Origin of the sequence: Pseudolactococcus raffinolactis NBRC 100932, from assembly GCF_001591765.1 — a bacterium.
Classification (GTDB): domain Bacteria; phylum Bacillota; class Bacilli; order Lactobacillales; family Streptococcaceae; genus Pseudolactococcus; species Pseudolactococcus raffinolactis.
Genome location: NZ_BCVN01000001.1, coordinates 115,344 through 220,886, shown reverse-complemented (window position 1 = coordinate 220,886; position 105,543 = coordinate 115,344). Strand labels below are relative to the sequence as shown.

At 41.2% G+C, this 105,543-nt stretch carries 94 protein-coding genes, 1 tRNA gene, 1 other RNA gene, 3 pseudogenes and 1 riboswitch; of the genes and pseudogenes, 11 read left to right on the top strand and 88 right to left on the bottom strand.

Features of this window, described 5'->3' with window-relative positions; all coding sequences use genetic code 11:
- Positions 1 to 341 precede the first annotated feature (341 nt).
- From rplA to LRA01S_RS01000, 7 genes are all read right to left on the bottom strand, one after another.
- Positions 342 to 1,028 (bottom strand): 50S ribosomal protein L1, encoded by a 687-nt coding sequence (rplA, locus tag LRA01S_RS01030; RefSeq protein WP_061773794.1) that lies wholly within the window; start codon positions 1,026 to 1,028, stop codon positions 342 to 344.
- 172 nt (positions 1,029 to 1,200) lie between these two features.
- Positions 1,201 to 1,626 (bottom strand): 50S ribosomal protein L11, encoded by a 426-nt coding sequence (gene rplK, locus LRA01S_RS01025; protein WP_003139488.1) that lies wholly within the window; start codon positions 1,624 to 1,626, stop codon positions 1,201 to 1,203.
- Between the two features lie 241 nt (positions 1,627 to 1,867).
- Positions 1,868 to 2,077 carry a YozE family protein gene (locus LRA01S_RS01020; RefSeq protein ID WP_061773793.1) on the bottom strand — a complete coding sequence of 70 codons (210 nt, stop codon included), beginning with the start codon at positions 2,075 to 2,077 and terminating at the stop codon, positions 1,868 to 1,870.
- Positions 2,074 to 2,595, bottom strand: a complete 522-nt coding sequence (gene msrA / locus LRA01S_RS01015) for a peptide-methionine (S)-S-oxide reductase MsrA (RefSeq protein WP_061773792.1) — start codon at positions 2,593 to 2,595, stop codon at positions 2,074 to 2,076. Before msrA ends, LRA01S_RS01020 begins: the two co-directional genes overlap by 4 nt.
- Positions 2,592 to 3,455, bottom strand: coding sequence for a CvfB family protein (locus tag LRA01S_RS01010; protein WP_096824017.1), 864 nt, complete (start codon positions 3,453 to 3,455; stop codon positions 2,592 to 2,594). The genes msrA and LRA01S_RS01010 overlap by 4 nt, the downstream gene beginning before the upstream one ends.
- A gap of 381 nt (positions 3,456 to 3,836) precedes the next feature.
- Positions 3,837 to 4,189: a transfer-messenger RNA gene (gene ssrA, locus LRA01S_RS01005) on the bottom strand.
- 86 nt (positions 4,190 to 4,275) lie between these two features.
- Positions 4,276 to 4,899 (bottom strand): YigZ family protein, encoded by a 624-nt coding sequence (locus LRA01S_RS01000; RefSeq protein WP_061773790.1) that lies wholly within the window; start codon positions 4,897 to 4,899, stop codon positions 4,276 to 4,278.
- Positions 4,900 to 4,942: 43 nt separating this feature from the next.
- On the opposite strand from LRA01S_RS01000, the gene LRA01S_RS00995 reads away from it, so the two are divergent.
- Both LRA01S_RS00995 and LRA01S_RS11025 read left to right on the top strand, forming a co-directional pair.
- Positions 4,943 to 6,217, top strand: a complete 1,275-nt coding sequence (locus LRA01S_RS00995) for an ATP-dependent helicase ComFA (RefSeq protein ID WP_061773789.1) — start codon at positions 4,943 to 4,945, stop codon at positions 6,215 to 6,217.
- Positions 6,218 to 6,531: 314 nt separating this feature from the next.
- Positions 6,532 to 6,861, top strand: coding sequence for a ComF family protein (locus LRA01S_RS11025; protein ID WP_163604800.1), 330 nt, complete (start codon positions 6,532 to 6,534; stop codon positions 6,859 to 6,861).
- 2 nt (positions 6,862 to 6,863) lie between these two features.
- Here the strand turns inward: LRA01S_RS11025 and LRA01S_RS00985 are convergent, their stop codons facing one another.
- The 20 genes from LRA01S_RS00985 to LRA01S_RS00895 all read right to left on the bottom strand — a co-directional run bounded on the left by LRA01S_RS00985 (position 6,864) and on the right by LRA01S_RS00895 (position 28,325).
- Positions 6,864 to 7,265, bottom strand: coding sequence for a diacylglycerol kinase family protein (locus LRA01S_RS00985; protein ID WP_061773787.1), 402 nt, complete (start codon positions 7,263 to 7,265; stop codon positions 6,864 to 6,866).
- Positions 7,249 to 7,740 (bottom strand): rRNA maturation RNase YbeY, encoded by a 492-nt coding sequence (ybeY, locus tag LRA01S_RS00980; RefSeq protein ID WP_061773786.1) that lies wholly within the window; start codon positions 7,738 to 7,740, stop codon positions 7,249 to 7,251. The genes LRA01S_RS00985 and ybeY overlap by 17 nt, the downstream gene beginning before the upstream one ends.
- A 57-nt stretch (positions 7,741 to 7,797) precedes the next feature.
- The gene (locus LRA01S_RS00975) at positions 7,798 to 8,256 is read right to left on the bottom strand and encodes an HIT family protein (RefSeq protein ID WP_061773785.1); all 459 of its coding nucleotides are present in this window, start codon (positions 8,254 to 8,256) and stop codon (positions 7,798 to 7,800) included.
- Positions 8,249 to 9,235 carry a PhoH family protein gene (locus LRA01S_RS00970; RefSeq protein ID WP_061773784.1) on the bottom strand — a complete coding sequence of 329 codons (987 nt, stop codon included), beginning with the start codon at positions 9,233 to 9,235 and terminating at the stop codon, positions 8,249 to 8,251. Before LRA01S_RS00970 ends, LRA01S_RS00975 begins: the two co-directional genes overlap by 8 nt.
- Positions 9,232 to 9,408 (bottom strand): hypothetical protein, encoded by a 177-nt coding sequence (locus tag LRA01S_RS11020; protein WP_003137484.1) that lies wholly within the window; start codon positions 9,406 to 9,408, stop codon positions 9,232 to 9,234. The genes LRA01S_RS00970 and LRA01S_RS11020 overlap by 4 nt, the downstream gene beginning before the upstream one ends.
- Positions 9,409 to 9,494: 86 nt before the next feature.
- Positions 9,495 to 10,814, bottom strand: a complete 1,320-nt coding sequence (obgE, locus tag LRA01S_RS00965) for a GTPase ObgE (protein WP_082785336.1) — start codon at positions 10,812 to 10,814, stop codon at positions 9,495 to 9,497.
- A 175-nt stretch (positions 10,815 to 10,989) separates the two neighbouring features.
- Positions 10,990 to 11,913 (bottom strand): ATP-binding cassette domain-containing protein, encoded by a 924-nt coding sequence (locus LRA01S_RS00960; protein ID WP_061773782.1) that lies wholly within the window; start codon positions 11,911 to 11,913, stop codon positions 10,990 to 10,992.
- A gap of 2 nt (positions 11,914 to 11,915) precedes the next feature.
- A complete protein-coding gene (locus LRA01S_RS00955) occupies positions 11,916 to 12,974 on the bottom strand; it encodes an ABC transporter ATP-binding protein (protein ID WP_061773781.1) in 1,059 nt (352 codons plus the stop codon).
- Positions 12,975 to 12,990: 16 nt separating this feature from the next.
- Positions 12,991 to 13,911 (bottom strand): oligopeptide ABC transporter permease OppC, encoded by a 921-nt coding sequence (gene oppC / locus LRA01S_RS00950; protein ID WP_061773780.1) that lies wholly within the window; start codon positions 13,909 to 13,911, stop codon positions 12,991 to 12,993.
- Between the two features lies 1 nt (position 13,912).
- On the bottom strand, positions 13,913 to 15,439 hold the full coding sequence (locus tag LRA01S_RS00945) for an ABC transporter permease (protein WP_061773779.1): 1,527 nt from the start codon (positions 15,437 to 15,439) through the stop codon (positions 13,913 to 13,915).
- A 297-nt stretch (positions 15,440 to 15,736) separates the two neighbouring features.
- Positions 15,737 to 17,713, bottom strand: coding sequence for an ABC transporter substrate-binding protein (locus tag LRA01S_RS00940; protein ID WP_061773778.1), 1,977 nt, complete (start codon positions 17,711 to 17,713; stop codon positions 15,737 to 15,739).
- Positions 17,714 to 17,992: 279 nt separating this feature from the next.
- Positions 17,993 to 19,087 carry a cell division protein FtsQ/DivIB gene (locus LRA01S_RS00935; RefSeq protein ID WP_061773777.1) on the bottom strand — a complete coding sequence of 365 codons (1,095 nt, stop codon included), beginning with the start codon at positions 19,085 to 19,087 and terminating at the stop codon, positions 17,993 to 17,995.
- Positions 19,077 to 20,183, bottom strand: a complete 1,107-nt coding sequence (gene murG / locus LRA01S_RS00930) for an undecaprenyldiphospho-muramoylpentapeptide beta-N-acetylglucosaminyltransferase (RefSeq protein ID WP_061773776.1) — start codon at positions 20,181 to 20,183, stop codon at positions 19,077 to 19,079. Before murG ends, LRA01S_RS00935 begins: the two co-directional genes overlap by 11 nt.
- Before the next feature lie 2 nt (positions 20,184 to 20,185).
- The gene (murD, locus tag LRA01S_RS00925; RefSeq protein ID WP_061773775.1) at positions 20,186 to 21,544 is read right to left on the bottom strand and encodes a UDP-N-acetylmuramoyl-L-alanine--D-glutamate ligase; all 1,359 of its coding nucleotides are present in this window, start codon (positions 21,542 to 21,544) and stop codon (positions 20,186 to 20,188) included.
- Between the two features lie 306 nt (positions 21,545 to 21,850).
- On the bottom strand, positions 21,851 to 22,192 hold the full coding sequence (locus LRA01S_RS00920; protein WP_061773774.1) for a P-II family nitrogen regulator: 342 nt from the start codon (positions 22,190 to 22,192) through the stop codon (positions 21,851 to 21,853).
- 55 nt (positions 22,193 to 22,247) lie between these two features.
- Positions 22,248 to 23,486, bottom strand: a complete 1,239-nt coding sequence (locus tag LRA01S_RS00915; RefSeq protein WP_061773773.1) for an ammonium transporter — start codon at positions 23,484 to 23,486, stop codon at positions 22,248 to 22,250.
- A gap of 191 nt (positions 23,487 to 23,677) precedes the next feature.
- Positions 23,678 to 25,168 (bottom strand): HAMP domain-containing sensor histidine kinase, encoded by a 1,491-nt coding sequence (locus LRA01S_RS00910; protein ID WP_061773772.1) that lies wholly within the window; start codon positions 25,166 to 25,168, stop codon positions 23,678 to 23,680.
- 229 nt (positions 25,169 to 25,397) lie between these two features.
- Complete coding sequence (locus LRA01S_RS00905; RefSeq protein WP_061773771.1) at positions 25,398 to 26,090, bottom strand: response regulator transcription factor; 693 nt, start codon at positions 26,088 to 26,090, stop codon at positions 25,398 to 25,400.
- A 71-nt stretch (positions 26,091 to 26,161) separates the two neighbouring features.
- Positions 26,162 to 27,583: an NADP-dependent phosphogluconate dehydrogenase gene (gene gnd, locus LRA01S_RS00900; RefSeq protein WP_061773770.1), complete on the bottom strand. Its 1,422-nt coding sequence runs from the start codon at positions 27,581 to 27,583 to the stop codon at positions 26,162 to 26,164.
- 202 nt (positions 27,584 to 27,785) lie between these two features.
- A complete protein-coding gene (locus LRA01S_RS00895) occupies positions 27,786 to 28,325 on the bottom strand; it encodes a YceD family protein (RefSeq protein WP_061773769.1) in 540 nt (179 codons plus the stop codon).
- A gap of 89 nt (positions 28,326 to 28,414) precedes the next feature.
- Here LRA01S_RS00895 and LRA01S_RS00890 point away from each other — a divergent pair.
- Positions 28,415 to 29,196: pseudogene (locus LRA01S_RS00890) on the top strand (ABC transporter ATP-binding protein).
- Positions 29,197 to 29,271: 75 nt separating this feature from the next.
- On the opposite strand, the gene rpsN reads toward LRA01S_RS00890, so the two are convergent.
- From rpsN to LRA01S_RS00730, 32 genes and pseudogenes are all read right to left on the bottom strand, one after another.
- Positions 29,272 to 29,541, bottom strand: a complete 270-nt coding sequence (gene rpsN, locus LRA01S_RS00885) for a 30S ribosomal protein S14 (RefSeq protein WP_061773768.1) — start codon at positions 29,539 to 29,541, stop codon at positions 29,272 to 29,274.
- A 96-nt stretch (positions 29,542 to 29,637) separates the two neighbouring features.
- Positions 29,638 to 30,570, bottom strand: coding sequence for a manganese-dependent inorganic pyrophosphatase (locus LRA01S_RS00880; protein ID WP_061773767.1), 933 nt, complete (start codon positions 30,568 to 30,570; stop codon positions 29,638 to 29,640).
- 80 nt (positions 30,571 to 30,650) lie between these two features.
- Positions 30,651 to 33,221 (bottom strand): annotated as a pseudogene (gene mgtA, locus LRA01S_RS00875) (magnesium-translocating P-type ATPase); the annotation flags it as partial.
- A gap of 322 nt (positions 33,222 to 33,543) precedes the next feature.
- A riboswitch (M-box (ykoK) riboswitch) is annotated at positions 33,544 to 33,710 on the bottom strand.
- Between the two features lie 471 nt (positions 33,711 to 34,181).
- Positions 34,182 to 34,538, bottom strand: a complete 357-nt coding sequence (locus tag LRA01S_RS00870) for a hypothetical protein (protein ID WP_061773765.1) — start codon at positions 34,536 to 34,538, stop codon at positions 34,182 to 34,184.
- A gap of 64 nt (positions 34,539 to 34,602) precedes the next feature.
- Positions 34,603 to 35,010 carry a hypothetical protein gene (locus tag LRA01S_RS00865; protein ID WP_061773764.1) on the bottom strand — a complete coding sequence of 136 codons (408 nt, stop codon included), beginning with the start codon at positions 35,008 to 35,010 and terminating at the stop codon, positions 34,603 to 34,605.
- A 273-nt stretch (positions 35,011 to 35,283) separates the two neighbouring features.
- Positions 35,284 to 36,042, bottom strand: coding sequence for a tyrosine-protein phosphatase (locus tag LRA01S_RS00860; RefSeq protein WP_169855979.1), 759 nt, complete (start codon positions 36,040 to 36,042; stop codon positions 35,284 to 35,286).
- A 123-nt stretch (positions 36,043 to 36,165) separates the two neighbouring features.
- Complete coding sequence (locus LRA01S_RS00855) at positions 36,166 to 38,031, bottom strand: ABC transporter ATP-binding protein (RefSeq protein WP_061773762.1); 1,866 nt, start codon at positions 38,029 to 38,031, stop codon at positions 36,166 to 36,168.
- A complete protein-coding gene (locus tag LRA01S_RS00850) occupies positions 38,031 to 39,803 on the bottom strand; it encodes an ABC transporter ATP-binding protein (RefSeq protein ID WP_061773761.1) in 1,773 nt (590 codons plus the stop codon). The genes LRA01S_RS00855 and LRA01S_RS00850 overlap by 1 nt, the downstream gene beginning before the upstream one ends.
- Before the next feature lie 70 nt (positions 39,804 to 39,873).
- A complete protein-coding gene (locus tag LRA01S_RS00845) occupies positions 39,874 to 40,329 on the bottom strand; it encodes a MarR family winged helix-turn-helix transcriptional regulator (RefSeq protein ID WP_061773760.1) in 456 nt (151 codons plus the stop codon).
- Positions 40,330 to 40,479: 150 nt separating this feature from the next.
- Positions 40,480 to 41,670: an iron-containing alcohol dehydrogenase gene (locus LRA01S_RS00840; protein ID WP_061773759.1), complete on the bottom strand. Its 1,191-nt coding sequence runs from the start codon at positions 41,668 to 41,670 to the stop codon at positions 40,480 to 40,482.
- 252 nt (positions 41,671 to 41,922) lie between these two features.
- Positions 41,923 to 43,590, bottom strand: a complete 1,668-nt coding sequence (locus LRA01S_RS00835) for a glycoside hydrolase family 43 protein (RefSeq protein WP_061773758.1) — start codon at positions 43,588 to 43,590, stop codon at positions 41,923 to 41,925.
- 214 nt (positions 43,591 to 43,804) lie between these two features.
- Positions 43,805 to 44,638, bottom strand: a complete 834-nt coding sequence (locus tag LRA01S_RS00830) for a carbohydrate ABC transporter permease (protein ID WP_061773757.1) — start codon at positions 44,636 to 44,638, stop codon at positions 43,805 to 43,807.
- Between the two features lie 3 nt (positions 44,639 to 44,641).
- On the bottom strand, positions 44,642 to 45,580 hold the full coding sequence (locus LRA01S_RS00825) for a carbohydrate ABC transporter permease (RefSeq protein ID WP_061773756.1): 939 nt from the start codon (positions 45,578 to 45,580) through the stop codon (positions 44,642 to 44,644).
- 191 nt (positions 45,581 to 45,771) lie between these two features.
- Entirely contained in the window at positions 45,772 to 47,073 is a 1,302-nt protein-coding gene (locus LRA01S_RS00820; RefSeq protein ID WP_061773755.1) for an ABC transporter substrate-binding protein, read from the bottom strand.
- Positions 47,074 to 47,196: 123 nt separating this feature from the next.
- Complete coding sequence (xylA, locus tag LRA01S_RS00815) at positions 47,197 to 48,507, bottom strand: xylose isomerase (RefSeq protein WP_061773754.1); 1,311 nt, start codon at positions 48,505 to 48,507, stop codon at positions 47,197 to 47,199.
- Positions 48,508 to 48,737: 230 nt separating this feature from the next.
- Complete coding sequence (locus LRA01S_RS00810) at positions 48,738 to 49,922, bottom strand: ROK family protein (protein ID WP_061773753.1); 1,185 nt, start codon at positions 49,920 to 49,922, stop codon at positions 48,738 to 48,740.
- 185 nt (positions 49,923 to 50,107) lie between these two features.
- Positions 50,108 to 50,779: a type 1 glutamine amidotransferase family protein gene (locus LRA01S_RS00805; protein WP_061773752.1), complete on the bottom strand. Its 672-nt coding sequence runs from the start codon at positions 50,777 to 50,779 to the stop codon at positions 50,108 to 50,110.
- A 1-nt stretch (position 50,780) separates the two neighbouring features.
- Entirely contained in the window at positions 50,781 to 51,785 is a 1,005-nt protein-coding gene (locus LRA01S_RS00800) for an aldose epimerase family protein (protein ID WP_061773751.1), read from the bottom strand.
- 288 nt (positions 51,786 to 52,073) lie between these two features.
- On the bottom strand, positions 52,074 to 54,428 hold the full coding sequence (locus LRA01S_RS00795) for a phosphoketolase family protein (RefSeq protein ID WP_061773750.1): 2,355 nt from the start codon (positions 54,426 to 54,428) through the stop codon (positions 52,074 to 52,076).
- Between the two features lie 45 nt (positions 54,429 to 54,473).
- Positions 54,474 to 55,970, bottom strand: coding sequence for a xylulokinase (gene xylB, locus LRA01S_RS00790; protein ID WP_061773749.1), 1,497 nt, complete (start codon positions 55,968 to 55,970; stop codon positions 54,474 to 54,476).
- 198 nt (positions 55,971 to 56,168) lie between these two features.
- A complete protein-coding gene (locus LRA01S_RS00785) occupies positions 56,169 to 57,950 on the bottom strand; it encodes an ABC transporter ATP-binding protein (protein ID WP_061773748.1) in 1,782 nt (593 codons plus the stop codon).
- Positions 57,943 to 59,700, bottom strand: coding sequence for an ABC transporter ATP-binding protein (locus tag LRA01S_RS00780; protein ID WP_061773747.1), 1,758 nt, complete (start codon positions 59,698 to 59,700; stop codon positions 57,943 to 57,945). Before LRA01S_RS00780 ends, LRA01S_RS00785 begins: the two co-directional genes overlap by 8 nt.
- A gap of 204 nt (positions 59,701 to 59,904) precedes the next feature.
- Positions 59,905 to 62,520, bottom strand: a complete 2,616-nt coding sequence (gene polA / locus LRA01S_RS00775) for a DNA polymerase I (protein ID WP_061773746.1) — start codon at positions 62,518 to 62,520, stop codon at positions 59,905 to 59,907.
- Between the two features lie 65 nt (positions 62,521 to 62,585).
- Entirely contained in the window at positions 62,586 to 62,960 is a 375-nt protein-coding gene (locus LRA01S_RS00770) for an HIRAN domain-containing protein (protein WP_061773745.1), read from the bottom strand.
- A 154-nt stretch (positions 62,961 to 63,114) separates the two neighbouring features.
- Positions 63,115 to 64,527 carry an MFS transporter gene (locus LRA01S_RS00765; protein ID WP_239519093.1) on the bottom strand — a complete coding sequence of 471 codons (1,413 nt, stop codon included), beginning with the start codon at positions 64,525 to 64,527 and terminating at the stop codon, positions 63,115 to 63,117.
- Positions 64,528 to 64,734: 207 nt separating this feature from the next.
- Positions 64,735 to 66,165, bottom strand: a complete 1,431-nt coding sequence (gene gatB / locus LRA01S_RS00760) for an Asp-tRNA(Asn)/Glu-tRNA(Gln) amidotransferase subunit GatB (RefSeq protein WP_061773744.1) — start codon at positions 66,163 to 66,165, stop codon at positions 64,735 to 64,737.
- 33 nt (positions 66,166 to 66,198) lie between these two features.
- A complete protein-coding gene (locus LRA01S_RS00755; protein WP_061773743.1) occupies positions 66,199 to 66,804 on the bottom strand; it encodes an NUDIX hydrolase N-terminal domain-containing protein in 606 nt (201 codons plus the stop codon).
- Positions 66,805 to 66,806: 2 nt separating this feature from the next.
- Positions 66,807 to 68,255: an Asp-tRNA(Asn)/Glu-tRNA(Gln) amidotransferase subunit GatA gene (gene gatA / locus LRA01S_RS00750; RefSeq protein WP_061773742.1), complete on the bottom strand. Its 1,449-nt coding sequence runs from the start codon at positions 68,253 to 68,255 to the stop codon at positions 66,807 to 66,809.
- Between the two features lie 2 nt (positions 68,256 to 68,257).
- Positions 68,258 to 68,551, bottom strand: coding sequence for an Asp-tRNA(Asn)/Glu-tRNA(Gln) amidotransferase subunit GatC (gatC, locus tag LRA01S_RS00745; RefSeq protein WP_003140469.1), 294 nt, complete (start codon positions 68,549 to 68,551; stop codon positions 68,258 to 68,260).
- Positions 68,552 to 68,865: 314 nt separating this feature from the next.
- Positions 68,866 to 70,629 (bottom strand): aspartate--tRNA ligase, encoded by a 1,764-nt coding sequence (gene aspS, locus LRA01S_RS00740; protein ID WP_061773741.1) that lies wholly within the window; start codon positions 70,627 to 70,629, stop codon positions 68,866 to 68,868.
- A gap of 421 nt (positions 70,630 to 71,050) precedes the next feature.
- The gene (codY, locus tag LRA01S_RS00735) at positions 71,051 to 71,839 is read right to left on the bottom strand and encodes a GTP-sensing pleiotropic transcriptional regulator CodY (RefSeq protein WP_061773740.1); all 789 of its coding nucleotides are present in this window, start codon (positions 71,837 to 71,839) and stop codon (positions 71,051 to 71,053) included.
- A gap of 105 nt (positions 71,840 to 71,944) precedes the next feature.
- Complete coding sequence (locus LRA01S_RS00730) at positions 71,945 to 73,375, bottom strand: aminotransferase class I/II-fold pyridoxal phosphate-dependent enzyme (RefSeq protein ID WP_082785334.1); 1,431 nt, start codon at positions 73,373 to 73,375, stop codon at positions 71,945 to 71,947.
- A 233-nt stretch (positions 73,376 to 73,608) separates the two neighbouring features.
- On the opposite strand from LRA01S_RS00730, the gene LRA01S_RS00725 reads away from it, so the two are divergent.
- Both LRA01S_RS00725 and LRA01S_RS00720 read left to right on the top strand, forming a co-directional pair.
- Positions 73,609 to 74,568 carry an MFS transporter gene (locus LRA01S_RS00725; protein ID WP_061773739.1) on the top strand — a complete coding sequence of 320 codons (960 nt, stop codon included), beginning with the start codon at positions 73,609 to 73,611 and terminating at the stop codon, positions 74,566 to 74,568.
- Positions 74,565 to 74,846 (top strand): hypothetical protein, encoded by a 282-nt coding sequence (locus LRA01S_RS00720; protein WP_061773738.1) that lies wholly within the window; start codon positions 74,565 to 74,567, stop codon positions 74,844 to 74,846. The genes LRA01S_RS00725 and LRA01S_RS00720 overlap by 4 nt, the downstream gene beginning before the upstream one ends.
- A 93-nt stretch (positions 74,847 to 74,939) precedes the next feature.
- Here the strand turns inward: LRA01S_RS00720 and LRA01S_RS00715 are convergent, their stop codons facing one another.
- The 10 genes from LRA01S_RS00715 to LRA01S_RS00670 all read right to left on the bottom strand — a co-directional run bounded on the left by LRA01S_RS00715 (position 74,940) and on the right by LRA01S_RS00670 (position 82,842).
- Positions 74,940 to 75,263: a DUF1292 domain-containing protein gene (locus LRA01S_RS00715; protein ID WP_061773737.1), complete on the bottom strand. Its 324-nt coding sequence runs from the start codon at positions 75,261 to 75,263 to the stop codon at positions 74,940 to 74,942.
- A 20-nt stretch (positions 75,264 to 75,283) separates the two neighbouring features.
- Positions 75,284 to 75,709, bottom strand: coding sequence for a Holliday junction resolvase RuvX (gene ruvX, locus LRA01S_RS00710; RefSeq protein ID WP_096039966.1), 426 nt, complete (start codon positions 75,707 to 75,709; stop codon positions 75,284 to 75,286).
- Positions 75,706 to 75,972, bottom strand: a complete 267-nt coding sequence (locus tag LRA01S_RS00705) for an IreB family regulatory phosphoprotein (protein WP_061773735.1) — start codon at positions 75,970 to 75,972, stop codon at positions 75,706 to 75,708. Before LRA01S_RS00705 ends, ruvX begins: the two co-directional genes overlap by 4 nt.
- A 163-nt stretch (positions 75,973 to 76,135) precedes the next feature.
- Positions 76,136 to 77,056 carry an aldo/keto reductase gene (locus LRA01S_RS00700; RefSeq protein ID WP_061773734.1) on the bottom strand — a complete coding sequence of 307 codons (921 nt, stop codon included), beginning with the start codon at positions 77,054 to 77,056 and terminating at the stop codon, positions 76,136 to 76,138.
- Positions 77,057 to 77,263: 207 nt separating this feature from the next.
- The gene (gene rpmH / locus LRA01S_RS00695) at positions 77,264 to 77,398 is read right to left on the bottom strand and encodes a 50S ribosomal protein L34 (protein WP_003138207.1); all 135 of its coding nucleotides are present in this window, start codon (positions 77,396 to 77,398) and stop codon (positions 77,264 to 77,266) included.
- Between the two features lie 145 nt (positions 77,399 to 77,543).
- A complete protein-coding gene (jag, locus tag LRA01S_RS00690) occupies positions 77,544 to 78,440 on the bottom strand; it encodes an RNA-binding cell elongation regulator Jag/EloR (RefSeq protein WP_061773733.1) in 897 nt (298 codons plus the stop codon).
- A 106-nt stretch (positions 78,441 to 78,546) separates the two neighbouring features.
- Positions 78,547 to 79,359, bottom strand: coding sequence for a YidC/Oxa1 family membrane protein insertase (locus tag LRA01S_RS00685; protein ID WP_061773732.1), 813 nt, complete (start codon positions 79,357 to 79,359; stop codon positions 78,547 to 78,549).
- A gap of 43 nt (positions 79,360 to 79,402) precedes the next feature.
- Positions 79,403 to 79,753 carry a ribonuclease P protein component gene (rnpA, locus tag LRA01S_RS00680; RefSeq protein ID WP_096039965.1) on the bottom strand — a complete coding sequence of 117 codons (351 nt, stop codon included), beginning with the start codon at positions 79,751 to 79,753 and terminating at the stop codon, positions 79,403 to 79,405.
- Between the two features lie 107 nt (positions 79,754 to 79,860).
- Positions 79,861 to 81,255: an argininosuccinate lyase gene (gene argH, locus LRA01S_RS00675; protein WP_061773731.1), complete on the bottom strand. Its 1,395-nt coding sequence runs from the start codon at positions 81,253 to 81,255 to the stop codon at positions 79,861 to 79,863.
- A gap of 378 nt (positions 81,256 to 81,633) precedes the next feature.
- Positions 81,634 to 82,842, bottom strand: coding sequence for an argininosuccinate synthase (locus LRA01S_RS00670; protein WP_061773730.1), 1,209 nt, complete (start codon positions 82,840 to 82,842; stop codon positions 81,634 to 81,636).
- Positions 82,843 to 83,080: 238 nt separating this feature from the next.
- On the opposite strand from LRA01S_RS00670, the gene LRA01S_RS00665 reads away from it, so the two are divergent.
- Entirely contained in the window at positions 83,081 to 84,001 is a 921-nt protein-coding gene (locus tag LRA01S_RS00665) for an alpha/beta hydrolase (protein ID WP_061773729.1), read from the top strand.
- Positions 84,002 to 84,168: 167 nt separating this feature from the next.
- On the opposite strand, the gene LRA01S_RS10715 is transcribed toward LRA01S_RS00665, so the two are convergent.
- From LRA01S_RS10715 to LRA01S_RS10705, 3 genes and pseudogenes are all read right to left on the bottom strand, one after another.
- Complete coding sequence (locus LRA01S_RS10715; protein WP_082785333.1) at positions 84,169 to 84,270, bottom strand: putative holin-like toxin; 102 nt, start codon at positions 84,268 to 84,270, stop codon at positions 84,169 to 84,171.
- Between the two features lie 346 nt (positions 84,271 to 84,616).
- Positions 84,617 to 84,715, bottom strand: a pseudogene (locus LRA01S_RS11240) (putative holin-like toxin); the annotation flags it as partial.
- A 348-nt stretch (positions 84,716 to 85,063) separates the two neighbouring features.
- Entirely contained in the window at positions 85,064 to 85,165 is a 102-nt protein-coding gene (locus LRA01S_RS10705) for a putative holin-like toxin (RefSeq protein ID WP_082785332.1), read from the bottom strand.
- Between the two features lie 239 nt (positions 85,166 to 85,404).
- Between LRA01S_RS10705 and lysS the strand changes: the two genes are divergently transcribed.
- Positions 85,405 to 86,892: a lysine--tRNA ligase gene (gene lysS / locus LRA01S_RS00660; protein ID WP_061773728.1), complete on the top strand. Its 1,488-nt coding sequence runs from the start codon at positions 85,405 to 85,407 to the stop codon at positions 86,890 to 86,892.
- 148 nt (positions 86,893 to 87,040) lie between these two features.
- Here lysS and LRA01S_RS00655 read toward each other — a convergent pair whose 3' ends face one another.
- From LRA01S_RS00655 to LRA01S_RS00645, 3 genes are read right to left on the bottom strand one after another with little or no spacing between them, the layout of a single operon-like run.
- Positions 87,041 to 88,990, bottom strand: a complete 1,950-nt coding sequence (locus LRA01S_RS00655; protein WP_061773727.1) for a PTS fructose transporter subunit IIABC — start codon at positions 88,988 to 88,990, stop codon at positions 87,041 to 87,043.
- A gap of 32 nt (positions 88,991 to 89,022) precedes the next feature.
- Positions 89,023 to 89,934: a 1-phosphofructokinase gene (pfkB, locus tag LRA01S_RS00650; protein WP_061773726.1), complete on the bottom strand. Its 912-nt coding sequence runs from the start codon at positions 89,932 to 89,934 to the stop codon at positions 89,023 to 89,025.
- On the bottom strand, positions 89,912 to 90,634 hold the full coding sequence (locus LRA01S_RS00645; protein ID WP_061773725.1) for a DeoR/GlpR family DNA-binding transcription regulator: 723 nt from the start codon (positions 90,632 to 90,634) through the stop codon (positions 89,912 to 89,914). Before LRA01S_RS00645 ends, pfkB begins: the two co-directional genes overlap by 23 nt.
- 332 nt (positions 90,635 to 90,966) lie before the next feature.
- Between LRA01S_RS00645 and LRA01S_RS00640 the strand changes: the two genes are divergently transcribed.
- Positions 90,967 to 91,725 carry a MurR/RpiR family transcriptional regulator gene (locus LRA01S_RS00640; RefSeq protein WP_061773724.1) on the top strand — a complete coding sequence of 253 codons (759 nt, stop codon included), beginning with the start codon at positions 90,967 to 90,969 and terminating at the stop codon, positions 91,723 to 91,725.
- Between the two features lie 34 nt (positions 91,726 to 91,759).
- Here LRA01S_RS00640 and LRA01S_RS00635 read toward each other — a convergent pair whose 3' ends face one another.
- Genes LRA01S_RS00635 through LRA01S_RS00615 form a run of 5 tightly spaced genes read right to left on the bottom strand, consistent with a single transcriptional unit; the run spans position 91,760 to position 96,003 of the window.
- Complete coding sequence (locus LRA01S_RS00635; RefSeq protein ID WP_061773723.1) at positions 91,760 to 93,430, bottom strand: alpha-glucosidase; 1,671 nt, start codon at positions 93,428 to 93,430, stop codon at positions 91,760 to 91,762.
- A 31-nt stretch (positions 93,431 to 93,461) separates the two neighbouring features.
- Entirely contained in the window at positions 93,462 to 93,890 is a 429-nt protein-coding gene (locus LRA01S_RS00630; protein WP_061773722.1) for a PTS sugar transporter subunit IIA, read from the bottom strand.
- Position 93,891: 1 nt separating this feature from the next.
- Positions 93,892 to 94,710 carry a PTS system mannose/fructose/sorbose family transporter subunit IID gene (locus LRA01S_RS00625; RefSeq protein WP_061773721.1) on the bottom strand — a complete coding sequence of 273 codons (819 nt, stop codon included), beginning with the start codon at positions 94,708 to 94,710 and terminating at the stop codon, positions 93,892 to 93,894.
- Positions 94,703 to 95,503 carry a PTS mannose/fructose/sorbose/N-acetylgalactosamine transporter subunit IIC gene (locus tag LRA01S_RS00620; protein ID WP_061773720.1) on the bottom strand — a complete coding sequence of 267 codons (801 nt, stop codon included), beginning with the start codon at positions 95,501 to 95,503 and terminating at the stop codon, positions 94,703 to 94,705. Before LRA01S_RS00620 ends, LRA01S_RS00625 begins: the two co-directional genes overlap by 8 nt.
- Before the next feature lie 23 nt (positions 95,504 to 95,526).
- On the bottom strand, positions 95,527 to 96,003 hold the full coding sequence (locus LRA01S_RS00615) for a PTS sugar transporter subunit IIB (protein ID WP_061773719.1): 477 nt from the start codon (positions 96,001 to 96,003) through the stop codon (positions 95,527 to 95,529).
- A gap of 222 nt (positions 96,004 to 96,225) precedes the next feature.
- Here LRA01S_RS00615 and LRA01S_RS00610 point away from each other — a divergent pair.
- A tRNA-Leu gene (locus LRA01S_RS00610) sits at positions 96,226 to 96,308 on the top strand.
- 112 nt (positions 96,309 to 96,420) lie between these two features.
- On the opposite strand, the gene LRA01S_RS00605 is transcribed toward LRA01S_RS00610, so the two are convergent.
- The 3 genes from LRA01S_RS00605 to LRA01S_RS00595 form a co-directional block, all read right to left on the bottom strand.
- Positions 96,421 to 97,776 carry a hemolysin family protein gene (locus LRA01S_RS00605; protein ID WP_061773718.1) on the bottom strand — a complete coding sequence of 452 codons (1,356 nt, stop codon included), beginning with the start codon at positions 97,774 to 97,776 and terminating at the stop codon, positions 96,421 to 96,423.
- A 102-nt stretch (positions 97,777 to 97,878) separates the two neighbouring features.
- Complete coding sequence (locus LRA01S_RS00600) at positions 97,879 to 99,006, bottom strand: AI-2E family transporter (RefSeq protein ID WP_061773717.1); 1,128 nt, start codon at positions 99,004 to 99,006, stop codon at positions 97,879 to 97,881.
- A 135-nt stretch (positions 99,007 to 99,141) separates the two neighbouring features.
- A complete protein-coding gene (locus LRA01S_RS00595) occupies positions 99,142 to 99,531 on the bottom strand; it encodes a hypothetical protein (RefSeq protein ID WP_061773716.1) in 390 nt (129 codons plus the stop codon).
- 300 nt (positions 99,532 to 99,831) lie between these two features.
- Here LRA01S_RS00595 and LRA01S_RS00590 point away from each other — a divergent pair, with 300 nt between their 5' ends.
- Positions 99,832 to 100,275 (top strand): GNAT family N-acetyltransferase, encoded by a 444-nt coding sequence (locus tag LRA01S_RS00590; RefSeq protein WP_061773715.1) that lies wholly within the window; start codon positions 99,832 to 99,834, stop codon positions 100,273 to 100,275.
- Positions 100,276 to 100,306: 31 nt separating this feature from the next.
- On the opposite strand, the gene rsmA is transcribed toward LRA01S_RS00590, so the two are convergent.
- The 3 genes from rsmA to LRA01S_RS00575 are packed head-to-tail and all read right to left on the bottom strand — an operon-like array spanning position 100,307 to position 102,505.
- Positions 100,307 to 101,179, bottom strand: a complete 873-nt coding sequence (rsmA, locus tag LRA01S_RS00585) for a 16S rRNA (adenine(1518)-N(6)/adenine(1519)-N(6))-dimethyltransferase RsmA (RefSeq protein WP_061773714.1) — start codon at positions 101,177 to 101,179, stop codon at positions 100,307 to 100,309.
- Entirely contained in the window at positions 101,170 to 101,742 is a 573-nt protein-coding gene (gene rnmV / locus LRA01S_RS00580; RefSeq protein WP_061773713.1) for a ribonuclease M5, read from the bottom strand. The genes rsmA and rnmV overlap by 10 nt, the downstream gene beginning before the upstream one ends.
- Positions 101,735 to 102,505 (bottom strand): TatD family hydrolase, encoded by a 771-nt coding sequence (locus LRA01S_RS00575; protein ID WP_061773712.1) that lies wholly within the window; start codon positions 102,503 to 102,505, stop codon positions 101,735 to 101,737. Before LRA01S_RS00575 ends, rnmV begins: the two co-directional genes overlap by 8 nt.
- Before the next feature lie 548 nt (positions 102,506 to 103,053).
- On the opposite strand from LRA01S_RS00575, the gene LRA01S_RS00570 reads away from it, so the two are divergent.
- Positions 103,054 to 103,251 (top strand): CsbD family protein, encoded by a 198-nt coding sequence (locus LRA01S_RS00570; RefSeq protein WP_061773711.1) that lies wholly within the window; start codon positions 103,054 to 103,056, stop codon positions 103,249 to 103,251.
- Between the two features lie 500 nt (positions 103,252 to 103,751).
- On the opposite strand, the gene spx is transcribed toward LRA01S_RS00570, so the two are convergent.
- Positions 103,752 to 104,150 (bottom strand): transcriptional regulator Spx, encoded by a 399-nt coding sequence (gene spx / locus LRA01S_RS00565; protein ID WP_061773710.1) that lies wholly within the window; start codon positions 104,148 to 104,150, stop codon positions 103,752 to 103,754.
- Between the two features lie 179 nt (positions 104,151 to 104,329).
- Positions 104,330 to 105,502 carry a recombinase RecA gene (gene recA, locus LRA01S_RS00560; protein WP_061773709.1) on the bottom strand — a complete coding sequence of 391 codons (1,173 nt, stop codon included), beginning with the start codon at positions 105,500 to 105,502 and terminating at the stop codon, positions 104,330 to 104,332.
- Between the last annotated feature and the right edge of the window lie 41 nt (positions 105,503 to 105,543).

Genomic DNA, 105,543 nt, shown 5'->3' with positions numbered 1-105,543 from the left:
GAAATCATAACTGAATGTCACGAGTCATCCACCAAACAAACTGAAATCCAGATATATTAGTTTTATTAAATCTTATCCAAAATTTGCTCTAATGTCAACTAAAATAAAAATTAGAAATGATACTATTTCCTTATTATTACTAATGCAGTTATAGCAAATTCCTCTGCCTCTTTTTAAAACAGTATCCACAAATTCTTTTAATAACATTCTTTGGTTTATAGTAAATTCCATGAGACAAACGAATCTTCTCTCATTTAACAAGTTTATCTAGCCACCAAGTTCAATTTTAATGCTAAGAAAAAAGCCATTCATAACTGAATAGCTTTTTTCATTTGCCTGAATTAGAAATTTGGATCTACTTTGATACCAGGACCAAATGTAGTTGTCACTGTCAAGCTTTGGATGTATGTTCCTTTAGCAGTTGCTGGTTTAGCAGCAGCGATAACAGTGTTGATTGCTTTAAAGTTTTCAACCAATTTTTCAGTTTCAAATGAAACTTTACCGATTGCAACGTGTACGATACCAGCTTTTTCAGCACGGTAAGTTACTTTACCAGCTTTAACTTCTTCAACTGCTTTAGTAACGTCCATTGTTACAGTACCAGTTTTAGGGTTAGGCATGAGGTTACGTGGTCCAAGCACGCGACCAAGACGACCTACAACAGCCATCATGTCAGGTGTTGCTACGACAACGTCGAAGTCAAACCAACCACCGTTGATTTTTTCAACGTATTCCATTTCGCCAACATAGTCAGCGCCAGCAGCTTTAGCTTCTTCAGCTTTTTCACCTTTAGCGAAAACCAGGACTTTAGCTGTTTTACCAGTACCGTTTGGCAATACCATAGCGCCACGGATTTGTTGGTCAGCTTTTTTAACGTCGATGTTCAAGTTGTAAGCAACTTCAACAGTCGCATCAAATTTAGCGAAGTTTGTTTCTTGTGCCAATGCAACAGCTTCTTCAACTGTGTATACTTTAGTTGCTTCTACTTTTTCCAAAGCAGCACGCAATTGTTTGCTTTTTTTAGCCATTATATATTTCTCCTTGTGGTTTAGCGGTTGCAAGCAACCTTCCACCGCTTCATCTTAGTCGATCGGTGGTTTTACATCATTCAGACCTCAGTCTGAAAGCAGCATTCTGATCCTCTCCATCCCTTGAAATAACTCGAAGTCATTTCTGAAGTTAAGACAGAAAAATCGAAAATTAACCTTCGACAGTGAAGCCCATTGAACGTGCTGTTCCTTCGATCATGCGCATAGCAGATTCGACAGATGAAGCGTTAAGGTCTTCCATTTTTGTTTCAGCGATTTGTTGAACTTGTGCTTTAGTAACAGTTGCCACTTTAACAGTGTTTGGTGTACCAGAACCTTTTTCAACACCTGCTGCTTTTTTAAGCAAAACAGCTGCTGGTGGTGTTTTAGTAACGAAAGTAAATGATTTATCTTCGTATACTGAGATCACAACTGGAATGATCATGCCAGCTTGGTCAGCTGTACGAGCATTAAATTCTTTTGTGAAGCCCATGATATTGATACCAGCTTGACCAAGTGCTGGTCCTACTGGTGGAGCTGGTGTTGCTTTTCCGGCTGGAATTTGCAATTTTACGATGTTTTGTACTTCTTTAGCCACGATAATTTCCTCCTAATATTGATTTCTTCCGAAATCACTTCTCGTGATGTGGTTTAATGGGCGAATGCCCTCCCACGCAGTCTACTTTTTATAAAGCAGACCTTAATATTGTACCGCTATTTTGAGTTCTTGTCAAGTTATTGGTCGCGTTTGATGAAAACAAAAAAACAGCCACTCTTTGGTAGATAGAATTTTAAATCAATACTTATAATGATTCAATTAATTGTTTTATAGCTGAAAATCAGTTCGCCAAGTATTGTTCCCAAATCTCATCAAAAGATGACAAATTAAAGGCGAAATTAGCATGGGTTTCTAGATAAGTTGAAATTTCATCGAAATCTGATGCATGTTTCGGAAAGGTCGTATCTTCATAAACTAGATTGGCAAGTTTGGTGATGTCATCAACTTCCTTATATGCCCGAAACTTCATCAAAAAGGTGTAAAAACTCATTTCTTCCCCCATTGTTTGGCTAAAAAGTCATGACGCAGTTGTGAACTTTGGGCATATCGTACTGGATTCGTTTTATAGAAGCCTTGGTGATAGCTTTCTGCTGGCCAGAAGGTCTGACTCGGCTCAATCGCCACCACAATCGGAAAATCGAAGCGTCCTGAAGCCTGTAGCTGTGCCTTGCTTTCAGTCGCGATTTGTTGCTGTTCAGCATTGTCATAAAAAATCACTGGGCGATAGTTATCGCCGCGATCTTGAAATTGACCGAAGGCATCTGTCGGATCGGTCAGCGTCCAGTAGAGTTCAACTAACTCGCCATAGCTCACGATGCTGTTATCGAAAATTATCTCAACGGCTTCAGTATGGCCTGTTTGATGCGTCAACACATCCTCATAAGTTGGATTTTGGGTGGTGCCTCCAGTGTAGCCGCTGAGCACACTCAGGATGCCTGGTAGTTCCTCAAAGGGTTGGACCATACACCAAAAGCAACCACCCGCGAAAATTGCACGTTCTTGACTCATAGTAATGTCGTTCCTGTCTCATCTTGTTTAATTTTGCCCTGTTTCATCAAGCCGCCGAGCGCTTTTTTAAACTGACCTTTAGAAATGGCAAAAGTTGCTTTGATATCTTCTGGTGCTGACTTATCATAGAAAGGCATGTGCCCACCTTGTTGCTCGAGGTAAGTCATGATTAACTGGGCATCGGCATCCAACATCTCGTAAGAGCGTGGTTTCAGGCTGAGATTTAAGGTTTTATCGATTTCACGATAACCGATCACGCGCACATCCAGCTCTTGCCCCAAACGCGGCTCAGAAAAGCGCTCATTAGGATGGATGAAGCCGAGCATGTTATTTTCTGGAAGATAGACAAAGCTACCAGAGAGTTTATTGCGGTAGACAATGGCGTGTAAATTCTGGTTTTGCATGTTATCATAAACTTTGCCAGCCATCTGAACAAAGGTTTCAGGATAGGCTAGCTCACCCCAGATCCGATCTTTATTGTCAACGTCCAGTTTGACGTACAGCTTATCGCCTTTTTTCGGCCACAACTCTTTCAACTCAGGTAAAATATCAACGGAAACGACCACATCTTTTTCAGGGATGTTGACATCCAAAAAGACACCCAGGTCTTTTCTGACATCCGTCACAGTCCCCCAACCGTATGTGTCTCGTGTGGCTGAAGGTTCTGTTAAAGTCAAGCGTTGTTTGCCGGCCTTGTCCGTGTAGGCGAAGCCTGTCACATCGTCACCAATGGTAAAATCACCCTCAGTTTTTGGCAGTCTAAAAATCAAGCCGTCTTTTTGAATGTAGTAATTTTGGTCATTTTCGTCGGTGATTTTTCCGGTAATCCTAGTTGCCATGATGGCATTTAAATCTGTCATAATATCCTCTTTAGTTTCTTTTATCATTGGTTAAATAGATGCAATTTTCTCCATTATACCATAAAATGGCGGGCTTGTTCTTGACTGCCGTCCAGAGTTGCTGGTTATCAATAACATGATTCTTGACACGAATTTTACAGATTGATATAATCAAATTAAACAAAAAGACTTGCGTCTACAAGTCCTTCCTGTAAGGCCGTTTTTGACGGTAGCAGGTATATGGGGAAAATAACCAGTCTAACTGCTAAAAGTTTTGAAGACTGGTTATTTTTTGCCATTTTTTAGCAAATCAACGATTAGCTTAATAAAATCTATATCTATTAGCTCCTAAACCAATCCCAAAGAAAAGGAACCCTTATTTACAAAGGGTTCCTTTCTTTTACATGGAGCCGAGGGGAGTCGAACCCCTGTCCAAATGCCTTGCTATATCAGCGTCTACAATCATAGGGACTGTCTAAATTTAACAAGCTAACGAGACAATCCTCGAACAAAGTTAACTTGCGAGTCTCTTAATCTCTTCTCTGACGTCAAGACACCGTCAAATCGTATCCTACTAAATTAGGCCATCAAATCGCCATAGGCGAGCGAAAGTCAGGCACGCAGGCTGTGGTTTAGGCAGCTACTGCGTAAGTTTGTGTATTTTTAGCAGTTATATTTATCTGCGGCGGTTTAGAGTGGCGCCGCACTAATCGCAGCTCATACGCGACAACACCTGTCGAATCCAGAACGACCCCGAATTCTAAGTCACTGTAACTAGCACAGTTTGACTTTTATGTGTCAAGACATCTAGCAAGTGATCTCTTGGAAACCTATTATAGCACTAAATAGCGACTTCTACAAGTTTTTTATCACCTATAGTGAGTTCTAACTTACCATGAAACTGCTCTGTTAGGTCTTCCTTTAGCTGCTCAAGCTCAGCAGTATCCGCAAAAACAGTGATAACCACCTTTTCGGTGAAAACTGAGTCGGCGATAGCCAGACCAGCACTCGTAAGATACCTCGAAACATTGTCAAAAAGTCCGTAATCCATGTCGATGTCTAGCTGGGTTTGCTCGACGATTTTGACGAGTCCAACGGCATCAATGGCGTGGTTAACGCTACCGGCATAAGCGCGAATGAGGCCACCCGCACCGAGTTTGATGCCACCAAAATAACGCGTCACAACGGCGACAAGGTTGGTCAACTCTCGTTTCTTAAAGATCTCAAGCATGGGGACACCTGCTGTGCCAGAGGGCTCACCATCGTCGGAGGAGCGCTGGATTTCCTGATGATCACCGAACGTGAAGGCTGAAACGTTATGGTTAGCTTTGTGGTGCTGCTTTTTGATCGAGTTGATAAACTCACGCGCTGCTTCTTCAGTTGTCACCCGCTTGAGGTGGCAAATAAAACGAGATTTCTTGATCTCTTCTTCAAATATTACATCATCTTTTATCGTAATGGTCATAAAAATATTGTAACATTTTCTGATAAAATCCGTATAAGAAAGTATGGATAACTTATACTGTCGCCTATTAACGCGACAAGAACTGGGGGGTGACTTCGAAAATCTCCCAAAAGACACCGAGACCTTCCCTGGGATGTCAATCACACCAAAATCGGTGACTTGCCATCGATGCGGGACAACATCTTCTCTTCAAGCAGTTAAGTTAGAGATTCCTGCTTACTTTTGTCCAGAGTGCCTTCACCTCGGACGGGTTCGGTCTGATGAATTACTCTACCACTTACCTCAGCAAGATTTCCCACCTCAAGATTCCCTCCTTTGGAGCGGCCAACTCACGCCCTATCAAGCTGAAATTTCAAAGGAACTGATGGCTGCAGTTGATCAGAAAACTCAGATTTTAGTCCATGCTGTTACAGGGGCTGGTAAAACTGAGATGATTTATGCTGCCGTGGCTAGAGTCATCTCAAGTGGTGGGGCCGTTGGGATTGCGACGCCCAGGACCGACGTTGCCCGCGAACTACATGCCAGATTATCTCGCGACTTTTCTATCCCAATCTCTCTCCTACACGCTGAATCAGAGCCTTACTTTCCGACACCACTCGTCATTTCAACCACCCACCAACTACTGCGCTTTCGCCATGCCTTTGATCTATTGATTATCGACGAAGTGGACGCCTTTCCCTACGCTGATAATGATGCCCTTTACTTTGCGGCTGAGCAGTCCCGAAAACCTACCGCAACGTTGATTTATCTAACCGCGACATCTACTGACAAACTCGATAAACTGGTCAAAACTAGCCAGTTAAAACAGGTATCTTTGTCCCGTCGCTTTCATGGCAACCCACTCGTTGTCCCAAAAGTCATCTTCAGTGGCAGCGAAAAACGCATCTACCGTCACATCAAAAAACAGCGGGAGACAGGTTTTCCACTCCTCATTTTCGCGCCCGTCATTGCCTTTGGTCAATCGTTCACAGAGCGCTTGCGACGTCTGTTTCCTGACGAAAAAATTGGCTTTGTAGCCTCTACTAGTGAGGAGCGTGCTGAGGAGATTGACCGTTTTCGACAAGGGCAACTCACGATTTTAGTTTCGACGACCATTTTAGAGCGAGGGGTGACTTTTCCTAAGGTTGATGTTTTTGTGGTCAATAGTCACCACCGTCTCTTTACCAAATCAAGTTTGATTCAGATTGCGGGAAGGGCTGGCCGAAGCCCTGATCGGCCGACTGGTCTGGTATACTTTTTTCATACTGGCCTAACCAGAGACATGACCCGAGCTATTTCAGAAATTCGCCAGATGAATCGACTGGGAGGTTTTACATGACAGACTGCTTATTATGCCACAATACGTTGACACCCTGCTTCCAATTCTCTGATATTTTCTTATCCCGAAAGCCAAGAGAGACCGTTTGTCCCGATTGTTGGGTAAAATTTGAAGTGATTTCAGATAGACACTGCCAAGTATGTTACAAACCTGATAGTGATGACATTTGTCGTGACTGTAAGGGCATCACTGACCCCATCTTACATCAGGCCATTTTTCACTATAATGATTTTGCAAAAAACTTTTTTCAGAACTATAAATTTCAAGGTGATTTCAGACTTAGAAGCGCCTTTGATCATGTCCTTACGAGCAGTTTGAAGGGCCAAACTCTCGTGCCTGTGCCAGTTTCACCTGAACGACTACAAAGTAGAGGCTTTAATCAAGTCACGGGATTTTTAAGTAGCGCTAAACTTCCTTATCTTGAACTCCTGACCAAAGAAGAAACGCGGCACCAATCTCACAAAAATCGTGCAGAGCGCTTAGCTTCTGAAAATCCTTTTCATCTCAAGAAAAATGTTACCATCCCTGAGCACGTGGTTCTCGTAGATGATATTTTCACGACAGGGACGACCCTTAAAAATGGTGCAAGCATATTAAAAAACGCAGGCTGCGCCCACGTTTCTACTTTTTCATTATTTCGCTAACCTTAAAAGATTAGCGCCCAAATTTTTGGTAAAAAGATCAACAAGCCAACGATCACAGCATAAAGAGAGATGAATAAAACCGCTCCCGCTGCCATATCTTTGGCATTTTTTGCTAGCATGGAAAAGTGATATTCACTAGCTAAATCGACAACATTTTCAATCGCTGAATTAATGATCTCACCGAAAATCACAAGAAATATCGCCAAAAGCAAGAAAAGCCATTCAATCCTTGAAATGCTGAAGATGAACCCAAAAATGGTGGCTAAACTGGCACTTACTGCATGTTTACGCAAATTACGTTCTTCACGAAAAGCAGTGATAATCCCAGTCAAGGCAAACTCAAGTGAGGCATAAACCGTTCGGTTTTTCCATTTTTTTCCTGTGTTTTTATCTTGTAAGGCCATAAGCAGTCAAAATCTCTTCCTGTAGGGCAAACATTACTTTTTCATCCTCGGGAACCATATGGTCGTAGCCGTTGATATGGAGAAAGCCATGTACCGCCAAAAATCCCAGCTCACGCTCATAACGATGACCGTAATTATCAGCCTGTTCTTGCGCTTTTTCGATAGAGATATAAAGCTCCCCGATAAAACTATCAAAGTCTTCTAACTCAGCCTGAAGTTCTTCCGGCATTTCAAAGTCTTCACCAAAAGCGATATCTTCTGGTTCGTATTCTAAGCTGACCACATCCGTCGGTACATCTTTACCGCGATATTCTCGGTTAATCTCCTGGATCTCATCATTCAAGACATAGGTGATGGCCATTTCTTTATTTTCAGGCAGATGGATGAAATCTGCTGCAAAATTTAGCAACTTAATCGTATCCTGCTGCAATGCTTCAGACACTTGGCCTGTTTTATCTTGCATCTCAATATACATGCTAAACGTCTCTCCCTTCTGTGTTTTTACGCCGTCCAAGCGGGTGCACTCGCAAACTTATGGTTGCTTGTGGGCTTTCAAATAAGTTGTTAACCTTGAACGTAGATCGCCATGTTTGCGCTCGTCGTAAGCGTAGGTCTCATCAGACCAATGATACGCTTCGTAAAGCCAAACGGGCTTTTTCAAGCGATCAGGGGCTTCTGAGAGGTAGCGCGGAAAAATATGGGCATGAAGATAGTTATCTGTATTCCCTAGAATATCGTAATTAATCCGCAAACTATCTGTTTCAGATAGCAAAGCATCCCCAATCAATGACATATCCGTCAGAAATTGACTGCGTTCTGCTAAGGTCAAATCATTTAAACTGAATACTTCCCGCTTGGGTAAAAGCACACAATAGCCCTCTAAAAATTGCGTATCTCCAATGCAAGCAAAACCAGATGGTAACTCTACCATCACCATCGGATTTTTGCCTTGCTGGGCTGCTTCAATTCGGATTTCCCGCCAATCACTCATTCGCATCTCTTCTCGTTTGAACTTGTTCCTGATCATCGGTTTCATAAGCACGAATAATTTCTGCTACAACAGGGTGTCTCACCACATCTTTTGCTGAGAAATAGACAAAGGCCACCTGCTTAATTTTAGCGAGTTTATCCTTGGCATCAATCAAACCCGACTTGGCATGTCTCGGTAAGTCAATCTGGCTAATATCACCATTAATAACCATTTTAGAGTTGAAGCCAAGTCGTGTTAGAAACATTTTCATCTGCATGGTGGTGGTATTTTGTGCCTCGTCTAAAATGACAAAAGCATCATCCAAGGTACGACCTCGCATATAGGCAAGAGGTGCGATTTCAATCGTCCCTCGCTCTAACATACGCTCCACTGTTACTTTGCCAAGAACATTGTACAAGGCATCGTAGATTGGGCGCAAGTATGGATCGACTTTCTCCTGTAAATCACCCGGTAAGAATCCTAGATTTTCACCGGCTTCAACGGCAGGTCGTGTGACGATAATGCGCTTGACCTGACCGCGACGAAGGGCAGTGGTCGCTAATACGACGGCAAGATAGGTTTTCCCCGTTCCGGCTGGGCCAATGCCAAAGGTAATATCATGATGCAAAATATCTTCAACATAGATTTTTTGACCTAGAGTTTTAACTCGAATCGGTTTCCCATTACTATCTTTGGTAATTTCCTCTTCGTAGAGGGCGATGAATTTGTTGATTTCACCGTTTCGTGCCATGGTTAGTGCTGTGACAACATCGGGTGTATTCACCGTCTGACCACGCCCAACCAAGACAAGTAAGGCTTGTAAGACTAAGCGAGTTAGTTCATTTTTTTCGTCAGATTCCGACACCACCTGAACCACTTCACTGCGGAAATGGATGGTGACACCGATTGCCTCTTCCAGATATTTTAAGTGTTTTTCCTGAGCGCCAAAAAGATTGGCCCCATCATCAGGGTGATTAAGTTTGATTTCAAGAGAGTTCAAATGGCTTTGTCTTCTTTCTTATCTTCTTTTTCTGCTGCTTCACGCGCCAACCGCAACTTGCGATTGGGATTGTATTTATCAAATAGCTCAGCTATTTTTTCTGGTGGCCAAGCATCCGCAGAGGCGATAAAATTGCCTTCTGCATCTCGATTTCCGATAATTTTAAATCCCACTTACTACCTCCAAATCATCCCTATCAGTGTTTTAATCGCCTTCAAGCACAAAACCAGATTTGGTTTTCATACTTAAATGTATCTGATTAATCCACAAATTCAAATTCGAATTTACCAATTCTGACAATATCGCCATCTTTGGCACCACGACCACGGAGATCTTCATCAATGCCCATACCACGTAATTGACGGGCAAATTTGAAGACAGACTCATCATGGTCAAAGTTCGTCATGGTAAAGAGTTTCTCAAGTTTCTCACCAGATAAAATCCATGACGCATCATCATCACGCGTAATTTCATACTCACGCGTACCTTCATCAAAGCCATAGTAAGCTTCTTTGTTGTCATCAGCAAAGTCTGCATCTTCATATAATGGAAATTCAGGTGTTTCACTTAATAATTCAGCTGTTGCTTCAAGTAAGTTCTGTAACCCTTGACGTGAAATCCCAGAAACTGGAAAGACTTGTGGTTTATCTTCAAACTCTTCATAATTTGCAAAAAGTTTTGCTTTAAATTCAGCCAGATTTTCTTCTGCGTCAGGCATGTCCATTTTATTGACAACAATAATTTGTGGGCGCTCCATAAGACGCAGGTTATAACCTTCCAACTCATCATTGATAGCCACGTAATCATCGTAAGGCTCGCGCCCTTCCATGCCACTCATGTCAATGACGTGCAGTAAGACACGTGTTCGTTCGATATGACGCAAGAACTGTGTCCCTAGACCAATCCCTTGGCTGGCACCTTCGATCAACCCAGGCATATCAGCAACGACAAAACTCTCGCCATCACCAACACGTACCATCCCAATATTAGGAACTAGGGTTGTAAAGTGGTAGGCACCGATTTTTGGACGGGCGTTTGAAATCACACTTAATAGCGTTGATTTACCTACTGATGGGAAGCCTACAAGACCGACATCAGCCAAAACACGAAGTTCTAATAACAAGGTACGTTCTTCACCCGGCTCACCATTTTCAGCGATTTCAGGTGCAGGATTTCTAGCTGTCGCGAAGCGAATATTCCCACGACCGCCGCGACCACCATGAGCCACGGTAAAGGTTTGACCCGGTGCTAGTAAATCGACCAAAATCTTATCTGTTTCAAAATCTTTGACTGTTGTGCCTTGTGGGACTTTGACAATCAAATCTTCTGACCCGCGACCGTGCATGCCTTTATTCATACCTTTTTCGCCTGGTTTAGCCTTGAAATGGCGGTTATAGCGGAAATCCATGAGCGTGCGTAGTCCTTCATCGACGACAAAGATCACATCGCCACCACGACCACCATCGCCACCGGCAGGGCCACCATCTGGTACGTATTTTTCTCGACGGAAAGAAACGGCGCCATCGCCACCTTTGCCGGCCTTCACTTCAATTCGTGCTGTATCTAAAAACATTGACATGTTGTCACCTTGATTTTCTGTATTTTACTCTATAGTTACTTTCTATTATAACAAAAAACGCGAGCTTTCGCTCACGTCTTCTATCATTAGTTACGAATATATTATCTTACAGTCACAAACTGTGGTATAGACTGCCTGATTAAACAAAAAACAAGCCTAGGCTCGTTTTTTTATTTTAATGTTGTGCTTTATAATTTTCAGCTTCCTCAGTATTAGCCCAAACAAAATGGCCTGGTTTAATTTCTTGGAAACTTGGTTTGTCAGTCTCATAGTTATGAATTGAATCATCATAGACGATGAGCTGTTTCTGACGTTCAAGTGCTGGATCAGGAATTGGCACAGCTGACAAGAGTGATTTTGTATATGGATGGATCGGATTGTTAAACAATTCCTCTGTCTCAGCCATTTCCACGATATCACCATGATAGATCACGGCAATGCGGTCACTGATGAAATGCACGACTGACAAGTCATGCGCTACAAAGAGATAAGTCAAGCCTTTTTCTTCTTGCAAGCGTTGCAAGAGGTTAAGGACTTGCGCACGAATCGACACATCAAGGGCTGAGATTGGTTCATCTGCGATGACCAAACGCGGTTCCATGACGAGTGCACGTGCAATCCCGATACGTTGACGTTGACCACCTGAAAACTCATGTGGGTAACGTGACAAATGCTCAGGTAACAAGCCAACTTCTTTTAGCATGGCTTCTACTTTTGCTTTTCTATCTGCTTCATCCTTGTACATATGGTAGTTGTACAAGCCTTCTGAAATAACGTAGTCCACTGTTGCCCGCTCGTTAAGTGATGCTGCAGGATCTTGGAAAATCATTTGGATATCTTTGGTCAGTTCTTCTTTTTCTGTGTTAGATAATTTGGTATTAATTTTCTTACCGTCAAAGATGATGTCACCATTTTCGATATTATTTAAGCCCATGACCGCTCGGCCAATGGTTGTTTTACCAGAGCCAGACTCTCCTACAAGCGCAAAAGTCTCACCTTTGTAAATATCAAAATTAGCGTTTTTAACCGCAACGTTTTTATTCTTACCTTCACCAAAGGAAATCGAGAGGTCTTTGATTTCTAATAATTTTTCAGCCATGCTTAAGCCCCCTCTTCTTTTGCATATATTTTAACCATTTTGGCATGCAAATCTTGGATGCCTTCTGGTTTTTTTAATTCTGGTGCACGTTCATCTAGCAACCATGTTTTAGCCCAATGTGTGTCACTTACTGGGAATTTCGGTGGGTTTTCGACAAAGTCAATCGCCATCGGTTTTGGATTACGCGGCGCAAAGGCATCCCCTTTAATCTCAGAATAAAGAGAAGGTGGTGTGCCTGCAATCGAGTAGAGTTTTTCGGTCGTTGCAAGCTGTGGCAAGCTAGACAGCAAAGCCCAGGTGTAAGGGTGACGGCTGTCATAGAAGATATCTTCTACCGTGCCGTACTCAATGATTTCACCAGAATACATCACCGCAACTTTATCCGCGATGGATGCCACCACACCTAAATCATGGGTGATGAAAATCATAGCAAAACCGTACTCTTCTTTTAATTCCTTCAAGAGTGCGATGATTTGCGCTTGGATGGTCACATCAAGGGCTGTTGTTGGCTCATCACAAATCAAGACTTTTGGTCGTGATGATAAAGCAATTGCGATAACGATACGTTGACGCATACCGCCAGAATATTGGAATGGATATTCATCGTAGCGTTTGTCAGCTTCTGGAATCCCAACACGATTCATCAAGTCAATGGCGATGGCCTTAGCTTCTTCAGCTGTTTTACCTTGATGTTTGATGACAGTTTCTGAGATTTGACTACCGATAGTTTTAATCGGATTCAGTGATGTCATTGGGTCTTGAAAGACGGTCGAAATTTGACCACCGCGAATTTTTTCCCATTCGGCATTTGTCTTCAAATCCGTTAAGGTCATATCGCCATATGTTACTGTTCCTGTGGCAACAGAACCATTTGTCTCTAACATTCCTGTGAAAACTTTCGTGAAAACTGATTTACCAGAGCCTGATTCACCTACGAGTGCTAAAGTTTCGCCCTCATGCAAATCAACAGAAATATTGCGAATCGCACGCAAAGTACGATTGCGGACTTGAAACTCAACACTAATATCCTTTGCAGAAAGGATAACTTTTTTATTTGACATAATAAACGCTTCCTTTCTACTGGTGCGTACGTGGATCACTTGCGTCAGCAAGTGTTTGGCCCACGATATAAAGTGAGACAGTTACCATACCAAGGATCAATACTGGAATCCAGAAAAGATAAGCATGGTTGGTAATGTTGTCTGTATAGTCTGCGATAATCCGACCAAGTGACGGTGTATCAGATGGCAAACCAACGCCTAAGAAGCCTAGGAAGACTTCTAAAGAGATAAAGACTGGCATTTGGTTACTGATAATTGTCACGATAACTGAGATCAAATAAGGCAAAATATTTTTATTAATCATCGTCACTGGTTTTGTTCCCAATGTGCGAGATGCGATATTGTACTCACGATCACGATACATGATAACTTGGACACGAATGCTGTAGGCAATGCTGACCCAAGAAGTCACACACATCGCAAACAATAAATTCCAGAAACCTGATCCAAACGCATAAGATAATACGAGAAGGACCAAGACTTGTGGCACGTTGTTGACAACGTTATAAACCTCAATCATGAACTTGTCGATTGATTTTGACAAGCCCCAAACAGCTCCTACGATGACACCGATAACAGTTGAGATGAGTGTCGCAAGCATGGCGATTGAAATCGACGTCTTAGCACCTGCCCAAACAGCATCAAAGAGGGATTGACCTGTGGCATCTGTCCCGAACCAATTTTTAAAGTTAGGATAGTTATAACGCAAGCTGAAATCATCGATTTTACCTGAATTAATGACTGTATATCCTGAAAAAATAGGTTGGAAGAAACTAATCAAGAGTAAAGCAATCAATAAAACGAGCATGGCAATTGCGAGTTTTGAAGAAAGGAATTTGCGTCCCACACTCTTCCAATAAGAGTAAAGTGGTGCACTGATGACTTCAGATTCGTCGCCTTTGGCAGGGACGAATGAAAATAATTCTTTATCCGACATCTTACTTTTCTCCTTTCGCTAATTTATTTTTTGATTTTGCTTTAGATTTTGTTGCAAATTGGATTCGTGGATCGATGATTTGCATGATGATATCCCCCAACAAGACGGCAAAGACTGCTAATGTCGTCAAGATGAAGGTAATCCCCACAACCATTGGACTGTTATTGGCGCTAATTGAGTCTGGTAACATTTTACCAAGACCTGGGATGAGGAAAATCGTTTCGGTCATCGTCGCATTGGCGATGGAAGCGACAATCGCTGCTGGAATACCATTGACAACTGGAATGGCTGCATTTTTAAAGATATGTTTACGTGAAATTTCTTTTTCAGACAAACCTTTGGCACGCGCAAACTTAATATAGTCAGCTGACTGTTGGTCTACCATGTAACGACGTGTCCACATGGTCAATGGTGGTGTGGATATCAAGGCGATAATCAGTGTCGGCATGACGTAAGTCATAGGATTTCCGGCACCAAGTGTCGTAAAGGCCCCAGGCAAGCCAACTAATGAGCCAAGGAATCTATCAGTATAGATGATTGCCAAACTTGGTAAAGCAATCAAGGCTGTGATGAAAATCAGACCAAAGCGATCAATCTTACCACCAGCATGGCGGCTAAGATAGACAGCAAGGAAGGTTGAAATGATGTAGGCTAAAATTGTCCCTAGAATTGAAATTCTAGCTGAATTACCAATCATCGATGGATCTTTATAAACATTCTTCACATTTGTGTAATCATCTTTAAAAATCCGTTTCATCCGATCACTTTGATTTTTAGGACTTTGATAGGTTGCCGTATGAATGTTCATAGACGTATTCATCGTCTTACCATCTTCAAGTGTGATTTCACGTGTTACCGTTTCACCTTGACCACTTGTTAAAACATCCACAACTGAGCGACCACTGAAGGTTGGGTAAGATTGTCCTAAATTAATGGTGATAAATTTTTGATGAATGAACGGGAAGGTCCCATCAAAATATAGCAAGTATCTATGCTCAGTCCCTGAACCAATGATGGCTGGACCGCCACCTTTTTCCCAAGTGAATTTGATAAATCGTTTGAGATCAGGATTTGACTTATCTTGGATTTTCCAAGGATGGTCAATCTGAATCAGGTTGGCATAAAACTTCCCGACACGTTGCCAAATTGGGATTTCACGCGTGGCATAAATCTTTTTAGAAATTGGCAATTGCTCAATTTTCCAATTACCCTTGGCAGATTTCGCCCATTTTTCAGCCGCTTTCAAATTGGCTTTGCTGTCTGTCCCGTCATAATTAGGATCAATTTTTTCTACTTTATTCACCAAACCTTTTTGGTTCAAGTAGTCAATATAACCTTGACGTTCAAAAACTGCATTTTCATACTCACGACGTGCGTCTGCTTTACCGGCAACACGCGCATATTGTTCATCTGATACAAAAATCTGACGACGTGGAATTAAACTAAAGACGAGTGCGTAAACAATCGTTGTCACAATAACGATGGACAACAGAGCTCGCAACACTCTAAAAAAGATATATTTTTTCATCTATTTCAAACCGTTCTATATTAAGAATTAAGATACTTACGTAAAGTTGATTGATATGAGGGACTGCTAACAACAAATTTAGAGAGAGAAAACAGATAGTCTCTCTAAACGCAAAACTGAGACCAGAAATATCTAGTCTCACCTTTGCTTCATCCTATACTCACTCTATTCAATCAAGCATAAAATCAAACCACTTTCGATCCCTCTCGTAAAGAAGGTGCCACCTCATTTACACAACAAGGTGTTCAAAAGTTCCTATTTACCATTTACGTATGGTAGGCGCTATGCATGGTTGCTTTATTTGTCAGCTGCTTTTGATTTTTCTTCTACTTTAGCTTGCCACTCTTTTAACGCTTTTTCATATTCTTTAGCTGATACTGTCTTATCGCCTACTTTCAAATATTTATAAGAGTAAGCAGTTGACCCAACACTATTAGAATCAATTCTTGTAAATGGTACTTCATTTTGCATCTGTGGTACAGCACCCATTGCATAAATCGGTGTGATGATACCATTGTCAATCAACCACGCTTCAGCTTTGGCAAACGCTTCATAACGTGCATCATTATTGTCTGTGATAGCATTAGCTGCATCTAACAATTGTTGGTATTCTGCAATGTTCACTGCCGCTTTAGTAGCAAGTCCTTTATCTTCACCTTCAAGTGTTACTTCTGGTTCAAGACCAATCTTAATTGTAATATCACCTTGTTTTGGAGATAAGATATTGAGGTAAGTCGCTGGGTCTGCATAGTCTGGTCCCCATCCTGAGATATTCCAGTCGTAATCAGCTTCAGCAGCTGTCTTGAATGAGAAAGTCGCTTGTGTCCAAGGATCCATGGCAAGTTTGATCGAGTTCAATTTCACTTCACCATCAAAAGCTTTTTCTAGAGAGTTTTCCAGAGATGCTGCACCAGCAATGTTGATGGTACTTGTATCTAGGACTGGTGAGTCCAAAACGATTGGATTTTCTTTTGAAATTTCAACGCCTTGCGCTTTCAAGGCTTCTTTAGCTTTAGCAAATGCTGCTTTGGCTAAATCAACATTGTAAGTTGAGTTCTTACCTTGCTCAACTGATGCTTTAGACCAGTTTTCGCTGTCGATAGACTGGAGATTTGCTTGGACAGCAGTTCCATAGTCTTTACCAGCAATCTTAACGAAATCGTAAGGCACGAGTGTATTACGCGTCAATTTCTCTCCGCCTTCTTCACCAACACGTTGTGCATTGTATTTGGCTTTATCAATCGCAAAACCAATGGCTTGACGGAAATCTTTATTCAGAATCGCTTGTTTAGTTGCTGTTTTCTTAGCATCTGTATCATGGGCTGTGTTGCTATAGTTTTGACGGTTGAGGTTAAAGTAACCAAAAGAGCTAGTGGCTTCTTGTGCCGTCCAAACAACGTTAGCTTTATCTACATTTTTGAAGTAAGGCATGTTAGGGTAAAGTTGTGCTTTATTGTATTTACCATCTGTGTAGCCCTTGTAGAGGTCTTCTGGTTTTTTACCATCGAAGAATGATAATTTAACATTCTTGATGTGTACGTTTTTCTTGTCCCAGTAAGTATTATTAGCTTTATATTCAATCGCTGATTTATTATCAAACTTAGTTGCGATGAAAGCACCATTGTACAAGATACCATCTGTTGCGACTTTACCAAAATCTTTGCCTTTTTCTTTCAAAAATTCAGCATTGATTGGGTACAAGATACCATAAGTCGCTTTAGAGTTCCAGAAAGATTCTGGCGCTTTTAAAGTATAAGTCAATGTGCCAGCTTTATCGTCAGCTTTGATCCCAACTTTTGAAAAGTCCTTATTTTTACCGCTTGCGTAATCAGCAAGACCAGTAATTGAATCGGTAACCAAGTAAAGTGTTTCAGAGTTAGTATCTGCTGCGTGTTTCAAACCAGTAACCCAGTCAGATGGTTTCACTGTCGCATATTCGTTACCGTCGGCATCGACCCATGGCACATCTTTACGAATGTGGTAAGTATATGTTTTACCATCTTCTGAGACATCCCAAGATTTTGCCAATGCTGGCACGATTTGACGATATTGGTCATAAGACACGAGACCATCAACAAAGTTGGCTGTATTTTCAGCTGTGTAGCGTTGACCTGAGAAGGTATAATCTAAGGTTTCTGGATCATTTGTATAGTAATACGAATAGTCTTTACCTTCTGACTCACTAGAATCAGATTTGTTACCGCAGGCCGCGAAAACGCCTAGAGCTGCAACAGACATCAAGCCGACGCTCATCAATTTTGTCTTTTTTGTCATATTTTTTTCTCCCATGAAATATTGAGTTAATAAAAAGTAACCACTCCGTTAGTTTACTTAATTTTATCTTAAATGTCAAGAAATTCAGACATTTCTTTTTTAAATTAGAACCCTTGCCTTAATGACAAGATCACTTAAGCTTTTGGATAACACAATGTTATCATTCGAAAAGCCCGTTGTTATCAGATATTTGGACGAAGAAACTAATTCTTTACAAAAATTAACCATCGAACTACAGACAACGCGAACCTTGCCTCTCATTTATCGTACTACATCGCCTTACTCTGAACCAGCAGCTTGTGTGCTATCATTATTGCCAGTTTCAGCACTAGAAGTTGTTTCACTTCCATTTGTAGCAGATTGGTCACCCGATTTATTTGCAGCTGCAGCTTCTTTAGCCTTCTGTTCTTTTTCTTTTTCGTCATCCAAATCTTGCTGATAGGCGGCTTTAGACTTAGCATATACGCCCGCTTCCATATCCACGACACTCGGTTCAGTTAAATGCGAGGCAACGCTCGTATAATAGGGTAGTTTTTCAGCCATTTGGCTCAGAGGCACTCGAACTTGATGGCCGTCTTTCATCTCAAGCGCGATGAAGTCTGGCGTCACCTTGGTCGGTACCTTAGTCACCGTTGTGATTTGGGCTTTAAGCTCTGGCTTGAGCGTTTCGTAAGCTGTTACAAAGGTTTTGACCTCTTTGGCATTAAAGCCATCTAAAATAGGCAATCCTGCTAATTTTTGAGCATCCACTTGCTCTTGTGTCAAAATAACACCATTTGATAAGACCAACTGATAATTATTACCCGTCTTCAGATAAACACCTTCTCCATATTCAACAATTTTGACCCTAAAATCATTAGGAAACACCCAAGACATTTTAGCTGATTTGACACGTGGAAATTTTTGCTCGATTTTAGCTGATATCTCAGACGATCTTTTGATAACTTGCCACACATGATCATTGGTTTTGATACCCGTTGCTTCGGCAACTTGCTCTGTTGTTTCATGCACATTGCCATTGGCAGTAAAACTTGCAATTTTACTGAGCGGTGAGATGACATAAATACTACCTAGAAAGATCAGTGTGGCCACCAAGATAAAGGGCCAGATCTTACCTAGCACTTCAGAAAGTTCGCCTTTTTCTTTTGGCGCTGTCCAAAATTTAAAACGCTTTAAAAATGGTGTTTTTTCTTCATCTATGGGCTGATTAGGTATCGCTTCATATTTTTCAATGACTGATTCAACCTTGACAGGCTGCTTCTTGCGTTTTTCTTCTCGAGCAAATTTTGCGGCTTCTTCCTGCTTTTTCTTTTGAAACTCAGCATGCTGTTTTTGCCAAGGCGTTAGTTCAGGTTGTTTATCTTTATCTGCCATTTAATACATCCTTGAGCACTTGATATAAGCGATCACTTGCATCTGGTACCCCCTCGCGCAAGGCATTTTCAGCCATTTTACGATAAGTCACATCATCCAACAAAAGGCTATCAATGGCACCAACAATACTTATTCCGGTCAATTCAGCATTTTTGATCATGATCGCAGCACCGGCATTTTCAAGTGCCTCTGCATTCTTCGTCTGATGATCTGCAGTCACATAAGGACTCGGCACCAAGATAGACGGTAAGCCAAGCGCCGTAATTTCCGCTAGAGATGTCGCTCCTGCCCTTGATAAAATCAGGTTGGCGTCATTTAAAACTTCGACCATATTGTTGATATAGGGTACGATTTTGATATTTTCTTTTTGATTATAAGTTTCGAATATTTCTGAAAATTCTGGGTCGTTGTAGTAAATTTCACCGGAGGCATAAAGAATCTGATAATCTTTCTTTGATAGCTCAGGCAACGCTTCAACGACTGCGGTATTGATTTTGAGTGCACCACGACTACCACCAAAAATGACGATTGTCTTCTTATCTGTTTTTAAGCCGTATTGGCTCAACACATGACGTGTATCTGTTAAATCAGCCACTTCCTGAGCTCTTGGGTTACCCGTAAAGACCGTTTTCTTAGACGGGAAAAATGAGCCAGCTTCTTGAAAAGCAAGCGCAACACGCGTTGCATAGCGACTCAAAAACTTATTGGTCACACCTGGAATCGAGTTCTGTTCATGAACAATCGTTGGGATTTTTAGCTTGGCTGCAGCATAAATCACAGGACCTGCCACATAACCACCTGTGCCGATGACGATATCTGGTTGAAAAGCCTTGATAATTTTTTTCGCATCTGATACCGATTTGAGAAATTTATAAACTGTTTTAAAGTTTTCAGGTGACAAAGACCGTTTAAAGCCTTGGATATCTATCGTTTGAAAGTCGATACCATTTTCTGGGACAATTTTAGATTCTAGCCCCTTTTGCGTGCCAATATAAAGCACTGACACATCTGGTTCTACCGTCTTAAGGTAGTTAATAAAACTAAGTGCTGGATAGATATGGCCACCCGTACCACCACCACTAACAATGATTTTCATGATTATTTTTCTTCCAATCCAGTAAAGGCGTCAATAAATAAATCGCCACGTTGTTCAAAAGTCTTGTACTGATCCCAACTCGCATTAGCCGGGCTCAAAAGGACTGTATCGCCAGCCTCAGCCTTGCTGTAAGCTAAGACAGTAGCCGTCGCGACATTCTTGCTATCATAAACAGGAATCGCTAGTGACTCTGCGAGCGCACGCAATTTAGGTGCTGTTTCACCGAAGACAATCATCCCCTTCAAATCAGCAACATCCGCTGACAACTCCTCAAAACCATTGCCGCGATCTAAACCGCCAGCTAAAAGCCAGAGCGTATGATTATCAAAACCTGACAAGGCTTTCTGCGTTGCCAAAATATTGGTCGCCTTGCTGTCATTGTAAAACTTGATTTGAGCTTTCTGTCCTAAATATTGCAAGCGATGCTTGACGCCTGAAAATGTCGTCAAAACGCGCGTAATCGCAGCATTTGACACACCGGATAACTTAGCCACACAGATCGCCGCCAAGGCATTCTCAACATTATGCTCGCCAGGTAAGGATAAACCGGCCACAGCCATGATTTTGTCACCCTTGAAGTAAATCTGTCCATCTGAAACATAAGCTCCCGTTTCAACGATTTCAGTCGTTGAGAAAGGCACGACTTGCGCTGATGTCAGAGTGGCTTTATCTCTAAGTTTAGCCTGATTAAAATTCAGCACCAAAAAATCATCGGCAGTCATATTCTCTTGAATCCGCCATTTAGCCGCTTCATAATTATCTTGTGAGCCATGGTAATCCAGATGTGCTGAAAATAGGTTGGTAATAACCGCAATCTTAGGCTGAAACGCTTCAATCCCCATCAATTGAAAGCTTGATAGCTCCATGATCAAGGTCTCATCTGCAGTCGATTTCGAGGCTACATCAGAGGCAGGAAAGCCAATATTTCCAGAAAGTTTGGCAACCTTTCCATCCGCATTTAAGATATCTGCAATCAGTGTCGTCGTAGTTGTCTTACCATTTGTCCCAGTAATCCCAACAATTGGAGACTCAGAAATCAAATAAGCTAGCTCAACTTCCGTAATAATCGGAATCTTTAAAGCCATTGCCCGCTCAACCATTGGATTATTGTAGGGAATCCCTGGATTTTTAACCATGACCGCAAAATCTTCTTCAAGCAAGTCAAGCGGGTGCCCGCCAGTTACGACTTTAATGCCTTCCGCTAGCAAATCTTGGGCAGCTGGATTTTCATCAAAAGGCTTGCCGTCATTTACCGTAACAATTGCCCCTAACTGATTCAGTACCCTCGCTGCTGACTCCCCAGACTTAGCCAAACCCAGAACCAGTACTTTTTTATTTTCAAAATTTGTGATTTTTTTCATGATTATTTCCCTTACATTAAGTTTCTGGTTAACTTCACCAGAAACCTGTCTTCATATCCTTTAATTCTACCGTTTTTATCTCAATTTTTCAATACTCAGTCATGCGTCTGTACTCGACCAATTCATACACACAAAAAAACGCTTGGACTCCGACTCCTTCTAATTATATCTAGAAAAGTCTAGTCTTAAGCGCTTTGATGTGTGTGGTTGTGTGTGGTTACTGCGATATTAAATTTCGTTTAAAATTTGATGACTGGTGTCATCTGCGATATTAGTAGCATAGATGTCATAACTGGCCAAGTGACCTTATATCGCATCACCATCCTCTTCACCAGTGCGAATACGGATGACATTTTCAACTGGTAGCACAAAGATTTTACCGTCACCAACTTCACCCGTCTGAGTCGTTTCACGAATAACTTCAACTAATTTAGAGACACGTTCTTCAACGGTTACAATCTCAATTTTAATTTTAGCTAATAAGGTCGTGTGCAATTTTTGTCCTCTGACGTATTCAACAAAACCTTTTTGATTGCCATAACCCAAAACCTGTGTGACAGTCATCCCTTTCGCCAAATCATGTTTAACCAAGGCATCTTTTAGATCCTCTAGTTTTTCAGTGCGAATAATCGCTTCTACTTTTTTCATTCCCGAATTCTCCTATTTTTTTGCAAATTAACTGAAGATATTTTAATTCTAGAGTTTAGCTATCTAATCCCATAAATGTCGGATAGGCTGTTTCATCATGTTCACTGTCATCTAGACCGATAGCCTCTTCGCGATCGCTAACACGGATAGACATAAAGAGTGAGATAACTTTAATGATAACAAAAGTCGCAATGGCACTAAAAATAATCGTAAATAAGATAGCTTCTAGTTGCGCAAGTAGAAGCTTACCTGAGCCATATATAACGCCTGCATACCCTTTTTCTAAAGCAAGAGACGGTACTGTGAAAATCCCCGTTACGATACCACCAAAGATACCGCCGACACCATGAGCACCAAAAGCATCCAGAGCATCATCATAACCAAGTTTATGCTTGATAACCGAAATGAAGTAGTAAGAGATAGGTGACACAAGCGCCCCAATCAAAATAGACGACCAGAGAGAGACAAAACCTGCACCTGGTGTAATAGCAACGAGACCAACAACCAAACCGGTCGATGCGCCAACCAAGGTCGGTTTACCAATCGTGATTTTTTCAATCAATACCCATGATAACATGGCTGCTGCTGCTGCCGTATTCGTCGTCATAAAAGCATGTACAGCAAGACCATTGGCTGCAAGCGCGGAACCAGCATTGAAACCAAACCAACCAAACCAGAGCAGACCAGCACCTAACAAGACAAAAGGAATATTGTGCGGGCGATATTCTAAACGAGTATAATCCCTACGACGACCCAAAACAAGCGCCAAAACTAAAGCACTAACACCAGATGAAATATGGACGACATTACCACCTGCAAAATCAATCGAATGAATCTGAGCCAAGAAACCACCGCCCCAAACCATGTGTGCCAATGGATAATAAACGATGATTAGCCAGAAAGCCATGAAAATAACGAGTGGCGTAAAACGCATCCGTCCGACCACTGAACCTGTCAGAATCGCTACCGTGATGATTGAGAACATCATCTGGAAACCACCAAAAAGTGCATCTGGAATTTCAAGACCATGTAAACTGTTGTTAGAAGTGCTCACACCATTAAAGAAAGCATGACCGAGATTTCCAATCCAAGCACCATCTCCAGAAAACGATAAACTATAGCCAATCGCCACCCAAAGAATAGAAGCTAAACCTAGTGGTATAACCGCCATCAACATGGTGTTAATAACGTTTTTACGTCGTTCTAAACCACCATAAAAAAATGCGAGCGCTGGGGTCATAAGAAAAACCAGAGCAGCACAGATAATGATAAATGCAATACTTCCTGAATTCATAGATATCTCCTAAAATCATATCAAAAGATGAGCTACCGCTCAACAGGTTTTTGATGTTAGGTTTCCTAACATCTTAGCTATGTTATATATTCTAACACAGAAATATCAACTTGTAAATAAGAAATATTCAAAAAATTCAAACAAAATTTAAACGTAACAAAAAAACGTTGCTAACACAACGTTTCAAATCATTATTTTAATTCAGCTTTAGGTATAACTAGTGTAAAAACAGAGCCTTTGCCTAACTCTGACTTAACAGAAACAGACCCGTGATACATATGCGCGATATTAGCGATAATGGACAGACCTAGACCTGTACCACCAATCTCACGATTTCTAGCTTTGTCCGCGCGAAAGAAGCGTTCAAACACGTGAGCCTGGTCTTCTTCACAAATCCCCATGCCACGGTCAGCAACTGATGTGATAATGTGCTTGTCATCTTCTGACAAAATCACTTTGACAAAGCTTTCTCCCTCACCAGAATACTTAATAGCATTGTCGATCAAAATCGTTAAGGCTTGAATATAATGATTTTGATAGATTTGAGCTTTGGCCTGAGGATCATCTAACTTAACTTCAAAATCAAAATGACAACTCTGATGAATCATTTCCATATTATGAATCAAGTCGGTTACACTATCTACTACTACCGTTTCTTCCGTTTTAAACTCATCTGACTGTTTCAAACGTGTAATATCTAACATATCTTGGATCATACTCGACATTTTTTGAATTTCTTGCCTAGAAGCTTCTAGAGACTCTTTTAATTGTTCTGGATCATCCTTACCCCAACGTAGTAAGAGGTTAACATGACCATCTAGTACAGCAAGTGGTGTCCGCAACTCATGACTGACATCCGATACAAATCGCTCCTGTCCTTCAATATAGTCATGTGTTTTATACATCATTTTATTGAAAACATCGGCCAGTTCTTCAATTTCATCTCCTGAATGAATGTCGACTTTCTCAAATTCACTAGAAGGCGAGTGTGTCACTTTTTTCATAGCAGCGTGCAATTTGGATAATGGTTTCAAAAAGTGATTTGAGACAAAGTAACCAATGAAGTTAGCCAAGAACATAGCAACAATCTCTAGCGCAATCAGTATAAACAAAAGCTTGTTACGAATGTTATAGTAAAACCCTAGATTGTTAAATGACTGCAAATAACCAATGACTTGACCTGTTTTTTTAGACTTAATTTGCCGTGTTGTAATATAGCCCGACTGGTCATCAATCGTCACAATCACAGGTGCTGTCGATTTTTTATTGGCCAATGGTAAGCTTGCAGATTGTGTGGTAAAAATCATTTGACCGCTGACATCATAAACCTGAAAAGACCGCCAACCAACACCAGGAATACCGACGGATTCAGCAGACTTAATCACATGACCATCTTCATCATATAGGTTATCAAGAACAGTAGGCTCTTGATAATCTAAATATTTATAGATATTGTCTGGCGTTAGCTTATCACTACTCATCTCAAGTTTTTTAGCAACACTATCTACCACACTAATCAGACCATTTTTCTCACCATCTAAAAAATAGAGGACAGAGGTCTGATAGGAAATTGTTACAAATGTTGTAAAAACCAAGAAACAAAAAAGCATATTGGCGAAAGACCACTTGAGCATAATGCTCCGCTTTTTCGGTTGCTTTCTATCAGATGGCATCGTTCCCATCACCTTCTCCTAAATCTTTTTCATATTTTGCTGTATGGCTGAAATATTATTTGTTTGCATCACATCTCCCCCAGCTCCCTAATGCTCGAGACAGTTCAAACTAAACTCCGACACAGCAAAAACATTGCTTGAAATTAATCAATTGATCCTTATACTTATTTAGATCGGCTATGTACACCAATAAGCTGACTTTCGTCAGCTTATTGGTCATGAAACTATAAAATATTGCTTAATTATTCTCGCGTAACATGTAACCCAAGCCACGAACAGTTTGGATATATGAGTCTTTACCTTTTTGATCGAGTTTATTACGGAGGTAACGAATGTAGACATCAACAACATTTGTTTCAGTCCCTTCTTCATAGCCCCAAACATTTTGAACAAGTTGTTCACGTGTCACAACATCGTTAACATTTTTCATCAAAGTTGTCAACAAATCGTATTCGCGTTTTGTCAAATCAATAATTTCTTCGCCACGTTGGACTTGACGGTTTTTCTTGTTAATGATCAAGTCACGGAAAGTTGTGCCATCAGTTTTCTTACGTTTTTGGACTTCACGATCTTGACGACGGAAGTTAGCACGGAGACGCGCTAGCAACTCTTCAATCGCAAATGGTTTTGTGATATAGTCATCTGCACCGATATCAAGACCAGCGACTTTGTCCATTGTACTATCACGAGCTGTCATGATTGTAATTGGTGTTTGTTTTTCATTGCGCAAGCGACGCGCTACTTCGAAACCGTCCAATTCAGGCAACATCAAATCCAAAAGGATCATGTCCCATTCTTGTGTCATAGCTGCTTCGAGACCGCTACGGCCATCAGGACGTGTTTCAACGCTATATCCTTCGTGTTCGAGCTCAAGTGATACAAAACGCGCGAGTTGTTTTTCATCTTCGATGATTAGAATTTTTTTTCCCATTTTATATTTTCTCTTTTCTATTTAAATTTAGACTTAAGTTAGTTTGGTACGTAACTTTATGAGTAGTTCAATTATTTTTCGTCATACCAAGAATAGTGGAAGATACCTGGTTTGTCTTTACGTTCATAAGTATGTGCACCAAAGTAATCACGTTGTGCTTGGATGAGATTAGCTGGCAAGTTTTCTGAACGATAGCTGTCAAAATAGGCAATCGCACTTGAGAAAGTTGGTACAGGAACACCTGCTTGAACCGCAAGTGCAACCACATCCCGCACAGCACTTTGATATTTAGCTGTGATGTCAATGAAGTACTCATCCAACAAAAGGTTAGCTAAATCTTCGTCCCGGCCATAAGCATCTGTGATTTTTTGCAAGAAACGAGCACGGATGATGCATCCCGCACGCCAAATGGCAGCAATCTCACCATATGGCAGGTCCCAGTTGTTCTCTTTAGAAGCCACACGCAACTGTGCAAAACCTTGGGCATAAGACATGATTTTTGAGAAGTAAAGCGCTTGACGAATTTTTTCGATCAATTCTGCTTTATCGCCTTCAAACTTAAAGTCTGGTGCTTTCAAGATTTTACTTGCTGCGACACGTTCTTCTTTGTAAGCCGAAATATAACGTGCAAAAACTGATTCTGTAATCAAAGGTAGTGGTACACCTGAATCAAGCGCTGATTGGCTTGTCCATTTACCAGTTCCCTTATTGCCAGCAGCATCCAAGATATAATCAACAACTGGGCCATCTTGACCTTGGTCATCTTGATGCGTCAAAATGTCTGTTGTGATTTCGATGAGGTAGCTGTCTAGCTCGCCTTTATTCCATTCTGCAAAAACTGATTGCATCTCAGTTGCACTGAGACCGAGTAATCTTTGCATGAGGTCATAAGACTCAGCGATGAGCTGCATATCACCATATTCGATGCCATTATGCACCATCTTCACATAGTGACCAGCTCCAGCAGGTCCAATGTAAGTCACACACGGTTTACCATCTTCAGGCGCTTTAGCTGAAATTTCTTCTAAAACGTCTTTGATAAGTTCGTAAGCTTCTTTTTGACCACCTGGCATGATCGATGGACCTTCTAGCGCCCCTTTTTCACCACCTGAAACACCTGTTCCGATAAAGTTAATCCCTGAATCAGCTAATTCAGCGTTACGACGTTCTGTATCTTTATAGAAGGTATTCCCGCCATCAATCAGAATGTCTCCCTTATCCAAATGCGGCAAGAGATTTTGAATCGTTGCGTCTGTTCCTGGTCCTGCTTGAACCATCAACATAATACGACGCGGTTTCTCAATCGAGTTAACAAATGACGCAATATCATAGCTCGGTACGAAATTTTTGTCTGGATGCGAAGCAATCACATCTTCCGTTTTTTCTTTTGAGCGATTGAAAATTGCGACTGTGTATCCACGTGACTCAATGTTGAGCGCTAGGTTGCGTCCCATCACTGCCATGCCGACCACACCAAAGTTTGCTTGTGTCATTGACCATTCTCCTATCGAATCTTACAAAATTTATACTTTATAATAATTAATTATAATATAATTTTAATATATATTCAAGCCTAAAAGTCTGAAATTCTAACATTTTAGTGCAAAAAAATTTTTTTGACAAACGTCTGATATATCCATTTTCAAAAAAGCCCTGAGAAATGGGGCAATCTTCGCATTTTTTAACAATCGACGCTTAATCAAATAAACCATCGAGTTGAGAAAAAGGTGATTTTTCCTCAACTTCCGACGCTGTTTTAACCTGTAATGCCGCATAATCATCTTCCGACAAAACTTGCCAAGCTGATCCAGAAGGTAGTTCATCTGATTGTTTTTCTTCATCCGTTAAAACACGCAAAGGAATTTCTAGTAAGATATTATCCGCCACTGATTCTGCCAAATCAATCAAGTCCTTATCTAGGATAAAGAGCATGTCTGCATCCAAATCAGCCTGATTGGCTTCAAAATACTCCGATGTTGCAAACAACTCTGACACTGTCAAAGTCATCGGTACTTCTACAGGTGCCAAACTCCGACTTGAGGGCATGGTCAGCGTATAATCTGCTGTAAAGTCCAAACTATAGATACCACCATCTGCATCTACACGACCATTAACCACGACTTCAGAAACATCTAAAATCTCAGGCTCTCGAGATGTCAACTCTTGCTTCAAATCAAAGGCTGTCTCAAACTCGACAGAATGTTTTTTATTTAGTTCTTGTAACGACCATTTCATCTTGTTATTCTCCTTGATATTATTGTATAATAATTAAAATAAGAATGATAGTAGTTAGCGCACGAAATTAGTGTTGAAAGTGGTGAAATATGTCAATCATTGAAATGACAAATGTCCATTTTGTCAGAAATCAGCAAGTTATCTTAAAAAATATTAACTGGACAGTTGAAAAAAATGAACATTGGGTCATTTTAGGTCTGAATGGCTCAGGTAAATCTAGCCTCTTAAAACTGATCATGGCAGAAAATTGGAAGACAAATGGTGAGTTGACTGTCCTTGGCACTCGATTTGGCGTTGATCGCATCCCTGAACTTCGTGCTAAGATTGGCATCGTGGGTTCTTTCATTGCCGAACGGTTTAGACCGGATATCGTGCCGAGAACCTCGTTCTGACTGGACGCTATAACGCATCTATGCTCTATCGCGCTTTTTCAGATACAGATTTAGACGAAGCGAGAGGCCTCATGCGCCAAATTGGCGCTGACCAATTGATTGGTCGCATCTATGGTACCTTATCTCAAGGTGAAAAACAGCTTCTGCTGATCGCTAGAAGCTTGATGATTAACCCTGAAATCTTGATTCTAGACGAAGCCACTAGCGGTCTAGACCTTTTTGCCAAGGAACGTCTGCTTGAAAAACTCCACAACATTACACAACTAGAGAATGGTCCGACCTTACTTTATATCACCCATCATCCTGATGAAATCACTTCTGATTTCAAAAAAGTCTTGCTTTTACGTGACGGCCAAGTCTTTAACCACGGCACACCACCCGAAATCTTGACCGAAGAAATCCTCAGTGATTTCTACCAAATGCCTGTTTTCGTCAACATCATCAATGATGCCTATTTTGTCCTACCAAAAAAATCCTGAGCATTTCAGGATTTTTTTAAAGGTCAATTAATATGCGCCAATAGTTCTGACCACAAGTAAGACTATTTTAAGCCATTACCAGCTGGCTTTTTTGACTCCCGGGATTTGGCCTAGATAGGCTAACTTGCGAAAGTTAATCCGACTCATCCCAAATTTACGCATGTAGGCATGCGGGCGACCATCCAGCAAGTCACGGTTCTTTAAGCGATTGGGGTTACTGTCGATGGGCAGTTGACGCAAGCCTTCTAAGTCTCCTGCTGATTTTAAAGCTTGACGGCGTTCAGCATATTGTGCAACGAGCGCTTGTTGTTTCTTGAATTTTGCGATTTTAGATTTTTTAGCCAAATTTTCTTCTCTTTCTACGTTTACGTTTGTAAATTAATTGTAGCAAAAGTTTTCCAAAACAGCAAAAAAGTGGCTCATCACCACTTTCTTCTATTCTTATTTGTTAAACGACTCAGTCAATTGAGGTACGACTTGTTTCTTGCGTGATACCGCACCTGCAAGGAAAGCATGGTTGTTTTTCAGTTCGAAGTCAAAGGCTGCTTCTACTTTGCCAATGTTTTGACCTAAAGCCAGGATTTCTGAGTTTGAATTCACGATATCAGTAATCATGAAAACAAAGTCAGAGTAGCCATTTGCTGCGATAGCTGCATTGATTGCTGCTTCGATTTCGTCTTGACGCTCCAGAACTTCAGCGATATCAACGGTGTTGACTTGCGCCACGCGAACAGCGTTGCCATTAAGCTCGAATGTTTTCGCATCGATGTCAATGAGTTCTGCTGCTGATTTAGTTGCTAAATTAGTACCGGCTTTAAGCAAGGCAAGACCGTAAGTTTCAAGGTCAACACCTGAGATCTCAGCTAATGCTTCAGCGACTTTAAAGTCAGTTGGGTGTGTCGTTGGTGATTTGAGAAGTAAAGTATCTGAAATCAAACCTGACAAGAGCAAGCCTGCTGTTGCTTTTGGCAACTCGCGACCTTCAGCTTTAAACTGACGGTAAACGATAGATGAGGCTGAACCAACAGGCTCCAAAGTCATGAACAATGGTGCTTCTGTTTCGAAGTTTGCCACACGGTGATGGTCAACAACACCCATGATTGTCACGTCGCGGATATCTGAGATAGATTGTTGGAATTCGTTGTGGTCAGTCAGGATAACTGTGTCAACACCTTCTGCTTTAGCAGATGTGACCACGCGTGGTGCTGTGACACCAAAGTAGTCCAAAGCAAAAGCTGTTTCTTCGTTGACCTCACCAAGGGCCACAACTTCTGCGTCAAGACCACGCAAGCGTGACAATTCAGCGAAAGCATAAGATGAACCGATGGCATCTGTATCAGGATTTTGGTGACCAAAAACTAAGATTTTAGACATGTTAAATATTCCTCTTGATTTCTTTTTCAAAATTTATTTTCAATGCTTATTATATCAAATTAATGGTTGATAATAAAGATTTAGGTGTTTTTTTGATAGATCATCTTAGCAAACTGCAGGGTCACAAGATAGCCAATGATAATGAATGGGAAGATCATCCAGTAAGTGATAGGTAGCAGGCTCAGGTCAAAGAAATGACCGATAGAGGTTAAGCTCAAGATACCACCTACGACGAAGACACCTGTCGTTGCAAACCAAACTGGGAAACTGGCATTGCTCTTGATAAAGGGGATTTTTATGTTCCGCAAGATATGCAAGGCCAATGTTTGCGTAATGAGACCCACGATAAACCAGCCACTTTGGAAGGCACCTTGGCTCGCAACAGTATTATAGTGGAAACCAAAATAAAGCAGGATAAAGGTAAGGACATCGAAGATAGAGCTGACTGGTCCAATCAAAAAAGTAAAGTGCAGTAAGTTTTTCATGTTCCAAGTGACAGGTTTTTCGATTTCTTCCTGATCGACATTGTCCCAAGGAATGGCCAGTTGGGCGATATCATAGATGAGATTTTGCACGAGAAGTTGCATTGAAAGCATTGGAAGGAAGGGGAGGAAGGCACTGGCAATCAAAATCGAAAAGACGTTACCAAAATTAGAGCTGAGGGTAATTTTGATGTACTTCATCATGTTAATGAAGACGCTACGGCCTTCTTGAACGCCGATTTCCAAGACCTGGAGGCTCTTTTCAAGTAGGATAATAGTGCTGGCGTCTTTTGTGATATCCGCTGCCGTATCGACTGAGATACCAACATCTGCCGTTCTCAAAGAAGGGGCGTCATTAATGCCATCTCCCATAAATCCAACGGTATGACCTTTTTTCTTAAGCAGGCTGATAACGCGCTCTTTTTGCATGGGGTTGAGTTTGGCAAAGAGATGCAGATTTTCTGCTTGCTCAGTCAGCTCAGTGTCGCTCATACCATCGATATCGCTACCCAAGAGGTAGTGTTCGGCATCAATGCCGACATCTGCACAGACTTTTTGGGCGACGATGGCATTGTCACCTGTCAGGACTTTAACCGTTACGCCGTGAGCATGGAGAGATGAGATAGCCGTAATGGCTGATTCTTTGGCTGGATCGAGGAAGCCGATAAACCCAAGAATGGTCAGATTGTTTTCATCTGAGATGCGAATTGTATCACTCTCAATCGTTTTTTGCGCCACAGTGATCACGCGCATGCCATCCTGATTCATCTTAATATTAACAGCCTTCATTTGCTCAATGAGTTCAGGCGTTAAGGCAACTTTTTCACCATTGACAAGGACTGAGGCACAAACCTCAGCCATTTCTTCAACGGCACCTTTGGTAATCATGACACGTTCATCAGCTAGTGACAGCGCGACAGATAGTCTCCGACGTGAAAAGTCGAAGGGAATTTCGTCAATCTTGCTGACAGTTTCAAAAGGTAGGGTCTTTTTCTTACTCGCAAAGTAATCTAGCACAGCGACATCCATGAGGTTACGCCAGCCGGTTTGGTACTTAGAGTTGAGGTAAGCGTAGTTGAGAACGTCTTCGTTTTCGTTACCGAAAGGATCGACATAGTGCATGAGGACGACACGGTCTTCAGTGATCGTCCCTGTTTTATCCGTACACAAGATGTCCATGGCACCCAGATTTTGGATGGCAGACAGTTTCTTGACGATCACTTTTTCCTTGGCGAGTTTTTGCGCGCCCTTGGCCAGATTTGAATTGACAATCATCGGCAGCATTTCAGGTGTCAAACCAACCGCCACGGCAATGGCGAAGAAAAAGGCATTATTGACATCATGCTTGGTAATGACGTTGAGAATGAAGACGATGGGAAATAAAATGGCGATCATCTTCAAGAGTAGGGCACTGACGCGTTTCAGACCAATTTCGAAGGCCGTTTCAGCTTTACTGCCTGTGGCACTCTTTGCGATGTCTCCGAAGAAGGTTTCTTTCCCAGTCTTCAAGATGAGAATGGTGCCTTGACCACTTAGGACATCTGTTCCCATGAAGAGGAGGTTAGGCAGGTCAACTGCTGGTTTATCGGCATTTTCGGCACGGTTTTCATCAGTTAAAGGGAGTTTTTCAACAGGGAGTGACTCACCTGTGAGTGAACTCTGGTTGATAAACAAGTCGTTGGAATCGAGCAGAACACCATCAGCTGGAATCATGTCACCAGTGTGGAGTTTGACGATATCACCTGGTACAACTTCATCCATGGGGATTTCTTGGCGCTCGCCATCACGGATGACAGCTGCTGTATTTTTAATCATCTCACGGAGATTGATACTGGTTTTTTGGCTGGTATATTCTTGGTAGAAACTGATCGAAACTGAACATAAAACCATCAGACTCATGACGATAACCGCCTCGATGTCATTCGTAACGAACGACACGATGGCGAGCAAGATCAAGACGATAACAAAGGGATCTTTGAGCGCATTGAGCCAGATTTTCCAAGCGGGCAACGGTTTTTGTGATGCCACGATATTCATGCCATAAGTATCCAGACGCGCCTCGGCATCTGCTGTGCCCAAACCATCTCGTGTTGTTTGGTAGTCGCCAAACAACTGTTGTGTTGCTTGAAGGGCGAGTTTTTGTAATTCAAACGCTTTTGTCTTTTTTTTCCATTTTCAGACCTCTTAATCCGGTTTATCTTGAGCAACACCTAGAAAACTAGATAAAATATGCAGACGCCAAAGCGTCTTTGCCTATTTCACTAAGTTTTTACGGTGCTTAACGCTCATGAATACCTTCTTCTTTCGTTGAACCATTGTATTCAATTAAGTTTCATAAACGGCTTTGATGGCAGGTGGCCTTGTTTGATCTGACTGTTTCGATTTGTCTAGCTGGCCAAGCTTAAACTGTCGAAATAATCAGGTCAAACAAAAAGGAATCCGCACACCAACAATAAGTTGGTGCACAAGATTCCTCGATCATTTATCTGCGCACATTAGCCTATCGTTGAACTTTAGCACTATACGGCGTAAGAAAATTTTCTAGCTACATTGAAATAAACCTTCACGATTTATTTTGTTTGACCAGCTTGGCGTCTCTCGACATTTCGCGGCAGTAGCATATTTCCAGTATAGGAGCCTCATCTAACAATGATTATATTTTTGTTATTTTTATTACAGATTTATTGTAGCGCAAAAGTTGTGGATTGTAAAGTGGGTTTTTACTTTTTTTGCAATCTCTATGAGTTTTTTAGCCTTTTGTCAAATTCTTCTTTGATTTCTTCCTGTTCCAAAATAGTCATTAAAGGGCTCATATCAAAGCCGAAATCTGACTGATAAAATTTGACAAACTGTATTAGTTGGTCATATAAATTATCATTTGGGGATTTTTTCTGTATCTGTTTCCACTCAGGATAGACTGCGGCATCCAGAAGATAATCCGCTTTTTCTACATCATCTAAAATACCTCTACACCCTAAATTAATTAAAAATATTCTGATGCCAAACAGCTCATCATCTTCCCAAAACTACAAATTTTGGTTGCCAACCCATATTGTAAAGTCACTTATTGCAGTGAATTCTACGTCTGAATATAATAGTTTCATCGTTTCACCTATTTAACACTACATCTTAAATTTTACTTTCTAATATCTTTTCAAACATCTTCCTATTTTGAGAATTATTAAGCAATTTCAATAGTAACGACATGTCAAATTCATATTCCGAATGGTAAAAATTAACAAACTGTATTAATTGATGATATAAATCATCATTCGAAAACTTTAGCTGAATATCTTTCCATTCTGGGTAAATTGCTGCATCTATTAATTCGTCAAAACCTTTTCCTTGAACTGTCACAATACCCACTAAGTCCAATATAAAAGTTGAAATTTCAAAATTATCCATTAACTCAATATAACTATCTTCAATCCACAAAACAAATTCACTTACTGCACTGAATTCTTTATCATTATAGAGATTAAACATTTAAAGTTCTCCTCCAAGGTAAGATATAAATCAATCTATTCAGTTTTGATAGAGTTCTCTACACTTAATTCAAGCTGACCTTCCTACCAACATTTTCTAAATATCCTAATACATTTTTTCCAAAATTCTCTAGCAAGCCTAACTCAGTTTGTATATATAAGGCACTTTCATTTTTGTTATCGTCATCAATCTGTACTAAAAAGACTTTCATCACAATATGACCACTACTGTCTATTGGAAAAATCGTAAATACACACTCACTAAGCTCGTTATCTAAAATATCTCCCCACTTTATCTCCTTACTTTTACTAGGTAAATGGAGAAAATCTGAAATCATTTTAGAGAATTCTACTAGCGAATCATTTTGAAGATAACAAGTCTTTTTAAATGAACCATACTTATTTTCGACAGAAATTTCAAGTTCAAACATAAATACATCTTCCCAAATTTTTTCAAAAGATAAATTGTCCATTACTTTCACCTCAAATGTATTTCAAAAAACTTTACGATAATCATTATAATTTTGCTAATGTTGTATTGGCAATTTCTCGTAACTGCCTTTCATCAATGTCCATTGCTCCTTTTACATGTTCATTTATAAAATCATTATCTACAAGATCTTCAACAGCATAGAATAGCACATTAAGCAATTCGTAGGAAAAGGCAGCACCTTATTAGTTCTTTTCAAAAATAAAATTATTTTTTATAATCGTCAGAAGTCATCCCTTATACATCTGTCACTTTCTCATCCCCATAACAGCAACTCACGCAAATAGTCTTGCTTGTCTATCTCAAAATCCAGCGCCTCAGTCGCATAGGCTTGCATTGTCCCATAGTACTCGCTTATGTTAGCAAAAGCATGATTGAGGTAAATCTCATCAACCGACAGTAACCTATCTAAAGCTAAAAGTTGCTCATCACTCATGCCTTGTGCTGCGGCGGCAGTTTTCATCTTTTGATTTCCCGCTTGCCTTTGGGTGTTTGTCAGCAGATAATCATGCAGAATATCAGCTTTGCGAACGCCTAAAAGGCTCAGGACAAGCGCTGCGCCAACGCCTGTGCGATCTTTTCCAGCAAAACAGTGGAAGAGTACCGCACCATTTTCTTGCGCGATAATCTGATTTAGAAAATTGGCATAGCCTTTTTGACTGGTTTTGTCCATGACCAGTTCACCATAAACATGCTGCATTGCCTGGTCAACTTCTGCAGTCGTCGGATTTTTCAGTAAATCTTCTAGGCTGGCTGTGCCTGATTTGATATCTTTCATCAGATCAATATTCAGATAAGCCACACCCGATAAGGTATCAACTGGTTTTTCAACAACTTCTTTTTGAGATCTGAAATCTATGATTTTCTTGAGTTGGTAATTGTTTACTAATATATTTTTGTCTGCTTCAGCCAATCCAACAGGTTGGGCTGATCTTAAAACCTTGCCAGATACTACTTTTTTCCCCTCTCGGTTTTGATAGCCACCCAAATCTCTAAAATTCACTAGGTTTTCCATCACTGATACCATCACTTTCTTTATTCATTCATCTATTTATTATAACAAAATCATTTAATATTCGTGTGATTACAAAAACATTAGCTCAGACAAGTGTCCAAACTAATGTTTTCGATTTTTATCTTAAGCCACGCTTTCAAACTGTGAATTGTACAAATCAGCATAGAAGCCACCTTGTGCAAGCAAGGCTTCGTGGTTGCCACTTTCGATGATATCGCCGTCTTTCATGACGAGAATCAAGTCAGCATTTTTGATGGTAGACAGTCTGTGGGCAATGACAAAACTTGTCCGACCTTCCATGAGTTTATCCATGGCTTTTTGGATCAATTCTTCAGTCCGCGTATCTACTGATGATGTCGCTTCATCAAGAATCAACATTGGTGCATTTTTCAAGAGCGCACGGGCAATGGTTAAGAGCTGACGTTCACCAACTGATAATTCATCAGCGTCTTTCAAGACTGAGTCATAGCCATTTGGTAAGGTATTGATAAAATGATCGACACCAACTGCCTTAGCAGCAGCAACAACCTGTTCATCCGTGATATCACATTGATTATAGATCAAGTTTTCTTTCACTGTCCCTTCAAACAACCACGTGTCTTGTAAGACCATTGAAAACTGATCGTGGACCGCTTCACGCGTCACCTCTTTAATCGGTGTCCCATCAATGATGATTTGACCAGAATCAATATCGTAGAAACGCATGAGCAAGTTGACCATGGTTGATTTACCAGCGCCCGTAGGCCCAACGATGGCAATCTTCTGACCAGGTTCAGCTTTGGCTGAGAAGTCATTGATGATGACACGATCAGCGTTATAGCCGAAATGAACGTTTTTAAATTCAACAGCCCCTTTAGGGTTGACCAATGTCGTTGCCTTACCCGTTTCGTCTTCTAATTCAGGTTCCGCAAGGAATGTGAAAATCCGCTCAGAAGCTGCGCCTGCTGATTGCATTGAGGTCACCGCTTGGGCGATTTGTGTCAAGGGTTGAGTGAACAAACGAATATAAATCATGAAGGCTACGATCACGCCAAACTCGATTTTACCATCGATGGCTAAAATCGCCCCAACCAAACAGACAGCGCCGTAACCAAAGTTACCGATGAATTGCATGAGTGGCATCATCAAGCCTGACAGAAATTGAGATTTCCAAACTGAGTTATAAAGGCGTTCATTGATTTCATCGAACTCATCTTGTTTAGACTTGTCCGCATTGGACACTCTCACGATATTATGACCCGTGTAAACTTCTTCCACAAAACCATTAACCTCGCCGAGGCCGTTTTGTTGGGCGTTAAAGAATCTTTGTGACTTAGTCATGATGAGCATCATTAAGCCAAAGCCGATCGCCGTTGTGGCAATAGCAGTCAGACTCATTTCAACGTTGGTTTTAAACATCATGATGATCGTGCCAAAGAAGAGCGTCAAGGCTGAAACCAAACTCCCAACGGATTGGTTAAGGGCTTGGCTGATCGCATCCACGTCATTTGTCACGCGCGACAAAGTATCGCCATAAGGATGACTATCAAAGTAGCGCAAAGGTAATTTGTTAATTTTCGTCGAAATATCTTGACGTAGTTTCTTAGATGTCCGTTGGGTTACAGTCGCCATGATGAAACCTTGGGTGTAACTCAAAAGCGCTGAACCCAAGTAGAAGGCAATCAAAGTCACACCAATCGCCGTAATGGCTTTCATATCAATGTCGCCATGACCTGGCATGCCTTTGGGGATGAAGCTGGCTCTCAAACCAGCCATGATTTTATTAGTAATTTCAGATAGGCGATCAGGACCGATAATGGTCAGATAAGCACCACCACAGGCAGCGATGGCTGCGACAAGAATCGCCGGATACCAAGGTTTGACATATTTCGCTAAGTCGCCCAAGGCTTTTTTGACGTCTTTGGGTTTTTCACCTCCGCGACCTAAGCCACGACCTGGTCCAAAGCCACCGCCATTAGATTTTTTAGGTGTATTTTTTGTTGTCGGCATTAGGCTAATTCCTCCTTAGACAGTTGTGAATAGGCGATTTCTTGATAGACTTCATTGCTAGCCATCAACTCATCATGTGTCCCACGACCCACGACTTTCCCTTTATCCAAAACAATAATTTGATCGGCATCGATAATCGTGCCAATCCGTTGGGCAACAATCAGTTTCGTCGTTTCTGCTGTTTCACGTTTCAAGGTATCGCGTAAGACACGGTCAGTCTTATAGTCCAAAGCTGAAAAACTGTCATCAAAGACGAGAATTTCAGGCTTGCGGGCAATGGCACGAGCAATCGCTAGCCGTTGCTTTTGACCACCGGACAGGTTAAGACCACCCTGAGATACTTCAGCGTTTAAGCCTTCAGGGTTTTTCAGTATAAATTCTTCAGCTTGGGCGATCCGTGCAGCTGCCATTAAGTCTTCATCACTCATGTCACCATGAGCATTAGTCCCAAAGGCCAAGTTTGACCGAATCGTTCCGTTAAACATCACTGGTTTTTGCGGGATGAAACCCATTTTATCGTGCAAGGCTTCTTCTGTATATTCCTTAACATTGACGCCATCAACCAAGACTTGACCGGCTGTCACATCATAGTAACGCGGGATGAGGTTGATTAATGTTGATTTACCAGAACCGGTTGAGCCGATGAAGGCAACCGTTTCGCCTTTATTGGCCTTGAAAGAAACACCTTCAAGAACGTGTTCAGAGGCATCAGCGTATTGGAAATAGACGTTCTTAAACTCGACAGTCCCAACTTCTTTAGCTGCTGAACCATCTTTTGTCCCGTTTTTAATGCTTGAGGCGGTATCGATGACTTCATTAATCCGACCAGCAGAGACATTGGCACGCGGGAACATGATGAAAATCATGGTCAACATCATAAAGGCCATCACAACTTGCATTCCATAAGACGTGAACACGACCATGTCTGAAAAGAGATTGATCCGAGGTGAATTAGCAGGTGTCCCAACGCTTGCAGCTTTAATAATGGTCGCACCAATCAAGTAAACGGCAACTGACAGGCCAGATGACACAAGAGACATCATGGGCATCATGAAGGCCATTGCGCGTTGAATGAAGAGGTTGGTTGACGTAATATCGTCGTTGGCTTTTTCAAATTTATCAGTTTGATATTTTTGAGCGTTATAAGCACGGACCACACGAATCCCAGTCAGGTTTTCACGGGTCACGGAATTTAGTTTATCCGTTAATTTTTGGATAATCTTGAAGCGTGGCATGGCAAGCGTCACGATAATACTGATCATGACGAGAAGGAAGAGAACAGCAGCACCTAAAGCAGTCGTCCATTCCCATGATTTGTTGGCAATTTTCATGATAGCCCAAACGGCAGTAATCGGTGCTTTGATACTGAGTTGTAGCCCCATAGCCACGATCATTTGGACTTGAGTAATGTCGTTGGTCGAACGGGTAATCAGGCTGGCAGTTGAAAACTGGTTGATTTCAGCCATTGAATACTCTGAGACTTGATGGTAGACATCATGACGCAGCGTCCGTGATAAGCCAGCGGCTACCTTGGCAGCAAAGAAGCCGACAATGACTGCGGCGACGAGTGAGCCAAAGGCACAGAGGACCATCCAGCGACCTTCATCAAAGATTTGCGACACGGTTGTGCCTTTTTCTTGGATTAATTTGGTCACTTTGCTCATGTAATCCGGTAATTTAAGGTCTAAATACACCTGGATGACAATGAAAATCAAGCTGATACCGACGTATCTGAGCTCTTTTCCAGTGATTTTTTTTAAGATTTTAAGCATGTTTACTTCCTTTATGTTATTGAAATGACGATTTTGAGTGTGAACAAACGATTAATCTCATATTAAGTCATCACTGCTCACGTAAATTGTGTTTAATTTTTTGAATCGTTGTGATGAATTGAACAATCTCTTCATCTGATAAACCATCACGCAGAAGCGTTTCAAATTCTTGCTTTTTCGCCATCATCCCAGCTTGTAGTTTGAAAGCTTTGTCCGTTAGGATGATCTTCTTTAGTCTGGCATCATAGGCAACAGGTTCGCGTCTGATGAGCTCTGCCTGCTCCATTTTCTTGATAAAATTAGTGGCCGTAGGTCTGCGCATCACAAATTCTTTTTCTAGATCTCTTTGAAAGACGTCTTCATCTTGATGCTTAATCAAATAATCGATGACCCAGACCTGTAGACCGCGGGTTTCATCTGGACAGTCAGGCTTTTCCTTGTTGGGCTTAGCTTTATTTTTGGCCAGGTGACGCAACAGCGAGATGTTCAGCTCTCGTAGTTCTGCCCCGATATTCTCTTTTTTCATTTGACCTCTTCCTTATATTGTTAGCTGCATAACTATTAGTTCGATAACAATTATACTGCTAACATTTTCGTTTGTCAAACATAATGCAACAACTCAAAAAACGTTTGAAAACCCTTGTTAATTCAAGCATTTCAAACGTTTTTTCTGAGTTTAGAAATCAGTCATCTCTACAAATGAAGCACGGATGATTTCAGCCACATCTTCATTATCAAGTGAGACATAGGCATTTTGAGTTAGATGACCGTGGCGCACAGCTTGGGCGCTCATCTCTGGGACCAGCTCATCGGTCGTGATGCCGACTTCTGGCAAGGTCATGGGGATGCCTAGGGATTTGAGGAAGTCATGAGTCGCTTTGACAGCTTGGTGGGCGACGGTGTCATCTTCGCCTTCGAGATGCCAGACGTTGCGGCCATATTGGGCGAATTTCGCAACTGTCGTTGCATCGTGTTCTAGACAATAGGACATCCAACGTGGCGTTAGGATGGCCAAACCAATGCCGTGGGTAATATCATAGTAGGCGGATAATTCGTGCTCGATGGGATGGCAGGTCCAGCCACCTGCACGTCCGTTTCCTGGGATACCGTTTAAAGCGAGGGTTGAGGCCCAGAGGATGTTAGCTCTGGCGCTGTAGTCATCTGGCGTTTGAATCGCAGTTGGTGCATGTTGGATGACAGCTTTCATCAAGCCTTCGGCGATGTTGTCTTGAACGGTCACGCCGGCTGTTCGGTTAAAATACTGCTCAAAGAGGTGACTTAGAATATCAGCAGCACCTGCGGCTGTCTGACTGGCAGGCACCGTAAAGGTATTGGTTGGATCTAAGAAAGAGACTTTTGGTAACAACTCCCAGCCACTTGTGCCTAGCTTTTCATTGCGTTCTGGGTTTGAAATGACAGCATTGCGGTTCATTTCTGTGCCTGTCGCTGCAAGGGTCAAGATATCAACGATTGGGGTAGCTTTGCCTATCTTGCTACTGTCTTCGACAAGATCCCAAGCGTCACCATCATAGTAGACACCACCCGCAATGACTTTAGCGGCATCCACAACAGAACCGCCACCGACTGCTAAAATGACATCTAAGGCATGCTCACGGATGAGTTTTACCCCTTCACGAACTGAGCCAATCTTTGGATTAGGTTCAATGCCTGTCAATTCAACGATTTGAAAGCCATTGCTTTCAAGAAGGTTGACAACCTTATCATAGAGTCCAAAACGTTTGATTGAGCCACCACCATAGGCTAGTAAGACTCGTTTCCCATAGGAGGCTAGAACTTCTGGTAATTCATTTAAACGGTCTTTACCGAAACGGATATCCGTTGGGACGTACATTCTGAAATTGTTCATGGTTTGGTACTCCTTTTATGTTTCTTAATGATTAATTAAGTCTCAAAAGACTTAAATCAGATAGGTTTATTATACACTTTTTCAAACAAAAGTATATCGTTTTTAAAATGCACGCTTCATCTCTCGCTTACTATTTCATTTTCTGAATTTGTCGGATTTTCAATCCATTGGTCAAAAAGTGAGAGCTACCCGGAGATAGCCCTCACTTCTTGTAAAATAATTTGGTAGGAGTTGAAGAAACAATACGTTGGTTTATCTTAATCCTGGCGCAAAGATCTCTTTTACATCAGTGTCTGGTAGTTCTTCATATTTGAATTCATCAAAATCAGCAGGTGTGCGATAGCCAGCATAATCTACTGCTGCTAGACCTACAAAGGCACCTGTGAAGAAACCACCCATGGTTTGATTGACATAATCATCTGAAAGAATGGCTGCATCCAAAACGACAGGGATTTCAAGGTACGTTTGACCATCAAAGGAATACTCATAAGTATAGCTTTGTTTGCGTACTTTTGTCCGGAACCAAACATAGTCTGTTCCTTCTGGAATCTTGATGGCATCATCTTTAAGAAATGAGGTATAGTTGCCCCGATTATTCTGCGCAACTTCAATGACGGCACCATTGATTTCATTCCAAGTGATGAAAATCCATGAATAATGTTTATCATTATAATAGTTGGTCAAACCAGCCATAGCTTGATAACTTGTTGGTTTGAATCTAACTTTCGTTTCAGCGTTGAAGTTAAAGACTTGCCAGCGTCTTGCCACCAATGACAGGTCAAAGAAATTCTCAAGAGAGCCTTGACCATAGAGACGAAGATGACCAGGTACTTCATCATTGATGTTTCCCATTTTGGCATCAAACGGCACACGTAAGGTATTGAAGTTAATATCCAATTTTGAGCCATCAAATGTGTTGTATTGATTGTGATTTTCAGGTGCTGCTGTAAAAATCGCATCTTTGGGTGCGTCAACTTCCGTCGTGCCACCATGACCACCCACGATATGAGGCCATCCTGCTTCATCCCACTCGACTTTTTGGATAGACGTTTCACGTCCTAAAGTACACCAACCACGTGGATCTGTGATGCTTTCATTTGGATGATTCCAAGGTCGCCCGCATAAGGAAGCATAGTACCATTCACCTGAAGGCGTGTCCACTAAGCCACCATGACCTTGTTTTTGGATATAGTTAAAAGGTGTGTCAAAGTTTGTCAGAAAAACTTCACCAGGTTGCGTTTCGAATGATAAAGCGTCCAAAGTTTTCGAACGCGCGACCACTTCTTCATGTGTATAAACAGTCCCACCTTGTGCCGCAAAAATGTAGTAATAGCCATTCATTTTATAAATATGCGGACCTTCGACTAACTTAACAGCCGTCCCACGATAAACTGTGCGAGCTGTTTCGGGTAAGAGTCGCTCAGCCTCGGCATCATATTCTGTCAAGGTTAAACCATCAAAGGCGTGTTTATACTCACGATGGTCCCAAGTTTGTTGGATGAGATATTTACGACCATCATCGTCATGAAATAGTGAAGCATCAAAGCCAACCCCATTGAGCTTAATCGGAGCAGACCATGGTCCTGTGATCTCAGTTGCTGTGGTCAAGTAATTGGTCATATCTTTAAATGAGCCATCTGTAATCTTAGTATCGGTGTAAACAAGCCAAAATCGGCCGTCAGCATAGGACAAATCAGGCGCCCAGATCCCACCAGATGCTGGATTACCACGCATATCAAGCAATTCAACAGTTGACAATGGATGTGCTACCAAATTCCAGTGTACTAAATCTTTTGATGCATGAATCCGGACACCTGGGAACCATTCAAATGTTGATGTCGCAATATAATAAGTATCGTCAACGCGAATGATTGACGGATCTGAGTTAAATCCTGGTAAGACAGGGTTTTGAATCTTCATTTTCTATCTCCTCTTTTTGCGATTTCACTTAGCGAAATCTTAAAACTTGACCTACGCTAGCGCTTCGTCCAAGCAGGGTCATTCGCAATCTTTGTCCGCTCAAAGTCTTATGAGTTATTTTTTATTTTGTTAAATCACGTCGTGTTCAGCATTTTGAAACAATATCGAATCCTACAGATGTTGTCATACTCGCAACTGCTACCACTTAAAATTTCTATCCTTTGATACCACCTGCTGTAACGCCACGAATAATATATTTAGATAGAATGAAATACATAATGAGCAATGGTGCGATACTCAGCGAGATACCAAGATACATACTACCAAACTCTGTCCGGTACATATCCGTTTTCAAGAGTTGAATGAGCATCGGCAAAGTATACTTATCTGTGTCATTGATCAAAATCAAGGGCATCAGGAAATTATTCCACGAGCTTACAAAAGCAAAAATAGACATCGTGGCCATCGCTGGCGTCATAAGTGGCAAAATAATCCGGTGGAAAATCTTAATTTCTCCCGCACCATCAAGTCGAGCTGAATCCGGTAAATCTGGATGATAAATTGTTTCCAAGTATTGCTTGAAGAAGAAAATCGTCGCAGGACTTGCAATCGCAGGTAAAATCAATGGAATATAATTATTGAGCAAATTCATTTTACTCACAAATTGATAAAAACCAATCATGCTGATTTGCGTTGGAATCATCACCAGACCTAATATACCGGCGTATAAAATTTTGCGTCCCTTAAACTTATAAGCCACTAAGCCGTAAGCCGCCATGGCTGAGAAGTAGATACTCAGGACAGTTGAACATGCTGAAATGATAAAACTATTTTTGAATCCACCAAAGATATCAAATTGTTTTTCCATGAGAACGTTCCAGTTATAACCTAAGTTTGAACCTGGAAAAATAGACAACCCTTGCTGGATTTGTTCAGCTGAGCGTGTCGCATTGACGAGTACAACCCAGAACGGAAAGATACTCATCAAAGTTAAGATTGCCATAAACACATAGATTAAGATGCGTTTATATTTATCTGCTTTATCCATCGTTTATTTCCCCCCTTTCTTGCTTGACCCACTGAAAAGGCGGAAAAGTACTGTACTTAATACAATAGAAATAATGAGTAAAAGTACAGATGCCGTTGCAGCAACGTTAAAGTTACGAGCGCCTGTGAAGGCTTGTTTATAAATGTACATCGCCATTGTCAAGGTACTATTATTTGGATTACCATTGGTCAAAAGGAACGGGATATCAAACATTTGAAGGCCACCAATTAAAGAAGTGACTAAAGTATAAAGAACAATCGGTTTCAAGAGAGGCAGTGTAATCAATCTAAAGACTTGATTATCATTTGCCCCGTCCACTATCGCGGCTTCAAACAGTGATTCGTCAATACTCATAATCCCTGCAACCAAGACAATGGTTGTTTGACCATACCACATCCAAAATTGGATGAAAGAAACAATTGCCCGTGTCCCCCATTCACTTCTTAAGAAAGCAATTGGTTTACTCACAATATGCGCATTTTGGAGCAAGAGATTCATAGGCCCTAAAGGATAGCTAAACAAGGCGTAGAACAAGACGGCAACTGATGCAGCTGTGATAATATTGGGTAAATAAAAGATAATTTTGAAAAATCCTGTTCCTCTTAAACGCAGTTTAACATTCGTAAACCACGCTGATAAGAGCAAGGCTAACCCAATTTGAGGTATAAAATTAATCACCCATAGAATGAAGGTATTGGATACCGATTTACGAAACATATCATTATTAAAGATCGACAGATAGTTTTTAAAGCCGACCATATTTGAGGTCGTTTCAAAACCATGTAAATCAGTAAAGCTGAGAAATACCGTATAAAGGATCGGATAAAGTTGAAAAACTAGAAAGGCAAGAAAGAATGGCAATAGAAAGACATAGCCAAAATTGTTATAGCTCTCTAAAGATCTCTTCTTTCCGAAAGGTAATTTTGAAAGAAAATTTTGCATAACTTGACTCCTTTTTTAAGATGTTGAAGCGATGACTTAATGGCTAAGAGAGTTAGAGAACCACAAAGTGCTAAGTTAGTTTGAAAACACCGAGTTACCGTAATTAACTTATTTTTCTGTGCTCAGCGTCAAACCTCTTCTACTTATCGCTTCAAAGATTAGAACGGTCTTTCAACCGTTCCTTCTTTGTATTAAATTTTTATATCTGGATAAGCGTTGGCAACAGCATCTTTAAAGTCTTGAATCGCTTTTTTCTTATCTTTTTCACCTTTAGAGTAAGGGATCAAGCAGTTATCAATATATAAAGTTTCGATTGTTTGGTCATATTTTGTTAAAATTTTGGCATTGATATTTTCAGCCATAGTTGCAAATGCCGCATAATGATTTTGACCACCTAGGAATTTTTCTTCATAGGTATCTTTGATTTCGTTGACAACTTTTTGGCTTGAAACGAAATCACCTTTGTCTTCTGTCCATTTTTTCAAGAAAGTTGGATCTGTTGTGATATATTTAATCAAATCAGCAGCTTCTTCTTTTTTGGTAGATTTTTCAGTAATACCTGCCCATGTACCGCCCCAGAACCATGAAGTTGGCCCTTGGATCATGCGCCAGTCTCCTTCTGTTGTCACTTTTTTATCTGCTGATGTCGCATTAGGTTTCAACCAATAAGAAAGACCCCAAGTTGGCAAACTGTAGCCAAATACTTTGTTTTCATTCATACCAGCAAACCAAGCTTCAGATTGCCCTTCCGTATCTTGTGTCAATTTTTGACTGACAAAATCTTTAGAGATGTCCATCAGTTGATCAAGACTTGAATCAAGGACTAATTTATCATTTTCAACCCAACCATGTTTCCGAACACCAAAGAATGGTTTGTACAAATCCTGGATAGAAGATAACATGTAGCCTGTACCACCACTTTTATCTTTAACAGTTTCTGCCGCTTTCAGAAAATCTGCATAGTTTGACACTTGACTTTGAACACCTGCAACATCACCTGTTCCTAGCCATTTCTCAGCAAGTGACGCACGGTAGAAGAAACCACCAGGCGCTGCTTGCCAAGCGAGCGCACGTAATTTACCATCTTCAGACGTCCCAACTTCTTTAACATAGGAATAGGTGTCGTTACTTGCTTCTTTAATCCCATCCATGCTACCTAAATCAGCCATTTGACCAGAATCAACATATTTTTTAACAAAAGCAGATTCAAGCGCAATCACGTCTGGTGCCTTATCAGTGTTGATGACTGGGTCAAGTTTCGTTTCATATTGATCAGATGGAATCGAAACCACTTTAATCTTGTAGCCCAAATCCTTATGTGTTGGCAGATAATAATCATTGACAATTTCTTTTAACTCATCTGTAAAAGTCCAGACTGTTAAAGTCTTCTCTCCGCTATCCGATTTAGACGCATCTTTTTTCCCACATGCCGTAAATACAGCCAAAGTCGCTGCTGCCAATAAGCCAACTGTGACAACTTTCTTCAATTTCATCATAAGATCCTTTCAATCCCTAAAAAGAAAACGCTTTCCTTTTGTTTTTTTAATTTACTGATGACAGATTCTATCATCAGTAAATTACCATTATTTAATCATAAATGTTTGGGCAATATAGACTTAAACCAAATAATCATTAAGATGTGACTTCACAAGTTCAATATGACTTGATTCATTTGTGATTGCTGCACCATTTTTAAGTGAGTATTCAGTCAAGCTCTCAAGGTCTTCCTTGTCTGCCATGATGTTGGCACCAATTCCTGTTTCGTAGCTGGCATAACGTTTGGCTTTCAAATCTGACAAGAATTTATCTGCACGAATTGCTGCTGCTCCTTTGAGACCACGGGCATAAGTATCAAAACCTGCAATGTGAGCTAAGAACAAATCTTCTGGCGCAAATGATGATCTACGAACTTTTGAGTCAAAGTTAATCCCACCAGGCGCAATCCCATTGTTTTCCAAGATTTCAATCATGACAAGGGTAGTATCAAAGACATTAGTTGGGAACTCATCTGTGTCCCAGCCCAATAACACGTCACCTTGGTTGGCGTCGATTGAACCAAGCGCATCATTGATACGCGCCACTGTCAATTCATGTTCAAAGGTGTGACCTGCTAAGGTCGCGTGGTTCCCTTCAAGATTGAGTTTGAAGTCATCTTGCAAGTTGTATTTCAAGATGAAGGCAAGTGTTGTTGCCGCATCGAAATCGTATTGATGTTTGGTTGGTTCTTTTGGTTTTGGTTCGATCAAGAATTGTGGCTTATGACCAATTTTTTCGCCATAGGCAATCGCCATTTTGAAGAGACGGGCGATATTGTCTTGTTCAAGTGCCATGTCTGTATTTAAGAGTGATTCGTAACCTTCACGGCCACCCCAGAACACATAGTTTTCGCCACCAAGTTTTTTAGAGATGTCCAAGCCTTTTTTGATTTGGGCTGCTGAGTAAGCAAAGACATCCGCATTATTAGATGAGCCTGCACCATTGACAAAGCGTGGATTTGAGAACAAGTTGGCTGTGTTCCAAAGTAATTTAATCCCTGTTTCAGCCATTTTTTCTTTGATGAGGTCAGTGATGATGTCCAAGTTTGAGAAGAATTCTTCCAACGTATCGCCTTCTGGTGCGATGTCAATATCGTGGAAACAGAAGTAAGGGGCATCGAGTTTGACCAAGATTTCAAAGAAAGCTTCAACACGATTTTTAGCTGTTTCAAGTGGTGTTTCACCAAACCAAGGACGTTGATTGGTTGGGTTACCAAATGGATCTGAACCATCTTGTGTCATCGTATGCCAGTAGGCGATTGCAAAACGAAGATGTTCTTTCATCGTTTTACCTTCGATTACTTCTTCTGGATTATAATGACGGAATGCGAAAGGATTTTGACTGTCGACACCCTCATACTGAATTTTCTCTACATTTGGAAAATAGACCATTTTTTCTTCCTCCTACTCGACTTTGCGAGTTAAATATTTGATTAGAACGACAAGTTCGTTTGATGAACTAACTTACAAAGATAATTGTAACCGTTTTCAATTATCTTGTCAAGTACTTTTTTGATAAAAATTTTAAATATTTTGTCTACAATTATCCAGCACTTGCTATAAAAGGGTTACGGCTGAACTCACGTCATAAAAAAAGCCTAAAGTAAACTTTGGGCATAATCTTATAGAGAAAATTTTAAAATATGATCTTGTAACCCCAATACATATCTTGAAATCAGCGCAACAGCACCTAACATTGAAGCATCTTGTACGGATGAATCAGAGATGATAAGGTCAGGCTTATGCACGCTATTAAAACGGTCAACATTGACCAATGTTTCTTGAGCAATTTCTGGACAGGTATCAAAGATTCTTGAGGTTATAAAGATAGCTTGCGGGGCATAAAGTTGATTGAGATTATAGATAAAAGCTGCAATCGCCATCTCCCATTCCTCGATTAGTGGCATCACTTCAGCATCTTGATGAATTAACAACTCCAAAAATTCTTCTCGAGAAATAGTGTCTACTTTTTTAATCGTTGCCACACGATCAATAATCGCATTTTCAGAATACAAGTCTTCTAATCTCGGCAAATCTCTATCGCCAGTTAGATTAGCTTTTGCATCATAGACGATGGTGCGTCCGACTTCACCCGCTAGCCCATCAACCCCTCTAAAAACATAACCTTCACACACGATACCAACGCCAATCCCATTATGAATATTCAAGGCGATAAAATCTTTATATTCAACTTCTTCGTTATAGACATGATAGTCCCGATAGAAAATCGCAGCCAGATTAGCTTCGTTCTCGATTAGAACAGGGACATCAGTTAATTTTTCCAGTTCCCCCACCAAGTCAAAATCTTCAAATTCAAAGAATGGACTATAAATAATATTGTTATTAAAAACCGGTGCGTGAACAGCAATCGCGATACCAACTAATCCCTTAATCGTATCCTGAACATCCAGTGATTCAATGATCTTTTTCATCTCTGAGAAAACTGTGGCAACTTTTTTGGATTTAATATCAATCGCACCATCACTGATTATTTCGCCACTCAAGCGATTAATGGTATAACGTAGATGTCTCACACCCATATCGAAAGCTAGTACATAACCGTATGCTCGATTGAAACGTATCATACTTGGTTTGCGACCACCAACATTTGACGACTCGCCAATCCCTAATTCTTGAACAAAACCTTCTTCTTCCAAATCAAGAAAAATCGATGAGACCGTTGACTTTTGTAACCCAACTGCTTTAGAAATCGAACTTCTCGATGTTTTTTCTGAATTGAACAGTGTTTGTAGAACTAACTTTCGATTATTTTCTCTAACAACGTCTAGATTTGCTTTTTTAACCATTTTACTTACCTCTCGTCTAATCCTCTATAGGTTATATTATAGCAATTTTTATTAGTTCGGTCAACGAACTTTCATTATATTTTAATATTTTCATCGATTCAAGTCTTTCAATCTTCAAAAAAAGAGGTTGCATCCTCTCAACCTCTTCTTATTTCCTCCGCAAGTTACCGTGCTTTAATAACCATTTACCCTTTGAGGTAGTGTTTCCACCTGACACTTGATTGATGCTTCAGCAGCCAGTCGACAACCGTTTTTAACAAATTTAAATTTTGCTCATCTAGCATGCCCTCAATATCGTGAGCAGGCACATATCCTGCCACTTTTCCGCTGCCATAAAAATGTCGCCAACCCGCAACGGATTCACCCGCATCCGAAAAACTCCGTAGGAAAATATGCGTATAATCATCAACAAGACCCACTTGATAATGTTCATCCTGAATAACAAATTGATTTGGCGACTCCGCTATATCACACTTGTAGGTGACCGGCATAGCCTCCGGATGCTGGATAAAATAGCCTTTTAGCATTTGAATATAGCCCGAATCAATCGGATAGTTAGACATACCTGAGTGTAGCGCAAGCCAGCTGCCGCCATGATCGACATAAGTCGTGATCAAATCACTTATTTCCGGCGTCAGCCATTCACTTATGTCTGTTTGTCGAGGCGTCCGTTGATTTTCAACCGATAGGATCATGAGGTCTGGATTTTTAGAAAGTGCTTCAGCTAAAGCATCTATAGGGATATTTTCATAGATAACTGGCTCATCTAGCAAACTTAAAACACGCTGAAGATACTGATCGGTGTCCGTTCCTTCATGATAATAATCTCCTGTAATACTAATGATTGTTTTGACCATTTTAGTTGACTCCAAATCTATAATGAATTGTCTTGGCAACTTTTTCATCTGGCGGAAGTGCGATACTTCCCCATTCTGGATGATGTGGTAGATCAGGCAACTCTTGAAACTCAATTGCTAACCCCAGTTCTTTAGCCATTGGATGATAATTCACTTGGGTATCGCGATTCCAGCCACTTGCACTGTAAATGATAACACTTCCTGCCTCGCTCATCACGTCCAGTCGTCTGCCACTCACTTCATCGTACAAGGTGACTTGGTTTTCACCCGCATGGTCATCAAAAACAAAAGCTGTATCCAAGCCGTTTGGCAGCTCGTTTAGCGCGTTTTCTAATGGTATAGCTGTGGTGAAATCGTAGGCCGTCTCTGCTACCGGTAAGAATGTGCCTGTCGGAATCAGCTCAGCATCTGTTTCTAAAATATGGTCGGCCGAAATTTCAAGGATTTGTTGTCGAATATCCGTTTTCAACTCACCACTAAGATTAAAATAGCCATGATTAGTCGGATTGAAAAAGGTGTCAACCGGTGATTCTCCAGTAAAAGTAATGCTGAGATACTCATCAATCAAATGATAAATGACTTGTGTCGTAATCGGACCAGGGAAACCAGATTGATGATCGATATAACTGAAAATGACAGTAATCTCATCATCTGTTTCTTGCCAATCCAAGTCCCATTCTTGGAATGACCAGCCTTGCGACCCACTATGGAGTGAATTATCATTTTCGTTTGCTTCTAAGCTTAGTGAGCCAATTTGCGCTTGTTTAATTCGACCAGCGACTGGGCCTACGGTCGCACCAAAATACTGTAAATCAGTGGCTAATGCTGAAATTGGTGTCACATTGAGAACGACATTTTCAGCTATACCATATCTATCCCTAGCCAAGACACGATATAAATGTGCCCCATAAGCAACTAATTCAACTGTAAGACGCTCATTTTCTATTCTAACTAGCTGGGTTGTCTTCCCCTCACCCATGCTAACCTTTTCGACTTTTACACTCATATTTTTACCTTTCTGCGATTTCACCCTGTGAAATCTTGAAACTCAACATCCACTCTTGGTTCGATTGATGGTTAACAAAAATATGCACTCCCTTGACAGCAGGGAACGCATATCTTTTGCATTATGTCGTCTAGTACCTAGATTATATAATAAATATTGAATAGAGAATCGCAGTTGATTAGTTATCAAAATTAGCTAAGGAGGCACAATATTTGTATCGCAATCAAGTTATCAACAAGTGGTTAGGTGTTGAGATTGGCTACAATTCTCTAGAACAATCAGGTTAAATTAAGACCAGTGCCAGTTTTCAACTTCTGGAATATCTTCACCGTTGGCACGGATGTAGTCATGGTGGAAGTTAATGGTATCGGTCATTTTTTGTGAAAATGCTGATGCTTCATCACCAAAAACGGCGTTTGCGGCATCTTGTGCCAAGTGGAAACGATCCATTTCACTAAAGACACGCATATCAAATTGGGTTGTGATATCACCATTTTCACGGTAACCATGGATAAAGACATTGTGGTTATGACGATCAAAGAAGATGTCACGAATCAAGCCTTCATAACCATGGAAGGCAAAGACAACCGGTTTATCAGCCGTGAAGTAAGCATCAAATTGGTCGTCAGTCAAACCGCGTGGATCAACATTTGGATGGCGCAATTTGAGTAAATCAACGACATTGACAAAGCGAATTTTAAGCTCAGGATAAGCCGCTTTAAGAATCGTTACCGCAGCAAGCGCCTCTAAGTTAGGCTCTGTACCTGCAGCAGCAATGACTAAATCAGGTGCTTCGTTTTCAGCGACAGTTGATGCCCAATCAATCACTTTCAAGCCTTCTTTAACTAAGATTTCAGCTTCTTCAGTCGAATAGAATTGCGCACGTGGTTGTTTCGAGCAGACAATCAAATTAATCAATTCTTCTGATGCCAAAGTTTCAGCCATGACAGCCAACATGGTATTGGTATCTGCTGGCAAGTATTCCCGGATAAATTCTGGTTTCTTCTCAGACAAATGCGTCAAGAGACCTGGATCTTGATGGGTATAGCCATTATGGTCTTGTTGGAAAACAGTTGAAGTTGCGACCAAGTTAAGCGATGGGTAGTGCTTACGCCAAGGTTGTTCTTTAGCCTTACGCAACCATTTGAAATGTTGGGTAATCATCGAATCGACAACACGGAAGAAAGCTTCATAGCTAGCAAAGAATCCGTGACGCCCTGTTAGGACATAACCTTCCAAGAATCCTTCACATTGATGCTCAGATAATTGACCATCAATGACACGACCAACTGGTGAGACCCATTCATCATAGTCTTCTTTTTTAGCCCCCAACCATTGGCGGTTGGTCACATCAAAGACTGATGTTAGTCGGTTTGACTTGGTTTCATCTGGTCCGAAAATACGGAAATTATCAGGATTAGCCACGATTAAGTCTTTGACATATTTACCAAACTCAACCATGTCTTGCGCTGAAATACTGCCTGGCTCAAAGTCAAGCGCGTGTTTTTTCCAATCTGTGATGACCATCGGTTTCGGATCAATTCCACCATTTGTCACGGGATTAGTTGACATCCGACGATCACCTTTTGGCGAAATCTCACGGACTTCATCGCGAATTGTCCCATTTTCATCGAATAACTCTTCTGGCCGATAAGATTTCAACCAATCAACGAGGGCATCAATTTTTGCCATATTGTGGGCATCCACTGGAATTGGGACTTGGTGCGCACGAAAGCCCCCTTCAATTGGTTCGTTATCCCATGATTTTGGTCCTGTCCAACCTTTTGGTGTCCGAACGATCAGGACAGGCCAAGCTGGCATTGTTGCCTCTTCTGCTTTGCCTTTTCGCGCTTCTGTTTGAATGGCCTTGATTTTTTCAATTGCTTGGTCCAATCTTTCCGCCATAACAGGATGGACTTGCGTCGCATCAGTGCCTGACACAAAGATCGGATCCCAACCGAGCCCTTCAAAATATTTGGTTAAATCAGCATCCGATTTACGTTCCATGATTGTCGGATTCGAGATCTTACCACCATTGAGGTAAAGAATGGGTAAAACTGCACCATCATTGACTGGATTGATGAAGGTATTTGAAAACCAACCTGCAGCAAGCGGGCCTGTTTCAGCTTCACCATCACCAATAACTGTCGCTGCGATCACGTCTGGATTGTCTAAAATCGCACCTGTTGCGTGAGAAAGCGCATAGCCTAACTCGCCACCTTCGTGGATAGAACCTGGTGTTTCTGGGGCAGCGTGGGAAGCAATCCCACCAGGGAATGAGAAAATTTTACATAACTGTTTGAAACCAGCTTCATCTTGTGTGATTTCTGGGTAAATTTCAGTATAGCTGCCATCAATGTAGGAATTGGCAACCATGACCTGACCACCATGACCTGGGCCTTCAATGTAGAACATATTGAGGTCATATTTATTAATCGCACGATTAAGATGGGCATAAATAAAGTTTTGACCGGCAATTGTTCCCCAGTGACCAATCGGATGATTTTTAACATCTTCTTTTTGGATTTCTGTTTTTAATAAAGGATTGTTTTTCAGATACATTTGAGCAACAGCGATATAGTTAGCTGTCCGCCACCAAGCATCAACTTTCCCAAGATAGGTTGCCGAGTTATAATCTGTCATTTTCTTTTCTCTCTCCTCAAATAGTAAGTAAATTATCTATAAATTTTAGTTTAAAGCCAATAAGTCATGACTCAGGTTTTTGGTTACGCCATAAACCTGAGAATAAAGGGCATATAGTTTGGCATAGGCCGCTACATGTTCAAGGTTTGGTGTGAACTCATCTTTATAATGGACAAAGACTGCCGCAGCTTCAGCAGCGTTATCAAACCAACCTGCACCAATGGCAGCAAGCATCGCAGCGCCAAGTCCTGGTCCTTGTTCAACTGTCAAATTCACAATCGTTGCATTGAAAATGTCAGCTTGCATCTGTAACCAGTCAGGATTTTTTGCACCACCTCCGACAGAAACGATGCGATCAAAATGACGACCAGCAACTGTTTCCATCATCACTTGGGAATCCTTGAGCGAAAAGGTAATCCCTTCAAGCACCGCCTTAGCAAAATGCGTCAAAGTGTGATGCGTATCAATACCGATAAATGCCCCCCGAATTTGACTGTCCACATGTGGTGTCCGCTCGCCAACAATATAAGGTGTGAATAACAAACCATCTGCACCTGGTTTGAGATCAGCAATGCCACCGAGCAATTCTGGAAAACTTTGATCTGCTGCGAAAGTATTTTTGAACCAATCCAAGCTATTGCCAGCAGCCAATGTCACACCCATCGAGTAGTAATCGCCTTTGGCCGCATGGTTAAAGAGATGGAGTTTGCCTTGGTAATCTGCAAGTGCATCGTTTTCGAATGATAAGAAGACACCACTCGTCCCAATAGAGCACATGCCTGCACCATCTTGAATAATACCCGACCCAACAGCCGCACACGCATTATCCGCCCCGCCTGCGAAGACCGGCACATCAACCTCAAAGCCAAATAGCGCCTTGACATCATCCGTTAATATACCAATCTGATCCTGCGATTCAAAGAGTTTTGGCAAGCGCTCAACTGGGATATTGAAATTGTCCAAGATTGGCTGCGCCCATTCTTTTTTGGCGATATCAAGTAGCAAAGTTCCTGCTGCATCTGAGAAATCTGTCGCAAAAGTTCCTGTTAACCAAAATCCCAAATAATCTTTGGGCAACATCATGTAGCGGACTTTTTCCCAATTCTCAGATTCATTTTCTTGAATCCAGAGGATTTTTGGTAAAGTAAAGCCTTCAAGGGCAATGTTTTTGGTGAGACCTAGGACTAAATCGCCTGCTTTTTCTGTGATTTCTTGACATTGCTTGGTCGTCCGTACATCATTCCAAAGAATAGCTGGTCGGATGGACTGTTTATTTTCGTCTAGCACTACCAAACTGTGCATTTGGCCCGAAAAACTGATGCCCTGAAGTTTGGTTGTCATGTCTGGAGTCTTTTGAATCAGCGCTGCGATGACTTTTTTCGCTGCCTCAAGCCATTGGTCTGGCTCCTGTTCACTGAATCCTGTTTGCGGTGTTAAAATCGGGTAAGCTGCACTTGCTGCTCCAACAACATCGCCCTTTTCAGTCATTAATAAACCTTTGAGCGAGCTCGTCCCTAAATCAATACCTAATACATATGCCATATCCTGTCCTTTCTGCGCTGGTACTTCGTCCAAGCGGGGTCATTCGTGATAACATCTTTTTTAGTTCGTTTTCCGAACTAACTTACAATGTTATTGTACCCTGAGCCTTTTATTTTGTCAAGACTTTCACGATATTTTTTTAAAATTTAACAAAAAACTGCACCCCAGCAATTTGAGATGCAATTATTCAATATAAATTTACTCCGTCCGTAGTAAATCAAACTGCGACTGATACAAGTGGTAATAAGCGCCTTTTGCTGCCATCAAATCATCATGACTACCAGACTCCAGCAGGCTACCTTGGTCAATATAGAAAATACGATCAGAATTTTTGATGGTTGATAGTCTGTGGGCGATAATAAAGGACGTTCGTCCAACCAAGAGTTTGTCTAATCCATCTTGTAGCAAAGTCTCTGTTTTGGTATCAATGCTGGAAGTCGCTTCATCCAAGATCAAGATTTTAGGATCCGCTAAAAGCGCCCGCGCAAATGAAATCAATTGACGTTGGCCAGCCGATAAAGTGCTGCCTCGCTCTTTGACTTCGGTGTTGTAACCGTCCTTTAAATCTACGATGAAATCGTGTGCCCGTACAATCTTAGAGGCTGAGATAATCTCTTCTTCCGTTGCGTCTAATTTACCGTAGCGAATATTCTCCAGTATGGTGCCCGAGAAGATAAAGGTATCCTGTAGCATGACGCCCATTTGCTTACGTAGGGATTGCAAGGTCACGCGCCGAATATCGATGTCGTCTATCAAAATCTCACCTGAATTGATATCATAAAATCGGCTGAGGAGGTTAATCACGGTTGTTTTCCCTGCACCGGTAGGCCCAACTAGCGCGATAGACTCACCTGGCTGCACATGGAAGGAAATGGCTTTGAGAATTTCTTTTCCAGTTTCATAGCCAAAGGTCACCTGATCAAAGACGACATCTCCCTTAATCGTTGGTAGCTCAAACGCATCTGGGGCATCTTGAATGTCTGGCTCGACATCCAAGGTCTCGAAAATCCGCTCTAAATAAGCTGTTGCGGTAATGAGTGAGTTATAGAAATTCCCGATATTAATGACAGGATTCCAAAAGTTATTAATATACCCAATGAAGGCAATCAGGGTTCCCGTCGAAACGTCCACACCAATCCCTTTAATCCCCATAAAGTAAATCAAACAGGTCGTCATGACAGAAATATTTTGTACCCCAGGCCACATGAGAAACTGGATATAAATCGCCTTCATCCAAGAAGTCTGATAGGCACGACTCACCTTGGAAAATATTTTAAAGTTTTCGTCTTCACGTGAAAATGACTGCGTAACCTTGATCCCTGAAATGCTTTCATGAATATAGGCATTCATATTAGACTGTTTATTGCTCAACCTTTGATAGGCCTTGCGTTGGGCATTTTTAATAACCATGACAAAGACGAACAAGATCGGCAATAAAATCAAGCTATATAAGGTCAGTTTAAAATCAATAGCAAACATGAAAATCAAGGTCACGATAACACTGAGCATATCTGAAATCAGATTAATCAAACCATTGGACAGGAGATCACTCAGTGAATTAATGTAATTGACCACACGAATGAGAATCTTCCCATGAGGCCGACTATCAAAGTAAGAAAAAGGAAGCTTTTGCAAATGCTGAAAGATATCAAAGCGCATATCCTTCAGTACATCCTGACCAATGATGGTAATCGATTTAATCCGATAACGCATACACCAGCCCATAACAATGATGGATACAATGAAGGCCGCTGTGATCAGCCAAAGCATCCCCAGATTTTTCTTAGGAATGACATCATCAATCACTAGTTTTGTGAAAAAAGGACCTAGCATGGACGCAATATTCGCGATAAAGATGACGCCTAGGGTCCTAAAAATAGACTTTTTATAAGGCGTGACATATCGAAAAAGTCGCTTAAAATGCGCGGCGTTAAAGCCTTCTTCTAGTTCTTCATCGACATCGAATTTATTTCTAGCCATTGTCCATCACCCCCATTTCTAAATCAAAATTTCCTAGCTGCTTATTATAAACCTCGTAGTAATAGCCTTTTTGCGCCAGTAAACTCTCGTGATTACCTCGCTCGACAATCTTACCGTGCGCCATGATAATAATCTCGTCAGCATCCTTAACCGAAGAAACCCGATGGGCGATAATAAAGGTCGTCTTATTCGTCGTAATTTTATCCAACTCTTCCTGAATCTTGGTCTCGGTCTCCATATCAACAGCTGATGTTGTATCGTCCAGAATCAAAATCGATGGATCTTTCATCAAGGCACGCGCCAAAGAAATCCGCTGTTTCTGACCACCTGACAAACCAACACCACGCTCACCGACAATGGTATCGTAGGCATCCGGCATCTGCTCAATAAAGCGATTGGCATCCGCAATTCGCGCCATTTTCCGAACTTCATCTCGATCAGCACCCGGCACACCAAAGGCAATATTTTCTTCAATGGTATCAGAAAACAAGAAGATATCCTGCATGACGAGCGCGATATGGTCGCGTAACTCCCGCACATGCCATTTGCGAGCATCAACCCCATCAATCTTAACAACGCCAGAAGTTGGATCGTAAAAGCGGGCAATCAAATTGACCAAGGTTGACTTACCAGATCCCGTCTCTCCAAGAATCCCAATGGTCTGACCTGGTGCAGCTTTTAATGAAATATGTGATAAAGCTGCCACCTCTGGCGCATCTGGAAAGTGGAAAGAGACATCTTCAAATGCCACATAACCTTTTAGATCCTTGGCAGATTTCTCCGACTGAACCGGAATTTGTGTTTCTGCCTTAAGCATATCCCGAATTTTGAAAGATGAGGCGATAAAACGTTGGACGTCATTAATCAACCAGCCACTCATCCGCATGGGCATATCCAGCATCCATAAGACACCACTGAACGTCACCAGATCGCCTAGTGTCATCTGACCACTGATGACGAAATATCCACCTAAAGCAAGCGTAATCACCGCTAAGCATCCCGCTAGGGCATCTAAGATGGGTAAGAATTTTCTAGAAACATTGGCAGAGTCAATATTGCGTTGTCTAAAGTCATCGTTATGCTGATTAAACTTTTCGATTTCAAAACCTTCACGGGTGAAAGCTTTGACGACGCGATTTCCGCTGATGTTTTCCTCGACCATTGAATTCAGACGTGAAAAACTTTCCCGAATTTCATAAAACAAGGGACGCGCTTGGCGTGACATTCTAGTTGTTAAGTAGCCGATCAGCGGTGTCACCACAAGTAAAGCCAACATTAAGCGCCAATCAATCGTCGCCATCATAATCACTGCCGAGATGAAGAGCAGGGCATTTTCTAACATGGTATAGACAACCCAAGAAACAAAATGCCGAATCGCATCTGTATCCCCAGTCATCCGAGCCATGATATCACCAACGCGCGTTTGATTAAAGAAGCTAAAATCCATCTCTTGTAGTTTGACGTACAAATCCTCACGAATTTTATAAAGTGTATTCTGACCGATCTGCTCAAACAAAATTTGATAGGTATAGCGCATGATAATCCGAGCAATGACAACACCATACATGGTTGCCAAAATGGGCACCAGTAGATTGGTTTTCCCTTGATCAATGACGAGATCTACTAATTTGCCGCCAAAAAGCGGGAAAACAATTGCTAATGCAGAGGTGATGATGACCAAGATCAGCGCAAAAAAGATACTCCACTTGTAGATCTTGGCATATTGCCAGACCCATTTAATACTATCCATAAATTCTCCTACTAATTCCTGCTGAAACAATGAAATAATAACATATTTTCTATCTTGCTAAAAGTAAGCGCTGCCATTTTTTAAGGCGCAGACAGGTTCATTGTACCAATTAAGTACCTGCTTGTAAAGTTTTAACTCATAAAAAAAAGCAAGCTTTCAAAAGCTCACTTTTCTTTCGTTTTAATCAGATCATAGTCATCTGATTTATTTCGCTTCATACCAAGTCTTGCCACTATTTTCATCAACTAAGAGTGGGACTTTTAGGTCGATTGCTTCTTCCATGGTTGTTTTAACCAAGGCTTTAATCGCATCTAGTTCATCATGTGGGACATCCAATACGATTTCATCGTGTACTTGTAGCAACATTTTGGCTTGGTAGCCACCTGCTGCTAAGGCGCGATCAAGGTTGATCATGGCCACTTTCAAGATATCAGCTGCTGATCCTTGAATGGGGCTGTTAATAGCTGTACGCTCTGCGAATGAACGGACAGAGAAGTTTCTTGCATTGATTTCTGGTAGATTACGTCTTCTGTGATAGAGGGTTTCGACATATCCTTTATCCTTAGCACTTCTAACGATGTCTTCCATATATTTTTTAATATCAGGATAACGCTCAAAATACGTGTCAATATACGTTTTGGCAGCTTTTCTAGTAATCCCCAGATTATTAGACAGACCGAAATCAGAAATACCGTAGACAACACCGAAGTTAACGGCTTTGGCATTACGACGGTCATTTGGCGTCACATCTTCTGGTTTCTCAATACCAAACACGCGCATCGCCGTTGCCGTATGGATGTCAGCACCATCGTTAAAGGCCGCAATCAAATGTTCATCCCCTGAAATGTGGGCAAGAACCCGTAATTCAATCTGTGAATAGTCACTTGATAGTAAAACTGACTCTGATTTTTCAGGTAAGAAAGCCTTGCGAATCTTACGACCTTCAGCCAATCGAACTGGAATATTTTGGAGATTGGGCTGCACACTTGACAGACGACCCGTTTGGGTCAAATCCTGAATATAGCGCGTATGAATCTTGCCATCAGCCATAATCTCACCGAGCAGACCTGTAACATAGGTTGACTGGATTTTAGAAATTTGACGGAACTTCAAAATCTTATCAACGATTGGTGCTTGGGGTGCTAACTGTTCCAGGACGTCAACAGCCGTTGAATAACCTGTTTTGGTTTTCTTAATGACCGGTAGCTGCATTTTTTCAAATAGAATGACACCTAGTTGTTTCGGTGAGTTGATATTGAAGGTCTCACCTGCAAGCTCGTAAATTTCTGCCGTCAAATCAGCAATGACTTTTTCATTTTCCAAGCCGATTTCACTTAGGACACCGCCTGACACTTTAATGCCTACCATTTCCATCTTGGCAAGGACATTGGCGAGCGGTAACTCCATATCCGATAGGAGTTTTTCCTGATCATTTTCTCGTAGCTTATCAAGCAAGGCTGCTTTTGTTTTGACAAGGATATCTACTTTTCGAGCGAGATGATCATAAAGGACATCATCAAATGGCACCGCACGCTTAGCGCCTTTACCATAGACCACATCATCGTCTGGTAAATTCAGACCAAATAAATCTGCAATCGTTGAAATTTTATTATTTTCAATCGTCGAATAGAGGTATTTGGCAAGCATGGTATCAAATGCAACCAGCGGATAGTCGATGCCATGGCGGCCTAGTAAGACCTTGTTTTTCTTGAAATCAAAGGTGTTTTTAGGGAAATGGAAGTCTTTGAGTAGATCGACGTTTTTTGAGACATAAATCGTCTTGTCATCACCCCAAGCAAAACCAATAATCGGTTCACGTTGGTAATCCTCACCCAGAATTTCCAGATAGAAAAATTGATCATCATGAAACATGTCAAGCGTCACAGCGTCTTCAACAACTGTAAAGGCCAGTTCTTCGATTACCTTTTCAGTCACACCTTCGAGGTCTTCCAAAAATTTCTGAAACCCCATCTCTTGATAAAATTTCTTGAGTCTGTCATAGTCAGCGCCTTGGAAAATCGTATCGTCCAGTTGGATTTCGATTGGTGAATCCAGATCAATCGTTGCCAGTTCTTTTGACAAGAAAGCTTGCTCACGATCATTGATCAAGTTTTCTTTCATTTTAGACGTTTTCATGCCATCGACATGATCATAAATGCCTTGGAGCGAGCCGTATTCTAACAGTAATTTGATCCCGGTTTTTTCACCGATTTTGGTTACGCCAGGGATATTATCTGACTTATCACCCATGAGGGCCTTCAAGTCGATAAATTGTGCCGTTGTTAAGCCTAGTTTTTCTTTCAGGTAAGCCGGCGTGTAGGTTTCAAGTTCAGCCACACCCTTAATCGTGATTTCCACCGTCGTTTTATCTGTGGTCAGCTGGGTCAAATCTCGATCGCCTGAAACAACCGTTACCGCATCAAAGCCACCATTTTCGGCCTGGGTCGCCAGAGTTCCGATGATATCATCAGCCTCATAGTTAGCCAGTTCATAGTGCTTAATCCCTTGGGCCTCTAGCATTTCTTTGATAAATGGCATCTGCTCTCTGAATTCATCGGGCGTTTTCGCACGCCCACCTTTATAGTCAGCGTACATTTCCGTCCGAAACGTCGTTTTACCAGCATCAAAAGCGACGAGCACGTGTGTGGGTTGGACTGAATCCAAGACGTTGCGCAACATGGTATGGAAGGCAAAAATCGCATTAGTGTGCAAACCAGATGGCGCAACAAAGCGGTCAATCTGCGTGTAAAGCGCAAAAAAGGCCCGAAAAGCAATGGATGAGCCGTCTATTAATAGTAGTTTTTTTTCTGTAGTTGTCATGTCTCTATTTTAACACAAAAACGGACATCTCTCCGATGTCCGCTTTAGAATTTACACAAATTGACTTATTGTCGATTGTCCTTGATTTTGACGACCACACGAAATTGGCGTTCAGGATGACTTTCTTTATTAACAAATTGAATGCGGGATTCGAAAATAGCGCTGTGACCATAATATAAGAGATTGCTCAGTAAAATATTTTTAGCGCTAGGCACATAACCCAATTTTATATCTTTAAAATAGATGGCAACTGCTTCTGGATCATGTGGGTTATCTGCCTCTACGATTAAGCTGACTTGCTGGCCTAAAATTAACTGGTCAATAACATCCAAGCCATCATAATAGGCGAAGCGTGCGATATGGAAGTCCATAAAATGGCGGCTAGGTTCCCATTTATGATTCTTGAACGACTCTCTGATTTTCTCTGCTTGACTTGTCATGTCTTCTCCTCCTCATACGAATGATTTACTAACGACTTTGCTTTTATTTTAACAAAAAAATATCGAATTTACTGTTTTCAAAATAGCGCTTTCATTAACAGATGATGCTAAAAAAGAACCCTCTTTCGAGCGTTCTTTGACCATTATTTGAACATTAGGCTTTTGTTTTATCTTGTCGATAAACTTTAATCACAAAGTACAAAATCGCAAACTCCAGAGCAGCCATCATCAAGAAAAGGATTAAGGCATTTCGCGACCCGTGTTGGGTACCGATGACTTTGGAAATGGCTGATTTTTGACTGAAAGCGATGATAATGGCCGTAATGGATGTCCCAAAAGCGCCTGCAAATTGTTGCAGGGTCATAATGGCTGCATTACCATCTGTCTGTAAGTCCTTGGGTAACTGTGCTAGACCATTTGTCAAGACATTCCCTGAAGTCAAACCAAAGCCGATACAATAGACAGCAAATAGAATTGAAATCGTGAGATTAGTCAAGTTGCCACTCATCAAACAGAAAAGAACCAAAGAGATGATTGATAAGGCAGTCCCAAATAAAATCGGTTTAGCTGCACCAATAGCATCGTAAATACGACCACTAAAGGAAACGCAGACCGCATTCAAAATCGTGCCCGGCAAGACTGCTAGTCCTGCTGCAACAGCTGAGTCTCCATTGACTAACTGGATATAGTTAGGTAGCACAAGATTCAAACCTAATAAAGAAGCTAGCAAGATAAAAGAACTGATCGCGTGCCCATCAAAGGAAACGTTTTTGAAAACATCCAGATTGATCAAAGGACTGGTTTGACGACTAGAGCGATAAATAAAGAGGCCGAGCCCGATCGCCCCCATCACAAATGCGCCTAAAACGTGCAGGCTAACAAACGGCATACTACTTATATTACTAAGACTGTATATAAAACCAACCAGTGTCACAACGATCGCGACAAAGCTGATTACATCTAACTTAATCTTCTGCGGTGCCGTTTTTTGCTCAATGGTCATGATCCCTAAGATAAAAGAGAAAATCAAGATCGGAAGGAGACAGATAAAAATATAACGCCAACCGAGTGAACTTGCCATCACACCACCAAAAGTAGGTCCGACTGTTGGGGCAACAGCTGTAATCAAGGTTCCAAGACCAATCATGGTTCCTAATTTTTGACGTGGGACTTGCTCCAAGATGATGTTAAACATCAAAGGCAAGGCAATCCCCGTCCCAACGCCTTGGGCAAAGCGCCCTAATAATAAAATCGAGAAACTTGGTGCTATAATATCCATCACCACCCCCGCTATAAAGCAGATATTAGCGACGATAAATAATTTTTTAAGTGTGAAGCGACGTTTCAAAAACGAAGAAATTGGAACAGTTGCTGCGACGACTAATAAATAGAGCGTCGTCATCCACTGAACGGTTGAAATGCCAATATTAAATTGCTCGATCAAAATCGGAAAGGTGATATTCATCGCCGTTTCAACTGTAATACCGGCAAAATTAAGAATACCTGTTGCTAAAATCGCCGCAATTAACTTAGGCGATATTTTTTCGTTTGTCTTATCTGTCATCATGTTTCTTTTTGAACCTCCTTGTTTTTATCCTAGCTTATTATTCTAGCGGATAGCGACTTATTTGATGAAACAAGCAGACTATCTTAAAGCCATCTCCTCATCATACCACATTCAAACTTTTTTATAAAGAAAAACCGACTCAAATTGTATGATCTGAGTCAGTCTCTCTTTTTTCATCTTAAAAAATATACAAGATGATTATGATATTTATTTATCTAGTTCAGCGTACAACAACTCTTGAACAACTTGTGGATTGGCTTGTCCTTTAGTTGCTTTCATAAGTTGACCAATCAAGGCTTTGGCAGAATTTTTGTTGCCGCCTTTGTAGTCGTTGACAGCTTTTTCATTCTTAGCCAAGACGTCTGTAATGATTGGTACCAAAACAGCAGGGTCTGAGATTTGAATCAAGCCAGCTTTCTTAACGAAGGCTTCAGCAGAACCGCCATTTTTCGCCAATTCAACGAAAACTTTCTTGGCAATTTTTGATGAAATCGTGCCGTCAGCGATGAGCTTGAGCATTTCAGTCAAGTTTTCTGGTGTTAAACCAATTTCTGAAAGCTTTTTACCCTCAGCGTTAAGGTATTGTGCGACTTCACCTTGCAACCAGTTAGATGCCAATTTCGCATCCGCACCCGCATTAACTGCGGATTCGAAGAAATCAGCCGTGTCTTTTGCTGCTGTGATTTGTGCCGCATCGTAGTCAGAAAGCCCTAGCTCAGCCACATATTTAGCACGACGTGCTTTCGGAAACTCTGGCAAGGTCGCCCGAACTTCATCGATCCACTCATCTGAAATCTCAAAACGTGGTAGGTCAGGTTCTGGGAAGTAACGGTAATCTGACGAGCCTTCTTTGACACGCATCAAAGTCGTCTCACCCGTTTTTTCATCGTAACGACGTGTTTCTTGCTGGATCACACCGCCAGAGCGCAAAACTTTAGCTTGACGCGCCACTTCATATTCCAAACCTTTGCGAACAAAGTTAAAGGAATTCAAGTTTTTCAACTCAGTTTTTACACCAAACTCTTCTTGACCATAAGGACGTAGAGAAATGTTGGCGTCACAACGCATTGAGCCTTCTTCCATCTTCACATCAGAGATGCCGGTGTACTGGATAATTTCCTTAATTGCAGTCAAGTAAGCGTATGCTTCCTCAGGTGAGCGCATGTCGGCTTCTGATACGATTTCAATCAAAGGGACACCTTGACGGTTTAGGTCGACGTAAGAGTAACCGTCTGTACCGTGTGTGTTTTTTCCTGCATCTTCTTCTAAGTGGGCACGTTCAATCCGAAGTGTCTTCTTAGTCCCGTCTTCCAACTCGATTTCAATTGACCCATTATAACCAATCGGCTCATCAAATTGTGAAATTTGGTAGGCTTTGGGATTATCCGGGTAGAAATAGTTCTTACGGTCGAAGTGCATGTTTTGGTGGATATCCATGTTTAAAGCAAGCGCTGCTTTAATCCCAGACTCGATGACACCTTTATTCATGACAGGTAAAACACCTGGAAAACTCCAATCGACAATATTGGTATTCTCATTTGGTCCTGCACCAAAGTGCGCAGGCGCTGGTGAGAAAATTTTCGAGTTGGTGTTCAACTCGACATGGACTTCAAGTCCAATGACTGTTTCAAAATTCATTTATTTTTCTCCATTTATTATTCGGATCAATGCCTAATCGATGTATTGCTTACCTGTCTGAGATAGTTCATCTAGCAAGTTCAGTTGTGAGCGTGTATTGCGCTTTTCAGACAAGGGAACAGTCAAGGTCTCCAAGTTAAAATAATCGGTTTCTGACGTTTCACTATTCACTTTAAAGTCTTGGCTTAATGCGCGACATTCAAAGACAAACTTATAATACTGGCGTCCTTGCGGCTGCCACTTATTCGTGTCAAAAACAGCTAATAAGCGAACAACTTCACCTGTGACACCTGCTTCCTCAGCTAACTCTTTGAGGACATTCTCGCTGGGCGAAAAACCAATTTCACCATATCCACCAGGTAAGGCCCAATCCCCTTTGGCTTGATCACGAACAAGCAAGACATGGCCAGTTTCGTTTTTGACAAAGGCTCGGACATCAATCATCGGTGTTGGATAATGGCTAGTCGGCAAAAATAAATCACTAAGTTCTGCTGGCGTTAAATCTGACAAATCGCCTGTTAAGTCACGCAAGACACTTTTGATATCCTGATAGCGTTCCAAATCAAAGGCATTCTTGCCATAAATCAAACCTGCATCAGCAATCGCATTCAACCGCTTAATCAATTGGTCAACTGACATATTTAGGCACCAAAAATGACTGGCTTATTTTTATGGAAATCAGTCGTCGCTTCAAAAGCTGCTGCTGCTTGGTAAATCGTTGCTTCGTCAAAGGCTTTACCAATGATTTGCAAACCTACTGGCAAGCCTTCAACTTGACCTGCAGGAATTGAAATACCAGGTAACCCTGCCAAATTGACTGGAATTGTCAACAAGTCAGCCAAATACATAGCAAGGGGATCATGTCCTTGTGTATCTAAATCATAGGCAACTGTTGGTGCTGTTGGACCGATGATGAGATCGTAGTTTTCAAAGACTTTTTGGAAGTCTTGCATGATCAAAGTCCGAACTTGTCCAGCCTTCTTGAAGTAAGCATCATAGTAACCAGATGACAAACTAAACGTGCCAAGCATGATGCGACGTTTCACTTCTTCACCGAAACCTTGCGAGCGTGTTTTAACATAGATATCTTCTAAGTCAACCGCATCTTCTGCACGGAAACCATAACGGATGCCGTCAAAACGTTGCAAGTTTGAGCTGGCTTCTGATGAAGCGATGATGTAGTAAACAGCCACGCCATATTTGCTATGTGGCAAGCTTACTTCTTCAACAATCGCCCCGAGTTTTTCAAAGTGTTTAGCCGCAGCCAAGACTTGTTCTTTTACCTGAGGATCGATCCCTTCACCTAAATATTCTTTTGGCAAGGCAATCTTCAAGCCTTTAACATCTTGACCGATTTTAGATGTGAAATCAGGCACTGCAACTTTTGAAGAGGTTGAATCTTTTGGATCGTAACCTGACACAGCGTTGAGCAAGAGGGCGTTATCTTCAACATTTTGTGAAAATGGTCCGATTTGGTCAAGTGATGAGCCAAAGGCAATCAAACCAAAGCGCGAAATACGACCATAAGTTGGTTTGAGACCAACCACACCATTGAATGATGCAGGTTGACGGATTGAGCCACCCGTATCAGAACCTAGTGAGAGCAAGACTTGATTAGCCGCAACAGCTGTTGCAGAACCACCTGATGATCCACCCGGTACTTTCGTTTCATCCCAAGCATTTTTCGTTGGTTTGAAAGCTGAATTTTCAGTCGAGCCACCCATAGCAAACTCATCCATGTTGGTTTTACCAACGATAATCATGTCGTTGGCATATAATTTTTCGACAGAAGTCGCATCAAAAACAGGCTCATAGTTATAGAGCATTTTTGAGGCAGCTGTCGTCAAAATCCCTTTAGTTGAGATATTGTCTTTCACAGCAATCGGAATACCAGACACTGGGTTTGAAGCATCAATCCCACGTTCGTCAATGGCAGCAGCCTGTGCAAGCGCGGCTTCTTCTGTAATCGTGATAAAGCTGTCAACTTTCCCTTCACGATCTTTGATATCCTTCAGTGTTGCTTTGGCAAGCTCAACTGCTGAAATTTCTTTATTGACCAGTTTATCATGGAGTGCTTTAATCGTTGTCATGCTTAGTTATCCTCCATAATTGCGGGTACTTTAATAAAGCCATCTTCAGCTTCTGGCACGTTTTTGAACAATTCGTCACGATCCCATCCTGCAACCGCAACGTCTTCACGCCAAGCATTGATATTATCTGCCACATTTGATGTAAATGGGACACCTGTTGTATCTACTTCTTCTAATTTCATAAACATATCAACGATTTTTGTCAATGTGCCAGCAAATTCAGCAGTTTCTGCTTCATCAAAGGCTAATTTTGACAAATTCGCAACGTGTTTCACGTCATCTTTTGTGATTTCCATTGATTTCTCCTCTGTTTTTTTCGGGAATCAAACCTATAATTTCATGTTTCATACTCATTTAACTCAAGAAAAGGAACAAATTTTTGAGCTAGTTTTTTGCCAATTCGGTCAACGGCTAAGCGATAAAATCGCCAAGCCACGTTACCCATAGCTTTTCCGTAAGTCGCTAAAGCGACAACTTCAATGCCAGATGCGATAAGGCGAAGACGTACAGGTGAACGGCAAGACTTATCAACGATGAAGTGGCGGAAAATAGCCCAAAAATGTTTGTTTTATTTGGTTAATTGAGTATATTATATCAGTTTTTGACACTTTTAGTCAAAATCAATATCCAAAACTAATTTCAATTCGTTTAATTGTTTCGGGTCAACATCGCTCGGTGAATCCATCATCAAGTCAACGCCAGCCGCACTTTTCGGAAAGGCAACAACTTCGCGGATGTTCTCTTCACCAGTCAAGACCATGAAGATACGCTCAAGACCAAAGGCACATCCAGCATGTGGTGGCGCACCAAATTTGAAGGCTTCTAACATAGCCCCAAATTTTTGCTCAACAAAATACTTGTCATACCCAATCACTTCAAAAGCTTTATACATCACTTCTGGATTATAGTTACGAACAGCACCTGAACAAATTTCATAACCATTCATGACCATGTCATATTGGTCTGCCTTAATCGCCAACTTATCTGCATCTGTTTTCGCTGCCTCAAGCGTTTGAACGCCGCCTTTTGGCAATGAGAATGGGTTATGACCAAAGTCAACTTTGCGATTTTGTTCGTCGTATTCGTAAAATGGAAAATCAACAACCCAGCAAAGTGCTACTTTATTTTTATCTTTAAGGTCGTAGAAATCCGCAAATTCATTACGCATCCGACCGAGTACACGGTTAACGATGGCAGGTTTACCCGCACCAAAGAAGACGATATCGCCATCTTCAGCACCCGTTTTGGCTGTAATTTCAGCCAGTTCAGCTTCTGTCAAGAATTTAGCAATCGGTGATTTGATGCCGCCATCAACGTAAGTCAAGTAAGCCAAACCGCCGGCGCCTTCTTTTTTAGCAATCTCTGTGAAGGCATCAATTTGTGAGCGTGACAAACTAGCCGCACCTTTAACACAAATCGCTTTAACTTTTTTAGCATTTTTAAAGACAGCAAAATCAGTCGTTGCAAGCGTTTCATCCAAGTCAACCAAGGTCATGCCAAAGCGCAAGTCAGGTTTATCGCTACCATAGATGTTCATGGCATCTTCGTAGGAAATACGTGGGATTTCTTCTGAAACAAGTGTTTTACCCGCGAAATCTTTAACCAGATTTTGGATCAAGACTTCCATTTCAGTCCGAATTTCTTCACCATCTTCTACAAAGGCGCGCTCTAAGTCAAGCTGGTAGAAATCACCATAAAGTCTGTCCGCACGTGGATCTTCATCACGGAAACATGGCGCGATTTGATAGTATTTATCAATACCACCGACCATGAGCAACTGTTTAAACTGTTGAGGTGCTTGTGGCAAGGCATAGAATTTACCAGAATGGATACGACTTGGGATTAAGAAGTCACGCGCACCTTCTGGTGAAGAATTAGCCAAAATCGGCGTTTGCACTTCCAAAAAGTCTTGGTCTTCCATGAAACGGCGGATAAATGATAAATATTTCGCTCGTTGTTTCAAGGTTTCTTGCATTTTAGGACGACGCAAATCCAAATAACGGTATTTCAAACGCAAATCTTCGCTTGATTTATTACTTTCATTGAGTGAAATTGGCAAGGGCTGAGATGCATTCAAAATCGTCAGTTCATCTGCGACTAACTCAATCTCACCCGTCGCCAAATTAGGGTTGGCAAGGCCTTCACCACGCGGACGAATCGTCCCTGTGACTGAAATGGCATATTCATCACGCAAATGTTCCGCAGCCGAAAAATTTGCAACTTTTTCAGGTTGAATCACGACTTGCAAAAGACCAGAAAAGTCACGCAAGTCAATAAAAATAACCCCACCGTGGTCACGACGTGAGTTGACCCACCCTTTTACCGTCACGGTTTCGCCCTGCTTCGAGATTGTTTCAATTGTTTTTGTTCTCATATTTTCCCTCTACTTGTTATCGTGCTTAACCTATTTTACCATAGGCGAGCTTTGATCTATCTTAAAATTTAGTTTTTTTTAGTCATTTGAAACAATGGTGTATGACCCTAGTACAACGATGTTTTTGCTATCACCATTAGACACTAGACCACTGTTTAAGCAATTGACCTATAGAAACTTAACAAAAAATAGCACCCAAAAATCGTCAGAAAAGGACGAAATTCGTGGTGCCACCTTAATTCGTTGTCAAAAGACAACCTTATTATGCTTTATTTAATTGTAGTATACGCGTTTAACCCTAAAAACTAACACTTTTTAGAGTTAAACGCGTATAAAATAGTGTTCTTCACCAGAATCATCAGGCGCTATTCCCAGCTTCAAGCGCTCTCTTAACTGATTTGATTCTGCTTACTCCTATTTATTAAAAGTTGCGACCTTCAAGTTTTTCATAAATACCTGAATTGACAACTTTAAGGTAAGTTCCCTTCATGCCAAGTGAACGAGATTCGATAATCCCAGCTGACTCTAGCTTACGAAGAGCATTCACGATCACTGAACGTGTAATACCAATTTTATCAGCAATTACTGAAGCTGTCAAACGGCCTTCGATACCACCTAATTCTTCAAGAATCGCTTTAACAGCTTTCATTTCAGAATAAGAAAGTGTGCTAACTGCCATATTAACTGCTGCCGCCTTACGGATGTTTTCTTCCATCTTCTCGATTTGAAGATTTGACAATTGAATCCCGATAACTGTTGTTGCCAATTCAACCAAGACAAGATCATCATCACTAAACGCTTCTTCATTGCGCCAGATGATAAATGTTCCTAAACGCAAGCCACTACCATAAATCGGTGCAACTGTTGTTTTACCATGCGGGTGATCTTTGACAACTTCTTGTGGATAAAGTGATAGCATCGCATCTGCAGGTAAGTTAGCTTCAGTATCATAAGTACGTGATGCGACTTGAACGTACTCATCTGATAACTTGCGTTCATCAAACATCGCTTCAACACGGTCGTTGTTTGTCTTGTATGGCATGGCATAGCCAAGCACAACACCCTTGCCATCGATGACAACAGAGTTACAATCAATTACCGCTGATAAGCGTTCTGATAAGCCATTGTACGGTAATTCTTCGCTAGAATTATTGAGTCCTTCTTGCAAAATCGCCGTGATTCTTCTTGTTTTTTCTAATAAAGTAGTCATACTTCTCCTATTTTTAAAAGTTTCTATAGCTTTATTATAACAATAACAAATCAGAAATACAACAATATTCAGAAAATTATTTATTGTTTTCTATTTTGAAACAATTTACTGGCGATATTTAGACAAGAAACGAGTCATTTTCTCCTGAATCTGAGCTAATTCATCGACACGTGGCATATAAACGATTCGAAAATGGTCTGGATCTTTCCAGTTAAATCCACGACCATGAACCAACATGACTTTTTCTTGTTTGAGGAAATCTAAAACAAATTGTTCATCATCATGAATATTATACATAGCTGTATCGATTTTAGGAAAGATATAGAAAGCTGCCTTAGGTTTCACCGCTGAAATCCCTGGAATTTCATTCATAGCTTTATAGATAAATTCGCGTTGTTCATAGATACGACCACCTGGTAGCAATAACTCATCAACAGACTGCGTGCCACCTAACGATGTTTGAACGACTTGTTGTGCCAACACATTTGAACATAAACGCATATTAGCTAGCATATTTAAGCCTTCAATATAGCCCTGAGCCCGTCTCTTATCCCCTGAAAGTATCATCCAACCCACACGGAAACCAGCCACTCGGTGTGATTTTGATAAGCCATTCATGGTCACGACAAACAAATCTGGTGCCAAAGTCGCGATTGGGACATGTTTAATGCCATCCATGATGATACGATCATAAATCTCATCCGAGAAGATAATCAAATCATTCTGACGTGCGATTTCAACGATGTCTAACAAGACCTCTCGTGGATAAACAGCACCTGTTGGATTATTAGGATTAATGATGACAATCGCCTTCGTATTAGACGTGATTTTTGACTTGATATCATCAATATCTGGATACCACTCTGCTGATTCATCACAAAGATAGTGCACCGCATGACCACCGGCCAAGCTAATTGATGCCGTCCAAAGGGGATAGTCTGGCATTGGGACTAGAACTTCATCTCCAGTGTTTAATAGACCATTCATGGACATAGAAATGAGTTCACTCACACCATTACCGGTGTAAATGTCATCAACGTCAACATTTGGAAAACCTAGGACTTGGCAATACTGCATAATCGCTTTACGCGCGCTAAAGATCCCTTTACTGTCTGAATAGCCCTCACTATCACGCGCATTCATGATTAAGTCACGAATCACTTCATCAGGCGCTGTAAAGCCAAATTCAGCTGGATTACCAGTATTGAGACGTAAAATTTTCTCACCATTCGCCCGCATACGATTCGCTTCGTCCAAGACTGGGCCCCGAATATCATAAGCAACATGGTCAAGTTTTTGAGATTTTTCAAATGTTGTCATAGGTGTCGCTACTTTCTCGTTAGTTTTTTCCGTTAGTTCGTCCAAATTTATGTCATATAATACTGCCAGTTTTTTAAGACTTTCTGCTTTAGGCTTGGCATTCCCTTTCTCCCAAGCCCAGTATGTTGGCTTAGAAACGCCGATTTTTCTGGCGACCTCTGCTTGACTAAAGCCAGATTGCTCTCGCATTATCGTTAGTTTATTTTTGATTGTCATATGCACCTCGTTAGTTTTTAATAAACTAACGTTAGTTTACTACTTCCGTGGTTATTTGTCAAGCTAAATCCCGATAACCAAGAACACTTTTTAACATCGGATAAAACACGTTAACAGGGACCATCCTGACACATCTGATCTTTTTCACCTCGTTTCATCTGTATATAAACTGTTTTATTTAAATAATAAAAGATATTCCGGACTTGGCAATATTTTGATAAAATTTATAGTATATGAAAAATAAATGGAAAAATAATTTCTTTACCCTGTTTGTCGGGCAACAATTATCTTTTTTTACGAGTATGATTGCCCAGTACGCTTTGGTCTGGTACATTACCGATATCTCTAAAAGCCCGACACTTCTTGCCATGTATATGTTAATTGCTTTTATTCCTGGCATCATCGTTGCGCCCTTGGTGGGCCCTTTAATTGATCGCCTAAATAAGAAAATTCTTTTGCTATCAGGCGATTGGTTAGTGGCACTTGCCGCGATTATTCTAGCTATTTATGGCCAGGGCGGTCCATTACCTTTTTGGTTATTAGGCGTCGCCATGTTTATCAGAAGTCTTGCTGGTGCCGTCCAAACACCTACCGCCCAATCTATCATCCCAACACTTGTTCCTGAATCATTTGTTCCTAAAATCAGCGGTCTAAACGGTGCCTTTAATAGTGCTTCAATGATTATTACACCAGCTATCGGCGCCTTTTTTTATGGCTTTATGCCTATTTCACAAATCATGCTCATGGATGTTGCTGGTGCGATTATTGCGACCATCACTGTTCTGATAACGAGAATACCAAGTTTTGATCACCTGGAAAATCCAAACTCTTATCTTCACGAACTGGCTGAAGGCTTTAAACTCGTCCGGCATCATAAAGGTATTTTTCACTTTTTACTGATTACGACTTTAATCGGGATGTTTTCTTGGCCTGCTTTCTCACTTTATCCCTTGATCACGACTTCTTATTTTCACGGCACGATTTCCGATGCCTCTATAGTGGAAGTTTTTTGGTCGATTGGTTCCTTACTTGGCGGTTTGCTCATTGGTTTATTCGCTACGACCAAACGACGACTAACGATCGGCGTAATGTGGTATTTTTTAGCCGGTATTTCTTTTTCCTTTATGGGCTTATTGCCTGATAACCGACAAGGACTTTGGCTCTTCATCGTACTTCAGCTTCCTGCTGGATGATTGAAGCAAATGGACTCTTTGCTTCAATCATCCAGCAGGCTTTCTCCGCTAGTCAAACTGGACGTGTCATGGGCATTACACAAGCCTTGATCTCTCTCGCTAGTCCCATTGGCTTGATTTTTGCGGCACCACTTGCTGAAATGATAGGCATCCCACCTCTCCTCATCCTTGCTGGTGGCAGTATCTTTGTCGGCAATATCGTGAGTCTGCTCTTACCGGATGTCAAAAAACTCGATCATATGACCATTATGACTGATGCCGAAGCTAATGACGTCTAAACCTCTATCTATCTTTTAAAATACCAAAAAAACTCTGAAAGCCAACCCAATCCTGTTTTGCAGGTAGGTGTGCTTCCAGATTTTTTTAGTGATTTAGTCTTGTTCTTCAACAAAAGTATTGAAGACTTCTTCAATCATATCCCATTCTGCATCAGCATCTTCAGGGATTGGTAAGAGGTCACCTTCAGTACCATCTTCATTTTGTGTGTAAGCGTAAGCTTGGATTTCAACTTCACCATTCTCGTCTTCTTCCGCACCAGCTGGTACGACTAAGACATAGTTTTTACCAAATTCTTCTTGACCGTCGATTGTCAAAAGAATTTCAAACAAAGTTTCATTGCCATGATCATCTACCAAAGTGATAAATTCTTGCTCATGTTCGTGATCGTGGTCATGATGGTGTGTATGTTCAGTCATTTTTTACTCCGTAATCTAGTTTATAAAGTATGGCTATCAAGATAGTTTTGTAAAATCAGCACGGCTGCTAACTTATCAATATATTTTTTGCGATTTTCACGACGTGTGTGGCCTTGAATTAAAATTTTCTCTGCCTGAGCTGTTGTGAGCCGCTCATCTTGATAGTCAACAGGAATGCCGAATTTTTCAAACAACAAATCACCATAATGGCGACTAGCTTGCGCTCGAATTCCTTCGTCATTGTTCATGTGCTTAGGTAAGCCCAGGACAAATTTAGCAGGTTGATATGCCTTGACGAGCTCTGCCAAACGTTCAAACCCATAATCTGCCTTTGCTTCATTGATCCGAATCGTCTCAACAGGCTGAGCTGTATAGCCTAACAAATCGCTTACGGCTACGCCGACAGTCACACTACCGACATCTAATCCCATTAAACGTTGCATCAAAGTGCGACACCTTGATCCTTAAGGTAATTTTTAATTAATTCTTCAACGATATCATCGCGGTCAAAACGACGGATTTTGTTTCTAGCATCGTTATGGCGCGGAATATAAGCTGGATCGCCGGATAAGACATAACCGACCATTTGGTTAATCGGATTGTATCCTTTTTCACCGAGAGACTTGTAGACACTGACAAGTGTTTCGCCAATTTCTTTTTTGCTCGAGTCATCAAACTCGAAACGAACCGTTTCATCTGTAAAACTCATATCTGTCACCTCACTTCTGTATTTTATTGAGTTAGTTTCATTATAAGTTATTTTTGCTTAAAATTCAAACAATAGTCATCGTTTTAACGATTTATCTTACTGTAAAATAAAGAAAATGCTGATTTTTCCCTTTATACCGGAAATCCTCTAGCATTTTCTAGTCTTATGGCAAGATATTCCCTGCTGCCATGTATAAGCTATACCATTCTTCACGTGTTAAGACGATATCAGCAGCCTCTGTCGCCTCAATAATCCGAGATGGTGTCATGGTACCAAGAATCGTTTGCATCTTAGCTGGGTGGCGATTGATGAAGGCAACAGCGATACCTGATGGCGTCACCTTGTATTGATCCGCAAGCTCCAGCAATCTAGCGTTAAGCTCCGGGAATTTTTCGGTATTCCCCACAAAGACACCTTCGAAGAAGCCATATTGGAAAGGAGACCAAGCTTGGATTGTCATATCATGAATGCGTGAGTACTCTAGAATACCTCCATCACGAACTAGACCAGCTTGATTTTCCATATTAACATTGATACCAGCATCAATCATACCCGTGTGTTTAAGACCAAATTGAAGTTGATTGATATTGAGTGGCTGTTTGACTGCCGTTTTCAGGAGTTCAATCTGACCTGGATTTTGATTGGATACGCCAAAAGCACGAACTTTTCCAGCTTTTTCAAGCTGAGAAAAAGCTTCCGCAACTTCTTCAGGCTCAACCAAAGTATCTGGCCGGTGTAAAAGGAGTGCATCGAGATAATCAGTATCTAGACGTTTCAATGAGCCTTCTACCGCTTCAATGATATGTTGTTTTGAAAAGTCAAAAGCAACCCCTGGTTTAATCCCAACTTTAGATTGCAGATAAATGTCTGAACGTGAGATACTGGTTTCTTTCAACGCTTGAGCGAAAATCGTTTCACATTCACCAGCACCATAGATATCAGCATGATCAAAGAAGTTAATGCCATGATCATAGGCTGTCTGAATCGTCTCAACAGGATTTTTACCTGCTTCGTTGATTCGCATACACCCTAAAATGATTTGGCTAGCCGTCATGTCCGTATTGGCGATTTGAATTTTTTTCATAGTAAGAGCCTTTCTTTATGTGTAATCGTTTCCAATACCATTGTAACAGAAGTCAAGTAAATATGCTCACAAAAACTATATATCTTTTAATTCTATTAAGTTTATTTAAAAAGTTCTACTTTCAAATCGAGTCACAATCTAGCCTTAAACCTAAAAAGACAACAAAAAAAACATAGGCTCGAGTAACTATGTTCTTTTTATCGTATTTTATGCAGTCAAAACTGCGCGTCCTTTACGACGACGGCTAGCAACGACACGACGGCCGTTTTTAGTAGACATACGTTTACGGAAACCGTGTGTTTTTTGACGTTTACGTTTACTTGGTTGAAAAGTGCGTTTCATGATGTTTCTTCCTCCTGTACAGAATTTTTGATAACCGGTAAACCGGCGATCTTATGTCTAGCCTAGGCTTTTGATCAGTTACTAAACATACCATAATATTCTATCGTTTTTATCGATATTTGTCAAGGTATTCTAAAGTTTTATCTCAATTTTCTTTTGTGACAATGATATATCGACCACTATCGCGTCCGATAGAACGGCTGTTAACGCCTGGTTCCCGAGAAATAATGGCATGAACGATTTTACGTTCGTTACTTTGTAAATCATTGATATAAACCGTTTCGCCATTACGTGCACGCTTAGCTGCATGATGGGCAAGGCTCGTGATATAGACTTTACGTTTTTCGTGATAATCCCCAACATTAATCGCTAGAATGACACGTTCTTCCGTCAAACTATTAGCATAAGCCTTAGCCAGAACTTGCAAGGCCTGAAGAATTTTGCCATGCTTACCAATCAATAAACCATCTTGTGTCGATTTGAGGTTAAAAATAATTAGATTACCATCATTTTGGGCTGAAACTGACGCAGGCACACCCATATCTTGTGTAATTAGGGTCAAGTATTTTGAAACTTCTTTGATGACTTTACTTTGATTTTGCGTCAGAGTTTCAGCTTCGGCTGCAGGACCAATATCCCCTTCGAGGTCGATCAATTTTCTTTCAGCAATTTCATTTTTAGCTTCTTCAATAATCGCATCTTTATCTTCTTGGCTTAAATCACCTGTACTAGCTTTTTCAGCAGCTTTAACTGCTTTAACCACTTGTGACAATTCAAGCGTCGCTTCCATAGCGGATTGAACTTTAGGTGAGTCTGCGATAAACTCAGCATCTAGCCCCCGAGTTGCTAGGCGGTCAGCCTGACGGACTGTTTCTTCATGAATCGCATCAATGTTAACGCGAGCCCGTTTCTTCCCAATGCCTAAAAAGCCTTTTTTATCTTTTTGTTCGATTTGAATATGGACATTTTCACGTTTGACACCGAGTTTTTTCAACCCGCGTTCAATCGCTTCATCTACTGTATTTCCTGTAAAAATAGCCATCTCGTTAACTACTCCTTTATTAGGTATTACTTAAGTACTACTTTAATATTGCTTAACTTTTCTGATTGCTCACAGCAAGCCTTGCTGTATCACTTTAAATCTTAACTCATTTTTTCTTCTTAGCTTTTGCTAATGCCTTTTGACGGGCTTTTTCTTTATTTTTTTCTGCGTTCGCCTTGGCGTCACGTTCTTCTTGAAGCTTGAACGGATTGTTCAAAAGCAAGGTTTGGAAGACTTGGTAGGCATTTGAGACGGTCCAGTAAAGGGCGACACCAGCTGCGACGCTAACCCCCATCACAAAGATGAGAATCGGCATGACATAAGTCATGCTGGTCGTCATAGCGTTCTTCTCAGGTGCTGCTTTCATGGTCAACCATGAGCTTGCAAAAGTGAAGAGGGCGGCAAGAATAGGTAGGACAAAGTAAGGGTCATGACCCGAAATGTCAAACCAAAGAAAATGTCCGTCGCGCAAAAAATCAACACGGGTAATAGCCTGATACAAAGCCCAAAGAATCGGCATTTGTACAAGCAATGGCAAACAGCCCATATAAGGATTGACACCATTTTCGGCATAAAGTTCCTGTGTTTTTTCAGCAACGATGCGCTTACTTTCCGCATCTTTACCTGGGTATTGTGCTTGAATTTTTTTCAATTCAGGCTGTACTTCTTGCATTTTACGCGTTGATTTCGTTTGCACGTGCATCAAAGGTAATAAGAGCGTTCTGATGATTAGCGTAAATAAAATGATTCCTAGACCGACTAGGCCACCGAACGAGAGGAAATGAATGATTTGAGCAAAGCCGTAAACGAATTGCTCCCAAAGGCCACTTGACTGTCCTGTAATATCTGTTCGACCACAGCCTGTTAAAACAAGGATTGCTAATCCCGATAAGGCGACTAATTTAAGTTTTTTCTTCACAATTTTCCTTTTCTATTAACAATATTCCTAAAAATGATACTAACTATGTTTCTGTTTTTTGATAAATTTTTGCTACCTTCAAAACATGCGTCAGATTTTTTTGCACCTCATCAAAGGACAAACTTTCAACACCTTTTCGGCAGACAATGACAAAGTCTGTCGTTGATAAATTGTTCGAAAGTGGCATCAAGGCATGCCGGACGAGACGTTTCACGCGATTTCGGGTGACAGCATTGCCTAACTTCTTACTCACTGAAATCGCTGCTCTAAAATGTGTCGTTTCCGAAGGCAATTGGTAGACGACGAATTTTTTATTCGCCGTTGATTTTCTGGCAGAAAAAATTTTATCAAAATCAATCTTTTTCTTAATTCGTAAAGCTTTTTTGATTGCCAAAATGGTTTCTCCTACGGTAATTTATCTAATCAATTTTACCACAAATATGCAAAAAATGCACCATTTCAAAGGTACATTTCTATTATATTCGATTGAAACTGACTAGCTTATCCTTTTTCAGAATCCGAGTGATTTAAAGCATCCTTGGCTAAATCAATTTGCATCTTAACTTGCTCAAAGCCTGTCCCACCATAAGAATTACGGCGTTGAACAGCAGTCCGCGACTTCAAAGTCTCATAGATGTCCGAGTCGATTAAGGTCGATACTTCTTGGTAGCGCGTCAATGGCACATCTTGCAAGTAATAACCCGCCTTCGTACATTCTAGCACCATTTCCCCGACGATTTCATGAGCTTGACGGAAAGGCAGCCCCTTAGCAGCCAGATAGTCGGCAAGTTCTGTAGCGTTTGAAAAATCTTTTTCAGTTGACTCAGCCATGATGCTTTCATTGACCGAAAGCGTCGACAGCATCCCTGCCATAACATCCAGACTGGTCAAAATCGTATCTGCCGTGTCAAACATGCCTTCCTTATCTTCCTGCAAGTCCTTGTTATAGGCCAAAGGCAGAGATTTCATGACCGTGAGCAAACCAAAGAGATTGCCATAAACCCGACCAGACTTGCCACGGATCAACTCAGCCATATCAGGATTTTTCTTCTGTGGCATGATCGACGATCCCGTTGAAAAAGCATCTGACAAGGTCACAAACTGAAACTCATTGCTGCACCAAAGGATCAGCTCCTCGCAAAAACGCGATAGGTGCATCATGAGAATGCTGGCATTGCTGAGAAATTCCAGGATGAAATCACGATCACTGACCGCATCCATCGAGTTCACATAAACATCGCTAAAGCCCATGAGTGCCGCCGTTTCCTTCCGGTCAATAGGGAAAGTTGTGCCAGCAAGTGCCGCCGCCCCTAGCGGCGAAATATCCGCGTGTTTCATGTTAAACGCAAAACGATCAAAATCGCGGGTTAGCATACTATAGTAGGCCATGAGATGATGACCGAATGAAATCGGCTGCGCATGCTGCAAGTGTGTATAACCTGGCATGATCGTTTCGACATGTTCTGAAGCCAAGGTCACAATGACTTCACGCAAGTTCTGCAATTTATCCATGGTTTCTGATAAGGTATCTTTCATCCACAGGTGCATATCCGTTGCCACTTGGTCGTTACGCGAACGAGCGGTATGAAGTTTACCTGCGACTGGTCCAATTTCAGCATGCAGATAAGTTTCCATATTCATATGAATATCTTCGTTTTCTATTTTAAATTCGATTTCGCCTGCTTCGTATTTCGCTTCGACTTTTTGAATACCTGCCTTGATTTGTTCAGCTTCCTCAGCTGTTAAAATTCCTGTTGAGGCGAGCATGGTCACATGTGCAAGGCTACCTTTTAAGTCTTGGCGTGCCATTTTTTGATCAAAAGTAATCGACGCCCCGAAAGCTTCAGTTTTCTTATCTAGGCCTTCTTCAAATCTACCGCCCCATAGTTTTGCCATGTTGTTCTCCCTTAGTTTATATTGGTCGCTGTTAATCAGCGGATTTTTAGTGATTTTAATTATGGTAGTTTTTTACCGATTTCGTATTGTTTTACCAAAAGAATCACTTTTTGGTAGTAAATCAACAGATTTTCAACCACCGCAATTAGATTTAACATCTTGATTGATACCGTTAGTTCATTATATCAAAAAAGCGCCTAGTCTAGCGCCTTCAAGCGAAATTGCAACTCTCTGTTTACTTTTAATTTCTAGGTGGTGAAATCTCACGGAATTTCTTAACCAGACCAAGCGCTATCTCTGTAGCGATTATTGGTTTATACTCAATTAAGCATAGTGTCTCAAATCCAGTTCTCCGACTTGGTTTATTTGATAACTAACTTATTTTTCTTTGTCAAGTTTATCCCAAACTTGAGCATTAACTTGTGATGGTAGGCCCCAAAGTTTGATGAAGCCAACTGCTGCATCTTGGTCAAATTCATCAGCTGATGTGTAAGTTGCCAAGTTTTCATCGTAAAGTGAGTTAGGTGATTTCCGTCCGATACAGATGGCGTTTCCTTTATAAAGTTTCACTTTCACTGTCCCATTGACAACTTCCTGTGTGCTGTCGATGTATGCTTTGAGGGCATCCGTTGCTGGATTAAACCAGAGACCATTGTAGATCGTGTTTGAGAGTTCGTTTTCGATGACTGGTTTGAAATGTGATACTTCACGAACAAAGGTGATGTCTTCAATGTCTTTATGGGCTTTCAGAATCACTGTTGCACCTGGACATTCATAGATTTCACGTGATTTGATCCCAACCAGACGGTTCTCTACGTGGTCGATCCGGCCGATGCCATGTTTACCTGCAATCACATTGACATCATTGATAAGTTGGTACAATGGCAACTCTTGACCATTGAGCGCAACTGGGATGCCTTTTTCAAAAGTCAATTCGATGAATTCAGCTTCATCTGGTGCATTTTCGATAGAGGTTGTCATGAAGAAAGCGTCTTCTGGACACTCGTTCCATGGGTTTTCGAGGATTCCCGCTTCGATCGCACGTCCCCAAAGGTTCATGTCGATTGAGTATGGATTGTCAAGGTCTGCGGGTACAGGGATGCCGTTCTTTTTAGCATATTCAATCTCTGCTTCACGTGACCATTTCCATTCCCGAACGGGCGCTAACACTTTCAAATCAGGGGCAAGTGAATGAATGGCCACTTCAAAACGAACTTGGTCATTCCCTTTACCTGTACAACCATGGGCGATGCCGGCTGCACCTGTTTCACGCGCTACTTCAACCAAGGCTTTTGAGATCAATGGGCGAGACAAGGCCGAAACGAGTGGATATTTTTGCTCATACATGAGGTTACCTTTGATGGCGTAACCGACATAGTTATGTGTGAAATCTTCTTTGGCGTTGATCACGTATGACTCACTCGCACCAACGGTCAAGGCTTTTTCTTTGATGAAGTCGAGGTCCTTGCCTTCGCCAACGTCTAAACAAGCTGCAACAACATCATAGCCTTCATCAACGAGCCATTTGATAGCAACCGATGTATCTAAACCACCTGAATAAGCGAGTACAATTTTTTCTTTTGACATATATAGGTCCTCAATTTTCTTTGTTTTTTGATTATATATACAGTTTACTGCATAAAAATACATTTGTCAAGCGGGTTTTTGTATATTTTTTCATTTTTGTTCTTTATAACTAAAAAAATCGCCCTAATTGAGCGGTTTTCATTATTTTTATTCATAAAACGATCATTGAACACCACATATTCCAGCCCAAAAACAAGACCAATGCCTCATTTTTTGTTACAATATAACAATGATAAAAATGAAAACATTCTATAAAATAATCGCTAGTATCATCGTCTTCCTAGCCATCGCTTCAATCGGTGCTAGCTTTTACTTCTTCCATGTGGCGCAGGTTCGTGGCGATAAATCCTTTATCAGTCATGCTGCAACACCTAAGTCTTCTCCCGTTTATCAGGATGAGAAAGATTTTCTCAAGCTAGACAAAGAAAACTTGTCACTGAAAAATGACGGTTTAAATCTCAAAGCTTGGTATGTGCCAGCTGAAAACAAAACAGATAAAACTGTCATTGTGGTGCATGGTTTCAACGGTAGCAAGGAGCAAATGGCAGCTTACGGCATGCTTTTCCATAAGCTTGGCTATAACGTACTCATGCCTGACAACCGCGCACATGGGGCGTCTGACGGAACCTTGATCGGCTATGGGGTGACGGACAAACGCGACCTCATCAAATGGACAAATCAACTGATCAAGACCAACCCTAAGTCTGAGATTACCTACTTTGGTCTTTCTATGGGCGCAGCCACTGTGATGATGGCGTCCGGTCAAGATTTGCCAAAGAACGTGGTGAACATCATCGAGGACTGCGGCTACAGCTCGGTCTGGGATGAGCTGACTTTCCAAGCCAAGGATATGTACAACTTGCCAGCCTTTCCGCTGCTCTATGAGGTGTCGGCGCTCTCTAAAGTCCGCGCAGGATTCGCCTATGGTGAGGCTGGTGCCAGCTCTGTCAAGGCGCTCGCCCACAACAAACTGCCGGTCCTCTTCATCCACGGCGATGCGGATGATTTTGTGCCGACGACCATGGTGGATCAAAACTATGCTGCAACGAAAGGCCCACGCGAAAAATTCATCGTCAAGGGGGCCAAGCACGCTAAGGCTCTCGAGACGGATAAGGCCGGATATTATGCCAAGGTCGCTGCCTTTTTAGCCAAATATTGACCTGAACGCAGCAGACCTAGGTTTGCCTTGACAAGAAAACAGGGCACTGATATAATGAAGGTATAAAAAGAGCTTGCGCTAACAAGCTCTTCCTGTAAGACCGTATAAGACGGTGGCAGGTTAATGTATAAATGTAACCAGTCAACCTATCAAAGTTAAAAGACTGGTTATTTTTTGTCGTTTTTTAGCAAATTAACGATCAACTGAATCAGCGCAATGATAAACATACCAAAGCCTAATAAAAGTTCAATCGTCTCTAATACTGACAAATAGGCATCTCTTTTCTACAGATTTGAACACTTACTCTCATAAGCATCACCTCCATTTCAAAGATAGCCACCATCTTCAACTTTCTTACTTTTATATTTTGCCATAAAAAATAACACGATGCAAGCGCTAACATTAGTTATCTATTGTTTAGAATGAAAATCATTTCGTCCCACTTAATATATTCTAATTAAGTCACGCCTGCCTTGACAAGAAAACAGGGTAACTGATATAATGAAGGTATAAAAAAGAGCTTGCGCTAACAAGCTCTTCCTGTAAGACTGCTTAAGACGGTGGCAGTTTATTGATTAAGAATAACCAGTTTAACGTCCAAAGTTAAAAGACTGGTTATTTTTTGTCGTTCTTTAGCAAATTGACGATCAACTGAATCAGCGTAATGATAAACATACCAAAGCCTAATAAAAGTTCAATCGTCTCTAATGCTGACGAATAGGCATCTCCTTTCTGTAGATTTGAACACTTATTTGCATAAGCATCACCTCCATTTCAAAGATAGCCACCATCTTCAACTTTCTTACTTCTAAATTTTCCCATAAAAAATAACATGATTCAAGCGATAACATTAATTATCCATCGTTTAGGATGAAAATCATTTCGTCCCACTTAATATTCTCTAGTTAAGTCACGCCTGCCTTGACAAGAAAACAGGGCACTGATATAATGAAGATATAAAAAGAGCTTGCGTCAACAAGCTCTTCCTGTAAGACCGTATAAGACGGTGGCAGTTTTTGTGATTATATATAACCAGTCAAACTCTCAAAGTTGAAAGACTGGTTATTTTTTGTCGTTTTTTAGCAAATTAACGATCAACTGAATTAACGCAATGATAAATATACCAAAGCCTAATAAAAGTTCAATCGTCTCTAATACTGACAAATAGGCATCTCCTTTCTATAGATTTGAACACTTACTTGCATAAGCATCACCTCCATTTCAAAGATAGCCACCATCTTCAACTTTCTTACTTTTATATTTTCCCATAAAAAATAACATGATGCAAGCGCTAACATTAGTTATCTATTGTTTAGAATGAAAATCATTTCGCACCACTAACTACACAAATCTACTATAATATGATAAAATAAAGGCAATGAACTTTTAAATGGGAGAAAAAAATGACTGATGACAATACAGTAGAATTAAACGACCAAATGCTAGTCCGCCGCGAGAAATTAGAAACACTTCGCGAAGCTGGACTTGATCCATTTGGTAAACGTTTTGAGCGCGATGCTAACTCAGCTACCCTCAATGCCAAATACGCTGATAAGTCTAAAGAGGACTTGCATGAACTTGCTGAACGTGCAACGATTGCTGGTCGGATTATGACCAAACGTGGTAAGGGTAAAGTCTCTTTCGCCCACATCCAAGACCGCGAAGGCCAAATCCAAATCTATGTCCGCAAGGATAACGTCGGCGACGAAGCCTACGATATTTTCAAACACGCTGACCTTGGCGACTTCTACGGTATTGAAGGTGAAGTCATGCGGACAGACATGGGTGAGTTGTCTATCAAAGCGGATAAGATTACTTTTCTATCTAAATCCCTACGTCCATTGCCAGAAAAATATCATGGCTTGACAGATACTGAAACCAAATATCGTAAACGCTACCTGGACCTGATTTCTAACCGCGAAAGTTTTGAGCGTTTTGTCACACGTAGCAAAATCATCTCAGAAGTCCGTCGCTATCTCGACAGCCAAGACTACCTTGAAGTTGAAACACCCGTTCTTCACAACGAAGCCGGTGGTGCTGCCGCAAAACCATTCATCACGCATCACAACGCGCAAGACATCGACATGGTACTTCGTATTGCGCTTGAGCTTCATCTTAAACGCCTTATCGTCGGCGGCATGGAAAAAGTCTACGAAATCGGTCGTGTTTTCCGAAACGAAGGCATGGATACAACCCATAATCCTGAGTTCACCATGCTCGAAGTCTACACCGCCTACACAGACTACACCGACGTCATGGACTTGACAGAAGGCCTCATCCAACACGTTGCCAAAGCAGCTGTTGGTAAATACGTCGTTGAATATGATGAGCAAACGATCAACCTTGCGGACAGTTTCAAACGCATCCACATGGTTGATGCCATCAATGAAAAAACAGGCGTCAACTTCTTTGACATCGTTGATTTCGACGAAGCTGTTAAAGTCGCTGAAACACACGACATCAAAGTTGAGCCTCATTTCCGCTGGGGCCACATCGTCAATGAATTTTTCGAGAAATATGTCGAAGCAACCTTGACCCAACCGACATTCGTCTATGGACATCCGGTAGACATCTCACCACTGGCTAAGAAGAACCCAGAGGACGGCCGCTTCACTGACCGTTTCGAACTCTTCATCGTAGGTCGTGAATTTGGTAATGCCTTTACAGAATTGAATGACCCGATTGACCAGCTAGAACGTTTTGAAAAACAAGCGAGCGATGCAGCAAACGGGGATGACGAAGCAACAGGCGTTGACTACGACTTCGTTGAATCATTAGAATACGGTATGCCACCAACTGGTGGACTTGGTATTGGGATTGACCGTCTGGTTATGCTTTTGACCGGTGCGCAATCTATCCGTGATGTACTGCTTTTCCCAACAATGAAATAAACCGAAATCATATAAAACCTGATGACAGTGATTTGTCATCAGGTTTTATTTTGTATGGCCACTCTATACTATTTTTGAATATAGAAGCAAAAAGAACGCCTACAATAGACGTTCTTTTCTTGATAAAAACTTAGAATAAGTTTGAAACTTATTTTGCTTTACGAAGAGCACCGAAGACAACACCTGAGATGACTGCACCGATAGCGACTGCTACCAAGTACATTACTGGGTTACTTGTCAAAGCGATAACGAAGATACCACCGTGTGGTGCCATGAGTTTGATCCCAAGCGCACCTACGAGACCACCTGTTACAGCAGAACCAAGGATAAATGACGGAATCGCACGCGCAGGGTCAGCTGCACCAAATGGAATCGCACCTTCAGTGATGAATGAAAGACCCATGACGATATTTGTCAAACCTGAATCTTGTTCTTCTTTTGTGAATTTATTTTTAAAGAGCAATGTCGCAACAAAGACTGCGAGTGGCGGTACCATACCACCAGCCATAACTGCTGCCATGACGACTGAACCACCAGAAGCAACAGTTGCTGCAAGTGTTCCTGTACCGAAGACATAAGCTGTTTTATTGAAAGGTCCACCCATATCAATGGCCATCATACCACCAAGTAAGGCACCAAGCAAGATGGCATTGGCTCCTGACAAGCTGTTCAAGAAGTTTGTCAAGCCACTGTTGATGGCTGCCATTGGGATGTTAACAAAGAGCATGAGGAAACCAGTAATTAAAACACCAAATACTGGGTAGATCAAAATCGAAACAATACCGTTAAGCGAACGTGGCACGTTAGCAAAGACTTTTTTAAGTAAGATGATGACACCACCGGCTAAGAAACCACCGACAAGCGCGCCTAGGAAACCAGACGGTACACCAGCCAGAGCTAATGTTTTCTCACCACCACTGGCAAAAGGTACTTTACCGAAGGCAAGACCATTTGACGCAATCGCACCAGCAACGAAACCTGCTACTAAACCTGGTTTTTCAGCGATAGAGTAGGCGATGTAACCCGCAAGGATTGGCAGCATGAAGCCGAAGGCAGCGCCACCAAGTTGTTTGAAGACTGATGCTAATTCATGGTAGCTACCGAGGTTGCTGAGTTGGTCTTTTGGTACACCCATGGCATTATCAATGAGGAAGGCAATCGCAATCGCGATACCACCACCGATAACGAATGGGAGCATGCTTGAGACACCACTCATCAAGTGTTTGTAGAAGGCTTTCCCGATGCTGAGTTTTTCATCAGACTCATTTTCTTGGGCTTGGCCAGTTGATTTGTAAGTTGGCAGGTTACCAGAAAGGGCTTCTTTGATCAAGTTTTCAGGTTCACGAATCCCAGCCGCAACTGGTTTCAAGATCAATGGTTTGCCATCGAAGCGATCCATTTCAACTGCTTTATCAGCTGCGATAATTACTCCTTTAGCTTTTTTGATATCTTCTGCTGTCAGTTTGTTACCGATACCAGACGCACCGTTTGTTTCAACTTTAATCTCCACACCAAGCTCTTTAGCTTGTTTTTTAAGGGCTTCTTCAGCCATGTAAGTGTGGGCGATACCTGTCGTACAAGCTGTCACCGCAACGACGAAGTCTTCGTCATTGTTGATTTCAGCAACGGCTTCTTCAACTGTTGCTGCTTCAGCAGCGTTAAAAGTTGCCAAGACTTGATCAGGTGTTGTTGTTGTCCGAAGTGAATCCGCAAATCCGTCTTTCATGAGGTACTTAGACAATTCAGCAAGTGCTGCTAAATGTGTGTCGTTAGCCCCATCCGGTGCTGCAATCATAAAGAATAAATCAGTGGGTTGACCATCTAGTGATTCATAGTCTAGTCCGCCATCTTTCTTGGCAAAGAGCACGACTGCTTCTTTAACTGCAGCATTTTTGCTGTGAGGCATTGCGATACCTTCACCAAGGCCCGTTGTTGTCAATGCTTCACGCGCTAAGATACCGTCTTTGAATGTATCAAAGTCAGTAACATAGCCTGTGTCAACAAGTTTTTGGACCATTTCAGAGATGGCATCTGCTTTATTTGTCGCGTTGAGCGATAAGATCATCGCGTTTTTTTGCAATAAGTCTTGAATTTTCATAAGAAAACCTTCCTAAATATAAAATAAGTGAATTAACGTTCTTCAATGACCACTTGGTCAGCGATTTCTTGGATGAATGCTGTTGATGCCAAGTCATCTGAGAAAGCTGTTGCCGTACCACAGGCAACGCCTTGACGGAAAGCTTTGACCACATCATGTGACTTGGCAAATTCTCCGACAAAGCCAGCAATCATCGAGTCGCCAGCACCAACAGAATTTTTTACCGTACCTTTAATCGCTTTGGCAAAGTAAGTTTTGCCATCCGCAAATAACAAGGCACCGTCGCCAGCCATGGAAATCATGGCATATTGTGCGCCATCAGCCAATAACTTGTGACCATACGGAATTAAATCATCTACACCGTCAAACTCGACACCGTAGATGGCACCTAGCTCATGATTGTTAGGTTTCACAACCAGTGGGCGATTGGCCAAAGATTTAACCAAGACATCCCCTTCGATGTCTATCACAAATTCTGCACCTTGGGCTTTGATTTTGTTGATGACGTCCAAGTAGAAGTCTTGTCCAAGGCTTGCTGGTGCTGATCCAGCGAGAACAACGATATCTTCAGTTGTCAACACATCAAGTTTGGCAAAGAAGCTATCCCGTTCTGCTGGTGAAATTTTCGGGCCTGCACCATTGATCTCGCTTTCGATACTGGATTTAATTTTGACATTGATGCGCGTATCTGATGCGATTTTGACAAAATCTGTTTGAATATCTTCTGCTTCTAGTTTTTCCTTGATGAAAGCGCCGGTGAAGCCGCCAAGAAAACCTAGAGCTGTTGAGTGTGAATCAAGGCGAGCCAGGATACGTGAAACGTTGATCCCTTTGCCACCAGGAAACTTATCGTCACTGGTCATGCGGTTAACCTCACCAACCTTGAATTCTGGTAGTCTCACCAAAAAGTCGATAGATGGGTTAAGTGTTACTGTGTAAATCATGAATTTCCTCCGTAATAATGTCAATCTTGTCATCAAATTCTGCGATTTTGGCAAAATAGATCTGACCGAGTTTTGAACTGTCGGCTAAGATATATTTCTTTTTGGCCTGGCGCAAAACTAAGCGTTTAATCGTTGCTTCTTCTTCATCTGGTGTTGTAATCCCACCATCACGTGAAATCCCATTCGCCCCGATGAAGGCCTTGCTAAAGTTAAAGGTGACTAACTGCTGAATCGCGAAGTTACCAGTAACAGCTTCTGTCGTTGGCTTGATTGCACCACCGATAATAATCGTCTTGATTTTTTTATCCATCAGCGTTGAGGCGGTGTGGACTGAGTTGGTAACAACAGTAATGTTGTCAACTTCTGAAAGATAATCTGTCATCATAGCGACAGTTGTTCCTGCATCCATGAAAATGACATCGCCATTGTTGAGCTGGCTGACTGCCCGTTGTGCAATAATTTGCTTGGCCTGCACGTTTTTGACTGATTTTTCAGCCACACCTTCTTCATAGCGCAGGTTGAGCAAACTTTCCGCACCACCATGAACACGTTTGAGTTGATGACTGGTATCCAACTCTGTTAAATCACGTCTAACCGTTGATTCACTCGTGTCCAATGCTTGTGCCAACAACTCCAAAGTCACATAACCTTTTTGATTCACAAGGTCTAAAATCTTTTGTTTTCTAGCATTTTTTAGCATGGTCGTTCTCCTAGCGATTCAGCAATACATACCTTTGGGTATTTGGGTTTAAAAACTACTGTAACCGTTTACAGGTTAATTATACAAGCAAAACAAATCATTGTCAAGCATTTTCTATCAAAAACTATCAAAAATAATCATTTTATTCTTTTTTCTTCCAAAAACTATCATTTATTTCAAAAATAGAAAATTTAATCCACTTTTTTTGGTATAATAGTTTAAACTGAAACACCTTGAGCGAACCAAAGTTCGCAAATGACCATACTCGGGCGAAGCGCTAGCGTAGGTCAAGTTTCAAGATTTCACGAAGTGGAATCGTAGAAAGGACAGTCATGCACGATTTTGAAACAAGCGTTAAGCTACATTATGATGAGTTAACAGAAGCTGAACAAGAAATGACACGCTACATTCTCAACAATCGCGAACTCGTGTCGCAGATTGGTATTGTCAAACTCGGCACACTTCTCTTATCCTCTAAGAGTTCCGTTTTGCGACTCGCCAAAAAACTAGGCTTTAATGGCTTTTCAGATATGAAGCATACCTTGCAACATTCTCCCATCACCCCTATGCTAGAGCCAATGGATTTAATGGGTGATCTGAAGCAAGGGCTTAGCCATATGCTCAACTATAGTGTGCAGACTAACTTCCAGCCATTTCTATCCAAGCTTAAAAATGCCCGCATGGTTTACCTCTTCGCAACAGGTTTTTCACAAAATAATTACACCAAAGAATTTTCAAAAGACTTGATGATCAATGGTCGCAGTAATATGCTGATTTCAGGTGAGACCAATCTGGCCTTGTCGATCAAGTCCATGTCACCTGATGATTTGATTGTCTTTACCTCTCTATCTGGTGAGACACCTATCATCAAGGATTCTGTTCGAAATCTATCCTTCAAAGAAATTCCAATCGCTTCATTTACGCTATTTGGTAAAAATTTCCTATCTAACCACGCTACCTTCCCCATGTTCTTTGAGGCAAATGACATCCCCTCTCCAAACGATGAAGTGCAAAGCTCTATGGTAGGTCTAGCGCTGATTTTAGATATCGTCACGCGCAAATATCACGAATTTATTTTATACGATGAATAATAAAAAGCTGACCCTATAAACGTCAGCTTTTTTGTTATTTCAGGTAAATCAAGGCCTCATAAGGTTTTAGTTCTAACGTTCCTAGAACCTCAGCGCTATCAGCATAATTAGACAATAGTAACTTAGCACCAAACAGATCATCGGGTACCTGATAGGTTACTTTATGATCACTAAATGAACAAATCACGATAAGTTTGTCATCTCCTAAGGTTCTCATATAGCCATAAACGTCAGAATCAGTCGCATTAATCAGCTCATAGTGACCATCACTCACCACATCATACTTTCGACGCAAGGCGATTAATTTCTGATAATGGTAGAAAACAGAGTCTTCATCCGCTAAAGCTGCTGCTGCATTGATAGTTGTATTATCCGGCCAGAAATCAATCCAGGGTTGACCTGTTGTAAAACCAGATTTTTCAGAACCATCCCAAGGAAAAGGAGACCTAGCATTATCACGAGATTTTAGAAAAATCGCACGTTGGATAGCCTCAAGTGGTTCTCCTGCTGCTAGCATTTCCTCATAAACCGCAAAAGTCTCAATATCTCGGTACTGATCAAGGCTGTCAAACTTGACATTTCGCATACCTAGCTCTTCCCCTTGATAGATGTAAGGCGTCCCTTGCATCATGTGCAGTAAGGTCGCAAGCATTTTAGCAGAAACTTCTCGATAGGCATCCGAATCATTGCCGAAACGTGTGACCGCACGAGGTTGATCGTGATTTGACCAGTACAAACTGTTCCAGCCACGGCCTGCTAATTTTTCCTGCCACTCAGTCATGACATCTCGTAGATCACTCATTTTAAAGCGAACATCCGAAAACTTACCAAAGGGACCGTAATCCAGGTGCATGTGATCGAAATGAAAGACCATATCCAATTCTTCACGCGCAGGATCCGTATAAAAAATCGCCTGATCAGAGTTTGTATTGGCCGTTTCACCCACAGTCATAATGTCATATTTACCTAACACTTCTTCATGCATTTCATGCAGAAACTCATGAACCCTTGGACCATTTGACGCGCCAATATAATAAGACTTGGTATAAACCGCATCATCTGGTGCATCTGGATAATCCTGACGTTTTGAAATCAGGCTGATGACATCCATGCGAAAGCCATCAATCCCCAAGTCAAACCAAACCGTCATCATCTCATAAATTTTTTGCCGCACTTTTGGATTTTCCCAGTTAAGATCTGGCTGTTCTTTGGCAAATAAATGCAGGTAGTATTGGCCGCGACTTTCGACATATTCCCAAGCTGATCCACCAAAAGTCGAGCCCCAGTTTGTCGGTTCAGACCCATCCGGCAAAGGATCTTTCCAGATATAAAAATCCGAAAACTCATTGTCCAGACGCTCACAAGATTGCTTAAACCAGTCGTGCTGATCACTCGTGTGATTTACAACCAAATCCATGATAATTTTTATGCCCAATTCGTGTGCTTTTGCAAGCAACGTTTTAAAGTCGGACAAACTACCATATTCAGGATTGATCGCAAGATAATCCGAAATATCATAGCCATTATCAACTAAAGGCGATTGATAAATGGGATTGAGCCAAATAACATCAATACCCAGCTGACTTAGATAAGGCAACTTCTCAATAATCCCATTTAAGTCTCCCATGCCTGAGCCAGTCGTATCCTTGAAGGACTGGGGATAGACTTGATAGACGACTGATTTTTTCCACCATTTTCCAGACATTTTACACCTCTTTTTCACTTATTATTCATCTTTATTCGTCATCGTCATCATCAACAGCCATCGCTGCGACAAAATCATTGACATAAATTAACTGTTCCCGTGCTTCAGCAATCGCTTGGTGAATGGTCGCAGCATCTAGATAGGTATTCGTTGGTTGCAAGGCAAGGGACATTAACACTGGTAAATTCATCCCCGTAATCACATGAAAGTGCTCGCGATTAAGGTAGGGAAAGAAGGCTTGGTTGACAGATCCACCGAGAAGATCTGTCAAGATAATCACTTCATCATCTGCTGAAACATCCGCAAGTGAGGCTTCAATTGCTTCATCTACCGGTGTATTATCCAAGTAAGCTGAAATTTCAACGACATGGCTTACATCACCTGTGATATAGCCTAAGGTTTCTTTCATACCAAATGCCAATTTGTTATGGCTGGCAATAATGATTTTTCTTTTGACCATTTTATACTCCTAAAATACCAAAGAACGAACAAACCAGTGCAAAAGCAATAATGATAAAGATAATTTGCGTTGTACTGAATTTTTTAGAGGCAATGAGCTTGTAAATGACAAAGGTCAAGACAGCAGGAATCAAGGCTGGCATGATTTTATCCAAAATCTCACTTTGAATCGGCAATTTTACCTTACCTGTTTTGAAGGTAATCGGGACATTGACATGGACAACTGATGGAATCAAGGCTCCAACAACTGTCAAACCCATGATGGATGCTGCTTCGGTAAAGACACTCAGTTTATCACCAAGTGCTGTGACTAATTTAATCCCAGATGTGTGACCGATATGGAAGAGCTTAAAACGAAAGAGTAGGAATAAGAAGTTACAAACTAACCAAATAATGGCACCGATTGGATTGCCTTGCAAACCCATGTAGCCTGAAATAGAACCCATAATGGTTGGATAGAGCACCCAGATCAAGGTATCGCCGACACCAGCCAGAGGTCCCATCATACCCGTTTTAAACTTTTGAACCGTATCAATGGCCTCAGCACCATCTGCCTCTTCCATAGCAAGTGAGGCACCCAGCAAGATATTGGCCATCGGTGTTGTTGTATTAAAATAGTTAAAATGGCTGTTCAAAGATGCTTGATAATCTTTGTCATCTGGATGTATTTTACGCAAGGCCTTGTTTAAGCCGTAAACAACGGCCGGTCCTTGTTGATTTTCATAGTTAAAGGTATTGCAGGCCATAAACATATAGCGCAATGCCGCATTGTTAATATCTTTTTTTGTCAACTTTTCTGTTGTTTTAAGCTCATTACTCATCGAAATCATCTCCTTCTTCTACTTGTCCTGCGCCATTTGTGGCAGTCGCTGTGGGTTCATTCATTTTTGTCGTAAAGAAATGGTAAGCAAAGGCAAAACCGAGAAGTGAAATTCCTAGGATTGGCATGTTCAGGTAGGCTGAAACCACAAACCCGATAATCAGGAAAGTCAGATATTTCTTAACAGGCATGAATTGCATCAATAACGCAATCCCGACGATTGGGAGCAAACCACCCGCGATGGTTAAACCGTTGATAAACCAAACTGGTAGAACTTCCAAAATTAGCTTGACAATTTTATCACCAAAGATAATGAAAAGAGCTGTTGGTAGGGCTGTTGAGAGGCCGAAAATCAGTGGGCCAATCCAAAGGATGCGATTCATTTTGGCATACTTGCCAGCATTCATAGCTTTTTGTGCTGCGTGCGTCACTGAAGTACACAAGATTTTAGCGATAACATCTAGTTGGATACCGAGCATCCCAACTGGCACACCGACTGCTAAAGCAACAGCCTTGGCGTGTTCAAGATCATGTGTCGTTCTGATTGCCACATAGACGCCAATCACGGTAGCAAGACCATAGTTAGGGACAGATGACCCTCCGATATTGGCAACACCTAAGGACATGAGTTGGAAGGTTCCTGCAATCACCATGGCAGTTCCGATGTCTCCCATGATGATCCCTGCGATTAAGCCAACGATTGATGGGAACCAAGTTACGACCACAAATCCTTGTTGGTCAAGCACCATCCAAAAGGATAGGGCGATGATTAATATTGCTTGAAGTATTTCCATTTTCTTTTACTCTCTTTCTCTTTTTACTTGATGTAAGTATCCAGAGATACTTCTGTTTCTGAAGGCACGAAATGGAAAGTCACTGGAATGCCTTTAGCTTCTAATGCCTTCAAATCAGCCACTTCTTGTGCGTTGACTGCGACCATTTTTTTGACGGTTGTTTTATCTGGACCATCAAACATGATACCGATGTTGACTTTAGGAATGGCAACCCCACCCTCAGCTAATTTTAGTAAGGTAGCTGGCTCACGGACAAGTAGTAAAACATTGTGCCCCTCATATTTACCTGCATTAAAGTTATTGATGGCTGTCGCTGTATCTATAATTGACATCCCAGTCCCAGCAGGCTTACTCATCCGCATTGCTGATTTTTGCACCTCGTCTTGACTGACCTCATCATCAACAACCATTAAGCGCTTGGCTTTCGTTGCCCCCGTCCATTGTGTCACGACGATACCATGAATCAGACGTTGGTCTATTCTCGCTAATACTAATCCCATCTTATTTCTCCTTTGTGTTTAAACTTGATTGGTTACGTTTACATGTTCATTATAGATTTTTAGGAAAACGTTTACAATAGATTTTGGCTTCCTTGGGAAACAGCTGATCTGACAGGTAAAGGGTTCGAAGCAATAGGAAATTTCCCACAGCAAAAGGCATCCATCTGACTTAACTTTTATCTGACATTTTCCCCACTTTTTTTGATATAATGGAATAGTTGAGCGGAGGTGGCGGAATGGCAGACGCGCATGCTTCAGGTGCATGTATCCGTACGGGTGTGAGGGTTCAAATCCCTTTCTCCGCATCACAATAAAAAACAGTCTAGAGATGCGATAACCGCATTTCTAGACTGTTTTTTATTTAGAAGGTATCATTAAACAGTGAAAATAAAAAAATCTGCTCTCGCAGATTCAATCTTATTTATCTTCACTATCCTTCTCATTGGCCTCAATAATTTCTTGGTCATGGAAGGTAACACGTAATTTGACGAGACGTGTCCCATCAACCTCTAGACTAGTTAAAGTCAAGTTGTCTTTTTCAGTCACAACGTCATAGTCAATTTGTTCTTTTTCACCTGGAATGGCACCAATACCCGCCATGAAATAACCGGCAATGGTATCAACATCATCAGATTCTAGGTAGGTATCGAAAAACTCATTAAAGTCATTCAGAGTCAAGCCGCCTTTGACGATATAGATATGATCATTAATTTGGAAAACATCTTTCTCAGCGATATCAGATTCATCTTCGATTTCACCGACAATCTCCTCTAAGAGGTCTTCAAGGGTCACAATCCCTTCAACGCCACCATACTCATTAAGCAAAATGGCCATTTGATTTTGCGTTTTCTTGAGTTCCCGCAAGAGATCGTCGACGAAAATCGTTTCAGGAACAAAGAGTGGTTCCTGTAAAATTGGTCGTAAATCAAGCTGATCGAAACCTTTTTCGTAAGCACTTTTCAATAAAGTTTTGGTATGTAAAACACCCACGACCTTATCCTTATCATCAATATAGACAGGAATTCTACTGTAGTTCTGCGAGAGAACGGCTGCGATATTGTCATGGATTCCTTCGCTAATATCAATCATAAAAGCATCGGTTCTTGGTACCATGATTTCACGCGCCATGAGCTCATCCAGACTGAAGACACCTGCCAACATCTCACGCTCGTTCTCATCCAGAACACTACTATCAGCATTTAAGATGTACTCAATCTCATCACGCGTCATGTTCTCAGCATTATCGTCAAAAGTCATGGGTGTCAATTTACTGAGGATATTGGTTGATGTGGCCAGTAACCAAACGAAAGGACTCATGATCCCACCCAAAATTTTCAGTGGAGTGACTGACGCTAAAGCATATTTTTCCTTAAGATTTTGCGCGATCCGTTTGGGATAAAGCTCACCAAAAACAATCGAGACATAGGTCAAGATAGCAAGAATGATGATTGATGCCAAGTTTTTAGCTGCCGGCGTCCCACCCAGAACAGGTGCAAGTTTTGAAGCCAAGGTATCGGCTAAACTTGCCCCTGACAAGATATTGATCAAGGTAATCCCGATTTGAATCGTTGATAGAAAGTTACTCGGTTGATTGAGAATGCCGAGTAATTGTTGATATTTCTTATCACCTTCAGCAGCTCTTTGCTCAACACGTGCACGGCTCGTTGACACAAGGGCCATTTCGGCGCCAGAGAAAAGGGCATTAATGATGGTCAAAACGATCAATAAACCAATTTGAAATAATAAGGACTGACTTTCGGGGTCAGGGTGCATGAGTTGTGTTCCTCCAATGTTTTTTCAGTATTAGTATTAAGCCTGCTGCCATTTTCCGAACCGATGCCAATGCAACACGTTCAAAATCTGGTAGTCAAGACATTATTTCTCTATTATATCATACTTCTTGTTTTCAGTCGCATCCAGTCGTGCCGCTTTGTGATTTTCCCAAAGGCGCCATGAGAATTTGACGATTTCTTTGACCAGCGAGTAGAATGGCACAGCGATTAACATGCCAACAAGCCCATAGAGGCTACCAACCACAAGCATGAGTACCATAATGGTCACAGGATGGACTTCAACGGCTGAACCCACGACTTTCGGGTAGATGATATTCCCATCAATTTGTTGCAAAGTCAGAACAACAACCACGGCAATGGCCGCTTGAACTGGATTAGTAAAGGCAACTGTTAGTATAACCGGTATCACACCAATATAAGGACCGATATAGGGAATGAGGTTCGTCACTGCCGCAAAAACTGCAAACAAGAAAGCATAAGGAATCCCTATAATTAAGTAGGAGATAAAGACTGTCACAAAGATAAACAAACAGTCAATAGCCGCACCACTGATAAATTTAGAAATGGTTCCGTTCATATCATTTAAGAGACCGACGATATTAAGACGGTCTGATTTTAAAACAGTTTTTTTCAAAAATGGTAGCATGTCCTTGCCATCTTTCAACATATAGAAAAGCAAGACCGGCACTAGAGCCAGTACCATTAAAATCTTTGAGACAACTGAAACGACGTTAGACACACTAAGCGTCACACCAGATAGTAAGTTCTGTAGGATATCCATGTAGCTGATATTAGCTTTGTTGAGCAGGGCCTTGAAGTCAATTTCGCTAAAAGCTGGATTCTCTGATAATTTCTCCAACCATTTTTGCAACTCGGGGTAGATGTTGCCAGATGCCGCAATCAGGTCAGATAGTTGGGTGATGATGCTTGGCACCAGTGACATCACGGTATAGACGAAGATGCCGATGATCAGGATGAAAACGAGCACAATACCCCATATTCTCTTGATTTTGAACTTTTTATCCAGATAAGAGACGAGTGGGTTAAAGACGTAATAAAGAAAGCCTGCGATGATGAAAGGCAGGAAAACAAGTGAAAATAGGGTGGTGATCGGTTTGAAGACAAAACTGATATGCGTCATCAACCAAATCAAGGCCACAACGGCCAGTATCTCTATCGTCCAAAAAAATAATTTCGAGCTTTTAAACATGTATCCCCCTAAGATTTTTATTTTTACTGAATAACTTATTATACCATTTCTATTTAAATAACCGACTCTCTTCATCTAAAAAAAAACTACCCACCTCTCCAAAAAGAAGTGGACGCATATTATGATATAAATATCTTAGTCTGAATTTGCAGTTGCAATTCCTAAAAGTACACCTCCTAAAACCCCTATAGAAATATCTATTTTTTGTGGTAATAAATCAGGATCTTTTTTAATAAAGAAAAAATATAGACTGATAACTACGTAAGCAATCATAAGTAAAAAGCAAGCTAGGTTTAATATAAGAGCTACATTTTTGGGATAGTTTAGTGACATAAATAAAGGAATTAAATATGCCACAAGAAACAAATAGAAAACTGGAAATAAAATATTAAAAAATAAATATTGCCTAAATAGTTCTGGCTCTCTTGAAGGATAATTTAACTCTATCAATCGAATGGATGCTAGACTGATAATAGAAAGCAAAGGGAAAAAATTATAGAATGAATTTCTTTTCAACTGAATCATTTGACTACCTCCTTTATATATTATACCACTCTCCATTGAAGTTGCAAACGCTTTCTAAAAAATGTAAGTTATTTTATGCGGCGTATTATTGAATTAAGTAAGATCAAGTCAGATACTCAGTTAAGCATTATGGTACAATAAAACAGAAGAAAAGTTAAGATACTGACTATCCATTTTATAAGAGGAGTTGTCAGTTCTTCAGCAGTTGATAAGATTCAAGCTTTTTAACTTTAGCATGTTTACTGCTACCCTAATCATCTTATTTGTTAAATCACATAGAATATATCCTATAGGAGACCCATGAAAATCAAGCAAACCCGCGATACTTTATCCGACGTTTATGTCCAGTCACTCAAAATCCGCAACACCGTCTTCGTCAAGGAACAGCAAGTCCCACTCTCCCTCGAAATCGACAAAGACGAAGCCTATGCCATCCACTTCATCTTACAGCTCGATGATCAAGATGAGACGGCCGTTTCGACCTTGCGTATCTTGCCTTCGGCCAATGGTGAGCAGGCTTTAATCCAACGTGTCGCGACGCTCAAACCTTATCGAGGGCAGGGATACGCACACGAGCTGATGTTGCATGTGCTAGACTTTTTGCAATCTCAGCACTTCAAACTAGTAGAACTTCACGCCCAATTACAAGCTATCCCTTTCTATGAAAAGTTAGGTTTTGAATCTTTTGGTGATATTTTCTTAGATGCTGGTATTCAACATGTGGCTATGAAAAAAATAGTTTGACAATTTTGATGTCAAACTATTTTTTCTTGTCTTATTTTTTTAAAGGTAAGAGCGCCTCAGATAATTTAGCAAATTCTGGAATTGATAGTGCTTCACCTCGAATTTGTGGGGAGATGTCTACAACTTCGAGCGCTTGTGTGAGTTGTTCGCGGACTTCTTCTGTTTTTCCAAAGGCTGACTGGAGATTGTTCCAAAGCGTTTTACGTCTGTGGAGAAAGGCGAGTTTTGCGACTTTGAAAAAGAAATCTTCATCAGAAACCTCTACCATTGGCGCATCGCGCCGAGTCATTTTGAGGATGGCAGAGTCAACGTTAGGCGCTGGAACAAAGACTGTTTTGGGTACGATGAAGGCAACTTGGGCTGTCATGTAGTACTGAACGGCGATAGATAGGCTGCCGTAAGCTTTGGTGTTGGGCTCGGCTGAGATACGGTCAGCGACTTCTTTTTGCATCATAACGACGAACTCGGTGAAGGGAATTTTACTCTCGATCAGGTGCATCAAGATTGGCGTTGTGATGTAGTAAGGTAGATTCGCTACGACTTTGATGGGCAGGTCAGGATTTTTGAAGTTGCGGATGTGCGTCTGTAAATCTGCTTTAAGGACGTCTTCATTGATCACGGTGACATTGTCGAAATCTCTAAGGGTATCTGCCAAAATCGGAATCAGGCGGTCGTCGATTTCAAAAGCCATAACTTCTGCCGCATTTTCAGCGATAAATTCAGTCAAGGCACCAATACCAGGACCGATTTCAATGACGTTGACATTGCGGTCGATCTCAGCTGTATCGACAATTTTTTGCAAGATATTTGTATCCGTCAGAAAATTTTGCCCCAAACTTTTCTTGAATGAGAAGCCATGACGGTCTAGGATGGCTTTGGTAACGCGGTAATCTGCTATATGCATGTATAGTTCTCCATTATTTTTTCAACTTCTGCTAAGGTGATGCCAAACAATTCTAAGCGTTTGAGCTGTTGTTTGGCATTGCTGTAACCAATTCTGAGTGTCTGACCCAGATATTCTCGCCTTTGCCGGCTGTCAGTATGGCCGATTAAACCAAGCCGAATCAAATCACCATGCGTGATATCAAAATCAGTGTCATCATCAAGATTCGACGTTAAGTGCCCTAGGGCCTTCTCTAAATCATCATAACTCGCATGTTCCACCCCAAGGGAACGGCCTTTGGTCTTCGATTTGGGCTTGGCCTCGTCTCTGTTGAGAAAGGCGTGCTTGACTGTGGGGATGGTGGTCATGATGATGCGACGAATGCGTTCGCCACTGTGGTCGGGGTCGGTAAAAACGATCACACCGCGCAAATCGTTTAGGCGCTCAATCCGCTCCAAATCGTCTTCTGAAATCGCTGATCCTTGCGTTTCGTAGGTGTCGACATCGTAAAAGCGTCTGAGGTTAGCCGTATCATCCTTGCCCTCGACGACGACGACTTCGGAAATTTTGCGTTTATCAGTCATGCAGGTTAAATATCCTCATAGCGTTGTCATAGGTCGCTTGGGCAACTGCTGCCGCTGAGATACCACGGAGTTCAGCGATTTTTTCGACGACAAACTTGGTATAGGCAGGTGTATTTTCACGGCCCCTAAAGGGCATGGGCGCAAGATAGGGGGCATCTGTTTCAACTAAGAGCTTATCGAGTGGTAACTTAGCCGCTGCTTCTTGGAGATCCAATGCCTTTTTAAAGGTCACCACACCTGAGAAAGAAATCATCATCCCCAAGTCTAAAAATTGCTTGGCTTCTTCATAGGTACCCGAAAAAGAGTGCATGATGCCACCACGTGGGCCAACACCTTCAGACTTAATGATGTCATAGGTATCTGCCATAGCATCACGTGTGTGCACGACGAAGGGTATGTCATGTGCTTTAGATAGCTGGATTTGACTACGGAAAACTGCTGCTTGTACTTCTTTGGAATCTGCCATCCAGTGGTAGTCTAAACCAATCTCACCTAGGGCAATCACTTTAGGGTTAGCCAAATGTTCGATGATCATGGCTTCAATCTCTGGCGTATAAGATCCTGCTTCTGTCGGATGCCAGCCGATGGTCGAATACAGGTTATCATAGCTTGCTGATAAAGCCAAGCTTTGCGCAATTGTTTGGGTGTCAAAGCCTACGATGTTGAGTTTGGTTACACCAAATTCACGCGCCTTCTCAATTTCCTCAGCTTCACGACCTGCAAAATTCGCAACGTTTAAGTGAGTATGTGTATCAAATATCAAGTTCTTCTCCGTTCTCTATTTCTGATGCTTGAGATTGTTCCTTAGTCTGGGGTTACTTTGTTCCAATGCCAACTTTAATTGACAATTTTCTCATGAAACACTCGACAAGCTTCAGGAGCTACTCCTTCTATTATATCATTTATTTGCGACTCCTTTTGACCTCAGCCTTAAAAATCTTATCTTGCCTGATATTTTTAAGATGTGATTTAGATAAAAATCATTAACTATAATAGGCAGTCAAAAACCAGTTCTCTAATTTGTCTTTCTTTTTAAACTATGCTATACTAGCCTTGAGGACGGGGAGGAGTCAGTTAAAAGTAATTTTAACGCTCTAAAGTCTACTCACCTTACTGTTATTGTTTTTGTTTCCAAAGCATAAATTAGTCACCTTGCGGCTTATTTTTTCTCAATAAAGAACGACTATTGCCTACTTAACCAATAGTCGCTTATTCATAGATAAAAAATATTTTCAAAAAAAACTAAACGTTACCCATGATGTAACCATCATTAAGCTGAGCTATAGCTCAATATCTTATAAGGAGAACACTATGTCTGATAAAGGAACTGTTGATAAATTAAAAGGTAAAGCAGAAGAAGTCGCTGGTACTGTTACTGGTGATAACAAGAAAAAAGCTGAAGGCTTGCTGAATCAAGCGATTGGCAAAGTAAAAGAAACAGCTTCTGATGTTAAAGAAGCTGTTGAAGATGGTGTTGAAAAAATCAAGGAAAAAATTGACCACGATTGATCTCACCATCAGACTTAATGACATCTTTTAGATGTCACTATCCGTCCTCATGCCGAGCGTGATGCCTGACAGCAAATCATGATTTGTTGTCTTGAGAAACACATCAACTAAAGCAAAAAAGATTTACAATCAACTTTAACAGTAAGGTATGATGAGACAAGCAAATGCTTGTCTTTTTCTGTGCCGCATTTCGGAGTCAACATTTCAGTTATCAAAAATATGCCCCTGAAGGATTCGACAAATTGCAAAGAATCCTGATCAATTGTAAGAAACAATACAAAATCGGTAGGAAATCCGTTGATTCTATACCAAATTAATATTCCATCTGCGAAATAAAAATGAAAAAGCAATCTAACATAATCAATTTTTGACTGCCTTGTTTGCTTTTTTCATTGACTGAGGATTTTGTCACTTCCTTCGCCATATATCTAGTCAACAGCTCAGTCATCAAAAAAACTGCCCAGTTAATCCTGGACAGTTTCATCAATTTTAATACTTTTTTAAATGGCGTCACGCAAACGCAGCCCATCATTCTCTAAAACACGCACACTACGTGGTAAAAAGGCACGAATTTCTTCTTCATTATAACCAATGTGTAGGCGTTTGTCATCCATGATAATCGGACGACGTAGAATTTGTGGATTTTCAGAAATGATCGTGACAGCTTCTGACAATGAGAGTTCTTCAAAATCAACATTCAATGACTTCACAAACCGATTCCGATTTGAAATCAAAGATTCAATGCCATCATCACATTTTTCTAAAATATGTTTGACCTCATCTGTTGATAAAGGGTATGACATAATATTTCTCTCATCAAAGGAAATGTCATGCTGGTCCAACCATAGCTTAGCCTTCTTACAACTTGTGCAGGATGGCGCTGTGTAAATTGTTATCATAATTGACCTCCGTGTTGGTATTTCTAACGCATTTCATGTTATTTATATGATATCAATTATAACATATTTTGTCATCAGTCAAAAGACCTATTCCATAAAAACTTCACTTTTTAAAGCAATAATTAACAGTTACTCCTAAAAAACTTATTATTTATTTAGTTTTTTACCATAATTAACCCTTATTCTTCGATTTCAATCGTGTCCAACTCAAGCGATACCAATTCAGATTCTGCTGCTGTTTCTTTTTTCGCTTTGGATGATTTAGTCGCTGCTTTTTCTTCAGTTTGTCCTTCAGTTGTTTCCCCTGCAATCAAACCGAATTTTTCACGCACTTTGTGGTCGATTTCAGCAAATACTTCTGGATGTTCTTTCAGGTAAAGTTTAGCTTTTTCAGAACCTTGACCGATCTTTTCATCGTTATAAGAGAACCAAGCGCCAGATTTTTTGATGATATCCAAGTCAGTTGCAATTTTAACCAATTCGCCTGTCTGAGAAATCCCTTCACCGAACATGATTTCAACTTCTGCAACTTTAAAGGGTGGTGCCACCTTGTTTTTCACGACTTTGATTTTCGTTTCTTTACCCATCGCAGTGTCTTTATCATCACCAGTACCTTTAATTTGTGTGTTACCACGGACATCTAAACGAACAGACGCGTAGAATTTCAGGGCACGACCACCAGGTGTTGTTTCCGGACTACCGAACATAACCCCAACTTTTTCACGCAATTGGTTGATAAAGATGGCGATTGTTTTAGTTTTATTAATGGATGCTGATAGTTTACGCATGGCTTGTGACATCATCCGTGCTTGCAAACCAACGTGAGAATCACCGATTTCACCATCGATTTCGGCACGTGGGACAAGGGCTGCCACTGAGTCGATAACAACCAGGTCAATGGCACCTGAGTCAATCAATTTACCGGCAATCTCAAGGCCTTGTTCACCAGAATCTGGTTGAGAGAGCAAAAGCTCATCAATGTTGACACCAAGCGCTGCCGCGTAAGCAGGATCAAGCGCATGTTCCGCATCGATAAAGGCTGCAATACCGCCTTCTTTTTGGGCTTGCGCCACGGCGTGAAGGGCAACTGTTGTTTTACCTGATGATTCTGGGCCGTAGATTTCGATGATCCGCCCCTTAGGATAACCACCAACACCCAAAGCAATATCGAGCGCCAAAGAACCCGAGCTCATGACTTGAACTTTTTGCTCTGCTTTATCACCCAGACGCATCAAAGCGCCTTTACCGAAGTCTTTTTCAATCACTTTCAGGGCATCATTGAGGGCTTTCTCACGCTCATCACCAAATTTTTTCGTAATATCATCTAAATTTTTCTTAGCTTTTTTTGCCAATGTATCTCTCCTCGTTTCATATACAGCCAGTTATACCAAGC

Bases quoted from the DNA above. Each gene is read 5' to 3' on its own strand.
- rplA (WP_061773794.1), bottom strand. From the start codon at position 1,028: ATGGCTAAAAAAAGCAAACAATTGCGTGCTGCTTTGGAAAAAGTAGAA.
- LRA01S_RS01020 (WP_061773793.1), bottom strand. From the start codon at position 2,077: ATGAGTTTTTACACCTTTTTGATGAAGTTTCGGGCATATAAGGAAGTT.
- msrA (WP_061773792.1), bottom strand. From the start codon at position 2,595: ATGAGTCAAGAACGTGCAATTTTCGCGGGTGGTTGCTTTTGGTGTATG.
- LRA01S_RS01010 (WP_096824017.1), bottom strand. From the start codon at position 3,455: ATGACAGATTTAAATGCCATCATGGCAACTAGGATTACCGGAAAAATC.
- LRA01S_RS01000 (WP_061773790.1), bottom strand. From the start codon at position 4,899: ATGACCATTACGATAAAAGATGATGTAATATTTGAAGAAGAGATCAAG.
- LRA01S_RS00995 (WP_061773789.1), top strand. From the start codon at position 4,943: ATGGATAACTTATACTGTCGCCTATTAACGCGACAAGAACTGGGGGGT.
- LRA01S_RS00985 (WP_061773787.1), bottom strand. From the start codon at position 7,265: ATGGCCTTACAAGATAAAAACACAGGAAAAAAATGGAAAAACCGAACG.
- ybeY (WP_061773786.1), bottom strand. From the start codon at position 7,740: ATGTATATTGAGATGCAAGATAAAACAGGCCAAGTGTCTGAAGCATTG.
- LRA01S_RS00975 (WP_061773785.1), bottom strand. From the start codon at position 8,256: ATGAGTGATTGGCGGGAAATCCGAATTGAAGCAGCCCAGCAAGGCAAA.
- obgE (WP_082785336.1), bottom strand. From the start codon at position 10,814: ATGTCAATGTTTTTAGATACAGCACGAATTGAAGTGAAGGCCGGCAAA.
- LRA01S_RS00960 (WP_061773782.1), bottom strand. From the start codon at position 11,913: ATGGCTGAAAAATTATTAGAAATCAAAGACCTCTCGATTTCCTTTGGT.
- LRA01S_RS00955 (WP_061773781.1), bottom strand. From the start codon at position 12,974: ATGTCAAATAAAAAAGTTATCCTTTCTGCAAAGGATATTAGTGTTGAG.
- oppC (WP_061773780.1), bottom strand. From the start codon at position 13,911: ATGTCGGATAAAGAATTATTTTCATTCGTCCCTGCCAAAGGCGACGAA.
- LRA01S_RS00945 (WP_061773779.1), bottom strand. From the start codon at position 15,439: ATGAAAAAATATATCTTTTTTAGAGTGTTGCGAGCTCTGTTGTCCATC.
- LRA01S_RS00940 (WP_061773778.1), bottom strand. From the start codon at position 17,713: ATGACAAAAAAGACAAAATTGATGAGCGTCGGCTTGATGTCTGTTGCA.
- LRA01S_RS00935 (WP_061773777.1), bottom strand. From the start codon at position 19,087: ATGGCAGATAAAGATAAACAACCTGAACTAACGCCTTGGCAAAAACAG.
- murG (WP_061773776.1), bottom strand. From the start codon at position 20,183: ATGAAAATCATTGTTAGTGGTGGTGGTACGGGTGGCCATATCTATCCA.
- murD (WP_061773775.1), bottom strand. From the start codon at position 21,544: ATGAAAAAAATCACAAATTTTGAAAATAAAAAAGTACTGGTTCTGGGT.
- LRA01S_RS00920 (WP_061773774.1), bottom strand. From the start codon at position 22,192: ATGAAAAAAGTAGAAGCGATTATTCGCACTGAAAAACTAGAGGATCTA.
- LRA01S_RS00915 (WP_061773773.1), bottom strand. From the start codon at position 23,486: ATGAATTCAGGAAGTATTGCATTTATCATTATCTGTGCTGCTCTGGTT.
- LRA01S_RS00910 (WP_061773772.1), bottom strand. From the start codon at position 25,168: ATGGGAACGATGCCATCTGATAGAAAGCAACCGAAAAAGCGGAGCATT.
- LRA01S_RS00905 (WP_061773771.1), bottom strand. From the start codon at position 26,090: ATGGGAAAAAAAATTCTAATCATCGAAGATGAAAAACAACTCGCGCGT.
- gnd (WP_061773770.1), bottom strand. From the start codon at position 27,583: ATGACACAAGCAAACTTTGGTGTGGTCGGCATGGCAGTGATGGGACGC.
- LRA01S_RS00895 (WP_061773769.1), bottom strand. From the start codon at position 28,325: ATGAAATGGTCGTTACAAGAACTAAATAAAAAACATTCTGTCGAGTTT.
- LRA01S_RS00880 (WP_061773767.1), bottom strand. From the start codon at position 30,570: ATGTCTAAAATCTTAGTTTTTGGTCACCAAAATCCTGATACAGATGCC.
- LRA01S_RS00870 (WP_061773765.1), bottom strand. From the start codon at position 34,538: ATGTTTAATCTCTATAATGATAAAGAATTCAGTGCAGTAAGTGAATTT.
- LRA01S_RS00865 (WP_061773764.1), bottom strand. From the start codon at position 35,010: ATGGACAATTTATCTTTTGAAAAAATTTGGGAAGATGTATTTATGTTT.
- LRA01S_RS00860 (WP_169855979.1), bottom strand. From the start codon at position 36,042: ATGGAAAACCTAGTGAATTTTAGAGATTTGGGTGGCTATCAAAACCGA.
- LRA01S_RS00855 (WP_061773762.1), bottom strand. From the start codon at position 38,031: ATGCCGACAACAAAAAATACACCTAAAAAATCTAATGGCGGTGGCTTT.
- LRA01S_RS00850 (WP_061773761.1), bottom strand. From the start codon at position 39,803: ATGCTTAAAATCTTAAAAAAAATCACTGGAAAAGAGCTCAGATACGTC.
- LRA01S_RS00845 (WP_061773760.1), bottom strand. From the start codon at position 40,329: ATGAAAAAAGAGAATATCGGGGCAGAACTACGAGAGCTGAACATCTCG.
- LRA01S_RS00840 (WP_061773759.1), bottom strand. From the start codon at position 41,670: ATGAACAATTTCAGAATGTACGTCCCAACGGATATCCGTTTCGGTAAA.
- LRA01S_RS00835 (WP_061773758.1), bottom strand. From the start codon at position 43,590: ATGAAGATTCAAAACCCTGTCTTACCAGGATTTAACTCAGATCCGTCA.
- LRA01S_RS00830 (WP_061773757.1), bottom strand. From the start codon at position 44,638: ATGGATAAAGCAGATAAATATAAACGCATCTTAATCTATGTGTTTATG.
- LRA01S_RS00825 (WP_061773756.1), bottom strand. From the start codon at position 45,580: ATGCAAAATTTTCTTTCAAAATTACCTTTCGGAAAGAAGAGATCTTTA.
- LRA01S_RS00820 (WP_061773755.1), bottom strand. From the start codon at position 47,073: ATGAAATTGAAGAAAGTTGTCACAGTTGGCTTATTGGCAGCAGCGACT.
- xylA (WP_061773754.1), bottom strand. From the start codon at position 48,507: ATGGTCTATTTTCCAAATGTAGAGAAAATTCAGTATGAGGGTGTCGAC.
- LRA01S_RS00810 (WP_061773753.1), bottom strand. From the start codon at position 49,922: ATGGTTAAAAAAGCAAATCTAGACGTTGTTAGAGAAAATAATCGAAAG.
- LRA01S_RS00805 (WP_061773752.1), bottom strand. From the start codon at position 50,779: ATGGTCAAAACAATCATTAGTATTACAGGAGATTATTATCATGAAGGA.
- LRA01S_RS00800 (WP_061773751.1), bottom strand. From the start codon at position 51,785: ATGAGTGTAAAAGTCGAAAAGGTTAGCATGGGTGAGGGGAAGACAACC.
- LRA01S_RS00795 (WP_061773750.1), bottom strand. From the start codon at position 54,428: ATGACAGATTATAACTCGGCAACCTATCTTGGGAAAGTTGATGCTTGG.
- xylB (WP_061773749.1), bottom strand. From the start codon at position 55,970: ATGGCATATGTATTAGGTATTGATTTAGGGACGAGCTCGCTCAAAGGT.
- LRA01S_RS00785 (WP_061773748.1), bottom strand. From the start codon at position 57,950: ATGGCTAGAAATAAATTCGATGTCGATGAAGAACTAGAAGAAGGCTTT.
- LRA01S_RS00780 (WP_061773747.1), bottom strand. From the start codon at position 59,700: ATGGATAGTATTAAATGGGTCTGGCAATATGCCAAGATCTACAAGTGG.
- polA (WP_061773746.1), bottom strand. From the start codon at position 62,520: ATGACAACTACAGAAAAAAAACTACTATTAATAGACGGCTCATCCATT.
- LRA01S_RS00770 (WP_061773745.1), bottom strand. From the start codon at position 62,960: ATGACAAGTCAAGCAGAGAAAATCAGAGAGTCGTTCAAGAATCATAAA.
- LRA01S_RS00765 (WP_239519093.1), bottom strand. From the start codon at position 64,527: ATGATGACAGATAAGACAAACGAAAAAATATCGCCTAAGTTAATTGCG.
- gatB (WP_061773744.1), bottom strand. From the start codon at position 66,165: ATGAATTTTGAAACAGTCATTGGACTTGAAGTCCATGTCGAGTTGAAC.
- LRA01S_RS00755 (WP_061773743.1), bottom strand. From the start codon at position 66,804: ATGTCAGTTGACCAATTGATTAAGCGGTTGAATGCGATTGCTGATGCA.
- gatA (WP_061773742.1), bottom strand. From the start codon at position 68,255: ATGACAACGATTAAAGCACTCCATGATAAACTGGTCAATAAAGAAATT.
- gatC (WP_003140469.1), bottom strand. From the start codon at position 68,551: ATGGAAATCACAAAAGATGACGTGAAACACGTTGCGAATTTGTCAAAA.
- aspS (WP_061773741.1), bottom strand. From the start codon at position 70,629: ATGAGAACAAAAACAATTGAAACAATCTCGAAGCAGGGCGAAACCGTG.
- codY (WP_061773740.1), bottom strand. From the start codon at position 71,839: ATGACTACTTTATTAGAAAAAACAAGAAGAATCACGGCGATTTTGCAA.
- LRA01S_RS00730 (WP_082785334.1), bottom strand. From the start codon at position 73,375: ATGACAATCAAAAATAAACTAACGATAATGCGAGAGCAATCTGGCTTT.
- LRA01S_RS00725 (WP_061773739.1), top strand. From the start codon at position 73,609: ATGAAAAATAAATGGAAAAATAATTTCTTTACCCTGTTTGTCGGGCAA.
- LRA01S_RS00720 (WP_061773738.1), top strand. From the start codon at position 74,565: ATGATTGAAGCAAATGGACTCTTTGCTTCAATCATCCAGCAGGCTTTC.
- LRA01S_RS00715 (WP_061773737.1), bottom strand. From the start codon at position 75,263: ATGACTGAACATACACACCATCATGACCACGATCACGAACATGAGCAA.
- LRA01S_RS00705 (WP_061773735.1), bottom strand. From the start codon at position 75,972: ATGAGTTTTACAGATGAAACGGTTCGTTTCGAGTTTGATGACTCGAGC.
- LRA01S_RS00700 (WP_061773734.1), bottom strand. From the start codon at position 77,056: ATGAAAAAAATTCAAATCGCCAATACGGACATGACGGCTAGCCAAATC.
- rpmH (WP_003138207.1), bottom strand. From the start codon at position 77,398: ATGAAACGCACTTTTCAACCAAGTAAACGTAAACGTCAAAAAACACAC.
- jag (WP_061773733.1), bottom strand. From the start codon at position 78,440: ATGGCTATTTTTACAGGAAATACAGTAGATGAAGCGATTGAACGCGGG.
- argH (WP_061773731.1), bottom strand. From the start codon at position 81,255: ATGGCAAAACTATGGGGCGGTAGATTTGAAGAAGGCCTAGATAAGAAA.
- LRA01S_RS00670 (WP_061773730.1), bottom strand. From the start codon at position 82,842: ATGTCAAAAGAAAAAATTGTACTCGCTTATTCAGGTGGTTTAGATACA.
- LRA01S_RS00665 (WP_061773729.1), top strand. From the start codon at position 83,081: ATGAAAACATTCTATAAAATAATCGCTAGTATCATCGTCTTCCTAGCC.
- lysS (WP_061773728.1), top strand. From the start codon at position 85,405: ATGACTGATGACAATACAGTAGAATTAAACGACCAAATGCTAGTCCGC.
- LRA01S_RS00655 (WP_061773727.1), bottom strand. From the start codon at position 88,990: ATGAAAATTCAAGACTTATTGCAAAAAAACGCGATGATCTTATCGCTC.
- pfkB (WP_061773726.1), bottom strand. From the start codon at position 89,934: ATGATTTACACAGTAACACTTAACCCATCTATCGACTTTTTGGTGAGA.
- LRA01S_RS00645 (WP_061773725.1), bottom strand. From the start codon at position 90,634: ATGCTAAAAAATGCTAGAAAACAAAAGATTTTAGACCTTGTGAATCAA.
- LRA01S_RS00640 (WP_061773724.1), top strand. From the start codon at position 90,967: ATGCACGATTTTGAAACAAGCGTTAAGCTACATTATGATGAGTTAACA.
- LRA01S_RS00635 (WP_061773723.1), bottom strand. From the start codon at position 93,430: ATGTCTGGAAAATGGTGGAAAAAATCAGTCGTCTATCAAGTCTATCCC.
- LRA01S_RS00630 (WP_061773722.1), bottom strand. From the start codon at position 93,890: ATGGTCAAAAGAAAAATCATTATTGCCAGCCATAACAAATTGGCATTT.
- LRA01S_RS00625 (WP_061773721.1), bottom strand. From the start codon at position 94,710: ATGAGTAATGAGCTTAAAACAACAGAAAAGTTGACAAAAAAAGATATT.
- LRA01S_RS00620 (WP_061773720.1), bottom strand. From the start codon at position 95,503: ATGGAAATACTTCAAGCAATATTAATCATCGCCCTATCCTTTTGGATG.
- LRA01S_RS00615 (WP_061773719.1), bottom strand. From the start codon at position 96,003: ATGGGATTAGTATTAGCGAGAATAGACCAACGTCTGATTCATGGTATC.
- LRA01S_RS00605 (WP_061773718.1), bottom strand. From the start codon at position 97,776: ATGCACCCTGACCCCGAAAGTCAGTCCTTATTATTTCAAATTGGTTTA.
- LRA01S_RS00600 (WP_061773717.1), bottom strand. From the start codon at position 99,006: ATGTTTAAAAGCTCGAAATTATTTTTTTGGACGATAGAGATACTGGCC.
- LRA01S_RS00595 (WP_061773716.1), bottom strand. From the start codon at position 99,531: ATGATTCAGTTGAAAAGAAATTCATTCTATAATTTTTTCCCTTTGCTT.
- LRA01S_RS00590 (WP_061773715.1), top strand. From the start codon at position 99,832: ATGAAAATCAAGCAAACCCGCGATACTTTATCCGACGTTTATGTCCAG.
- rsmA (WP_061773714.1), bottom strand. From the start codon at position 101,179: ATGCATATAGCAGATTACCGCGTTACCAAAGCCATCCTAGACCGTCAT.
- rnmV (WP_061773713.1), bottom strand. From the start codon at position 101,742: ATGACTGATAAACGCAAAATTTCCGAAGTCGTCGTCGTCGAGGGCAAG.
- LRA01S_RS00570 (WP_061773711.1), top strand. From the start codon at position 103,054: ATGTCTGATAAAGGAACTGTTGATAAATTAAAAGGTAAAGCAGAAGAA.
- spx (WP_061773710.1), bottom strand. From the start codon at position 104,150: ATGATAACAATTTACACAGCGCCATCCTGCACAAGTTGTAAGAAGGCT.